Genomic DNA, 115,343 nt, shown 5'->3' with positions numbered 1-115,343 from the left:
GAATTCCAAATCGACTCCTTATTTGCAGTGACAGATTATGGATTTAAAATTGTATTGAATGGAGAGAATAAGAAACCATGCTTCTCTGTTAAAAAGGAAAGTAATGGCCAAATGGTGATGGAGATAATCGACCCTGAACAAATTAAAGCTAAAATCAAAGAAAATAAAACTGAAAAAATTTTATTACAAATGCTTTTATTATATGCAAAATTTGGTAATCTAAAGTCCGTTCAAAAAGAGTGTCTATTACATGATGATATTGATTTTGTTGTTGATCAATTAATTGATACATATTCGACACAGGATAATAATACGGGGAATGTTTTGCTTAACTCAAACTCAATATAATATGATTAATACGTTTTTTAGATCAGGAGGTTATATAATGAATCCCGAGTTGCAGGTAAAAATTGCATTACAGAAAAATAAAATAGAGCAATTTATTAATCAAATGCGCCAAATACTCTCCAACACCCCTGATAAAGTTGAAAAAGAAAACCGACTGGAAATATTTGATACTTTGCTACTTTTGGCCACTTATGCTGATTCTGCCGAACTTGAAAATGAGCTTAAAAGATCGCTTCCTCAATATGAAAATAATAGTACAATCAACTACATATGTCGAAAACTTCGTGAAATTAATGGTTTTTGCAAATGCTCATTGAGTGATGAACATGAGGTATATCAAGATTTATTCAGTGCTCTGACACTCACTTCATCTAGAACTAAATACTCTGTTCGCGAATTGCTTAGCGAAACAATTTCTAACCTGATCATTGAAACAACAAATGCAGCGAGTATATACCAAATATCACCCCCAAAATAATAATCTCGAAACAAATTTTCCAAAGCAATAAATTTCTATAAGCCTATATTTAGCGCGTATTTTTTTATTCTGATAATTTTTCGGCATCTGGGTTTTCTTCATATGAATGATTTTACTGCAATCATTGCAATGACCCATTTTTTAAAAAATTCATGATTAATTCACGAGTTTGTGTATTGTTCATAATAAAAGTATGATTGGAATTTACAATCACAGGATCATTTTGTCCTTCTAGACGTGCATATTCAGGGGGTACTTTCGCATCATACCGCCCCGCTATAATCCCTATTTTAATGTTAGGAACAGGTACATGATGTACGTATGAGGTTTGATCTGAGCTAAGCTCAGCTAATGGTTTAATTGGAAAAGTAAGCATAGGAAACATTTTGGTTGAGATCTTTGCCAATTTTGAACCTTGATTTGGAGGCGCCAGCATAATAAGAGAACCAATATTCTTTAATTGTTCTTTTGAAAGTTGAGAGAGAGCTTCTCGAGTAATAATTCCTCCAAGACTATGAGTGATAAAGTTAATTTTTGCCCCGGGATTTTTTGCTAATAAATTTTTAATATACTGATTTAGATAAGTTCCATGTTCTTGGATGCTGTATTTATGCGAAGGATAACTGTAGATGTAAACCGCATACCCTTTTCTTTTTAAGAAATTTTTTAAGGGCCACATACTTAAAGAAGTACGCATGAGACCATGAACCAAGACGATTATTTCCTGAGAGTGTTGTGGCTTAACCCGCATTTTATGAGTATGAAGATCCGGTTTGGCTTCAGAGGTAAATGCATGAGCTGAAGCCACACTCATCATGCCACTAATTACCAAAATAAGTGAAATATATCGGCTTAGTTTGTGAATGGTTTTGACCATTAATATCCCTTCATTATAAATGACTTCTTAATTTTATCTAATATAGCAGCTTCAAAAAACATTCCAAGCCGAGGATATAGATCTTTTTTTTGATATAGTTGATGGATTTATTTCCTATTACAAGATACTCTATTTCTGCTTTTATCCTGAATCCCATAACAAAAAATTGAACCACTAATCTAGGAGTTTTTTATGTTAAAAAAGGTGATATGTACTACTTTTTCCATAATGAGTTTTTCTGTCTTTCTTCCTGCATATGCAAACACGGATATGAGCTGCAAGATTCAAGTGGCTGTTTCAACACCGCCCGTAACTTTTGACCAAAATGTTGCATTTAATGTAACGAATCAATTAGGATTGAATAAATCAATTACACTAAGCGGCGGAAGTGCCCCACAATATATTGAAAAACTACCTTGTATTTCAGAGCCTTTAATCATAAGCGCTACGGTATACACAACTCCAGCAAATGGCTGGTTACAAGCCCCTGTCATTGGTCAATGCGTTTTAAAAGCAGGACCTGTCGTTTTAAATGGCCCGGAAAATAGTGTTTCTGTAGTATTTCCTTTTGATTTTAATTGCAATTATTAAGAAGCATATCATGCCTACATCGTTTCTGATGTAGGCATAAGCGTTTATTTATCATTATTTCTATTGCACCTATTTCTATTGCAATGCATTCCCCAATGAGCACCAAGACAGCTAAACAATGCCCCAAGAAAAAATAACAAGAAGGCTAAAAAAGCACCTGAAGCAAGATCCGCAGGAGTCACATTAACCTCCACCACAGTGACTTTTTCACCATTTTCTGTTGAAGAAGAAATCTTAGTTGAGCCAACTGGAGTCGTAATTTGTGTGATTGGCACTGGAATAGCAACCACAGTACGAGCAATATTTGAATAAGCTACTACGTTTTGACTCAAAATCCCTAGTAATATAGCACCTAAAATCAAAGAAGAAACCCATGTAATAAAACCATACACAATACCTAAGTGATGATGTTTAGAACAATGCAAACGTCCCAGATAACCGGTTATGTAACCACTTATCGCTGTAGCAACAATCACACAGACAATTACTCCTAGCATTCCACCAAGAGAGAATACAATTGAACCACTATTTACAGTCTTCAAAGAATTTAACCCTATAACCGCACCTAAAAGACCAAACAATAGGCCAAGCCCAAGAGCTATTAATGCACCAATAAAAATAGCGGTCCAAGAGATACACTTATTAGGATGTATATGGCAATGTTCATGCTCTAACGCGTTGTTACTTATCATTTAACCCTCCTTATCTCAATGATAGATGTGCTGCTACTTCCCAGATAATAAATGAAGCCTGCTCCTGCTAATAAACATAATAGCTTCAGGGAAAATCTTCAGGTATTAAGTTGGGTATTCATTTAGGGACAATCATTTCCATAAAAAGTACCCCATGTATCTTTGCTTTTCAAGGAAAAATTCAATAACTTACCCTAACTTATACTTGATACAGCTCTCAAGTGCTCAGTGCGCATCGATCTCCGCAATTTGCTCTACATTCCGCACAATATTTTTAGCAATGGCATTAAGTGGTAAATCATTATCATCTTTACCAAAGGGGTCTTCTAACTCTTCAGATAAAATTTCTAGACCCAGTAAAATGTAAACAATCATAACCATCATGGGTATAATAAAAAAGCCAAAAGTGTCAATCCAACCAAAAGGAAACATAAGTGCATAAAAAAGCAACGCTTGTTTTACAAAAAAAGCAAACGCGGGAGGCACAGGAGTATTAGCAATACGCTCACACCCCCCTAGCATATCCATGAGATTCGCAAGATGAACATCTAAAGCCAGGTACTGTTCCAATTGCAGCTTTTCCTCTTGACGCAACTCATTAAGAATACGATACATACGTTTTGTGATCAAAAGAACAGGATGTTTGCCTTCAAATTCATGAATACATAATGAAAGTAATTCTGTTTGAATTGCACTGCCTTCTTTACGTAAATGTGATTTAATAACCACTGGAAGCCTCTGAAGTAATAAATAAAAATCAGGATATTTATTCAACCCCACAAACGCATCAAACTTTAAACCCAAATTACGGCAATTATTGACAATAGAGCCCCATAAAATTCGCCCTTCCCACCAACGAGCATAACTGGTATTGACTCTAAAACTAATAATAATGGTTAGAATAAAGCTAAAAATAAGATGAAATTGGCCTAAATTATAACGAGTTGCACTTTCAAAAAAATAAGCAATGAATACAGCATAGAGAATAATAACGATTGAGACAGGCATTAATTTTCGAAATACTTTTTCTTTATAAAACAAAAAAAGATGAGGTACCCAAGTTAAAAGGTTATGCGATCTTCGCTTCATTCTAAAAAAACCTTAATTTAAAAATTCTATAGTGTAACTTGACTGCCTATTCTAAGCAAAGCTTCAAGATATGGATTTTGATGTCAAAAAGAGTTATGAATGTAACGTGTATAAAATTCAAAAACGGCTTTCCTTAATTGACAACCTCCTGATTAAGTATTTTCTTTTTTGTTGAAAATAAGTGAAATTTTCTCTGTTGCCCCTCATTTCTAATCCAGCTAAGATAGAGCGTCACTAAAAATCATAAGGAAGTTATCCATGAGTGATTTTTTTCAAACTCCGCCTTGTCTTGGCAATCAATACGATGATGATAGAATACTAAAGGCTTATCTTGAATGGAAACTTCCACCGCCAATGCTAACTGAGATTCAACCAGAATTGCATCATTTAGGTCAACGCGTCATTGAAGATATCTATCAACTAGGTCAAGAAGCAGAAGCATACCCTCCAAAACACATACCCTATGATCCATGGGGTAGGCGTATCGACCATATTGAGGTCTCCCGAGCATGGAAAGACCTCGATAAAATTTCGGCTGAAGAAAAATTAATTGCTATTGGCTATGAGCGTCGGCATGGTGCCTACTCTCGCATCCATCAATTTGCAAAATTATATCTATTTCACCCCTCTTCAGCCATTTATACATGTCCTCTTGCAATGACCGATGGCGCTGCTCGTGCATTAGAGCTTTATGCTGATAAATCATTAAAGCAGCGCGTACTTCCACATCTGATTAGTTCAAACCCAACTCAATTTTGGACTTCTGGACAATGGATGACTGAACGCACAGGAGGTTCGGATGTAAGTGGTACCACGACAAGTGCTACACCTGAGGGTGCTTGCTTTCTGCTTAACGGCGACAAATGGTTTACTTCTGCAACAACATCACAAATCGCTATAACCCTTGCGCGTATCGAAGGTGCTCCTGAGGGAAGTAAAGGACTAAGTCTTTTTTATCTGGAACTTCGCGATCAAATGGGCAAACTCAATGGCATCCGTATTAATCGATTAAAAGACAAACTAGGCACGCGCGCCCTGCCTACAGCGGAACTCACATTAAAGAATACGCGCGCATTATTGATTGGAGGCGCAGGTGATGGAGTAAAAAAAATCTCCTCTTTATTTAATATCACTCGAATCTACAATGCATGTTGCGCTGTAGGTTACATGCGCCGGGCTATAGCGCTTGCCCGAGATTATGCAACTAAACGCGTTTCATTTGGTCATACATTATCAAAACATGGGCTACACCTAGAAACTTTAGCAAATATGCAAATAGAGTTTACCGCTGCCTTTCACCTAGTTTTTCATGCCATTGAACTTTTAGGAAAAGATGAATCAGGTGAAGCAACACCAACAGAACGAGCTGTATTAAGATTATTAACCCCTCTAGTAAAGCTCTACTCAGCAAAACAAGCGATTGCAGTGGCTAGCGAAGCATTAGAGTCATTTGGTGGTGCTGGATATATTGAAGATACTGGCTTGCCACAATTACTACGAAATGCCCAAGTATTATCTATATGGGAGGGTACAACAAATATTTTAAGCTTAGATGTCTTGCGAGCAATTCATAAGGAAAATGCAGCTGTAGCATTTCTCGAGGACATACAAAAACGATTGCAACAGATCAGGCTGCAAGATCTCATTCAATCTAAAGTAAAAGCCCAACATGTGGCACAAAAACTTCAAAATTATATCCACTCGCCTCATATAAACGATGAGGAGCAACACACAGGTGCACGTCAGCTTGCTTATTCTTTAACACAAACTTTTGCCGCAAGCTTATTGCTGGAGCATGCTCAATGGGCTTATTATAAAAGTAAAGACTCTATAACACTTACTACTGCCATTCGGTGGTGCGAAAAAAGCCTATCTGAACCGATCCTATTCTCAGAAGATCACAGAAAAAAATCATTAATTCTTGCTATGGACTATAATGATTTTTAAAGTGGGAAAATAAAAATAGGGATCAATATGGAGTTCTCAACATGAAAATCTTACTTTCACGCTGTTTCTCTTTATGTGTTGTGCTTTTTCTATTCCTTCAATCCTCTATATCTGCAGCAGAAAGTCCCATTAGTTTGGTAGGTAATCAAGGTTATGATCTCGTATCCTATCAACAAAAAAGTGGACCCGTACGAGGAAATGGAAATTATGTCGCGTTCTATCAAGGTGTCGCTTACATCTTTGCAACTGCAAAAAACAAAAATACTTTTGCAGCAAATCCTGAAAAATATCTACCTGCCTATGGAGGATATTGTGCTTATGGAGTATCTGTCGGCCATAAAGTGATTAGTGATCCGCTGACATGGAAGATAGTGAATGACAAGCTCTATCTTAATTTGAATCAACAAATCCAAGACATTTGGGCAAATGATATTCCTGGTAACATCAAAAAAGCAGATGCACAGTGGATAAAAATAAAAGATAAGAGCCCTTCTACATAAAATAAGTTTTTCTCGTCCGTTGAAACCTATTACCTACCACATTTGGGCCATACCAAAACTAACATCGTGTTTCTTGGCGAATGCCTATCTAAAAATCAATTTAATGTAAAATTAGGTACTATCTATTTCACAAGTCCTATTGATGATTTTTTTCTTTTTTCCGGTGATAACTGTCCTGATACCTTAATTAAAGATGTTACCTAAAGAAAATAGTACATCCTTAATGTTCATTTAATATTCAATGTGTATTCTCATAAATAAATTATACTATATAGTATACCTATTGGAGTATTACTATGCCTAATGGCGATGATTTAGCTGAAGTTCCATTATCACAACAAATTAATAAAGCAAGGAAATTGTTACTACAAACACTTAAAGATCAATTAGATGATCTTGTAGTCACAAAGCTTGTTGAACAAGAAAAAGGAGTCCCTTTCATTAATTTTGGTGATGATCCGCCACAAATAGTCACTATTAAGAAAGTAATCAACTGCCTCTACCATGCTGAAGAAGGGTTTAAATATTACGAAAGCATTGATAAAAACTCTGTACTGGGAAAAGCCTTAGGTGCAAAAAGTACATCCAGGCATTGATTCAAATTTATAAATCAATCGGGATGCTTGATGATGCATCTCCCGAAATAAGAAGAGTAATTGCAGATAACTATTATCTACTTGAACCCATTTATACTCAATCTTTTAAAATTATTAAAGAATCAGGTTGGGTGTCAGAGTTTATTGAAATGGATGTCACTGACAAGGCATCCAAAGTGATTATGCAAGGGATGGATTTATTAGGTCCTGATGTCAATCAATGGAATAATGAACATCCTCTCATATCTGCTTTTACAAAAATAGCGAAATTAGTGGAATTGATTTCCTCTCTTCAAGACAAGGAGATGGCAGAACAAGATAGAGAAAAAGCCATAGAACTTATTCGTTCGATGTTAAATGATTTAGACAAAAACCCCTTTATTAATAAATTAAATTTTACTGATTTAGAAAATTCAAAAGCAATACAAGATTTATTTAGTTGGTTCAAAAACATTGAAGAGGATGGTTTTAACTTTACTAAGAACTCTTTGAAGAACTATATTTCTTGGGCCAATCATTATTTGCCCTCATTAATTTTATTTACCGATCAACTTGAACAACAAAATTACCTAAAATCTGGGCTCCTATCTACAGAGTTATGTTCTCAGATAGAACACCTAAGCAAACAAGCGAATCAACTATTATCTGTACCGAATACCTTTGGCGTTAGCGAACGAGTTATTTCCATTGAATCATTGCAAGCTCTTAGAGAACAACAATTTAATAGCATTCAAGTTAAAAGTGTGCAATCTCTTGTAGCCATTGAAAATCAACAAACAGCCGCAACAGAGTTTTTTCGAATTCTCAAAACCTATAAGGGGGAGTCTTTAGAAATCATACCAGAATCTGATCGTGTGTTGTTACGGAAACTGTATCCTAAAATCCAAATGGCGTTAGCACATACCGACTTGAATCTTGAAAATCAGTTAGCAGCAGCATTAAATAAAGTTGGCCCGGAAAAATACGAGCCCAAATCAAAAGCCTGGTGGCAAAAAGCTGTAGGATACGTAGCGAATTATATTGTAAGTGCTGAGATTGATAAGATATTAGGCGCAGAAAACGCGATTGCTCAATTCATGTCAAAACAGATTGCTGCAGAAGAATTTAAGATCCTGATTGCAGAAAAATCTCGTGACCATCTAACTCCTAATAAGGTTAAGGAAGAACAGCTTTCTCTTGAAAAGAAGGCGTCTCAACGCATCCTTCTCATCAAGACTGAGTTAATGAAGCAACCTACCCCAACAGAGGTTGTACCGCGAGAACTTGTTCCCGTAAAGCCCAAAAATTTAGTTAATTTACGTGGAACACTTACTACAATTCAAGAGATGAAACTATCGGGAACAGTTAGGGAAACAAGGACTAGTTTAGACACCCTCATCCACCGCCATCTATCCGAATACCAATCCTTTTTTACAGAATTACCTTATCGAATTAATGAACATGATCCTGATTTAGTGAAACAAATTAAGAAAGTTGAAATGAGCTTAACTGCCCTGGAAAATGCACTTAAAGATTTTGAGGGAGTGGATCTTAGTTATGGTGTCATGATTCGATTGACCTATTTTATTGCAATAGCCTCTGCAGCTTCTCAATTAAAAAGTAGTATTGAAGAGCTCTCACCAAATACCCAAAAAACACTTGCGCCAATATTACAACAGCTATTAGCCTACAGCAGATCCTTTTCAGCTATGAGTTCCATGGATTCCGATCTCACTGCATTAGAACAATTAAAAAATGGAGGAGAAATATCAACTCTACCAGAGCAGCCTAAAGCAACCACAACACAGAAAGGCGGAGAACCTAAAAAACCACCTAAAGATTCTGAAAAAGTGGTTACTGAAACAGAAGGGCGCCCTAAAAAAGAAAAGTCTCAGGATATCTTAAATTATGCTAATAAAATCGCACAAGCACGAATGGTTTTATTACAACGACTTAAAACGACTTTATCGGCACCCCTAGCATCACAATTGCATCCTCAACCAAGTGGCGAACCTTTTATCAATATAGAAAACGATCCACCTCAAATTGCTGCAATAAAAAAATTAATTAATAGTATGTATCATGCTGAAAATGCTCTAAAAACGTGGGATGGCATCGATACAAGTACGCAACTGGGTAAAATTGCTGCCGCTCACCAAGGGGTAGCCGCTTTATCACAAGTATACAAATCAATTGCGTTAATCGCTGAGGCTTCATCAGAAGTTCAGAATTTAGTTCGTGAGAATGATGATTTAATAAAGCCTGTTTTTTTAGAAGCCAACAAATTAGTTAGGCAATATGGCTGGGCCAGTCAATTTAATGCATTTGATGTAACTAAAAAAATTGGTAGTATTATTGGCCAATGGACGAACTCCGTTCAAACTGAAAAAGAACATACATCCGCAATTATTCAATTAATGACCGAATTACCAACATTAATGAATAACCTTTCCAGTTTAATGGATCCTGATGTAGAAAAATCCGTTGATCGATTGAGAATTAGTGAGAGAAGTATCAATAACATTAATGCATTATACTCACTGGTAATCGAAGAAAATGTTTCTTTCGGCAATGTATTTAAAGGAATCAACTCAATTGTCGGAATAATCGATTTAATAAGAAAAATTCAAAAAGAAGGAATTAACTTACAGGAAACCACAATACAGTTTTATCAAGAATGGATGCAAGATAGATATCCCGAGTTAATGATCCTGCTTGATAAAATTGAAACTCGCCATTATTTGACTCCAGGTCTTTTATCAAAACCCATTGCTCTTGAATTGAATAAAATCAATGACAAAATAAATGAAATCATTGAAGCAAAACAAAATAATCGATTAAAACCAATTCCTCTTTCTTTTGATATGGGAAAAATCAGAAAGGAAGAGCTCGTGATAATGAAAAAAGAGCATCTTTTAGAATTGTTCCAAATTGAATCGCAACAACGAGCCGCTATTGATTTTTTGGGGGTCTCAAAAGAAACAGGGGTCAACCAATCTCAGGGATTTCTGCTGAAGAGCTGGCACAATTACGCCTTGCATTCGTCACTATCCAATCGGCTATGGCAAGTACTAACTTAGATTTAACTAATGAATTTATCGCTCTTTTAAATCTACTTGAAACTTCTAAACTTGGGAAAAAGGAATCTAAAATTACGATAGATTCTTTAATGAAGCTAGAACCATTGGTAGATGCTTATTTAAAAAACTCCAGAAAATCATACGAATTAAAAATTGATGTTATTAATAGTGCAATTGAGGACGTGAAATCTCAATCATTTGATCTTCAATTTGACACCTCAGAAGATATAAATATTCTTCAATTACGAAAGCAATTTATAGAAGAGGAAAGCAAAAAGCCTATTGTAGGACCTGGTGAACTAAAAGAAGTTTCCGCGTCATCTCTTGATTCAGTGCGTGGTAATATCGCGTATATTCAAGAATTAAATGTATCCTCCAAAGTTGCTGATTTAAGGGAGGACTTCTCTGCTATTACCAAAGAATATTTCTCTGTTCAACTTCAAGAGTATCTGAAAAAAGCACCTGATGAACAAGTACATGTCATCCATAAAAATGATCCTCTTATGGTACGGCAAATTAAAGCAGTCGAAAATGGATTATATTCTCTGGAAATGGCATTTCATCACTTTGAACAAATGAACAAAAGCGATTCACTTGTATCGCAAACCAAGGCGCTTCTAGAGATTGTTGATAATGCGCGGCAACTAAAAGTGGCAATGGAAAGCATGACTCCAGAACTCATCGAGCGTTATGGTCCATTAGTTTCTGCCGTCGTAGATTTTGGCAAAACAATTCAATCATTTGATTACAATAAAGAGGATTGGGCTGATCTTAAACTTGTTTTATGGAACGCACATGATACTTTATTAAAACGAAATACACCAAGAAAAGAATACATTCAAAAAGCATTCCATGACGCTGGAGTTCGTGAAGAGATAGTACATGTCGATCCTAATGAACCTGCAGGTAAAAAAGCTGCAAAACTTGGTATTAAATATGCTCATTTGGCATCTCCTGAATTAGAACGTGCAAGATCTTATTTAAACTCTAAATATAAAAAGGTATTTGGAGAACAACCAGAGGTTGTTCGAGCTTATACAAGAGAAGAACTTGCCGATAAAGAGTTAATGCAAAATGAAGTGGCTCGGATGAAGGAAATATTAGATAATTATTATGGCCTGAACATCACTACGGGACGAGCTTTACTCGGTTTGTTAAAACAAGTTCAACGAGTTGGCGCACAAACTGCTGAAATCGCGAATATGATAAATGTCTTAGTTAAAGATGATTTTCCTCAAATAAAAGAAGATAGTTACAAAGAGTTAATTGTCAAATTATCACAAGAAGAAGATTACTTATGTTTAAAACCTGGAACTCTTATTAATCCTGCCATGGCTGCTTTGAATCAATTTTTCTTATCCGTCGCTTTAGAGTTGGATATGCCCTTCAGTAAAAAATTAGCTCTTATTGATGAAGAACGATATATAAATATTATTCTTAATGAAACTCAAAATGAGATAGAAGAATTAGAACAAAAACTAAATAAAGACCCATCAAATCCCGAAATATCATTAAATATTAGTGTTAGAAAAGATAAAGTCGCTTTTCTAAAGCAACAAGTGGAATTACTTAAAGAGCAAGATTTAGAGAAAACAAAAAGTGCTTTATTGGATGTACAATTTGAAGTTATCCTTCGCGATCATCTGTTTAAAACAACCATTAAAGAACCTATCATTCAAGAGTACGAAAAATTAGTTCGCGCACATTACACTAAAAATAAGGCTCAATTTTTGTCTGTAGATGAATGTTCTGCTGCAGTAGTTAAATCACTCGAGCAGTTTCAAAAAAATAATATTGCTAATTATTTACTGGTTTCTGAAGCATATGACCGACTTCATAAATTTAGTTTAAAGCTTCCTGAAAAAAATAAAGATTTAAAAAATCATATCGAAAGAATCAACAATATATTAATTAATAAAGACATTCCAATAGAGAAGCGTGCGTTAAAGGCTAAATCTCTTCCTCATGATGCTCACTTCATTCAAAAATTAAGAGCAGCTGATACAGGAACTTCATTTTTGAAAAAATTCAAACAATTTTTGGTAATAATTACTTCTAGTGTTGTAGAGTCGATAAAAACGGGGGGAAATTTAGTCTCTATTTATCGCCAAAAAATCATGGAGCAATCAATAAAAAATATAGAGAAAACAATACGGTTTAAGGAAGCATTGGTTACTCGTACTACTCTAACTGAACATATACTTTTAGAGGAAATAAAAGAATTTGCGCGTGATCATTTCCAATTACTAATTACTAAAGAAAATCAAACACAAATAAAAGCTGCTTTTGAAGATTATTATCATACTAAGAACAAAGAACTTAGTGCAAAAACTAAAGATCTTTTATTATCGTTGAATATCCCTAAGGAAAAGATACAAGAATTTGATGCGTATCTTTCTAATAAATATGGTCCCCAATATTCTCAAAATGCTCCATTTCACGAACTGGTTCACGATAAATTAAGTACAGGCACTGATGAGAGTGATTTTACAAATCGTTCCCATGCCACGAAGCTGGATGAATTTACCGGACTCTATCAATTAATTAATCAAGATATTACAGAGCAATCCCGAACCCGGTTAGGTTTCTTTAAGCAGCAACTAAACCCGGTGAACGAAGCATCATTACAGCAAGAAATCTTAACACAAAATAGCAATAGCTTACGGAATAAATAGGAATAATAAAGACCTTACTATTTTTATATATCTAAATATTTCAAATTGACAACAATTAAAAAGAACCGTACGCTGGTTATTGATTCATTAAATCTATGATTCCCATAAACGCAATTAGTAAATAAATGATCAAATGGAGTTTTGTATGAAATTAAAAGGATTAGGCAAGAGTTTAAGTTATTCAATGTCCCTGCTGGGGATGGTCTTTGGATTCACTGCTCAAGGGCACGCAGGTGCAATGGGCCCAGTAACTGCTTTAAGCACGCCAGGAAAAATCTATGTGGGTGTTTTCGGTGGTGGAGGAGCATCTACAAATGTCAGTATCGCGCAGTATGGAACTGCTTTTTTTCCAGAAGATACAATAGGACCTTTGGCTGTCAATGGATTTGGTCATACAGATACCCGTGGAGTAGGCATTGTTGGGGGACAAGTTGGTTATCAATGGTCATCAATATCATTGAACTTATTCAACTCACTATCAGGCATAACACCCGCAGTTGAATTAGAAGGATATTATGTTGGAAAAAGCACATTTACGGGCCACGATATAAATAATGAGACAGCAAGTCTGCCAGAGCATGATTTTTTAGTATCCTATCCTCTGAATACAGCAGTTTTTCTTGCTAATGCGGTAGCAAACTTTGACCTCTCCAATGTAAATAGAGTCCACCCTTATGTCGGTGCCGGTATTGGTGCTGCAGTTTTATCCATCTCAGGTGCTGATTCAACCCAAGTTGCTCCACCAGAAGGAGGCGTCAATCATTACAATGGAAATCCTAGCGATAAGGACGCTACTTTTGCGGCTCAAGTAAAAGCTGGTTTAAATTTTGATGTAACCTCAAATGTAAATGTTTTTGCTGAATATCGATGGCTGTATGTCTCCAATAGCGATTATAGATTTGGCTCAACTGTTTATCCAGCTCATGTCCCAACAAGTCCTTGGTTAGTAGAACTAGGCTCACAAAGCTACAATATGGGAGCTGCGGGGATTCGTTTTAGTATCTAACAATGTAAGCGCGTTTTATAGTTAATTAAGCGCGCAAACATCCTAGCCTCATATCACCTTAATTTTAATTATTTTACCATTTAGTTTTTAACAAGTTTTTGGGTATTGCAACTCAAAATCCAATAACCTAAGAAATAAAAATTCTTTATTTCTATATGAAATGCTTGATACCAAAATACCTGTAGAAATTAAACTAAATTCCATTTCATGGATAAGTCTCAAAATAATAATTAATCTTTTGAAAAATAAATAATATTTAAAATATTAATATGTCATATGAATATAATCACTTGTCAATATATACATCAAAAAAGATAAAATATATTCATTTTTTAAGTTTTACGGTTATTTATGATACATCACTTATCTTTTGTCTCCCCTTTAAACTCAATCGGCAACCCAGATAGATCGTTAGTAGATTTTATTAATCATGCTAATGAAGACATACAAAACATTAATCAACTCATTCAGGCTTATAATGAAGCGCAGTGTGAGGAAGCGTCGATTGATGCCTTGAAATATGTCCTTCGATATAAACAATTTATTGAAAATAAATACAGTGATAAGTTTGTGAGTATGTGTCCGGAATTTTCAATTGAAATACAAACAAAATTGTTTTCCAAACTAAAAGCCGAATTTGCAAAATATAGTATTTTTAGTTTGTATGGAATGTTTGATTCCTCCACGCCAACAAAAAATGAGTTTGCAGAAATTTTAGCTGATATGGAACCAGAAAAAGTTAATCGTTTAATTGATATGTTATCAAGAGGAGAGTTTTTTGATATTAACAAATTGATAACATTATATGCTCCATTGGAAAACCCTAAGTTTGATCATTTTATAAAAAATACTGACATTTCCTTTTTAGGGGGAGCGAATTCAAAAAACTTCAAATTATATCCCAAAAACGGCAATCCTCCCTATGTTCTAAAAATTGAGAATCGAATGGGCACCCCCAAACAACCCATTATCAATCTTATGAGGGAGTCATCCGTGAAAGATACGTTCATCCCGGAAGAAGTAACACGAACAGGCACCTTAAGCATATCGAGATACCGAGAGACAAGATCTCTTTCGGTGACTCCCTTTTATCCACATGGGAATCTCATTATTCATAGCAAAAAACATGGTTCTGACGATAAGATGCGTATTAAATCAGCTCTTCATATGTATCAACAAATGCTAAGCATTTTAATTAGGCTAGGTCAAGAAGGCTATGTATTTCCAGATATGAAGAATACTAATTGGCTGGTTGGTGAGAATAGTGAGTTAGCAATTTCCGATAATAAATCCTTAGTTCCATGTATCGATGGTAAAATTACTAAAATCATGGCCAACTCCCTCTTGCGAACTTCTTATTTAAGTCCTCCAGAAATAGTAACCATTCTCATAAACCCCAAAAAAAATACATTTCAGTAGATAAAATGCATGCGCACATGCTGGGAAAAAATCTGTATCAATATGTCACTGAATGCGGGGAAGAAAAATTGTATCAAATCACTGACGCGTCACAATATGATTTTATTTATCCTATTTTTCAGACAAATGAAGGTACAGAATTACAAAAATTAATTGAAAAACTGGTTCAAGATGAGCCTGAAGCGCGACCCTCACTCAAAGAAATTGAAGTTCAATTGCATCGAATCGAGTCTCTAATTCAACAGAAAGAAGAACTATTGAGAATCATCAATAAGCTTAAAACAGAAAATACTCTCCTTTTAAATCAAATCGAGAGATGTAGCTTCGGAGATAACGATGAGCATATGGAAGATTTTATCAATGAAAAAATAGAATTGATAAATACGAGTATTAATCCAGAAGAGCTTGAGAAATTAAAAATAAATTTAGAAACCATTTTAAAGGATCAACTAGCAATCGATTTTGTAAAGTCTATTCTTCATAACGTTCGGATAAAAACAAATTGTATGAACAATATGAGGTCCAAGGCTCATAAAATTGAACTTAAAATATGTAATATTCCCGTTGAAGATAGAGTAAATATTATAAATAAAGATTCTCAATTAGGTCATGAAGTGCACCTGCTCATTGCCTCTAGCAGTCATTTTACCTTTTTTAGACCATTAAAAAAATTTGTTGATTCTGAAATTAAGGAAAAAAAGGTCATTCATTCTTATAAAACCCACTTTGAAGGATAAATTCATGATCCATCGTTACAAGAAGCCCATTAAAAAATTGAAAAAAATCATCGACAAAACAAAATATTTCCTCTAAATTTACCCTCAGATCGATACATCATTATGACTCACCGTTCCAAAGTTTAAAAAGTACCCTATGGAAAATTCTGAATTTATTTTAATAATCATGGCATTTTTACTTGGTGTTCGTCATGGTTTTGACTTAGATCATTTAGCAACAATTGACTCGGTAGCGAGGGTAGTCAGCGAGAATCGAGCGCTAGCAAAAATTGTAGGTCTTTTATTTTCTCTCGGGCACGGCTTCGTCGTTATTTTAATCAGTTTGATTATTGGTTATGGATTTGAACCTGCATCTGTTCCACTATGGTTAGATGGATTAGGCAATAGTATTTCCATCTTTTTTTTATTAGTATTCGGAATAATAAATCTGTATAGTATTTTCCAATCACCCCAAAACTCCGCTTTGCCAATCAGCTTAAAGAACTATATATCAAAAAAGCTCATTCACAGGGATTTTAATCCTTTTTATATCATATTCATTGGAGCTCTCTTTGCCTTATCCTTTGATACAGTGAGTCAGGTCATCTTATTTTCTCTTTCTGCTCAAGCCATGGCGGGATGGCTATTTTCAGGACTACTGGGTGTCGTTTTTATGTGTGGTATGATGGTATCCGATGGGTTAAATGGATTCATTGTTTCAATAGTAATCCAACGTGCTAATGCGGGATCTCTTTTACTTTCCAGACTAGCGGGGCTCATGATTGCGTCATTTAGTTTAATCATTGGCTTAATTAATTGCATCAAAATGTATCATTGAACATCGAGTTATATATGCATGAATTGTGGCTGTGCAAAAATATCCTAGAAATTATTAGAGAGAAAGCAAACGGCACTCAATGTACTCGCGTAAAAAAAATAATTTTGGAAATCGGTGCGCTTGCTGCAATCGAAAAAGATGCTTTAATTTTCAGTTTTAATGTGATTACGGAAGGAACCGTTGCAGAGAACGCTGAGCTTGATATTATTGATATCTCTGGCAAAGCGTTTTGTGAGTCTTGTCAACAATTAGGACCTTTACAACAATATTATGATGCGTGCCACGCTTGTGGCAGTCATGCATTAAAAATTGTCCAAGGTGAAGAACTACGTGTGAAATCGATGGTGGTGGAATAATGTGTGGAATATGCGGCTGTTCTGAAGAGAATCACAAGGGAAATAATTTGCATGAGCATGAGCATGAGCATGAGCATGAGCATGAGCATGAGCATGAGCATGAGCATGAGCATGAGCATGAGCATCATATGCCTGAAGAGCATTTAATTCATATAGAACAAAATATTTTAGCCAAAAATCAACGATTCGCGCTCTATAATAAAAACTATCTCACACAAAAAAATATTCTGGCGTTAAACATCATGTCCAGCCCTGGCTCCGGAAAAACTACTCTTTTAGCAAAAACAATCCAGGATTTAAAAAACGAATTGGATATGGCTGTTGTTGTTGGGGATCAGCAAACTCAATATGATGCAGAGTTAATTAAAGCCAATGGAGGGCATGCAATCCAAATAAACACCGGAAAAACGTGTCATTTAGATGCACATATGGTAGGCCACGCTTTGAGTGATCTTTCTTTAAAAGAACGATCGCTTCTGTTCATAGAGAATATAGGAAATCTCGTCTGCCCCGCCATGTTTGATCTGGGAGAAGCCTTCAAAGTAGTCATCCTTTCCGTGACTGAGGGGGATAATAAACCACTTAAATACCCAGATATGTTTCGTTGTGCTGATTTAATGCTTATCACTAAAATGGACTTGCTTCCTTACGTTACTTTTGATCTGAATAAATGCATTGACTATGCTCGTCAAATTAAACCTGATATTGAAACTCTAACCCTATCAACAACTAAGGGAGATGGCTTAAACGGTTGGTATGAATGGTTAAAACAAAAGCATCAGTAAAAAATGGAACGATTACAAATAAGGGTTCAAGGACAAGTACAGGGAGTTGGTTTTAGACCCCACGTATATCGTATAGCCCAACAGTTAAAGCTCACCGGTTGGATACAAAATGATGCTTGTGGGGTATTGATTGAAATCCAAGGAATTTTAGCCCAGCATTTTGTGACCTATTTACAAAAAAGCTTACCTCCAATTGCCAAGATAAATCATCTGCAATTAAAAACAATACCCTTACAAAAGAATGAAGTGGTTTTTGAAATTCTTAAAAGTAAGGCAGGCAAAGTAAAGACTATTATTTCGCCTGATATGTGTATTTGCTCTGAATGTTTACAAGAACTCTTTGATCCTCAAAGCCGCTATTTTCGATACCCTTTTTTGAATTGTACTAATTGTGGTCCAAGATTAACGATTACGCGTAGTCTTCCTTATGATCGTTGTCAAACGGCAATGGAACCTTTTCTTTTATGTCATGAATGCCAGGAAGAATACACTGATCCTGAAAATCGACGTTACCACGCCCAACCTACTTCCTGTGTCCATTGCGGCCCCCAACTTTCATTATCAGTTGAAAAAATAGCTCAAGCTATTACCCAAGGTGAAATAATTGCATTAAAAGCATTAGGAGGTTATCAACTCATCTGTGATGCTCGTAATCAAACTGCCGTAACAAAATTACGCACAAGAAAAAATCGTGAAGCAAAACCATTTGCACTAATGGTTGCCAATGTTTTAAGCGCAAGAAGGTTTGTTCAAATAGACACACCAGAACAAAATTTATTAGAAAGCTCCTCTCGTCCTATTGTATTACTCAAGAAAAAAGAAACCGTTAGTGAGCTCAGTGCTAAAATCGCTCCAGGTTTAAATACTTTAGGAATCATGCTGCCATATACTCCTTTGCATTATTTGCTTTTTAATGCCTTTGCCGGCAATACCAATGGATGTGAATGGCTGAACGAGTTTCAAACGATGGCTTTAGTCGTCACTAGCGCTAATTCTAGTGGGGAACCACTTATCATTGAAAACCATTGCGCAGAACAAGAGTTAAGCCATATCGCCGATAAAATAGTTTCCTATAATCGGCAAATTATCACTCGCGCGGATGACTCAGTAATACGATTAGTTAATAATAAGCCTATCTTTATCCGTCGTTCGCGTGGATTTGTTCCTACAGCCATCCAACTTCCACAGGAAATCCCTCCAACTTTAGCATTAGGTGGGCATCTGAAAAATACCTTTTGTGTTACTCGTGGTAATGAAGCCTTTGTATCGCAACATATTGGTAGTTTAACTAATAAAGCAACTATTGAATTCTTCCATGAATCATTATCTTATTTGCTCCATTTTTTAGACATAAGGCCTGAACGAGTTGCTCACGATTTACATCCTGATTTTTACACTACACGTATAGCACTACAATATGATGTGCCTGTTATTGCAGTACAACATCACCATGCTCATCTAGCTTCAGTAATTGCAGAGCATGGTATTCAAAAACCTGTTCTAGGCTTAGCGTTGGATGGGTATGGGTATGGTTTAAATGGCGAGGCTTGGGGTGGTGAGCTGTTTTTATTAGAACATGCAAATAGTACTCATCTGGGTTCGTTTTCTCCTCTTTTACAACCCGGTGGCGAGCGAGTCGTGCATGAACCGTGGAGAATGGCCGCTAGTGTTTTAAATGAGTTAGGCCGAGGAGTTGAAATAGCAAAGCGATTTGCAGATTTCCCACAAGCAAACACAATGCACTTATTATTAGATAAAAAAATTAATAGTCCCGCTACGAGTAGTTGTGGTCGTTTATTTGATGCTGTGAGTGCATTATTAGGCATCCAATTCGTTTCTCACTATGAAGGACAAGCAGCCATGCGTTTAGAAAGCTTGGTTACTCAGGTGCAAACGTTACCTGATGGATGGCGCATCAAGGACAAGTGTTTTGATCTGCTTCCGACTCTTGAAGTATTAACAAACGAAACTGAGCCCAAAACCGGAGCCAATCTTTTTCATGGGACACTTATAGCTGGCCTTACAGCATGGATCAAAGGAATTTGTCGTGAAAGAAAAATTGATATGGTAGTATTAAGTGGGGGCTGCTTTTTGAATCAAATATTGGTAGAAGGGTTAACCAGGGCATTAATTGCCTCTGATATTACTCCATTTTTACCCATTAGTCTTCCTCCAAACGATGGCGGAATTTCCCTGGGACAAGCTTGGATTGCCGGAATAACAAAATAAAACAATTGAGTAGATTAGGTAAAGTGACTTGATGCCCTAAAACTTTTGCGCTTAAGCCTACTTCTACAAAGAGGACTGCTATGTGTTTGGCTTTACCCGCACAAATTACACAAATTCTTGATGATTCCCGAGCCTTTGTAAGCATCGGAGGCATCAGCAAAGAAATTTCTACAGCACTATTAGAAGAAGTTATTCTTGGGGATTATGTTATTATTCATGCAGGTTATGCTTTAACGCGACTTGATGAAGAAGAAGCACAAAAAACATTAAGTTTATTTGCCCAAATGATGCAGGATACAGTAGCATGAAATATATTGAGGATTTTCGAAATGGTGACGTAGCAAAAGTATTTGCTCAAAAAATTCACTCACAAGTTAATCCGAATCGTCTTTATCAATTTATGGAATTTTGTGGTGGCCATACTCACGCCATTCATCGTTACGGTCTTCCTAGTTTGTTGCCGAATAATGTGGAAATGATCCATGGACCTGGATGTCCTGTTTGTGTGCTTCCTATGGCTATTACTGATAAAGCCATTGCATTAGCAACTATGCCTAATATTATCCTTTGTAGTTATGCGGACATGTTGCGCGTTCCAGGAACCGGACAAAAGAATTTGTTACATGCCAAAGCATCTGGAGCAGATGTCCGCATGATTTATGCAGCCAGTGATGCCTTGAAAATTGCCCAGGAAAATCCACAAAAAGAAGTCGTATTTTTTGCTATTGGTTTTGAAACCACTACACCACCTACTGCTTTAATTATCAAACAAGCAAAAAATTTAAAAATCCCCAATTTTAGCGTTTTTTGCAATCATGTTTTAACACCTATACCCATGGAGCATTTATTGCGCGCTAATGAAGTAAAGCTTGACGGATTTGTTGGGCCCGCTCATGTCAGCATCGTAATCGGCAGCAAACCTTATGAAACAGTATGTAAAAAATATAATAAACCTATTGTGATCTCAGGCTTCGAACCTTTAGATTTATTGCATTCAATTTTGATGCTTATTCAACAAATCAATGAAGAGCGATGTGAAGTAGAAATACAATATACACGGGCTGTGAATCGTTTAGGGAATTTACTTTCCCAACAAATCATGGAAGAAGTTTTGGAGTTACGTGATCAGTTTGAATGGCGAGGGCTGGGAATTATTCCACAAAGCGCTTTAAAAATAAGAGCAGAATATGCTGGATTTGATGCAGAGCAACGCTTTGATCTGCCAGATAGTAGATCTAAAGAACACAAGCAATGCCTTTGTGGTGAAGTACTACGAGGAGTGAAAAAACCAATCGATTGCAAATTATTTGCCCGAATATGTACTCCAGAAAATCCTCTTGGCTCCTGCATGGTTTCTTCCGAGGGAGCCTGTGCTGCAGTATATGCTTATGGAAGGATAAATGTATGACAGTAGAAGCAATAAAAACTCCAAAAATAAAAGCACCAAAACTCAACTTCAAAGAGGGTCTAATAAATTTAACTCATGGAAGCGGCGGACGAGCTACGTCCCAATTAATTGATCAATTGTTTTTAGCTGCTTTTGACAATCACTGGTTAGCACAAAAAAATGATCAGGCCTGTTTTTCAGTATCTTCCGGCAAAATGGTTATGACAACCGATGCACATGTCATTTCACCTTTATTTTTTCCGGGCGGAAATATTGGTTCTCTGGCAGTGCATGGGACAATCAATGATATCGCGATGGCAGGAGCGACCCCCCTGTATTTATCCGCCAGTTTTATTCTGGAAGAAGGATTCCCCCTCGCTGATTTGAAAAAAATTGTCGAGTCAATGGCCTATGCTGCAAGAGATGCCAATATCGCTATAATTACCGGTGATACTAAAGTCGTTGAACGTGGGAAAGGAGATGGTGTATTTATTACAACCACCGGAATTGGTGTAATTCCAGAAGGGATTCATATTTCCAGTGAATGTGCTAAACCAGGTGATTGCGTGCTTATTAGTGGCTATATTGGTGATCATGGAGTTGCGATTATGGCCCATCGTAATCATTTGAGCTTTCAAACTCAGATAGAATCAGACTCTGCTTCCTTACACGCATTAGTCTCGTGTATGCTCGATGCTGTGCCTAATATTCATTGCTTACGAGATCCTACACGTGGAGGTTTAGGAACCACATTAAATGAATTTGCGTCACAATCAAATATTGGTTTTATTATTGATGAACATAAAATTCCTATTCGCACTGAAGTGGCCAGCGCTTGTGAATTATTGGGACTCGATGCTCTATATGCAGCTAATGAAGGAAAATTAGTTGCTATTTGCCCTCCTCAAGATGCAGATACCTTATTAACTGCAATGCGCTCTCATCCCTTAGGAATCCATGCAGAAATCATTGGTGAGGTCATTGAAGACCCACGCAATCTTGTGCAACTTAAAACAAAATTAGGAGGAACGAGAGTTGTCGATTGGTTGGTGGGGGAACAATTGCCACGAATTTGTTAAACGCATTCAGCTTGAATTGAATACAATAGCCAATCATGATTGATCCACAATCACACTTTTAAGGTTAAACCTATCCATGGATGTAGATTGAATCTAGACGCAGGGGTTTTTATGACAACGAATAAGAGCAGCTTTTTTTTACCTTACACAAAACTACAAAATCTACTACAAACACTACAAGATGCTGGTTTTTCCTGCATTGGCCCTCAGGTACGTGATGGAGCCATAGTTTATGATGTGTTAAACCATATGCAACAACTACCTTGGGGAGTCCGTGATCATCAAACCCCAGGCGGGTATCAATTAGAAAAAATTAGCGAGCACCAAGCCTTCGCTTTCGCTAATGGTCCACAAGCGATCAAACCCCTTTTATTTAAATCCCAAGAAACTGTCTGGAAGGTAATACGCGATAACGAAGGAAAGCTAGTCTTTCAACCCCATCCCAAAGAAGAGCAACCTCTTGCTATTATTGGAGCCCGCTCCTGTGATTTAGCAGCAATGAGGATCCAAGACAAAGTATTTATTGAAAGCAAACACCCTGATCCTCGTTATCAAAAACGTCGTGAACAATTATTTGTAATTGCAATCAATTGTTCTTATTCTTCGGAAAATTGTTTTTGTGTTTCAGCTGGAGCAGGCCCTGACGTAAGCAATTCCTTTGATATTTTAATGACTGAAATTGACAATGGATTTGTAACCCGAATAGGAAGTAAACGAGGAGAGGCGATTCTTAACCAGTTGAATTTATCGAAAGCTAAAGAAACCCAATGCAAAAAAGCAAACCAAAATGTAGAAAACGCTGCAGCAATGCAAACGAAAAGAATACCCCTGGATAATAAGCGAGGATTACGTGATTTATTGTTTGCTAATTTAAATCATCCAAGATGGAACGAAGTAGCAGAGCGATGTTTATCTTGTGGTAATTGTACTTCGGTATGTCCAACTTGTTTTTGTCATAGTGAAGTAGAAAAACCCAGTTTAGATGGTACACATAGTGAGCACCAACGGGAGTGGGATTCGTGCTTTACTGCGGGTCATAGCTATTTAAGTGGAAAAACTATTCGTGATGATACACGTAAGCGGTATAGACAATGGCTGACTCATAAAGTTGGCAGCTGGTTCGATCAATTTGACACAAGTGGTTGTGTAGGATGCGGGCGTTGCGTTACCTGGTGCCCAGTCGGGATTGATCTCACTGAAGAATTAGCTGCAATTTCTGGAGAATCGAATGTGAGGTCTGTAGAAAGTGATTAGCCCTCCTTATGATCCCTATTTACCATTGGAAGCAATTATTGTAGAACGAACTCAAGAATCGGCCACCATTTTTAGCCTACATTTGCGTTTTCTTGATCCAAAGCTTCATAATCAATTTCTCTTTTACCCAGGGCAATTTAACATGCTTTATCTTTACGGAGTAGGTGAAGTCGCTATTTCCATTGTCTCTGATCCTGAAAGAAAAGAAACATTAACCCATACTATACGCGCCATCGGGAGAGTAACTAAAGCATTACAAAAACTACAGCCTGGAGATCGGATTGGGATACGGGGCCCTTTCGGTCGCGGCTGGCCTCTTGAACAAGCACAAGGAAAAAACATTATAGTCCTCACAGGGGGCTTGGGATGCGCCCCTTCAGTGTCTATTATTCACTATATCTTGGCCCGGAGGGAAAATTATGGCCATTTAAGTATTTTACAAGGGGTAAAGCACAGTGATGATTTTATTTTCAGAAAACAATATGAAATTTGGCAACAATCACCTAATACTATAATTCATATTGCTGCAGATCAGGCAGGCCCCAAATGGCCATGGGCTATAGGGTATATCACAGATATGATTGATAAGATTAACCTAACTCCTGAAAATACTGTAGTAATGATGTGTGGCCCTGAAATGATGATGAATACAGCGGTCAAGATACTCACTAAAAAAGGAATTTCTGAGCACGATATTTATTTGAGTATGGAGAGAAACATGGAATGCGGTATAGGACAATGTGGTCATTGCCAATATGGAGGTTTTTTTATCTGTAAAGATGGTCCCATATTTGCTTATTCCGAAATTAAAGAATTATTCAATGAAACAGGATTTTAATAAGTATGAAGCCATGTCTGGCAGTACATAAATTTACCTCTTGTGATGGATGTCAATTGGCATTTTTAAATGCTGGTGAAGCGTTACTGAGTTTATCTGCTTTGGTTGATATAGTTCATTTTTCAGAAGCTGGAGCAGTTAATCTTGATAGGCCAGTAGATATTGCTTTTGTTGAAGGCAGTATTTCTACTCCAGAGGAAGAGATACGGATTAAAAAAATTCGCGAAACCAGTAAATATGTGATTACTATTGGTGCCTGCGCCACTGCAGGTGGCATCCAAGCATTACGCAATTGTGTTGACGCTAAAGAATGGATAAGTAGTATTTATGCATCCCCCAAACATATAAAAAGCTTAAATACCTCAACACCAATTTCTCATCATGTTAGAGTAGATTGGGAATTATGGGGTTGTCCCGTAAATAGCAATCAAGTATTGGAAGCAATCCGCTTTTTATTATCCAATGCTACACCGCTTATCAAAAAAGACTCTGAATGCATGGAGTGTAAACGAAAAGGAAATGTTTGTGTTTTAGTAACCAAAAAACAAGCATGCATGGGACCGGTAACACAGATGGGATGCGGCTCACTTTGTCCATCAGTGGGGCGAGGTTGTTATGCTTGTTATGGTCCAAAAGAAAATTTGAACACCCAATCTTTGGGAGATCGATTTGTACAGCTTGGTTATAGTAAAGAAACTGTAGCACAAAAATTTTTACATATTAACAATCAAGCAACGGCATTTAACGCAGCGGGAAATTATTTTAAGGGGATTAAAATCAATCATGAGTAATACGATTTCAATCAATGTCCCTATTTTAGCACGGGTAGAAGGTGAAGGTGCCCTTGAGCTTGAAATTCGCAATCGACAAATCACCTCCTTACAATTAAGAATTTATGAGCCCCCAAGATTGTTTGAAAAATTTTTAGAAGGCAGAAGTTACACAGATGTTTTAGATTTAGTCGCCCGCATTTGTGGTATATGCCCTGTTGCTTATCAAATGACATCAACTCAAGCGATTGAACATTGTTTCGCAATAACCCCCTCCCCTTGGGTACGGGAGATGCGTCGGCTCTTTTACTGCGGTGAATGGTTAGAAAGCCATAGTATGCACATACACTTTTTAGCATTACCCGACTTTTTAGGGTTTAAGTCAGTGCCTGAAATGGCAAAACGCTACTCTGAAGAAGTAAGACGTGGTATGCGCTTACAAGCTTTTGGCAATGATTTAATTAAATTATTGGGTGGCCGCTCCGTACATCCAGTTGGCGCCTGTGTAGGTGGATTTTATAAAGCGCCTAATCAGGCTGAAATCAAGCTTTTATTAGACCAAGCAAAAGCAAGAGTTGAAGATAGCGAGGCATTAATTCACTGGCTGGCAACATTTTCTTTTCCTGATAACACCCATGAATTTACTTGTGTCTCTCTGTATCATCCCACAGAATACCCTTTCAATGAGGGAAGGCTTGTATCTGATCATGGTTTAAATATTAGCATTGATGAGTTTGATCATTATTTTAAAGAAAAACAAGTCCCCTATTCCACTGCATTGCATTGTTTGCTACAAAATAAACCTTATCTCGTAGGCCCTCTCGCGCGCGTCAATAACTCTTTTGGCCACTTACCTGTTTCAATCCATCTTCTTTTACAGGATTTAAAAATTAGTTTCCCTTCATATAATATGTATTACAGTATTATTGCCCGAGCTGTGGAAATTCATTTTTGTATTTTAGAAGCCATTCGAATTTTAGAGCACTATGAGACTCCCAAAGAAGCGCATCCTAAAATCATCCCATGTACAGGAGAAGGCTTTGGGTGCACAGAGGCACCAAGAGGAACTTTATGGCAGCATTTCCAATTGGATACACAAGGACACGTTAAAAACGCACGCATCGTTCCCCCAACAAGTCAAAATCAAGCACGTATAGAAGACGATTTACGTATTTCTTTGAATCAATTTGGCTTGGATAAAGATGAGGATTTATTACGCTCTTACAGTGAAATGATCATTCGCAATTATGATCCATGCATTTCATGCTCCACTCATTTTCTAACACTTAAAGTGAATCGAGAATGAATGTTATAAAGGTTTTGGGTATAGGCTCGCCTTTTGGTGATGATCAAGCAGGATGGAAAGTTGCAGAAGCATTGAAACAACAGCTTTCGGTATGTACCAGCATCTCAGCATACGTACGTATTGAAAGTGTTGATCGTCCAGGAATACGTCTTATTGAATTAATAAAAAAATCGGACACCGTTTTTTTAATTGACGCAGTAAGATCAGGTGGTACATTAGGAACCATTCATCAGTTTACAAAAGAGGACATTATTGGTTCTGCTCCCAAATTCTCAACTCATAACCTAGATATTTTACAAGCACTACAAATAGCGACTGCACTTAATGAGTTACCTAGTCATTTATTATTTTATGGGATTGAAATTCATACAATTACCTTAGACACGATACTTTCAGAACAAGTAGAAAGTGCGATTGTGACGTTAGCGATTCAATTAAAAACTGAAATCATCGAAAAATTGCCCCATGGTTCTTTCTTGAAAGAGAACTAAAAAAACCATATTTTGCTTACTCATAAAATGGTCGCGCCCAATCATCATCATAACAAGTTGTAGCCTCTTTAGTTCTATGTATAAAAGATGCATCAATTGATTTCGTATAATAATGTTCTTTAAAAAGATTGTCAGAAGAGGCTATCACTTTATCTTTTATTGGGTCGGATGTTGGATGATGAGGATTTAATGGAACAAAATACTCCATAAACTCAGGGTAAAGCGTCACAAGTTCCTGGTGAGTTTTGTTAAAGGGATTATCACTTCCGCTGTGTTTCTCATAAAACTGAAGATACGCTGTCACATGTTCTTGGAGTGCTAATTTCTCTTCATGAACATCCAACTCCTTGGTATATTTATTTCTTAAAAGGGAAACGAGGCGACAGTAAATACCATTGAATGCTTTTATTGCCTCTTGATTATTATTAGAAACTGCTAAATAAAAGGGATTAGTTATTTCTTTATTGTTAATCGTTACTTTTTTTATACTGCAATACGGAACTACTAAGGCTACATGCTCTTTTTCACGTTCCATGCGACCAGGAAGGTTGAGATCATTTTTGCGATATGTTTCATGAACATCTACAGTAAAACTTCGAAAAAGCATAGGATCAATTGTAATAAAGCACCCATTTCCCCAATCAAAGGCAACTTCGATGTCTTCAGACATACTAACCATGTGAAAATCATTAGATAAATTAGTTAATTTATGCAGTTTAATCTGTTCCATGGTAATCATTTCAGGATAAGTTTTACCAAAAATACCTATAAGTAACGTTGGGAAACTAAAAATAACAGAGGCAAGGTTATCAAAACCTCGATACAATTCATGGGTAGCTGTTGACGTTTTTGTCACATTAAAAAAACGAATCTCTGAGGCTAATTTCTCTTTTTGATTTTGGAAAAATTGGTTGTGTTTATCGTACATTATAACTTCTCCTGCTTAATGCCTGAAAATAGGTTTACGATGAGGCATATGAGTAACTTAAACAAATGAGCCAATTTTATATCAAAAAATTATTTTTAAAACTGTTTGTTCGTGTACTTCAGCCCATTTTTTCCGTAAGCAATTTTTTTACTGTCAACAAATCAGTATATGTTTTTTTCTTATCGGCAGGATTACGCAAAAGATATGCAGGATGGTAACTCACTATAAAAGGGATATCATTATAATAATGTATTGTATTACGCAGTTGCTTCAAAGAAAGAGGCTTGTTTAGTAAAAATTGACCCGCAAAACGCCCTAAAGCCAAAATCAGATAGGGTTTGATAAGTTCAATTTGGCGAACCAGAAAAGAACTGCATTGAGCGATTTCATCCAGATGGGGATCACGATTATTGGGAGGTCTACATTTTAAAACATTAGCAATATAGACATCCTTCTCAGCCATCTCAACACTTTGCAGCATTTGATTTAATAACCCCCCAGCCTTCCCTACAAAAGGCAAACCCTGCTGATCTTCATAAAAACCTGGGGCTTCGCCAATAATCATTAATTTGGCTTTCTCATCGCCGCGATAAAATACTGTTTGTGTACGCGTCTTATGTAGCGGACATCGTATACATGATGCAACTTCTTTTGCTAATGAGGACAGGTCTTTTTGACACGAGTTAGATTGACGCAGTTTCCAAAGATCGATCCCCATAGCTTGCAGATAATAATGTTTTAATTCATCGGACATAAATGACCCATTTTCAATAAAAATTACATTCAGATTTGTTGGTAATTGATTCCTAAGCATAAAACGTAAATGAGCGAAACGAATTGCCAACAAATCCTAGAGCACTTTGTTTTAGTGCATTTTCATGTTTAATCTTCGATAAATCAATGATTACTCTTCGTCGTACCTTAAGTTATAAAATTTATTAATGACTCTCTGTTAATGATTTTAAATTATTTTGTTAATATATTGTCATAAGTTAATGAAGAAAATAATTTATGACATTAGCACAGCAAATAAATCCATATACTGCAGATACCGCATTTAGTGATGGCCGATTAAGGCAAGCACAATTAAAAATGCTCGCGATGCTTGAGGTCATTGACTCTATTTGCCTTAAGCATAATTTGGACTATTGGCTTGATGCAGGAACCCTCCTAGGAGCTGTACGACATCAAGGTTTTATCCCATGGGATGATGATGTAGATATTGCCATGCCTCGCGCAAGCTACGAAAAATTTTTACGTATTGCTCCTACAGAAATTCCCGACTTTATGTGGCTCCAAACAATACACAGCGATCCTGGTTATTTTAATATGGCCACGCCGTTAAAAATTAGAGATCGGTTCAGTCGTTTTATTGAAAAACATGAAAAAGGTAATGAACCTTACGTGCAAGGAATCTTTATTGATGTTTTTGTTTATGATAATATGCCTGTAGATCCCAAACAACGCAAGCGTTATAAATTTTATGCAAAAAAAATCTCGCGTTTGTTAAGCACGAAATACAGTAAGGTAAAAATAGGTCATTATCCAACTCTTTATAAGTCTATAGCCTCTTTTTTACCTAAATCTTTGCTTGAATTTTTCCTAAATAGAATTATCTGTCAAGCCAACACCAGTAAAAGCCCTTATATAGGGCGTGGTTATAATTGTGTTGGGAGTAATTTGATAAAACATGAAGAAATTTATCCCCTACAACGCATTACATTTGAAACTAAAGAATTTAATATTCCCAAAAATGCCGAAACATTTCTCATTCAACAATATGGAGATTATTGGACCTTGCCTCCAGAAGACCAAAGAATGATGAGACACTGTAAAGAGCTGATCCCTCATATAGATAATGTGACTCCATAAATGTCGCTGAAGAGACGTATTGAATCAATATAATAGAATAAATGCTTCATATGACTTCATACAAATGACAATTTTTTGTTTTCTCATCGAATTTTTCTTTTCTTAGCGTGTTTAAAGAAGGCTTTGCTATGCATTAAGTCATTTTTTGATTTCTCAATGCATCATTATTAATGATCAATCATATAAAGTGTGTTTGTTAATATTGTCTTAATTTTATATCAAAGAACATTTGCTATACTTCCTGTATATATTTTTACATCTATCCTAAATAGGAGAGTATAATGCGTGCTCGCGAAGAAATTGAACGATTCAAATCGACTGGTTGGCAAAGTGTTCTTGAGAATAGTAGACAAAGTTATACATTAACAGACAAAGAAACCTTCAATAATGCAATGGATAAACTCGATGAAGCAGCCGAGGCAATAAGCCAAGGACTCATATATGATTCTGAAACGATGCATCAATTAATTAAAGAAATTGCATCAAATATTGATATTGATTTGTCAATGGAATCAGATGCCATATCTGATTTTTCGGCACAGCTACTGATATATATTTACGATATCAATAATACAGTGGATAGAGAAGAAAAGATAAAAAAGGCTCTTGAATTGGCGAAATACATTGATCATGAAGTCATCCATGGACATGATCTTGTGGTAAATGACAAACAAACTGAATTATCTGTATTACTGACTAACTTTGCCTTGCTGGCAACAAAACTTAGCGCTGATGAAACGTTACCGTTGATAGAGAAAACTCGAGAGCTTGGATCATATAAACGCATAGGTCTTGATAATATGCGGGCTTTAAGTCGTACTGTAATTACAGGAACCATAGATGTATCTGCGGCAGAAAGTCGTATTCCCGAAAGTCTCCAGATTAAATTAAGTAGGAACGGTTTAGACCCAAGTGTAGTGCCTCCTCTGTGTAAGGAAGTTTATGAAGATTTGCAATTAACGAGCAGTGAAATCGAGACTTTAAAAGAAAACGAAAAAATGGCTTGTCTGGATGTTCGTAACCTGGTTACTAAAACGCGAGCAGAAATTGTTCAGATAATTGAAACCAATTATAACCAAGCAATGAATCTAGCATTTAAAGTGGCTGATGAAAACCTACTCAAGTCAGTTGATGATGTAAAGCAATTCTTAGGTGAAATTGCCACTATTATGGGTAATGGAATTGTGGAAGGTGATTGGAAACGAACCCATGACAGCGAAAAATTTAAGGTTTATACACGTGTTAAAGATTTAGAGTTACAACTGGAAGATTTTTCGAGACAATTTCTAAACAGATTAGAGAGCGTAAAAAAAATTAAGGATCCTAAGAAAAAAGAAAATGCCGCAATTGAACTGGCAGCCTGGTGTGAATACCGGGTTAATTTAACGGATCACTTTCTTGCTGATGGCTGTGGAAAAACCTCTGCTTTAATGGCTAATTTTGTATTTATGGCAGCTAAAATTCCACCTAAATCAATGCCTGCTATGGATCGAAGAAATTATTTTAATTTTGATGTTGTTCCCACAACGAATATTGTTATAAATAAAAAAGAACATTCAAATCTTGCAATAAGAGAACTGACAACAAGAAGAAATAAAGAATGGGAGCGTTGGTTGCGTCATTATAAATCCTCATTCTTTCCGCAAGATTATCGTACAATCACCTGTGATAATGCCTGGAGTGTTCCTTCGGTAACATTAGGCCAACATTTAGAAACACTGGGGACAAAAACTAAAGACGAAGATAGATATGTCATTCCAGAAGATGCTAATTTTACTAACTTACACCATTGTTTACGAGGCGGGTATGAAGTAGCTGAATTGGCAAGTGCTATTGGAGCTCCTGATATTCAAAAGCTAATCACCTATCCTATGACTCGTCTGAATTTATTTCACACCATCGTTTATGCTGAAACAGAACTAAAAACAGACACTGATGAAGATATTGTGGAGAAAGTACGCGATGTGTACCGAACCCTAAAAAATTCGGAAGTCTATGGTGTAAAATTTAACAAATGGCTCAGCGAGAAACAGGAAGAGTTCACTAATGAATCTAAAATTTTTGCTGAAAGTGCATCCAGAGGGATGGGGGAATATAAGGAACAATACGCAGAAGTTCTTAGCACAATCAAACAAAGATATAAAAGTGGTGAATATATTCTTGGTAATCATACACGTTATATAACAAAAAAAATTCCAGAGAGTGAATTAGAAGATGATCTCGTTACTCGTTATGGAAAAGAAAACCTAATTCCTAATGCTAAGCATCCTGAAGAAATAATACTAAGAGATCCGGAGCAAGCAATAGAAGAAATTGCAAAGAGAATAATTGCAGATCGCGCTTATCAAAACATGTGTAATGAATTTTTTGCACAAGAAGTTGAGCCACTTATTTCTGATGCCGTTGATGAGTGTGGCTTCGAACGTTTAGAAATACCTGATCCTGAAGATCGCGTCACATTCATGATGGCTGGTGCGCCTGCTTGTGGTAAAGGTTCAGCAGTAGCAACAGTTTCCTCAATGGCTGAAGAACACTTAGACATAGAGTGGGATAATACTGTAAAAGTGAATACCGATACCCATAGACTTATGATAAGCCATTCATCTATCACTGGTGAGCGTAGTGAGTTTTCTGGCACCTTAAATAATCATGAGGCAGGATTACTCACCGATTTAGCTTACAGCCGTTTGCAGAAAAAAGTGGACAAAGGTGTTGGGCCACATATCCTTATTGACGGAGTTAACATGTCTAAGGAACGCATGGAGCTTGGCATGGCCAACTTGGGTAAACTATTACTCACAGTTGTAACAGTTCCCCCTGAAATCTCAGTCGAGCGTGCATTTAGTCGCGGTCAAGGCGACGGACGATTTGTGCCTACGTCTTATAATTTATCAAAACATAGACAGGTCAGTAAAAATTTCTTTAAGGATTTAGAAGCAGCTATGGGTAAAAATGCAGAGATTATTCTTTTTGATACTAATGTTCCTAAAGGTGTCACCCCTAAACGCATAATGACTGCCGATTTAGGAAGAAGATCAATTACCATTTATGATAAAAAGCTATTTAGTGAGTTTTTAGCCAAAGCAAATATAGATGTCACTGCTACTCGCTCAAAGGATCTATATATGCTACCTCAAGATAAAATAGATGAGTCGTACCATGAGAAATTAGAAGAAATGGGATTTCTCAAAATTCGATATGAAGAAGACGTTCCCTCCATTAAAAAAGGAACTCAATTTACAATATTTAAAGATAGTGGTAAACAAAAAGACAAGCATCCTGAACCTCATCTAGGAGATGATGAAGAACACAGACGTCGCCGTCATAAATAACATGTCAATAAATTAGCAGGAGATAACAATGAAACGTTTATTCACGAAGATAGAACCAAAGTCAAAAGATAAATTAAGTAATCCTAAAAAGGAGCAATTTGAAAGAATTGAAAAGGAATATGATCGACATGATAATGGATATATTGCTGAAGAAAATAAAATAAACCATAAAGCACTGTCAAAACATTTGCAAAAGGAGGAACAACAGCAAGAACAAAATTCTACTCCTATTATTAGACCGAGGAATTAGTCTGTGAATAGACTATTTTGTACACCTCTGGTTCACTATATAATGAGTAATAGTGCATAGTAGATGAAGCGAGAATTTTAATATTTATTTAATATGCAAATAAATCAATATACATTCATTGTGTGTACAAAAAGATCATGTATAATGTTTTATTTGCAAATAAATGCTCGATTTCTAAGGTAATTATGCTAAGTCCACAACTTATAAGTAAATTTTCAATTTTTTCTGACCAACCTATTTCGGAAGCAGGTAATCCCTGGATTGATGAAATTATTTTCGAGTGGGCATTAAAGGCATTGCGACCCGAAATTACGCAATCTGAAGCAACGTTATGTTTTACTCAAATGAAATCATGTTATGATGATGAGGCTCGTTTTTTCCATCGGGGCTTAGGGCATCCACGCCAGTTAATTCCTAAATCAGCTGAGCAGGCTTATTGCAAACTTATTAGTCGTGTTGAGCCTTTTTTAAAAAATCAAGAAGAATTTGAACGATTAACCAATCAATTTGATTCTCTCATTCCTGATAATGAGAAGATTGCTGTGGCACAAGGGATTATTGGGGCATTTTATCATGATGTTATTCATCGTAAAGGCCGTTATCATGAAGCGTTACTACCCTACGCTACACAAGAAGCTGGTTCTTATCGGATTGACCCTATCGCTACCCCATTAAGTGCAACACTCATTAAAAACACAGCCACCAAAGTGGTTGAGGAAGTAAGTTGTTTAGTTGCTGAGCTTGAGTTATTGAAACTGGGAATCGATAAAAAGTTAATTCTACCCATACTTATGGCAACTTATTGTACAATACCATTTAGTAGTTACAGTGACAAAAAAGAATTTAATAAAATAATGGCGCGAATTATTAATGCGCATTCTTTAGAGATTACAGATCAAGAGAGAGAGACAATTTATAACGTAGCTGTTGGGGTAGCTAATCGTGATAAATGGGCATATGGGTCAGATACACTCAATGACTTTAATATTAAAACATGGGGGATGATGTTCGAGCGAAACTCCTCAATTTTGACAAAACAATACACTCTAAAAGACTTAGCGAATACATTTCATGAGTTTTACAGTTTTCATAAAAGCCTTCTTCAGCAAATTATTGACGGTAAGAAACAAATTTATTACGGTTCTGACATTGAAACTGAGAGCATCAGCATTTTAAATCGAAATGCAGTAAGAACTTTAGAATTGGATATTGAATTAAATGGATTATTACTTGCGACCACCATTGTGGCAATTCAACTATTAAAAGAAAATAATATAGCTCAAATCAATATGCTTGATGATGCAAGTTCGGTATCTTGCTTGAAAAATTTTATTACGAAACATACTGACCATAATTCCAAACTTGATACTATTCCCGATGAAATTGTTACAGTTCTGCAACAACAAAACAAAGAAGTTTCTGTAAATGGTCATCGTTTTATTCGAGGATCTGGTTTGACGGCTCTTACGTTAGACTTGGTAAAGTGTTTTGGTGTAAAAACATTATTACAATTAGCAGATAATTATCCTAATATAGATCAAAAATTAAGTGATCTAACAAAAGACTTCTCTAACACTTCTATGCGCTTAAAAGGTTGAACCTCTCCAACTTTTTCAAGAGATATCTCTTAATGGTTGGCGAGTTATATAGAGGCCGTTTTATTCTGACGCAGAGCGATGTTCTTTGAATAGATTCGATATATATAAGTTGGGGCATGCCAAATCTTCTCAAATCTCATAAATGTGCCCAAAAAACGCAGTTTTTCGCTGCATGGGGCATGGACACTTATGCTTATGTTGGCTAAAATGTGATTGAGAGGCGGAAAATACATCAAATACCGCCTTCACTTTATAGGTAGTAACTGTGTTACTTACCTACAGGTTAACTGTCTTTCTTCGGTTAATTCACACTCGTAGTTCTTTTCTTGTTCTATGCGCTTTTCCATGGATGCAGTTAGTTTTTTATGATCTGCTTTATTTCTCTCATAATCCACACCACTTTCACGCTTATCAAACTCCTCAGCACGCCTTACGCTCTCTGGGGATAACTTTTTTGGTAATTCCTTATTAAAAAAGCTTGTTCTTTTCATAATAAACTTACTCCTTACTTTAAAAAAAAAGTACATCTGCCCTATAGTAAAACAAATTTATTACAAATTAAATAGTAAATTTACTTGCTGCCCGAGTTATTCTCAATAATGAAACTCCATATGTTTGTATTAAATAACCATAATCAATTATGTGCATTAAATCATTTACATAAGGTGGTAACGCTGCATCAGATATAAGATAAAAGCAAACCAAAGGATTTGTCATATGAGCTTTGACTTGCTTTAATATTTTCAATACCCTGTTTTTTACGATACTTGAGCTGTTACAGCTTTTCTACTTTCTTGATAACGTAAGTTTAACTCTTCTAATGCTCCCTCACTGAGGTCTTTTACTGGATCAATTGCTTGTTCTTTCCAGACAGGAATACGAACTGATTTGAAAAAACGCTCTTGCTCTGCTTGTTCATAGAGTTTACGAACCTCTGCAGTATGCAGCTTTGGAATTCCTGTTATTTTTTCATCATCAGTATCTAACTCAATAATCGCCTTTTGAGCTGTGGCTCTAGAATCCGATTTTGAACCACGAATGCCAGCATCCATGCTTTTTCGAGCCTCTTCTATATTATCAAAAAATACCACTTCATGGCCTAATGAATAACCACAAACTTGCTCATACACCATTTGATGAAAAGGATTAATTACCAAGGAAGATAAATCTTTAAGACTATCGCCAACTGTAGTATATGCAGGGCTTATGATTGCGTATAACTTTTTCATTTTATTCCTTAAAATTTTAAATTAAACGACTAGTTCTAATACGGATTTTTAATGGAGTGGACCATTCATTCTAAGCTTCTGTATCCCGCATTTTATGTATGAGATACAAACGGTGTGAGTAAAAGCTATGCCCTTCGCATAAAGCATCACCCGTGGACAGTGAAAGCCAAGTACCAATGGTATCCTAAATTTTTCAGGTGCAAACACTAGCAAATTTACTTATATTTGTATAGGAATTTCATTCCCTTAATCAGGCAGAATATTAAACTTAAATAGAAAAGTCCAAGAGGAAATTGAAATCAAATAAGAACAGTTATAGCGAACACTTTAAATCTTTAAGGACGTAAGCGTATGCATCTTTCACTCCTTACGCCCTTAAAAATACTCTTTTTAACCGAGCTCTGGCTCATAAGCAGATACGTTCCTGGGTCTTAATTCATCTTGCGCGTCTGCGATTGCTTTATCATTTACAATCTTAGTAACACAGGCATCCGACCAGACATTTAATGAAGTCTCTAGCATATCAATTAAACCGTAGAAAGGTAAAATAACCCCCATAAGTACAATTGGAACGTTCATACTCGATAATAAGCTCACGCTTAGAAAAAAGCATCCCATGGGGACACCGGCATTACCAATCGCAGCAACAGTCGCGATGATAACCCATAATCCCATTGTACTGTAAGAAATTGGCATGCCATGGTTTTGCATTAAATAAATCACTGTCGCAAAAATAAAAGCCGCGCAACCATTCATATTGATGCTAGTACATAGCGGCAATACGAAACGACTGATTGATGGCTTAACCTGTAGATTCTTCTCTATGGTACTCATAGTCACCGGTAATGTCCCCACAGAAGACTTAGAGAAAAAAGCTACCGATAATGCAGGTAACATAGAACGCATTGCTGTAAAAGGTTGGATTTTGTTCTTCTTCAACCATAAAGGCAATACAATAAAACCTTGAATTAAATTCGCTAAAACAACAATCAATAAGTATTCACCTATACCTTTAATGTCCATACCAGAACGTAATTGAACCACTGTGGATGTAATAAAGCCAAACAATCCCAAAGGAATGACGGAAATAATCCAACGGGTCATCACCAAAAACATTCCATGGGCGCCTCGAAAAAAACGAGCCATGATGTCACGTGAGTCTTCATCGGGTATTTGACGTACCGCAATGCCGATAATGATACTTAAAAACAATACCCCCATGACTTGCTGTTCTAAGAATGGCGCTAATAAGTTAGTTGGGATAATATTTGCCAAGTAACCAACATACCCTAGGCTGCTAGCCGATTTCACCTCATGAGAATCCAAATTGACCTGGACGGAGCTAGGATGAATAACGATATAGAGCAAACAACTGATCATTGCAGCCACTATTGTTGTCGAAAAAGTGTATGTAATTGTTCGCTTCCAAATTTTTTTCATAAACCCATCAGTTTTATAATTGGCCAAAGTAACAATTATCGATAGCGAAATAATGGGTAAACTGATGCATTTAAAAAGTTTAATAAACAAATCGGAAACCAATAATCCGGTCTCTTTTAAAACACTGATATCCGACATACCACTGACAATACCCAACCCAATCATCAAAGCATAAATTAAAGGGGTACTAAAAATGAATTTTTTCGGTTGCTGATGTGCTGCACACATATTTAAAATCCTTAAAAAACTGAAAGAAAAAAGGCAAAGAAAAAGAAAATGAGATCAGCAGCAACAACAACAGATAAGCTTAAAATAAGAGAGGGTCGAATGATGAGTCATATGGTAAGAGGGAATTAACATAGAAACCCTTATAAAGGTTTAAAATATAAACAATAAGATTTATATTCTAACATGTCCTGATTATTCGTCAAGCCTAGCCAACGAGTTCGATACAATTAATTTGTTGTTTTAAACGGATAATCCGTCGATAAGCATCTTCAATACGTTGATATTCTATTTTTGCTCAAGGACTAAGCGTTCTATTACTTCAATTATTTCGGGCGCTGTTACCTTGGCTAATTGATTTGCAAAAATAATCATATCAGCCCCTGCATTAATTGTCAGACATAAAGCGTCCTCAAGCGAATAATGATCAGTGATTGCTTGCATTTGTAAATCATCAGCAACAACTACTCCATCATAGCCGATAGACTGACGTAAGAGGCCTGTTAGAATCTCATAAGATAACGTAGCGGGTAATCCCTGACTGTCCAAATGATGGTTGACTACATGTGCAGTCATAATCATTGTCGGCTGATGCATCTCGCGTACCAGTGAATCATAGGGCTCTAGCTCTTCTTTTTGAAATGTATTCGTAACATCAACAAATCCCTTATGCGTATCACCAAGCGCACTTCCATGGCCTGGAAAATGCTTATAACAACATGCGATACCGTGATGAGAAAAAACATCAACAAATTGTTTAGCGAAGCCAATGACCTGTTCAGGAAGAACTGAAAAACTACGATGCAGGGCCCCAATAATGCCTTGCTCTTCTTGTAGATTTAAATCAACAACTGGAGCAAAATTAAGATTAAAGCCCAAAGATTTTAAAGTTAATGCCATTTGTAGCAATTCCGCCTCTAGTGCTTCAGGTGACATATGCGCCATGTCATAAGCACTTATAGTTGGTAGGCATTCCTCAATTCTAGACAAACGATCGACAGCCCCCCCCTCATAATCTATAGCGATTAATAGGGGTAATCCATTATTTTTGTAACTGATTTCAGAAGAATAGTAATTCAGTGAATGGGTCAGCTGTTTTATTTGTGTTACATTTTTTAAATTTTTTCCATACAATTTTGTGGATTCGTCTTGATCAAATAATAAAACACCGCCCAATCCATCTGAAGAGAGCCACTCAGCCATGGGACTCTGAGCATGAAGAGTGCATCCATCAAATCCCATAATTAGCATTTGACCAATTTTATTTCTTAAAGTAATCATGAATTTATCCCCCTGCTTTATAAAGGAAAAAGAATCCTAAAAAGTCAGCGCATATTTAACTTAATGTTATTTATATCTTTTTAGGCGGTATGATAGGAATGCTATCAAAATCACACTTACATGTTCCAGTAGCTTCAGGAGGAAGTGGAATTTGTGAGAAATCTGAGGGATAACATACAGAAACATTCCATGCCGAATCACCAGAATTAATGTCATTGGGTAAAGACCAATAATTTTTCGCATAATAAATTTGGCCTTTCTCCCTTTCCCAAATTACAGGTGAGAACTGAGCACGATATATTAATTTTTCTTTTGGGGTACAAGGAAAAATCTGGCGTACCCAAGACTTTCCAGGAGGTATTACTGCAGTGGTTAAAACTTTGGCTGTTGCTGCATCCATCACATCCACTGTTACAGTATAATTATTCCAGCAATTATCTTTAGCTAGAGTAAAGTAACATGTAATAGCCCATATTGAATTGGCTGAAATAAGACTTAAAACGACAAGTAAAATTCGTACTGGCATGTTAAAATCCTTTATATAGAGCGCGATTGATCATTTTTTCTTAAAATTTAAGTTTCATACTAAGAAATTGTAATCGTCTTTGGAACCCTTTATCTAAAAGTATATACAATATCATCTAAAAGTTATGTGTTTAAATAAAACAAGGGTTGATTTTATCATCTGACCTGTATAAGCTTGCCCGATTGGGAGAGATGGCCGAGCGGTCGAAGGCGCACGCCTGGAAAGTGTGTATACGGCAACGTATCGAGGGTTCGAATCCCTCTCTCTCCGCCAAATTAAAAAAGTAATAAGTCAGACTCTTGCTTGATGTTAGCACTAATGGCCCGAGACAAGCATAAACAGTCTAAAAGCCTCTCTCATTAGGGTTGTCTTATGTGAGTAGTTTTTGGCGATGTTTTCTCGTAAGATGTACTAAATATGGTCGTTCCTGAGAAAGCTGGATTATTACTGAATAAAGTAGTTGATATTATGGCGAGAATCTATTGCCTTTATGTCTTACATTCCCAGGTACTTTGCAGTGATGGAACAACACATCTTAATTTGTAAGCTGCCAAGTATGATTATGAACAATTCATTTAGGGATATGGCAAATGAAATTAATTATAATAGGAATTTTATTATCATTTAATGTAATCGCTGGCAATTATTTCCCTATGCAAACATCTCAAGATCAGCCATGGTCTGTTTCTGCAAGCGCTGGCGCCGGCAATTACCAAGTAAATTCTAGCGATAAAAGTACTGCAATAGGAAGGCTAGCACTCGCTAACGAATTGATGCTCGCAGGCAATATTGCCTTAGGCTTGGAATTAGGACTACAAACCGGTACTCGAATAAAAGTGGACATACAAAGAGAAACCTTTCAGGCATTACGAAAATGGATTCCGATGCAAACAACCCTGTCCCCTACCTTAGATTTATTAATCACAACCAAAAGCGATCCTTTGGGTAACAGTGACTTTTTTGCCCAATTAAAAGGAGGACTTGCATACCGACACTGGCGGGATGCTCGTGTTCCATTGAATGACATTTCCCAATTAGCAGGGGAAATACAAGCCGGCTTCGGTTATCCCATTACGGCTCTGGCTAGTTTAAGCTTATTATATCAGGGAATATTTAGCGGCAATGGCCCTAATCTTCACTTAGATACCAGCAATCAAAAAGAACAATTATCAAATATACCTACATTACATGCCCTATTAGTGGGATTGTCCGTAAATTTATAAAAAAAGATCCAGCACCTCAACTGAAAAATAATAAATCACCCTTAGAGTACGGCTTCTACTTGTTATGGGCTATAATTCAATCAAAATGGATGAAATTTTATCTATCGAATTAGGGAGTACTATCATGAAAGAAAAACATTATGCCTATAAAATAAATCACGACACATCAGGCTTAACGTGTCCTCATTTGGTCTTAGAAAAAGATAGAATGGTGGATTTATTAAAAGAAATAGAAAACCAACATCATGATGGTCTATTTTGGGTATTTAAGCAATTTGGTGATCAACCTCAAGAAGCCTTATGTCTTATAGACTGTACAAAAAAACGAATTTACTTTCATTATTCAGGTGAAGTTGAGGATCTACACGATGCGATTACCAACTTAACCCCTTAATTAAAATAATATCATCAAACAAAATGGACTTATTAAAATCCATTTGATCTTATTTTTATCTATTCGACCCTAGACAATTGACTTTATTTTAGTCATCATTCCAATCCAAGTGGATTTTTTCTAGTGAATATTATGTCTTTAAAAATTAAAATTATTATTTTGAGTTCTATTTTTTTTAGTTTCTTGTCTTGTGTTTATGCGAAACCAATACCAAAAAACAGTGGCAATGAAAGTGATATTGCCATCCAAAATTCTGTTTTATTCTACATCAATCAATACAGACAACAACATGGATTATCTAAACTAACTATGGATAATCGTATTGTAACTCAAGCCAAACAACACTCCTTGGATATGGCCAACCATCGCATGCCCTTTGGCCATAAAGACTTTGGGAAACGTATTGCCACGCTTCGCAAACAAATTAAAAACACAGGAGGAGGAGCTGAGAATGTTGCTTATAACTACAAAAGCGCTCAAGAAGTGGTAAAACAGTGGTTACGAAGTCCAGGCCATAAAAGAAATATTGTTGGTCATTATAATTTGACGGGCATCGGTGTTGCTCGTGATAAACAGGGGAAGCTTTATTATACCCAAATATTTATGCAAACCAGCAAAAATAGTAGAAACTATGCAGCATTTCAAAGACCAACGCTTAGTGTGCCTTTTTTCGGCATCATGAGAAAAGGTTAGAGGTTTTCTGTTTTAGGATTGGTTACACAGCGTACTCTTAGTTTACGTATTCAGCCTAGAAAAATTAAACTGTTGTATCAAGCACTCTATTTTATCTAGGGTGCTTGATGAATTATAAAAATTTAGCTGCTTTCAAATAACTCCTCTTCATTGAGAAATTATTTCCTTCAGGAGCTTAAGAAGGGAATTTTTATATTTGAAGATTACGATAATTCAGTCTTTCTGCCAAAATACGTACGATGACTCTGTTAAATTGCTCTGCAATTTCAGGTTCTTCCGTACACATTTTTGCAAAATTTTCCGCCGATAATTCTTCTACGATACTGTTTTCATTTGCTATGATTGTTGCAAAACGATTACTCATTAAATAAAATCCCATTTCACCAATGATATTTCCTGTTTGAATGGTTGAAATATATAATTCCTTTTTATTCTGCGTTGCCATATACACAGAAAGCTCACCTGATTCCAAATAATATAAACTTGATGCAGGCTCTCCTTGTCTAAAAAGAAATTCGTGTTCACTAATTGCTATTTTTTTAAAATATTTTTTAATGCCGTGTGCGATAGTTTCGTTCTGAAAAAGGTTGGTTAGTTGGGTTTCCAAGGGTAACTTCTCATTTTTTACATAATTATTTTTATATAGTATCTGTTTTTCACACCACTCAATTGCCTGTTCATGCTGAGGAACCACGATAATGGATGGATCATTAGGATCTATAAAGCCAATATCCATCAGTTTTTTTAGCACAGTGTCTTCTACTTCAGTAATAACAACCGTTATATTATGCTCTTTAATAAAAGCTTTTATTCTGGAGAAACAATAAAGAGCAGAAGAATCCATACCAATAACCAGTTCATAATCATAAATAATATATTGCAATCGATTGGGTTGGTTATTAATGGTGAGCTTTATATCATCAATTAGTTTATTTGTGATGCCAAAAAATAAATAATTTTGTAATTTTAAAAAAAGTATAGATCCCTCTTCCTTTTTTAAAATATTTTTCGCTATATTATCTCGTCGAGTTCCGCTTCGTACATTTGTCCCTTCAAGACGATATTTTATTGGACTAATTTGGCTGTAATTAATTACAATTAAAACAAAAGAAACTAATATTCCTACAGTAACCCCTGCGAGTAATCCAAAACTTAAGACCATTATGAGAATTATAGATACCGTTAAATAATCCGAACTGTAAAACTCATGTTTAATATCATAACCCCATGTTTTTAAAATACTAATACCAATAAATAATAACATACCAAACACAATTATTTTAGGTATGTATGCAATCAAATTCATACCAAATAACAAAATAGCTAAAGTGAAAATAGCAGATAAAATGCCTGGCGCACGGGTTGTAGACTTCAAATGGTCATTAATGATAGTCATCATAAAACCGGTATACCCAACGATACCTCCGGCAAATCCAATAAGCGTATTATTGATACCTGTCAGACATAATTCCCTGTTTAAATCGATTTCTTTTTTTAAATTGAAATCCAGAGCACCTAATATTAATAAAAAAGATATAGTACTAATTGGTATAATGGTTATTAAATTACCTATTTGTGGATATATAGTGTCCCATTCCACTTTACTAAAAGAAAATTGGGAAAGAGCACTCATTAAAGTATTTGGTGGTGGGAATGGTTGAAATAATAACCCATGCTCTCTTAAGATGGGGATTGAAATATGAAATATAAAAACAATTATATAAAACATCACAATACTGAATAATAAAAATCCAGGGAATATGAGCCTATGGGTAAAACGATGCATGACATAAAAAATAATAATGTATATGCAATGGTACTACTCCATATCATGAAAAAATCAGATTTAAAAAAATTGGTATCATAAATAAGAGGATTTGGTAATATAGACATTATATTCTTTGTAGTACCTATTATCAGCAAACAACCAACGCTAACTAGAAAACCCACAACGACAGAAAAAGGAATAAAGCGTATGAAATTACCCAGTTTAAATTTTCCAATCATATAAAAACAAATGCCCGTTGTGCTGGTAGAAAAAGCAATTACCACCATTGTAGTAGAAAACAAATTGTCAGGATTTTGCACACCCGCAACAATTGATGATATGGTCAATGCAATAATAGGTAACGGTTCATCTTGAGGATGCCCGATAGAAATAGGTAGTGAACTAAACAATGCCGTGATAAAAGTGATAACCACCGTAGTGATTAAAATCAGATAAGTTGCTACTGGAAAATAGCTGGATAATTTACCGTGAAAAATAAATTGAGTAAAACTTACCGTAACCATAACCATTAAAAAGCTGAGGATTATTCCCGATAACATGGAAGATACAAAATCGATTTTTTTATGCATAAAGCTTTTCCTTACCGCGCGCATCACTGATCCTCGGTTTCCCTATATATCCATTATATACTCTATTTTTTAACACAATCTTTGCAAAAAACAATTTCAATCAAGTAGCATTAATGTGAAGATTAGCCTATTATATGATCATAGACAGTACAAATTGTTCAGCCAACATTCATTACTTGGGAGCCAGATTGAGAGTGCGGTGTGCACGCCTGGTATGAACTAGGAAGCCTGAAACGCTCCGGAGGAGTCCATAATAGTAACTAGGACTGTATACAATCTTACTGTCTATCGCAAATTAAATAAAAAGGCGTGTTTTTAGAAATACGCCTTTTTTATTTTTAGCCTCATCTCTCATGAGAGCATTTATAGTAAAAAGCTCCATAATTTTTATTCCTTTACTAAATTATGATTTCTACTAGGGTCTGTTGACAATTCACCTGCCGCCTACGTGCCGCGGCTTGTCCGCGGCATCCAGTAGATGGTCAAATTAAAAGCTGAACAACCTAATTGATTGATTAATGGAAGCACACTCATAATATAATGGCTCAGATACCAAGTATAAAAGGAGTTTGCAATGCTTAGACTTATGCTCAATGACGAGCGTTGGTCAAAGCTGAGGGAGAGCATGCTACAGCACAGAATTTATGACAAGCCCAATCTTCGTAGGATAGTTGAGGCAATGTTATATCGCATGCGGGTTGGGTGCCCTTGGCGTGACCTACCGATAGATTTTGGATGCTGGAATTGAATTTATCAACAATTTAATCGATGGTCATCTCAAAAAAAGTTAATTCAAATTTTTAAAACGCTTGTGCAAGAGCCCGATTTAGAATGGGAGTTTATTGATGGCAGTATTGTCAAAGCTCATCAACATAGTGCTGGCGTGCCTAATAAGGAAGAACAAGGGATTGGTAAGTCGGCTGCTGGAAATACAACGAAGATTCATATGGACGTTGATGCTCACGGATTACCTATTGATTTTGAAATAACAGGTGGCGAAGTGCATGATTGCAAAGTGGCACCAGAATTTATCGAAAAGGTACCTGCTGCAGAACATACTATTGCAGATAAGGGTTATGATAGCGAAGAGGTTCGAGATACCATTCGAAAAAAATCATCCATTCCCGTGATTCCAGGAAAGAGCAATTCTAAAACTGGCAATGCAGATATGGATTGGGGTATTTATAAATACAGACATCGAGTTGAAAACTTTTTTTGTCAGAATAAAACACGTTCGTGCAATCGCCACAAGAGTTGATAAATTAAAGCGAAACGATGCTTCTCTTGTTGCTATGGCATGCGCATTTTTATGGCTACCTATGTAGCGCAGCTTCCGGTATTATCTCAGTGTTTGTACAACATTCAAGGAAGTACGATGAGTCTGGCTTATGTTTCTATTCTTGCGAGTCAGCATCATGGTACTCTTTACCTAGGCTCTACGTCAGACATCATTAAACGGACTTGGGAACACAAAAATAAAGTCAGTCCTGGTTTCACTGCTCAGTATAACGTACATATGATGGTCTATCATGAAGCATATGAATTATACGTTGAAGCAGCACGACGTGAAAAACGTTTCAAAAATTGGCCAAGACAATGGAAAATAAATTTAATAGAGAAACTAAACCCTCAATCGCGTGACCTGTATCAAGAAATTTGCCAATGATTTAGATCGAATGGATGCCGCGGATAAGCCGCGGCACGTAGGCGGCAGGTGAATTGTCAACAGACCCTAAATAAATCTAGCTCGTATTCAAAAAATTAATCGTCAACAAACCCCAAAATATGGACTAAGATTATAATTAAAAGAGATATATCAATGAGAAAGAAACTCTTATATGGATATTTTATTAATTTTTCTGATTACCTTATTTTTTTGCATGTGCTTTTTGCTCATTAATTTTTTTGATTATTTGTCAAGGAGTGAATCATGAGCATCTATCTCGGCTGTGGACTCATCGCTTTCTGCTTGTTAATTTATTTATTATTCGTATTATTTAAACCTGAATTATTTTAATAATAAAAACAGGAATGGATCTCCATGACAAAATTTGGTTTTCTTCAAATTTCATTCTATTTGCTCTTCTTACTCGTGATGGTCAAACCTCTTGGTTGGTATATGGCCCGAGTTTATCAAGGCCAACCTTGTTTACTAAATTCCTTAGTCAAACCCTTTGAATCACTTATTTATAAGCTATGCGGCATTGATCCTGAAGAAGAAATGGGATGGAAAACCTACCTATCGACGATGCTTTTCGTTAATTTTTTAGGATTATTGGCTGTTTTTCTTTTGCAAAGAATTCAATACTATCTTCCTCTAAACCCACAAAATTTTGCAGCTCCTTCCTCTGATCTGGCTTTTAATACGGCAATTAGCTTTGCAACAAACACCAATTGGCAAGCCTATAGTGGTGAAACAACTTTCAGCTATTTGACACAAATGCTTGCACTTACAGTACAAAATTTTATTTCAGCAGCAACAGGAATGTCTTTATTAATCGCATTGATTCGAGGTTTAACAAAACGTGAAAGCACGGGTTTAGGAAATTTTTGGGTTGATACTATACGAGGCATACTCTACATTTTACTTCCTTTATCTTTCATTTTTTCACTTATTTTATGCTCACAAGGAGTAATACAAAATTTTAAGCCCTATCAAAAAATTAGCCTTCTACATCCGTTTACTTATCAGCAGCCCATTACAGATACAAAAACACAACCCCTATTAGATAACTTAGGTAATCCCGAAGTAAGCTCTAAAACGATAACAGAACAAACCATTCCTATGGGGCCTGCTGCTTCACAAATTGCCATAAAACAATTAGGCACTAATGGTGGTGGTTTTTTTAATGTCAATTCTGCCCATCCCTTCGAGAATCCTACTCCATTAACAAATTTTCTTGAAATGGTAGCCCTTTTACTTATTCCAGCAGCTTTTTGTTTTACTTTTGGGATGATGGCTCAGGATAAACGACAAGGATGGGCGGTATTAATTGCCATGTTCATTTTATTTATTCCCCCTTTAATTCTTGAAACCGTAGTGGAACAAAAAGGCAATCCTGCGTTCCAATCCATAGGAATTGATATGCAGCCTGTATCTGGCCTTTACCCTGCGGGTAATATGGAGGGTAAAGAAACACGTTTCGGCATAGTCAACTCAACAATTTGGGCTACGGCAACTACTGCTGCGTCGAATGGTTCTGTTAATTCAATGCTTGATTCGTTTACTCCCCTGGGAGGACTTGTTCCCCTTTGGATGATGCATTTAGGTGAAGTCTGTTTTGGTGGAGTAGGCTCAGGATTATATGGAATGCTCATGATGATTATTATCACCGTATTTGTTGCCGGTCTTATGGTAGGCAGATCTCCTGAATACCTTGGTAAAAAAATTGAGCCTTATGAAATGAAAATGGCCTCAATTGCTGTTTTAATTATGCCTTTAATCGTCCTTATCTCAACTGCTTATGCATCGGTAACCTCTTCAGGTATTAACTCAATAGCCAATCCAGGATCACATGGTTTCACAGAAATTCTTTATGCATTTACGTCTATGGGAAATAATAACGGCAGTTCCTTCGCAGGCTTAAATGTGAATACCCCTTTTTACAACATTTGGGGGGCTTAGTCATGTTGATTAGCAGATATTGGATTGCCATCCCTGTTCTTGCAATCGCAGGTTCTCTTGTTAAGAAAAAACATATTCCAAGTAGCCCAGGAACCCTAGCCACTCATACACCACTTTTTATTGTTTTGTTGGTTTGCATCACCATTATCATCGGCGCCCTGTCTTTTGTACCTGCTCTTGCATTAGGCCCTGTTGTAGAAGAGTTGATTCTTTGGGGAAAATATGGCTACTAAATTACATTCAATATGGGATTTTAACATCATTAAAGTTGCCTTAGTTGATGCTTTTCTAAAACTCAGGCCACGCACTCAAATTAAAAATCCGGTGATGTTTACTGTCTATGTAGGCTCAATTATAACCACCATTCTTTTTTTACAATCACTCTTAGGGAAAGGAGAAGCACCTACCTTTTTTATTTTAGCAGTGACATTATGCCTTTGGTTTACCCTCTTATTTGCTAACTTTGCTGAGGCGTTGGCAGAGGGGCGAGGTAAAGCGCAAGCACAAGAACTGCGTCGAGCACGACATGATATTCAAGCAAAAAAATTAACAAAAGCGTCTAAAGATGCAAAATTTACTTTAGTTACTTCAGGACAATTACGTACAGATGATCTGGTACTAGTAGAAGCTGGAGATTTCATTCCTAGCGATGGTGAAGTTATAGAAGGCATTGCCTCTGTTAATGAAAGTGCTATCACAGGTGAAAGTGCCCCAGTTATTCGTGAAAGTGGAGGGGATCGTAGTGCGGTAACTGGAGGTACTCAAGTCATTTCTGATTGGTTGATTATTCGCATTACTTCTAATCCAGGAGAAACATTTTTAGATCGAATGATTGCATTAGTCGAAGGTTCGAAACGTCAAAAAACACCTAATGAACTAGCATTGACTATCTTACTCGCTGCATTAACCATTGTATTCTTAGTAGTGTGTAGCACCCTGCTGTCTTTCTCAATTTTTAGTGTATTTGTAACCAAATCAGGCCAGGTCATTTCCATAACAGTGGTTATTGCTCTTTTTGTATGTTTAGCTCCAACTACTATCGGGGGGTTGCTTTCCGCAATTGGTATTTCAGGCATGGATAGAATGATTCAAGCGAATGTTATCGCCTTATCTGGACGTGCAGTTGAAGCTGCAGGAGATATAGATGTTTTATTACTTGATAAAACAGGAACCATTACTTTAGGAAACCGTCAAGCTACAGAATTTATCCCTGCCGAAGAGGTAAGCATCAATGAATTAGCCAATGCAGCACAATTAGCCTCACTCGCAGATGAAACCCCTGAAGGACGTAGTATTGTTATTTTAGCCAAAAAAAAATATAAGTTACGTGGTAGGGAATTGGGGAAACTCAATGCAACCTTTATCCCTTTTACAGCTCAAACACGCATGAGTGGCGCAAATGTTGGGAATAGACAAATTCGTAAAGGTTCGTTTGAAGCAATCAAAGAATATATCAATCAGTTAGGTAGCATTATTCCTGAAAATGTAAAAAAGAATGTCGAAATTATTTCACGACAAGGGAATACAGCATTGGTAGTTGTAGAAAATCAAAAAGTACTCGGTATTATTCGACTTAAAGATATTATTAAAGGGGGTATTCGAGAACGATTTGCTCAATTGAGACAAATGGGCATTAAAACAATTATGGTTACTGGAGATAATCCTCTTACCGCTGCTTCCATTGCAGGTGAAGCTGGAGTGGATGATTTCCTTGCTAATGCAAAACCCGAAGACAAACTTAAATTGATTCGTGAGTTACAAGCTCAAGGACATCTGGTAGCAATGACAGGGGACGGAACTAATGATGCCCCTGCTCTTGCTCAAGCAGATGTTGCGGTCGCAATGAACTCAGGAACACAGGCAGCAAAAGAAGCGGGTAACCTAGTAGACTTAGATTCAAATCCCACTAAATTAATTGAGGTGGTGGAAATTGGTAAACAATTACTAATGACTCGTGGTTCACTTACTACTTTTAGCATAGCCAATGATATCGCCAAATATTTTGCCATTTTACCGGCGGCGTTTTCTAGCACTTATCCAGAACTTAATATTTTAAATATCATGCATCTGACAACACCTCAAAGTGCTATTCTTTCTGCAGTCATTTTTAATGCAGCTATTATTATTTTTCTCATTCCTTTAGCGTTACATGGAGTGAAATACAAGCGTCTTCCTGCTGCACAACTCTTACGAAACAATGTGATCATTTATGGCTTTGGTGGATTAATTGTTCCCTTCATTGGTATCAAAATAATAGATCTGTTTTTAACTTTAGTAGGTTTAACTGGATAAAAATGATGATAGTAATCTTCAAACAAATAAAAATATCTTTATTTTTTTTACTCATTTTTTCGCTACTTACAGGCTTAATTTACCCTGTTGTAACCACCCTTATTGCCCAAGTATTATTCCCATACCAAGCAAACGGCAGCATACTCCGTTATCAGGATAAACCCATTGGTTCTGCATTAATTGGACAATATATTGATGCACCGAATTACTTTTGGGGACGTCCTTCTGCAACCACTCCATTTCCTTATAACTCAGCAAGTTCTTTAGGCTCTAACATGGGGCCTTTAAACCCTGAGTTTTTAGCGATAGTCAAAAAGAGAGTGGCAACTCTTCATCAATATGAAAGTAAACTTATTTTAATCCCAGTTGACTTAGTCACTGCTTCTGCAAGCGGCCTTGATCCAGAAATAAGCCCCCAAGCGGCTTTTTATCAAATTCCCCGAATCGCTAAAGCACGTAATATTTCCGAGCAAGAAATAATAGCACTGGTAAATCAACTCATAAAAAAAAGAACTCTATATCTTTTGGGAGAACCACGTATTAACGTACTAGAGCTTAACCTAGCCCTAGATCATATAAGGACTACTCATGAATGATTCACGTCCCAATCCCAATGCGTTATTGCAACAAGTTCTCGAAGAAGAAAAACAGCAACAACGTGGTAAACTCAAAATCTATCTTGGTGCTGCTCCGGGAGTTGGAAAAACTCATTCCATGCTCCATGAGGCATTAGAAGAGCAAGCAAAAGGATTAGATATTATTGTAGGTATTGTTGAATCCCATGGTCGCTCAGAAATTATGGAAATACTGAAAAACTTCGTGATTCTACCGAAAGTAACTATTGATTATCATGGTAAAAAACTACAAGAATTTGATTTGGATGCTGCCCTAAAAAGAAATCCTGGATTAATAATTATGGATGAAATGGCGCATACAAATGTCACCGGTGTACGACATAAGAAACGATGGCAAGACATTAAAGAGCTGCTGGATCGTGGAATTGATGTATATACCACCTTAAATGTGCAACACATAGAAAGCTTAAATAATGATGTTTCCCAAATTATTCACGCACCTGTCCAGGAGACTGTCCCTGATTTCATGATTGAAAGTGCAAATACTATCGAACTCGTCGATTTGGCACCAGAAGATTTATTAAAACGATTGGCAGAGGGAAAAGTTTATGTCCCCAAACAAGCCCAGTTGGCTGCAGAATTTTATTTTCGTAAAGGCAATTTAATGGCATTACGTGAACTCGCATTGCGCACCTTAGCAAAGCAGGTTAATACTCAAGTACTTCTTTACAGGCAAGGACAAGGGATAAAGAGTATTTGGCACATTATGGAAAAAATCCTCATTTGTGTAGGGCCAGGCCCAGAATCCCATAAATTAATTCGCTCTGCTAAAAGAATAGCAGCAAGTTTTCAAGCAGATTGGATGGCTGTTTATGTAGACTCTCCTCGAACGCAATTATCGAGAACACAACGTAATCAAGCGATAAAAAACCTATTTTTTGCCGAACAATTAGGTGCTGAAACCCATATATTAATGGGATACGATCTTGTTAAAGAAATTCTTAACTTTGCTCGGGAGCAAAATGTTACATTAATTATGATAAATAAAAGAATTCAAACCCGCTGGAGAAACTTTTTCTTTCGTAGCTTGGCTGATGAGGTTTTACGTTATAGTGGTGACATTGATGTCTATACCATAACGGAAATGGTCAAGAAACCACAAAAGAAAACACTTAATAAACCACTTACCTCTTGGTTTCCCTATTTCTTATCGATTAGTATTGTTTCTGTCACAACACTGTTTAATTTTTTACTTTACTCCCTAGTACCAGATGCGAATTTAATCATGGTTTATTTAATAGGGATGATTGCTATTGCATCACTAGGACGTACCGGCCCCACAATTTCCGGGATTTTTCTCAGTCTTTTAGCTTATGATTTTTTCTTTGTCCCTCCTTACTATAGCTTTTTACCAAATGATGCAGATTATATTTTCAATCTCGTGATGATGCTCGTTATCGCCTTTATTATTTGCCAACTTACATTGGTTACTCGTCGTCAATCAGAGATTGCACGCCTTGCCGAATATCAAACATCTACTTTGTATACTTTAAGTCGAAGATTATCGAGAACACGGGGAATAGTCCGGCTACTTAGAACTGGAATTAATTATATTTCCGAAATTTTTCATTGTGAAATTATCGCGCTACTGCCTAAAGATACACGTTTAGTCATTCGCGCACGTTCCAAATCACATCAAGAATTGGATGACAAAGAATACAGTATTGCTCAATGGGTATATGAGTTAGGACAAAAAGCAGGATTAGGCACTGACACGCTTTCATTTTCTAATGCAATATTTATCCCTTTGCTCGGTGCACGAGGCACGATAGGTGTTTTAAGAATTCAACCATTTGATAGTGACGATTGGGCAACGCCGGAAAAAATACAACTTTTAGAATCGTGTGCCAATCAAATGGCCTTAGCTATTGAAGTAGACGGCTTGCAAGAAGAATTCCATAAAAGCAACGCATAAAAATCCAGGCATTCATGTAATAGCATGCATATATAAATTTGATTGTAAGAGGCAAATTAAATTGTGCTTTTTGCAAACTCAGAATACCCCTTTGCGATATTCTGATGCACTTGCTTCCGGTATTTTTTAGTGAGAAAGACCTACACTACTACCAAGTATCTCCACAAAGTTTGGAACTGTTGCTGTTCGACTCCAATCACGTTGTAATTCACATAATAATTGTGGCAAAGTTATAAGTACACCACCTGCTTGTTGAATGCGACGCAATCCTAACTCATGAGCTGTAACTGAGGTTCCCCCTACTGCATCAGCAACTACATACACTTCATAACCTTGATTTAACGCATCAAGTGCAGGAAAAGTCAAACATACTTCAGTCCACAGAGCAGTCATAATTAATTTTTTACGCGCAGTCCCTTTTACTGCATTTACAAATTCAGTATCTTCCCATGAATTAATTGAGGTTCTGTCATATGTTTTTACCCCTTCCAGCACTTGAGTAAGTTCAGGGATTGTCGGTTTATTCAAACCCGAACTCACATTAACTGTAGTAAGAATAATTGGCAAGTTGTATGCCACACCTGTTTTAGCAACGCCAACGATATTATTTACTAATTTCTTCTGATCCATTGAAGCAATGGAATTAACTTGGACAGGTTGATAATCAATGATAAGTAAAGCGGAATTTTTAGGTGTAAGTAAGATATCATTTACTGGATCTCTAATGGGTTGGCTTGTCATAACGTGCGCTCCTGCTCTTATTATGTTAAATGAAAATTATAAACATAGCACATTGATTTCATAGATACCAATCTTAACTTTACAGCATTACTGTATACCTTAGTCTGGAAAATATTTCTAAATTGCAATACGATAAGGGTTATCTAGGTAAAAAGGATTTACTCATGATCATTGCAACCTTACATGCACCAGGAAATGAAACTCGAGTAGCGATTACTCCTAACTCAGCGAAACAGTTCATAAAATCTGGATTTGAAGTCAATATCGAGAAAAATGCTGGTTTAGCAGCGGGTTTTAGAGATCAAGATTATGAACAAGTTGGAGTAACTATCAGCGACAGTAAGAAAAATATTCTTACAAATGCGAACATTCTTCTCTGCATTAATGAACCCAATTCCGAAGAGCTGGTAGGTTTATCACAGGGCGCTATTGTCATTGGTCATATTGATAATGATCCACACAGTCAATTAATCTCTTGGTGTAAAGAAAAGCAAATTACATTGTTGTCAATGAATCTTATTCCTCGTATCAGCCGTGCTCAAAGCATGGATAGCCTCTCTTCTCAAGCTAATTTAGCAGGATATCGTGCTGTACTGGAAGCAAGTACTCAATTTCATCGAGCTATCCCTATGATGATGACAGCAGCAGGAATGATTCAACCAGCTAAAGTACTTGTTCTTGGTGCCGGTGTAGCTGGCTTACAAGCCATAGCAACCGCCAAACGTTTAGGGGCAGTAGTTTATGCATTTGACGTACGACGTGCCGCAAAGGAACAAGTTGAAAGTTTAGGAGCTGAATTTATAGAAGTCAGCCAAGAGCAAGATAGTGAAACAAAAGGTGGATATGCTTCTGAAGTAAGTGAAGAATATAAGAAGTTGCAAGCAGAGCTTATTGACCAATATGCTAAACTATCTGACATAGTTATTTCAACAGCTTTAATTCCTGGGCGTAAAGCACCCATTTTATTGTATAAACACACCATAGAGCAAATGAAACCCGGAGCCATTGTCGTTGATCTTGCAACCTCTCGGGGTGGAAATTGCGAAGTAAGCGTTATTGATAAAACGATTAAACATGGGGAAATAACCATCATCGGTTTCAGTAACCTGGCAGGACTGGTTCCAGCAACGGCAAGCGAACTTTATGCAAATAATTTACTTCACCTTATTCATCTCTTGGCCTCTACACCTGCTGAAATCACATTAAACCCCAACGATGAAATTATCCAACAAGCAGTGCTTTGTCACCAAAATCAATACCTACCGTTTCAGGTCATAAAGGAGAGCCAAAATGCATGAGATGAATACTTTAGGAAACCCCTATATTGCGATACTCACGATTTTTGTATTAGCCTGTTTTGTCGGATATTACGTGGTTTGGAAAGTTACCCCGGCACTTCATACCCCTTTAATGTCTGTCACCAATGCAATATCCAGTATTATTGTTTTAGGTGCCCTTATTGCTGCGGGAAGTCAATTCATGGGAAACATAACCTGGATAGGCGGCGTAGCAATCTTTATTACCTCGATCAATATTTTTGGTGGTTTTGTGGTAACACAGCGTATGCTACGCATGTATAAAAAATAGAATAATGACAGCAGTTTAATCGAAACAGTGCAGTAAATTAAGGATGATTTCTCATGACGACCTTGGTTCCTTTATTTTATCTATTAGCAGCAGTATGTTTTATATTAGCCCTTAAAGGGCTGGCAAGCCCTGCCTCCGCAAGAAGAGGAAATCTATTGGGAATTACGGGTATGGTTCTCGCAGTAGGATCCACATTAATGATGCCCTCAACATATCATCAACTCCTACTGATTAGTTTAATCATCGCAGGTGGAATAATAGGCACTTATATCGCTCTTAAAATTAATATGACTGCGATTCCACAATTAGTCGCCGCTTTCCACTCATTAGTTGGGATGGCCGCTGTGCTGGTTGCATTTTGCGCCTTCTTATCCCCTGATTCGTTTCATATAGGCGTCCCTGGTGCAATTGCCAAAGCAAGTTTAGTGGAAATGAGTCTGGGTTTAATTATTGGGGCCATCACCTTCTCTGGATCTGTAATTGCGTTCCTCAAACTACAAGGAATCATGTCTGGAGTCCCTATCAAAATACCAAATCATAACTTCATCAACCTCTTGGTCGCGTTGGGTATCCTTATTCTGTTTGTTTTATTTCTTATAAACCAAACGCTCACGCTTTTTTGCATTATGGCTGCTTTAGCTTTTTTACTCGGTGTATTACTTATTATTCCTATTGGTGGTGCTGATATGCCAGTAGTAATTTCCATGCTTAACTCATACTCTGGATGGGCGGCCGCTGGAATTGGGTTTACCTTAAGCAATCATTTGCTGGTGATTACTGGAGCGCTAGTTGGTGCGAGTGGAGCAATTCTAAGCTACATCATGTGCGTAGGAATGAATCGTTCTATTTTCAATGTAATTTTCGGGGGTATCCAAACATCTGAAGCCCAATTACCAGCCAACGCCACAACTGAATCCCGCTCAGTACGGCAAGGAAATGGTGAAGATGCGGCATTTCTTTTAAGTAATGCAAAAGATGTCATCATTATCCCTGGGTATGGTATGGCAGTGGCACATGCACAACATGCAGTCAAAGAATTAGTAGATGCATTAGAGCAACGAAATATTAAAGTTCGCTTTGCAATTCATCCTGTGGCTGGTCGTATGCCCGGACATATGAATGTATTGCTTGCGGAAGCCAATATTCCTTATGATAGAGTATTTGAACAAAGTGAAATTAATCGGGATTTTGCAAGCTGTGATGTGGCCTATATTATTGGAGCAAATGACATAACCAATCCTGCAGCAAAAACAGATCCAAGCTCACCAATTTATGGCATGCCTGTTTTAGAAGTTGAAAAAGCAAAAACTGTTTTGTTCGTGAAACGAAGTATGGCGCCTGGCTATGCCGGTGTAGAAAATGCCTTGTTCTATCATGACAATACCTACATGCTTTTTGGCGATGCTAAAGCAATGACTGAATCTATTGCTAAGGCGTTAGAAACATTATAAATAAACATAATTACGGAACAAACGCGTTGAATGGCAAAGATCCTGATCTCTCCTAAAACGCTAAATGACTTAAATTCACACAGCCAATATTTGTTTAAAAATTGATTAACTGCATTAATCTGTACACTATTCCCAGGTCATAAGGCTTGTTCGCGAAATCCAGAAAACGCTCCGAATTACTGGATTCTGCGGACAAGCCGCAGAACGTCGTGATAGAGATTAGCCTGCTCATACAAGGCTCTAGCCCACATCAAATAAGCCACCCATCATGGATTTTATAATCCTATTTTGTGAATCATTTTCAAATGCTAAAGTGCCAAATATTAACCAATTTTTTCCTTCTATCTTTTAATGAATATTAATTTGCCATGCAAGCAAAATAAAGGTATCTTAGCCAATTAATTTTCATTATGGAGTGAGCTAATGTTACAAAAACTTGGACTTGGGGTATTATGCATTATGACCTCTTTAACTACTAATACATACGCTATGGAAAGGCATCCACTTCAACAAGGAGCCACTATTGAATATGAATTACCTAGCAAGGATCCCCAAGAATTCGTTAATTATATGTTCTGGACAATAGAAGCCAAGTGTAAAATCATTACAGAAGATGAAAATGATGATCTTTTAGTAGAAGCATTAGCTAAACAAGGAAAAGTCAATGACGCTCCTTTGTCTAAAGGGCATTTTTTACAAATTACTGTACACCCAGACCAGATCCTGAAACTCAGTGCCGATTCAGGAGCAAAAGTGAAAATCACTAATTTAGGCGAGCATACAGTAAAAGCTATTTGTAGTACCTAATTGACAGATTCAAAGAGCTGTTCTCGAAACGACTTCGTACTGTTTCCAGCTCATTATTTTTTGCGCCTCGCTGTTACAAAGGTGACGTTTTGCAAATATTTGGCATCTCGTTGCCTTTCGTAAAAGCAGGAGGTTCAAAAAGCAATAAGCGTTGCTCAAAGATTCATCTTGCGACATTGCTTTCAATAGACCCCTGCTTGCATAGAGCGCGACACCTTTTTAACTATCGGCTGTCGCGAAAGCAATAGTCCATTTTTCCTTAAGTTGACATCTAAGCGCTATTGCAGGACGACGTCCGAAAATTCAGCCCTAAAACCCCGCATAAAAGATATCTCACGCTTTGCTATCGCAATAACGTTATCTTGTAGAGTGGCTCTCTATAAGATGAAACACGAAGTATTAATCTGATAGTCATTTAAGCGATTATTTATTTTTGTTAGTCGATCAATATAATCTTGCTCTATATTTAGAGCATTTTTACTTGCAATTTTTGCATTAAGAGCAGTCACTACATAATTTATTGGTATTTTGTTAGCAGCGTCCTTAGCCAAGGGATCAGCCCCATATTCTAAAAGCCAATCAAGGACCAACGGTAAACCACGGCGAGCTGCTGTATGAAGAGGGTAATATTGTTTACTGTCATTTGAAGGTTTATTAAGGTCTATTCCTGCATGATAAAGTAGTCCTATTATTTCAAGCATGTCCTGCTGCGTGTCTACACGACACTTAAGAACTGCCCAATGTAACGGAGTAACAAATCTATTTGTATGTATATTTAAGTCTATTTTTTTTATAGCCCCTTCTTGAAGAATCACTTGCACTTTTGTTTTATCAATTTTGCTAATTGCCTCAAGAAGATGAGATATAATCTCATCATTATTTTTAAAAAACATAAAAAATCCACTGTAATTTTAGATTAATATCATCAAAGAGAAACGTTATCAGGAGGTAGTTAATGCTCTCGGGTTGCATGAAACTTAATTTTCGGGTATCGCTCTTCAGCCATCGTTAAATTAACTCGGGTTGGAGCAAGATACATTAAGGCATCGCTTCCATCTAATGCTAAATAATCATGTGCTTTAGTGCGAAACTCACTCATCGCCTTATCATCTTCTGAGTAAACCCAACGTGCACAAGCCACATTGACTGATTCATAGATGCAATCTACTTTATATTCATGTTTCAAACGATGGGCAACCACATCGAATTGCAATACTCCCACAGCACCTAAAATTAATTGGTTACTGTTTAATGGTCGAAATACCTGAGTTGCTCCTTCCTCAGACAACTCAATTAAGCCTTTTAATAAAGCCTTACTCTTTAAAGGATCCCTTAAGCGAACCAAACGGTAAAGCTCAGGTGCGAAATTAGGAATTCCAGTAAATTTTAATTGCTCCCCTTGGGTAAAGGTATCACCAATTCGAATCGTACCGTGATTGTGTAATCCGATAATATCTCCCGGCAAGGCCACTTCCGTATGTGATCGATCCCCAGCCATAAAAGTCAACGCATTGGAGATTTGTATTTCTTTACCAATACGCAAATGACTTAATTTCATTCCCTTTTTATAAGCTCCAGAACATATACGTAAAAAAGCAATTCGATCCCTGTGCTTTGGATCCATGTTTGCTTGTATTTTAAATACAAACCCAGAAAAAGCCTCCTCATTAGGAGATACAGTACGCTCCTGGGCGTTTCTTGGTTGTGGACTTGGAGCATAGCGCACATAATCATCGAGGAGCTCTTTAATTCCAAAATTATTAATTGCTGAACCGAAATAAACAGGAGTCATTTTTCCTGCCAAATAATCCTGTAAATTAAATTCATGCGAGGCGCCCTTCACAAGCTCAATTTCTTCACGTAATTCTTGCGCACTCTCCCCTAATATCTCATCTAATTGAGGATTGTCTATTCCTTTAATCTGCACTGCATCTTGTTTTTGTGCATTTTTTCCCGATTGATAAAGGTAAACGACATCTTCATAACGATGATAAATACCTTTAAAACGCTTTCCCATACCTACAGGCCAAGTCACAGGGGCACATTGAATCCCCAAAACAGATTCTACCTCATCGAGCAAATCAATAGGATCACGACCTTCACGGTCCAGCTTATTAATAAAAGTCATAATTGGAGTATCACGTAAACGACAGACTTCCATTAACTTTACTGTTCTATCCTCTACTCCCTTGGCCACATCAATCACCATGAGCGCCGAATCTACCGCGGTTAAAGTTCGATAAGTATCTTCAGAAAAATCCTCGTGCCCTGGGGTATCGAGTAAATTCATGACGTGATGATTATGTATAAACTGCATTACAGACGTAGTAATAGAAATACCTCGTTCCTTTTCCATTTCCATCCAGTCTGAGGTGGCATGTCTATCCGCCTTGCGCCCTTTAACAGTACCCGCTAATTGAATTGCACCCCCAAATAGAAGCAACTTCTCAGTTACAGTAGTTTTACCTGCATCAGGGTGGGAAATAATTGCAAAGGTTCGTCTTGTATTAAAATCCTGATAAAAATCGGACATGAAATTCTCTAAAATAAATGTATTGTTTCGTATGTGAATTCTAAGCCATTCTTGAACAAATTCAAGACGAAACAATTGATTATCACCCAAATAATCGATATAAAGAGAATATAAAAATAGTTATTGCCTCTAAAAAACAGTACTATAGTACCTATTTCGTATAAAAATTAGTGTCCACTATGAAACGCTGTCCTTGGGTTGGAATCAACAAACCTTATTATGAGCATTATCATGATACAGAATGGGGTATCCCGGTTCATGAGGATCAAAAACATTTCGAAATGCTTATTCTCGAAGGCGCACAAGCCGGCTTGAGTTGGGAAACAATACTCAAGCGCCGCGAAACATACCGTAGTGCATTTAAACAATTTGATCCTCTCGCTGTGGCTCATATGACGGATGAGGAATTAGAAAATTTACTCACTGATCCTGGCATAATCCGCAATCGACTTAAAGTTTTTTCAGCTCGCAAAAATGCCAGGGTATATCTCGAAATCGCACAAATTTTCACCTCTTTTGATAATTATGTGTGGCAATTTGTGAATGGACGTCCGAAAATAAATTACCCCCATAGTATGCAAGAGGTTCCCGCAACCACACCCGAATCAGATGCGTTATCCAACGATTTGCAAAAAAGAGGGATGAGCTTTGTGGGCTCCACAATTATGTATGCTTATATGCAAGCGATTGGCATGGTAAACGATCATTTAGTTGATTGCTTTTGTAAAAATCATAATGTCTGAATTGCAATAAAGAATACCGCATAGGAACTACCAGCCTTATTTTTGGCGCTGCAATAAACATCATAGTATGACTCATATGGCACAATACATGCAATGTCACTGGCTCACATTGCAACGAGATACCCTGGAATATTATTTTCCAATGAAAAAATCCATAAAAGACGCAATATTGCAACTAAGAAAAATAACCTCAGCAACAACTCAATGGACTCTTTGACTCATTTAAGTCCCTTCTTGATTATTGATACCTGCACTAAACATCGGGAAGAGCAAGTTAATTGCCTTTTAGTAGTGAAGCATGAAAAGTTAAGTGGTCCTCAATAAAACTCGCAATAAAATAGTAACTGTGATCGTAACCTTCTTGCATTCGTAAATTAAGATCAACAGAAGCATTCACGCAGGCCTTCTGAAATAATTCGGGTTTTAATTGTTCTTGCAAATAAGGGTCTTGAGTTCCCTGATCTATTAATATCTTTGTATGTGGCCACCCCCTTTCTACAATGAGATGACACGCATCATAATCCCTCCATTGTTCCTCATCTTTACCCAAATAACCAGCAAAAGCCTTTTGTCCCCATACGCATTGAGTAGGGGCACAAATAGGAGAAAATGCCGAAACAGAATGGTATTTTTGGGGATTTTTAAAAGCCAAAGTTAAGGCTCCATGCCCTCCCATTGAATGTCCAAAAATACCACACGCTTGTTCGTTAAGAGGAAAATATTGCTGAAGTAGATGAGGCAATTCCTCAGACACATAAGTGGACATTTGATAGTATTTTGACCATGGGTTTTGCGTTGCATCTACATAAAAACCAGCACCTATGCCAAAATCATAACTGTCTTGATCCCCGGGCAAATGAATCCCTCGAGGACTGGTATCAGGCACAACCAATGCAAGACCTAATTGAGCGGCCATGCGTTGCGCACCCGATTTAGTAATAAAATTTTGTTCTGTACACGTTAATCCAGACAACCAATACAAGACAGGAACACATTGTGTGTGTACTTGTGGTGGCAAAAAAATTCCGAAACGCATCACACAATCAGTTACTGAAGATTGATGTGCATAAACACGTTGAATACCTCCAAAACAATAATGCTCTTCAATAAGATCTATAATCATTTATTCAACTCAACAAAGGTTAGAAAGTAAGAACGGTACGAATAGATTCACCTTGATGCATTAACTCAAAGGCATTATTAATTTGTTCTATTGGTAAAACATAAGTAATTAAATCATCGATATTAATTTTTCCATCCATATACCAATCCACAATTCTAGGAACATCAGTGCGACCTCGTGCCCCTCCAAATGCTGAGCCCTTCCATACCCTTCCGGTAACTAACTGAAATGGTCGAGTTGAAATCTCTTGTCCTGCTCCAGCAACTCCGATAATCGTGCAGATCCCCCAACCTTTATGACAACATTCAAGAGCCTGGCGCATCAATTTCACATCCCCAACACATTCAAAACTATAATCAGCTCCTCCCTTAGTAAGTTCGACAAGATGCGCTACTAGATCATCACCAAATTCTTGGGCATTAACAAAATCGGTCATCCCCATCTTTTGGGCTAAAGCCTGACGTTTTGAGTTAATATCAACGCCAACAATTTGTTCTGCTCCAACCATACGAGCAGCCTGGATCACATTCAGTCCAATCCCACCCAAACCAAAAACAATAACTCGCGCTCCTGGAGTAACCTTAGCAGTATAAAGTACAGCTCCAATGCCGGTAGTCACGCCACAGCCGATGTAACATACCTTGTCAAAAGGCGCATCTTTACGGATTTTTGCCACTGCAATTTCAGGCAAAACGGTATAATTTGCAAAAGTTGAGGTTCCCATATAGTGAAATAACTTTTTACCATTAAGACTGAAGCGACTTGTTCCATCAGGCATAAGTCCCTGACCTTGTGTTGACCGAATAGCCTGACAAAGATTAGTTTTCTGCGAAAGACAATAGTCACATTGACGACATTCAGGGGTATACAGAGGAATGACGTGATCCCCTGGTTTTAGAGAAGTAACACCAGGACCAACCTCAACAATAACACCCGCACCTTCATGTCCTAAAATTGTCGGAAAGACTCCCTCTGGATCATTACCGGATAAAGTGAAGGCATCTGTGTGACAAACACCTGTTGCCTTAATTTCAATGAGAACCTCCCCTTGTTTGGGGCCTTCTAATTGAACCAATTCGATTGCTAATGGCTTCCCAACCTCAAATGCCACTGCTGCTTTTACTTGCATCCAAACTCCCCTCTATATTCGCTTTGAATAGGATTATCCACAAAATAATTTAATAATCGTAACACAATAATTATGTTGAAAAAAATTAAAAACTTGAAAATAAGACATTGAAATTAAGAAAGAAATTTTAATATTGGCACTCCAATTGAAACTTTTACTTATTATGATCATTATTTATTTATTTTGAGTCCTCTTTTATACTTAACTATTAGATACACAATATCAATTTTTCGGAAAACACAGAGTATGATCATTAATAGTGAATTTAAGCCTGCTAAATGGCTTAAAAATCAGCATGGGCAAACTCTGTATCGAACGTTTACAAATAGATTACAAGTCCCTATCAATTTTTGTGAGCGTATTGAGTTACCAGATGGTGATTTTATTGATTTAGTCTGGAGTACGAGCAGTTTAAATAACCATTCTCCATTAATTATTCTATTGCATGGATTAGGCGGGAGTATTAATTCAGCCTACGTTGCCAGTTTATTTAATGCATTCAATAAGTCTGGCTACCGAGCAGTATTAATGAATCTTCGGGGAGCAAATGGCCCTAATCGTTTACCGCGTTTTTACCATGGAGGTGATACAAGCGATTTTGCTTATGTTCTAAGTCAATTAAAATTGCGAGAACCTTCAACAAAAAAAGCTGTGGTTGGAATTTCATTAGGTGGTAACATACTACTCAAATGGTTAGGAGAAACAGGCCAACAATCTTTAATTGATGCAGCTGTTGCAGTTTCAGTGCCCTTTCAACTAAACACTGTCGTTCAAAAGATAAATAAAGGATTTTCTCGGGTCTATCAAACCCACTTATTGGAAAGATTGCAAAATCTTTTTTTACAAAAATTAAACATCATCAATCATCAGCTGACACTTACGAAACAAACATTATTGTCCATAAAAACACTGTATGAGTTCGATGAACAAATCACGGCCCCATTAAATGGTTTTTCGAGTGCTCATGAGTATTATCAGAAATCAAGTTCAAGACAATACCTATGGAATATAACAACCCCTACATTGATTATTCATGCTTTAGATGATCCTTTTATGACCCCTGATGTAATCCCAAAGCTTAATGAATTATCACCAGATATTCTTTTAGAGTTAAGCCAGTATGGAGGGCATGTAGGATTTATTGCGCAAAACATTCGATACTGGTTAGAAGAGCGTATCCCATTTTTTTTGAAAGATCACTTGGATTCATTTTCTTGATTATTACTTAAAAGAAGGAATAACATTTTTTTGAAATAGTTAAGAAAAGCCAATGTCCCAACCTCTTCTACGGCTTGCACCACTTTGTTGCCCCATTGTTTTCGTTCGGTTTTCCACCCTATAAAAAATGCAGAAGCAATAAGAACTACTATTACCAAATGATAATGAGTTAATTTACTTTGAACAAAATACTCTTTATGCTCCGTCAGCTCTTTCTTCTGACCTTGCAACACTTTATCCATCTGAGCAATTTGTGCAATGATCTGTTTTCTTGAGTTTTTCATGCTCAGTACTCTGTTGTGAAAAATATTCTCTGGTTTTTGGAAAACTCATGTTATTTAAATTATAAGACAGGTATTTAGTCAGACCTAGCAATAGCCCTATATTCAGCAGTAAAATGAGAAAAAGGGCTAAAATAAGGCTTTTAGAAGACAATGCAACAAAATATCCTAGTAAAAACATGGCAGTTAACCACACGGTGATACATATTACTAGCAGCATGCATATATTCAACAATAAAGGAAAAACACTAAGCCCAGCCAATCTGGCTTCAAGACGAAATATACATAATGCTGTTCTTATAACAGATATTTTTGCTGCAATAAGAGCTTCTAATTGTTTGAAAACTTCCATTATTTTTTCATAAGCTTGGATAATAAAAAGCCTATCCCGCCAGCAATTAAAACAGAAGTTAATGGATTTTCTTGTATCTTCTTTAATAAATTATCGGAATACTCTTTAATACTTTCTTCCACATCATTTGCCTTATGAATTCCTTCTTCATAAAGATTATTAACCTTCTTTTTTCCTTCTTTTAATAATTGACTAGCAGCTGCTTCTATGTGTTCTTTTGGTGTATATACTTGATTTTCATTAGAGCTTTTCATGTTAATACCCTCCTTAGCATACGTCCATTGATTCAAAATAGTAAGTATTATATTAACTATAGTTATTGGAAAAGATAAATCAATAAATTTTATTGCAAACGACTTCTAAATATTCCTCTATATAAGAGTAATTTTTTATGTTTTTTTAAATCAATTTTACATTAATCCAATGTATTTGCCACAAATGAATGTGCTTAAAACCATTAAAAAACATGCATTTGTCATAATACTTATATCATATATAAACAGAACAAATTGGATTAATTTCAAACCAAATGATTAAATTAAAAATACTTAACCCTGTAACTATCCAAATAACCCGTTCCAATCTCAATAAATGCACTATGCGTCAGATTTTTGGATATCTCAACATTAAGCTGTCAGATTAACGAACAACCTAATGTGAAGAGAATTTTATTTTGTACTCGTTACTTGATTGAAAATACGCTTTGCCAATCGCCCTAATGGTACATGATTAGTATTTGTGAGAATGATGATGCTCACATGATCATCAAGATGTCGCTCTATCCAACTGCTGTAACCTCTTATAGCTCCATTTTTGAAAACGAGACGCTTATCATTGATAGAGGACACTTGCCATCCTAAAGACCAAGCCCAGTTTCGGTTCCCTGCTGGTTTTCCGTTTTTTAAAAGGACTGGTGTCCACATTTGCCGATAAGCAGTGGGAGTTAATATTCTCCCCACAGACATAGCACTATCCCATTTTGCCATGTCACTGATAGTTGATACGATCCCTCCCGAACCGCCCATCTGTTGCCATGGTTTTTGATTGGGATTGGGAATAATATGTCCCTCTTTAACTTGATATCCAATTGCTAAATTTGGTGGAAAGAGTAAGTTAGGTAAACCTGTATCATTCATCCCTAAAGGAATAAAAATAGTTTGTGAGAAATAATCAATTAATGATTGATGACTTACATTTTCAATAGCACGACCCAACACTGCAAAACCGAAATTATTGTAAGCAATTGCAGTCCCAGGTTGAAATTGCATATTTTTGTTAGCCAGTTCTTTCCATACGTTAATCCAAGGCAAATGTGGTCCATAATGTTGAGGAATACCACTGGAATGCGACAATAATTGGATGATAGTTACATTTCGCCATTGCTCAGGTGCCTTTGGTACATAGTCCAAGATAGAGTTCTTCAAATTAATTTTTCCTTCTTGTACTAAGGTCATAAGTGCAAAAGCAGTAATTACTTTAGAAACAGAACCAATACCAAAACGTGTTTTCGTATCTACAAGAGTATTTGTTGCAAGATTAGCGTAACCATATCCTTTAATGAGGAAAGGCTTGCCATCTTTGAGCACGGCTAATGCCAATCCAGGAACATTATTATTCTGCATAAAAACGGTTACTGTATGATCAATTTTTTGCTTTGTTACTGCTGGAGCTGCTCTGGTAGACTTAAAAGTAAAAAGAATAGTCAAGCCAAATAGAAACACTAATTTTTTTTTAGCATATTTAATCTACACTTTTGTGAGTCACAGGCCAAATATTTTTAAGCCACCATAAATTATTTTGTTGTCTTCTACTTATCCAAGGCGCAAACCTCAAATAACAAAAATGATTTAGATCAACTATATTCTATTTATCCTAGGATATCTCGTCATAAGAGTAAACAGCTGCACCTCCTCTTTATAGCTGTTACTCTGAGGAGCTACTTAATGATTCCAAACATATTGAATAGGGAGATAAATATGTTGAACCTTGATACAGAAACCATTCGTGATCTTCTGGATAAAGCGCGGCAATTTCAAGCTAAAGAGGAAGTATGTTTTCCTGAGGAAACTGCAGAAATGGACTCACTTTATATTTTGGCTGATCATCAAGATGACCCAGTCTATCAAGAAACAGTTGAATACATTGATGATTTACGTCCCGATCAGCAAGCAACCTTGGTCGCATTAATGTATTTAGGTCGTGGCGATTATAACATAGATGAATGGGAAGAAGCCTTTAATTTTGCGCAGGATGAATTAACAAAACACACCGGCGAATATCTATTATCAAGACCATCAGTAGCAGATGATATTGAAAGGGGATTAAATATGCTGGATATCTCCTACCGGGAATAATTCAGCCTCAAGAAAAATCTGGATGTCATTCTAATTTTTCTCTTTAGTGTCAAATGGAATTTATTCTTGCTCCTCTGCTTTTTTTATTCATATTGAGTACTTCACTTATTTTTCTAAAACAATTAGAGCTCTTGTCAAATTATACTGCTTTATGCAATGATTATTATTGAAACACTTCGATAATGATTATGACACCATGACAATTTTTAGGAGGGGCCTAAGATGAAGCGATTTCTTACAATGAATAAGGGACTTATAACCCAAAAAAGCACTCAACCATTTTTATCCTCTCGAACTTTTTCCCAATCAATCCTTTCAGCAAGCGAAAATATTTTGTTACCCACTCATCGAGCCAATAAAAAAATCTCTTTGAGCCCTACTACAAAAATACCCGGTTCACGTTTTTTTGAACAATTAAAAAAAGAAGAACACAAACAATTTCCACATAAAAAACGTAATAGATTCAGTTATAACAACAACCAAAGCGCTGCGCTTTCATTACCTTATTCAAACGACCAATTAGTTACCAAACAAAACAATCCAGATGAGCTTCTTGCACTCTCAAAAGCATCAATCATTGAGCATGCGAATCGACGAGTTGATTTATTTTTCTACACGTTAATTGCTTATTATAAGACTTCTTTTTTCCCAACATATACACAAACTACATTACAATATGGCAAAGGTCGAACAATCGATGATGGATGCATCACAGAAGCATGTCATAGCAGCTTCACTCCTTCATTACTTGACAATATTATCTATCGAAACAAAGAAACTGGAGAAAAACTCAAAAGTTTGTTATCCAATACCCACCTTCTGGATAATTTAAACTCTACTGTGGAATTACCTTCATTTGTCAATGATCTCGATGATGTGTTAGAAAATACCTGCAGACCTCAATGCCTAGAAATTATACGCCGCACCTCTATTGGTGAAATTAATCCTATTCAAGGATTAACTATTTTTCTTACAATGATGCAAAATGTTTTAAGAGATCTTAAAGAAAAAGCTGAGCCTAAAAGTACGTCATGTTTTTCACAGCACTCTTTTCTAAAACAAAAATCAATAAATCCTGTCTTAATTGATCTTGTAACAACGGGAACATTGTCGGACACATTTTCTGATGAAACGCAGACAGTTACAGATGAATACATTCAGCTCTTATTAAGAATGAAACCCGATGAGAAAAAATTATGTGAAAAAAAAGGAAATAAAGAAAAAGTATACTTAAAAAAATCACAGAAATACAAGAAGAAATTTTGTACTCAAAAAGCAGTCAGAATTTAATGAAACTAGACTAAAACAGTTCTCTTGCATCGCGACAATAAAATAAAGTTTATAGTGATGCAAGGAGCCTCCTATGATTTTCCATGCTAATGACTCAGGTAGAGGATATTACCTATGGCCAAACATTTCTTATTTGCATAAAATAATGTTTTTACCCCCAACAATAATTACTTTAACCCTGGCGGCTATTTATGGATATTCATACAGTTGTTGAAGCACAGAGAAAATTCGCTATGGCAGGGCAAGCTAAAAAGATTCTTTTCCGACAGCAGCAACTACAAAAGTTAAAAGATATTCTAAAGCAAAAGGAAGAGGAACTTTATCAAGCTCTTTATGCAGACATGAAAAAATCTCAATTTGAAATCTATTTGACTGAGCTTGCATTAATTTATCATGAAATCGATAAAGCCATTAAATATGTTGCCAAATGGTCAAAACCAAAAAAAATAAGAACAGGATTAGTCAATCAACCTGGAAAAAGTTTTATCCTTCCCGAACCTTATGGAACTACATTAATCATTGGAGCGTGGAATTATCCATACCAACTTACTTTAAGCCCTTTAGTCGCAGCAATAGCTGCAGGAAATACCAGCATTATTAAACCTAGCGAACTAACAAAAAATACTTCTTCTGTAATAGCACAAGTGATCAATCAAAATTTTGACTCTGACTATCTTCATGTAGTAGAGGGCGGGGTTGAAATCGCCCAAGAACTCCTCAATCACCGTTTTGATAAATTATTTTTTACTGGGAGCACTGCGGTAGGAAAAATCGTTGCTAAAGCAGCCGCAGAGCACCTAACGCCTGTAACGCTCGAATTAGGTGGAAAAAGTCCATGTATTGTTTTTAGTGATGCAGATCTCAAAATCTCAGCGCAGCGCATTGTCTGGGGCAAATTTTTAAATGCTGGACAAACATGTATTGCTCCTGATTATCTTCTGGTCGAGGACTCAATCTATCATCCTTTGCTAGCAGAGCTTAAAAAGCAACTCAATAAAATTATTGGCCCAAATCCTATCGAGAGTGAAAGCTATGTACGAATTATTGATCAAAGACACCTACAACGCTTGAAAAATCTTATAGACCCACAAAAGCTATATGTAGGGGGGCAAGTCATCGAAGCAGAAAATTACATTGAACCAACTATTCTTAAGGATGTGGACTTCACAGACGAAATTATGAAAGAAGAGATTTTTGGTCCTATTTTACCAGTAATTCCCTTTTCAGACTTAAAACCTATTCTTCACGAACTAAAAACACGCCCGCGTCCCTTAGCGCTCTATGTCTTTGGAAAAAATCAGCAACTACCTACACAAGTCATCCATGAGGTTTCTTTTGGTGGTGGTTGTATTAATGATGTACTTATACATATTTGTGATTCTAATCTTCCTTTTGGCGGCGTTGGAGAAAGCGGTATGGGAAACTACCATGGTGAGGCAGGCTTTAAAACCTTTAGCCACTTCAAGAGTATTGTGAAAAAATCATTTTGGTTTGAACCACCCATTAAATATAAGCCTTATACTCAACTTAAATTAAGATTGATTCGCGCCCTGTTAGGTTAATTCACTAAAAAAATAAATATGCTATGAGATTGCGCGTACAATGGACTTTAAGATTATTATTGGTGTATTTTTTTTATCAAACAGCATATGCAGAAACGCAAAGTTATGGGAGCTTTTGGTTGACCGGGACCTTTATAGGTCCTGTAGCTCAAAATCATGAGAAATGGAAATATTATTTTGAGCCGCGATTAATCGTGCTCAATAACCGTTATGCTCTTAGTGAACTTCATTTTTATTACGGTACAGGATACCAACTTACCCCTAATTTCGCTCCTTATATTGGTGCGGCTTATTTTTTATCTGAAAATACGGAAGGCATTGCTTCCCATGAAAATGTGATTTGGCAGCAATTTTTCTGGGATATAACTAAAACCGATTTTTTTAAAATTTCGAATCGCTCCCGTTTGGAAGAACGAAAAAATACGCTTCACTATGAATGGGCAACACGCTTAAGAGAGCAAATAACTCTTAAAATCCCGGTGCAAAATACAAAATACTCTCTGGTAACCTTCGATGAAGGGTTCTTTAATTTGAATCATCCCTTGTGGGTAAGTGATAAATTTTTTGCTCAAAATCGTTTCTTTTTTGGTATAAGCAGAGAAATGTCTAAAGCCGCAACCTTAGATATTGGATATATAAACCAGATTAAATTCGAACGGCAAAATTTAAAAATATCAGACAATGGTTTGTATATTAAAATGAATGTGAGTCAATAAATAAAACATGGCATAACTTTTATTTGACCTATCAATTTCCTTTCTCTCTAAAAGACCTGGATAAATCCACATTAAAACAATATTTTTCTTATCAAAATGAATCATATCAGTTCACTTTGATAAATTAAAACTCCACCTTGTAGATGACCAATAATAGGTCTATAACTTTAAAATAACCATGAGAATTACATATGGCAGAAAAAACTAAAGACAAAACTGTTTATCATCAAATGCCTACAGGACTCCTATCTGTTGATGCAAACGCTTTAATTCTCTCAAATATTATCAAAGAACTTCCCGGGAGCGTTTATTGGAAGGATAAAGAAGGAAGGTATTTAGGATGCAATGATACTATGCTTGAAATGGTCGGAATGAAATCAGTAATAGGTAAAACCGATTTCGATATGCCATGGGTAGAATCGGCTGAAACAATACGCAATAATGACTTAAGGGTAATGGCGCTTAATTCTGCTTTAGAAATGGAAGAAACGGCAACATTAGCTGATGGGCAACAAGTTACTGTATTAACTAAAAAAACTCCACTCAGAGATGCTCAGGGAAATGTCATAGGCATTATTGGTGTCTCTTTAAATATTACCCACCGAAAACAACGAGAAGAACGTCTTCTTTCAAATCAAGAAAATACTCAGTCTACATTAGAAAACATTATTGCACATATGCCAGGCCATGTTTATTGGAAAGATAAAAGTGGGGTTTATCAAGGATGTAATAATCGCCAAGCACAAAGCGCGGGATTGCAATTCGGCTATGAAGTTATTGGAAAAACTGATTTCGATTTACCCTGGGAAAAAGAACAAGCAGAATTAATTCGCAAAAATGATCGCCAAATTATGGAAACTGGAGAAACAGAAGTGATTGAAGAAATCATTCAAGTAAAGGGTAAAGATGCCATTTTTTTAAGTCATAAATTACCAATACGTAATAAAAATGGTGAAATCATAGGTGTATTAGGGATGTCTGTTGACATTACTGAGCGAAAAAAAATCGAAGCAGAGCTAAATATTGCCAAAGAAAAAGCTGAAACAGCAAACCGTGCCAAAACAGAATTTCTTGAAAATATGCGTCATGATATTCGTACCCCATTAACCGGTATTGTTGGATTCTCCGATATCATTAAGGAGGAAGCTCAAAATCCTCGCCTCAAAGAATATGCCGATAATTTAGTAGCCTCTAGCCATGCTTTACTAGATTTTATGGATGAAGTCCTTGAAGCAATCCATGTGAGCTCGGGTGAAATACCTAAAGTGAAGAAAAAATTTAAATTACAAAACATATTACAACATTTGATTGATTTAAATAAAGCTAAAGCATTTTCGAAACGTCTTAGTTTATCACTTGATTTTGATAAAAATATTCCCAAATATCTGATTGGTGATAATATTCGCATTCATCGAATTATACTTGAGCTACTTACTAATTCATTAAATTTTACTGATTCCGGTTTTGTAAAATTGACAGCCCTACTTGCGAAACAAGAAGGTCGTGAAGTGATTCTGAAGTTTATAGTAGAAGACACCGGCATAGGTATTCCACAAGACAAACAACAAGAAATTTTTCTTCAATTCAAAAAACTAACTCCTTCTTATAAAGGTATTTATACAGGTGCTGGTCTTGGCCTTGCAGTAATCAAACAGTTTGTTGATGAGTTAGATGGAGAAATTTATGTGAAAAGCACCGTCTCAAAAGGAACAACATTTACTTGCATCATCCCATTAAAAGTAGCTCTATTAGAAGAGGATACTGGCGTTGACCAATATTTTTCTGAACTAAAGGAAACAACTCTAAAACAAAAAACGGGAAGCATTACCAATAAAGCAGATAGCACCACAACATTATTTCGACATCGAATTTTAGTGGTTGAGGACAATCCAATTGCACAAATTGTAGCGAAAACCTTCCTAAATCAGTGCAACTGTCATGTAGATATAGCTATTGATGGACAATCTGCTTTAACCTATTGGCGACAAAATAAATATGATTTGATATTCATGGACATAGGCTTACCCGATATGGATGGCTACCAAGTAACTCACCATATTCGGGTACAAGAAATTGCGAAAAATCTCCATACACCAATCATTGCCCTAACAGCTCATGTGGGCGATGAAAACAAACAACGATGTATTGAGTCAGGTATGAACGCTGTCATCAATAAACCATTAACCCCTAAAAATTGTCGTGATATTTTGAATACGTTTATTCCTGAAGTACAAACTCCCAAGATAGAGTCCACTGATTCATCTAATTTACACGCGGAGCTTTTTGAACTTTCCGCATTTCCAATATTCGACATTAAAGAAGGAATTAAAACTACTGGTACAGAAAAAATACTTTATGACATGCTCAAACTAATGCTTGAATATTCATTAACCGAAGATCGTTCTATGCTGGAAAAGGCCCATGCACAAGGTGATTGGGAAGAAGTTCAAAAATTTGCTCATAAAATTAAAGGAGGTGCCATATATGTTGGTGCCACCCGCATGAAAATAGCGTGTCAACATCTGGAGCGTTTTTGGAAAAATGGCCAACATGAATTATTAGAGAGATTATATCAACAAGTTCTTCAAGTTATTGATGAAAGCCAGACTGAAATTAGCATCTGGATAAAAGACAGAGAATATTAAAAAATCACTTTGCCATTAAAATAACCACACTATACCCTCAAACATAATAGTTACTTAATATTTTTACCTTATAATTGGGTCCATATAACTACAGAGTGAGTATAAATATGTCTTTTAGAATAGATAATCCAGGTGGGGGTGATTGTGGATTTTATGCTTTCGCAATAGGTTTAATCCATGCCATTCAACATGAATATTATTCGAGTGGAAAAAGCAATACTTTTAATCGTTGGAAAAACGAAGGACTTGGCATGAGTCTCCAAGATATCCTAGCGATTGACCTGGATTGGTTAGCTTGCTTACCTTATAGTTACAAAAAAGATCAATTAATTGCACTACAAATGTCTTTAAGAAATATTACGGTTAATGTGAATAAAGAAGATCTGTTAAACCGAATATATACAGAATTAACATCAAATGAAGCACAAACTAAGGTTGAAGGTTCAATTGTCTATGGCAAATTCATGGAGTTAGTACAATTTTACTTAAGAAGAAGCAGCAGCCTAGAGCAAATAAGTCAGTATAATGAATTAGCATTATCTCCTGAAGTGTTGCAATTAGCACAAAATACCGCTCGGTCACTTCGACCAATACTTAGAGGGCAACCTTTTGACAAAGCACAGCAAATTGAAAACGCTTATGTTAAAGAAGTGCTGTTAATTGACGTACTGTCTCTGAATGATAGAAGCTCCCACTCTGTTATCTTAAATGGAATTGAACAAATTAAGCAAAGAGGAAGATGGGCTACACATAGTGATTTAAATGGAATTGCAGAAAGACTAAAAGTCACTTTCCATGTCACTGGCCATGTTAATGGTCCTACTACCCCGGGTTATCCAACCATTACCTTAAATAATGAAGGCAATATGCATTGGACAACCACTGTAGCGCAATTATTCGAACATAAACCCAGAGGAATTTCCACCAAACGAGTTACAGAGCAAACAGAATTAGTCACACCAAGTAAACACCAAAAAATTGATCATGAAACACGAACTTATTCCTTAAAAACAAAACGAGTTGTTGATACTCCTGAAGAAAACTATAAAAAGCATATCGATAATCTTTTCGATGCAACGAAAAATCAACGTTTCTTCACCACTCCACCTAGGAGTAAAATCAGTGTTAATTCAATTGATAAAGCCAGGGCTATAGCAAAAGAATCTGATGAGTCATTTGCTACCCGTTTACAAGAAGCAGAATTGCGACGAATTTTAAGCTACTAATTTTTTCTTCCCTCAAGGCCTGCTAGGTCTTGGGGAATAAACTCAATTTTTACTTGACCTAAAAAATTTATTTTACTTGCTCTATCACCTCGCCTTTACTATTAATAATGATATAGAAATACCTTCAGAACCTTAAGGATAATTCTGATGCCCCCTATTCGACGTTTCATTGAAGCACAACGAGGTAAAGATTTTTATCCTTCCTACCAAAGTGCTTATGCTGAAATCAAAGCAGGCAAAAAAAGGAGCCATTGGATCTGGTATATTTTTCCTCAACTAGCCACCCTTGGATATAGTTCTACAGCTAAATATTTTGGCATAGTAGATTTAAATGAAGCTTGTGAATTTATACAAAATAAAGAACTATTTCACAATTATTACGAAATAGCTCAGTTAATATTACAACAACTTGAAAAAACCCCTCTCACCATCTTAATGGGAGGAACAGTGGATGCTCAAAAGCTCATCTCCAGCTTAACTTTATTTCGAGAAACTGCTGCAGTTCTTATAAGTCAAGGAATTAAAACGCAAGACTTCATAAGACTAATAGAGTGTTGTGATCAAATTTTTATAAAAATTTTAAATCAAGGTTATTTCCCATGCGAGGAAACCCGACTTCTTGTCCAAGCACACTTACCAAAAAAATAATCATTTAGAAATTAGCTCCCTAAGCACGTAAATTCAATAAAATTTAATTTATCAATTTGAGATCAATCTATTCAGAGTTTAAAAACTCTTGTTATAGTAAAATGAATTAATCGAACTACAATGACTTCAAAAGGATTTTGGCATGACACTTAAATCAAAAATAGAAAGTACCCTTCTAATAATTTATCTTTTAACATCAAATGGTTACTGTTGTTCCACTGTATTTTCCAATAATAATGGAATCAGCCCTACAGTGGCACGTACTATGGATTTATATATTTCTGATATGCCTTCTTTAGTGATTTATTCTAGGAATATAGAGCGTTATGGTAATACTGGAGCTAACTCAGTAAAATGGAAGTCTAAATATGGAAGCATTGTTGTTACAGCCTTCAATTCTAATGCTGCTTCGGATGGCATGAATGAGGAAGGTCTTGCTGCCCATCTTCTGTATTTATCAGAAACAAAATATCCAAAAATTGATAATAGTAAGCCGTCTCTTTCTAATTTGCTCTGGGCTCAATATGTCCTCGACAATTTTAAAACCGTTAATGATGCCCTCCAAGCAATCGATAAATTTCAAATTGTTGCAACAAAATTGCATGGAAAAACCTGGCCAATTCATTTAGCAATTGAAGATTCAAATGGAGATTCTGCAGTTATTGAGTACATTGAAGGAAAAATGAAGGTTTATCACGGCCATAATTATCGAGTGATGACCAACGAACCGGCTTACACTATTCAACTCAATAATCTTAAAAAATATCGTTCATTTGGTGGAAATTTACCTATCCCCGGCGATCCTGATCCTTTGAGTCGTTTTGTTAGAGCATCATACTACTTACACTCTTTGCCTAATGCAACAAATAATCAGGACGCAATTGCTGGCGTATTTTCAATCATCCGTACCGTTATGGTACCCTTTGGAGCAGTGGATACTTCTGGAAATAAAACTGAGGATGCATGGCCTACTCGTTGGGTAACAATCGCCGACTTAAAAAATAAAATGTTTTTTTTCAACTCCACCATAACACCCAATTTGATATGGGTGGATTTAACCAAATTTGATTTCTCATCAAAAATACGTAGTGAGTCAATTAATCCGTTAGATGTTAGTTTGGTGGGAGACATCTCCGAAAAATTAGGAGCAGAAAAAAATTAACTTTGTATAAGAATATACAAAATCTAAAACAACTAATCCAAGAGCTATAATATAAAAAGAATATCTCTTAATTAATGAAGAATTGGGATAAGAAAACAGCCATGCTGCAAGATGAAATATCCAGCAAAACTTCTTGCCTTGAGACCTTCCGCTGCGAGAAAAGGTGACGGTTGAGAGGAATAGAGGACACATGGAAGAACGTCATCCTCTGCGTAAGCAGAGGGGCTAGGGAATCTATGCTGAAGATAGATTTCTAACTTTAATTTATTCACTATCTTTCGATCTCAAGGATGATGATATTACACATTTATAGATTAAATTGAAGGATTTTGATGAAACATTTAAAATAGAACATTTGTGAGGTTTGCCTTGGATTCTAAAATTTACAGTAGTTCTTATTTAAAATTACCCACTGATTTTTATGAGGAAATAAATCCTACCCCCATTGCAAATCCCTATTTAGTCAAATTTAATCTTGAATTAGCCTCTTTTCTTAGAGTACCCCAAATATCCCCTGCCAATGAGAAAAAATACCTACAGTTTTATGCGGGCAATTCGATCCCAGCACATCTTAAGAGTATTGCATTGGCTTATGCAGGACATCAATTCGGTTACTATGTCCCTCTTTTAGGTGATGGTCGCGCAGTTTTGCTTGGGGAAGCATGTAGCGAAGACGGAAAACGATGGGATATTCAATTAAAAGGCTCTGGCAGAACAAAGTTTTCTCGCATGGGTGATGGTAGAGCACCATTAGCTTCGGTTTTAAGAGAATATCTCATTAGTGAAGCAATGCATGGTTTACAAATTCCCACCACCCGTTGTTTGGTTGCAATTGCAAGTGAAGAGCAAATTTATCGTCAAAACGGCCCTGTACCTCTAGGTGTACTAACACGAATAGCATCGAGCAGCTTACGAGTAGGCTCATTTGAATATGCGGCATCACTTAAAGAACATCATTTATTAAAATCATTAGCACACTATGCACTCGACCGACATTATCCAGCGCTTTTACAAAGTGAAAATCCTTATCTTGAATTATTTAAAGCCGTTGTTGATCGCCAAGCGAGCCTGATTGCTGAATGGATGGGTGTCGGTTTTATTCATGGGGTTATGAATACAGACAACATGACTATATCTGGTGAAACCATTGATTATGGTCCTTGTGCGTTTATGGATGAATTTGATTTTGATACTGTATTTAGCTCCATTGATGTTACTGGTCGATATGCTTTTGGCAATCAAGCGTCTATTGCCAAATGGAATTTAGCTCAATTTCAGTATGCATTATTACCTTTATTCGATTCTAAAGAGAAACACGCATTAACCCAATTACACGAAATATTGGATTCCTTTAAAGAGCGTTTTTATTATTACTGGGGCGTAAAGATAAGAGAAAAATTAGGCTTAATTGGTGAAAGTAATTCGATTGCAGAATTAGTTAATAATTTTTTTAGTTTAATGCAACAATATAAGCCTGATTTTACCAATACTTTTCGTCTTATGAGCAATGCAATTGACTCTCATAATGAACAAATAAATCTAATAAAAGCACTAGGAGACCAACCTAAGAGTAAACAATGGGTTTCTGATTGGTTAAATCAAATCAAACATCAAGAAGTTGACCTTCAAAAAATAAAAAACAGAATGAATCAGGTAAACCCCGCTTATATTCCTAGAAATCATTTGGTAGAAAATGCAATAAAAGATTTTATTGAAAATAAAGACAGTACTTTAATGGACACTCTTTTAAACGTATTGAAAAACCCTTTTCAACAACAAAAAAACACGGAACATTTACAATGTTTGCCCTTGGCGCATGAGCGTGTATGCCAAACTTTTTGTGGAACTTAATACAAATTTGTTAACACAGCACCATACTTTTTTAGTGATAAGTTTCACCCGCTCTCCCAAAGATTGAAACGCCCTCTTTATTGGTTACTCTCCAAATTGCTTGATGCTTTCTATGAGTTTTGGAAGTAGCTTATGCTCAAAACCAAGTGCCAACTGCTGCAATTTTTCTTTATTCCTAGCAACAAAAAAGGAAGTGGTATGGAACAAGGGTGGGGTGATACCTTAAAACAAAAACGCGCATAAACATTCGCATCCGCTCCGCTTAAAGTGGGATTTAATTTCCGATTTTTCTCATCAGTATCAATCAAGATAATTTGCCCAGCACAAGGATAACGACTTTGAAGGGCTTTATGTTGTTCGGCTAAAAATCAGGTTGATTTTTAGCCAATTGAGATAAAACATACTGAAAAAATGAGTCAAGAACTGTAAACGGATATTATCTCTTCGCTGACATAAAGTACGAACCTGAATGCCTGTTCTTAATTTTTGGAATCAGTGAACAAGAATCATTTAAGCATGCTTTATTTCAGCAACAAACCCGTTTATTCTTGAATACTAGGATCTACCAGTCCTCCGAGCTATCCTTATGGAGAAGATAAGTTGCGGTGATTTAAAGGGAGTTTAATGAGTCCCTTAAATCATGGTGGCAGTATTGTATTATACAGACGATTTAAATTCAATTGCAGATCAAGCTGATCAATTAAAAATCAATCCATTCTGTCTGACTTGATAATTTAAATTACTTTTTGATAAAGAACTTCTTTTAATAGAGCCCCACCCTCATAAAACTCTTCTAGTTTGGTGGAACTTGTTACTTCAAATCCTAGAGCATCGTAAAATTTTCGCGCTTGATGATTGTCTTCAAATACCCATAAAAGTACTTTTTTATATCCTAATTTTGTAAGTTCAGAGATAGCAGCAGTACATAATTGAGTTCCTAATCCTTTGCGCCAATAATCAGGATGTAAATAAATTGCTTTGATTTCTCCCATTGAGCCATCGGTACCAAAATTATGAAAAGTGCCTATGCTTGCAAAACCAACAATTTGCTGATTAATTTCAATTATTAATACTTTTACATGTTGCATTATTAAATCATGCCACTGCTGGGTGCGATCTTGCAGAGATAAGTTTTGTAATATCGTTTCTGGAATAAAGTCTTTGTACATCTTTTGCCAAGAAGAGATATGAATTTGAGCTATAGCCGCGGCATCTTCTAAAGCAGCTGTTCTAATTTTTGACGTTGTTACGTATTGAGTCATAATAAAAACCTTAGAGAAGTCTTTTGCTTCTTTAATTTATTTTGAAATTTAATGTTTAAATGACCTATACCCGATATGCTATGTTAGAATGGAAAGATTGTCACTAAAAAGGATTTAAATATGGCCAAAACAAATCACTCAAAACAAATTATACTCAGTATGCTCGCTATATTGATTGCCACCACCGCAAATGCAGGTACTGTAACTAGTGATGTTTATACAACAAATGGAACTTCAGCAGGGAAAATTGTCTTTGAAGACAGTCAATACGGTTTGCTGATTAAACCCCAACTAACAGGGCTTCCTGCTGGCATTCATGGTTTTCATATTCACCAACATCCAGATTGTGGGGATCATGCTATGAATGCAGGGGGGCACTTAGACCCTGCAAATACAAACAGTCACCAAGGTCCATATGGCCAAGGCCATCTGGGTGATTTACCAGTATTAATGGTCGATAGTAAGGGAACCGCAGTAACCACTCTACTAGCACCTCGTTTAAAAACTAAAGATATCCAGGGACATTCTATTATGGTTCATGAAGGAGGGGATAATTATAGTGATAATCCGCCTTTGGGTGGTGGAGGTACACGTATTGCTTGCGGAAAAATTTCTTTATAATCTCAGAGTAACCTAAGTATCATTCTGTAAATAAATAATAAAAAGAGATGTATTATGCCTTATCACGATAGTTTTTTTGCCAATATTAGATGCAGTTGGAATCAATATAACTCATTAAGAAATAAATACTCGCACTTGATTCCTATTCCTCAACAGTCCTATTTCAAACCGGTTAAAGCTTTAGATGAATTTACAAGTGTGCTAGCATGTCCCATTCATAGCCCTCTTTGGCTCGGTATCAATGCAACCCTATTATTTTTAAAAAGTTTGATTCATTTAATCGCAACTATATTACTGGTTGTTCCTGCTTTGTTATTAGCCGTTTTTAGTCCTAGTTCAGAAAGCAGTTCCAGTATAAGTGCTGCATTTAAACAATCCCTGGCGAATACAGTAGTTGATGCAACTATGAGTATTATTGCCGCCTGTTCAGCACTTGTTTCTCTTGCTTTTAATCCTCTTTACTTGATGAGTCGCTGCCTTACTACAGTGGTATCGCATTTAAATGAAGTAACTGAATCATGTTGTGATTTAAAAATTGCTCAGTTTTAATTTGCTAAAATGCAAAAAAACATGGACATTAGTCATACAACAAGCGCTTTAATTGTAAAATACGAGAGTGGTCTTCTCCACTCTCGTATTGTGAGTCCTAATTTATTATTTAGTGTGTGATGTTCCATCAGTACAAGTACAAGTACCACTTCTTTTAGTGATATCAATGATGCACGATTTAACCCCTTGGTGGGCTTGACAAAAACGCTCACAATTTCCTTGCTGAAATGCATTACACACTTTCATATCATCTGCAACTGCTAAGATAGGACTAAAATACAAGCCTATACTAAGGACTGCAACTAAAGGTTTAATAAACATTTTTTCTCCTGGTTTTAAAGTGAATCTCTCGGGCTAATGGCATTTGTATCTCAGACATTAGTCATCCTTCCGCATTATTGAAATAACTTTTTTAGTTTTTCCCTATTTTTTTCTTTAATTTTATATAATTAAACCAACAGCATTATGATTGAAATTATAGATATAAAAAAGAGAGCTTATACATTTTTATGAGGTAATTTCTTGCTGATTAAAAAGATTTTTTGTCGAAACTCGTATCTATGTTTTATACTATAATGAATAGCTTTATCGATTAAAATTTCTAAGAAGCAGCATGAGTGACATAAAGATAGACCAATTACAAAGCTTAGTGGATGAAGCGAGAAAAAACATAGAATCTTCTAAAAAAATTCTAGATGAATTAGGTGAAGACTCAAAACCAGCCGAGGTATCTTTTATGGAAGATACCGTGTATTCCATTCAACTAGTGCTTCAATATAGATTCGGTTGCCAAGATGCACTAGCAATACTTTTTCAGCTTGATCAAAACCTGCTTTATCTCTTAGGAGTGCAACCACAACACTCAGCCAAAATGAATTTTGATCGATTAGCCTATGCTTTAGGCAATGATGATTTAAAACAAATGCTTCATGCGCTCTCTCTACTCGTGAGTGCGTTATTAAAAATTACGAACCATTATCAAAAAGAGCACGTCCAATTTGGATTAAAGCCAAATAAACCTGTAAAACAAAACTCAATTATAAAAGGAATGCAGAAACTTATCTCACTAAACAATCACTTTATAAGCTTAATTCAACAACTGCAAAATAACGTGAGACTGCTTTTAGAACACCAATCTGTTGGACCAATATTTGATCATATAGCAGCCCTTAGAGGACCTATTTCTCAATTTTATCAAGCAATATTAAATGGCATAGGTGAAGCAAAGGAACTTTATGAAAAAATAAATTTGAATCAACCAATAAATAACAAAGTTGATCTGCTTTTAAGACAAGCAGAAGAAGTACTTCAAATCATGCCTTCAATCTATAAACCACATCCTCAATATACTTTATACCCAGCCCCCAAAAGGTCTTCAGAGCAATTAGAACAACGTGCGACGGCAAAACGCTTACGCCCATTTTTTTAAAGAATTCGAATACATTACTGAGACAACGTTCCTGAGTTATTTTATATTTGCTCATTCTTCCATGATGCAGCTATCACTTCGATTGCCTCGAATCGATCCCAGATAAAAACCTTACCCCTCCTCTATTCCCTTACTCACAAGTTATAAAACTTGGGAACATAAGCTCTTCAGGAGAGGTAAATTATAATTATAGGTAACACCCTACCCCATCATAACCAATAACCTGACATTCTTTATAAGCACTTTGATCAAGGTGATAACTTATCGAGCCATAATGAGCAATAATAGCACCATTTTTAGTTTGCTCTATATGAGGTTTTTGAAAACTATCCAGAGTTTCACAAGCCGCGTTATTTAGTACCCAAGTCACACCATCGATAACAACCCGCGACTTACCTGGTGTTAATGAATTTTTCCCACAATTTTTCATCGCTAAACTTTTGGTTTTAGGGGATGAAAAGAGTAAATCATACCCTGCTGCTGCAGCTTTAACGGCATTTTCAGCATCCAAAATTCCATGTCCGCAAGGTTTCTTTCCTACACAAGATTTATTCGAGTCAGAACTTACTCCAAAATCATGTGTTGTAATATAAAGTAACTGCTCAATTTGCTCAGAGCTAAGTGCTTTATTACTTGCGGCAAGAATTAATCCTGCAACACCTGCAACATGGGGCGTTGCCATACTCGTTCCTTGATAAAAATCAAATCCAGATCCTCCATAACCACCTCCTGGATTCACCGTGGATAAGATACCACCCCAAAGTCCATAACGTTTGTCTCCTCCTGGAGCGGCTAATGTCACACTAGGTCCATAGTTAGAAAAATAGGATCGAAGCCCCTCTGGCCCAGTAGATGCGACTTTAATAGTTCCATTACAAATTGCCGGGGCATTAAAATGCTCCCATACATTATCATTTCCTGCTGCCACAGCTAGAACCGCGCCATGTTCACGTGCGAAAAAGACCGCCTCTTGTAACGCCTGATCGCAATAATCAATCTCTTGATTCGGTCCTTTATCCACACCGAAACTCATATTCAATATTTTTGCCGGATGAATATTTTTTGGAACTCCGGGAACATCGCCACCTACAGCCCAATAAATGGCATTGATTACAGAACTTTCATAGAACATTCCATTAGCGCCAGGAATTTTTAGCGGAAGAATTTTTAAGTCTTCACCCATACCACTCATCACATGACCATAACCTGCTATTGTTCCAGCAACATGAGTACCATGATAGGATCTGGTCTCATCCATTAAATTATTATTATTTCCCGCAAAGTTCCAACCCCATATATTACCAGCATCATCTTTAACAAGATTATTTATTAAATTTTCATTTAAGGCTATTCCAGTATCTAATACTGCAACTACTACAGGTTCTTTAGACAAGCCGGTAGTATAAAACCAAGCACCATCTCGAGAGCCCGGCTTAGATTCCAACATGATTCCTGCAGGACGTGAAAATTCATCCCATTGAATTTCATGGGATAATAAACTACCAGCATCCAAAATTTCTGGATCAGGAACTGGTTTAAAGTAACTTACTCGGTCTTTCACTGCATATAAAACTTGTGGATTTTTACGCAGACGGTCCAAAACTAAGGAAGTAGTATCCTCATTATCTATTTCTTTAGAAAGAGAGCCATTTGTAGTATCTAAAATTAATAAATAAGCTCCATTCGCCATAGGATTTATTTGCTTCACAGGTAATTGGGTAATTTGTTTTATTTGCGATTTTAAAGAAGAAACACTCGTTATTTGTTCTTTATACTTGATTATCACTCGGACAGCATCATTTGCGGGTGCCGCAAATGCATTATGGGCGATAGACAAAAGACTAAGACTTAAAATCCCTAACTTCAACATGCAAAATCTCCTTATAAAAATGCATAGCCAATCAGTATGCAATAAGATAAATCGCAAAACAAGAGCAAAATTATCTCAAAATGCTATTACTATATACGGCAAAGAAAGAAAAAAATAAATCTAGCTTATTGATAAATAATAAATTATTAAAAATTAGGGTTTATTGGCAATTCGTATTCTAAGACCCAGCGTCCGGAGGAAAAGCCTCAAGATGCCAGGAACTGAATTGTCAACAGCCCCTTATATGAACTATCAACACAATTGATTGGACTAAAACCGAGGAGCACTGCCATTGACTTAAGAAATTTATAGTCATCCTCACACATAGGAGAACACATAATGGATTTTCGCTTTCGCGAAAATGATGTTCTCTTCAGTCAACGGCAGTAGAACAGAGCACTTACCTTTAATTAGTAACGATAATGATCCGGTTTAAAGGGACCGTTGATCTCAACACCTAAATATTGAGCTTGCTCATCAGTTAATCGAGTTAGCTTCACACCAATGCGATCTAAATGCAGCCGAGCAACTTTTTCATCCAACAGTTTCGGAAGAACATAAACTTGTTTTTCATATTGAGCAGCATTTTTGAATAATTCAATTTGTGCTAAAACTTGATTGGAAAAAGAGGCCGACATCACAAAACTAGGGTGACCTGTTGCACAACCTAAATTAACCAAACGTCCTTCAGCTAAAAGTATAATGCGTTTCCCATCAGGAAAAATAACATGATCCACTTGGGGCTTAATATTTTCCCATTGATATTTTTTCAAGCTTTGTACATCGATTTCGGAATCAAAATGACCAATATTACATAAAATAGCTTGATTTCGCATTCTTTTCATATGTTCATGCGTGACTACATGATAATTACCTGTAGCAGTAACCACAATGTCGACTTGCTCTGCAACATCATCTAAAGTAACAACGCGATAACCTTCCATCGCCGCTTGAAGAGCGCAAATAGGATCAATTTCAGCAATTAAAACAATAGCACCTTGGCCCCGTAGAGCTTGAGCGCAGCCTTTGCCTACATCTCCATAACCTAAAATAAGAGCAACTTTTCCTGCGACCATCACGTCAGTAGCTCGTTTTAAACCATCCAATAAAGATTCGCGACAACCGTATAAATTATCGAACTTAGACTTAGTTACCGAATCATTCACATTAATTGCAGGAATACTTAATTCACCATGTTTGGCCATTTCATACAACCGAGCAACACCTGTAGTCGTCTCTTCTGAAACACCTTTGATATCAGGTAATAGTTGCGGATATTTTTGATGAATGATTTGTGTTAAATCACCGCCGTCATCGAGCAATAAATTAGGTGCCCAATTATTGGGGCCAGCCAGTGTTTGTTCCACACACCACCAATATTCTTCCTCTGTTTCACCCTTCCAGGCAAATACAGGAATACCTTTAGCTGCAATAGCAGCAGCTGCATGGTCTTGAGTGGAAAATATATTACAAGAAGACCAACGAACTTCAGCCCCCAAAGCAACCAAAGTTTCAATAAGCACCGCTGTTTGAATGGTCATATGCAAACAACCTGCAATACGAGCGCCTTTCAAGGGTTTTGTTGCACCAAACTCTTCACGTAAAGCCATTAAACCTGGCATTTCCGTCTCTGCTATAGCAATTTCTTTGCGTCCCCAAGACGCCAGCGCCATATCTGCAACTTTATAATCATGGATCATATTGCCTTTTGCTCCTACTTTATCGACTAATTCCATCACAGCCTCCTCATAATGCCTTACGTAATTCAGCTACTTTATCTAAACGTTCCCAAGGAAAAGTTTCACGCCCATAATGGCCATAAGTTGCTGTTTGTCTATAGATTGGCCGAAGTAAATCATGATATTCAATAATACCTTGTGGTGTTAAATCAAAATGAGTATTGACTAATTCAATGATTTCACTATCTTTTAATCGTCCTGTACCAAATGTTTCAACAAAAATGGATGTAGGTTCGGCAACGCCAATAGCATAAGAAATTTGTAATTCACACTTATCAGCTAAACCTGCAGCGACTATATTTTTAGCAACATGCCGTGCTGCATAAGCTGCTGAACGATCAACTTTTGAAGGATCTTTACCGGAGAAACATCCTCCTCCATGTCTAGCCATACCACCATAAGTGTCCACTATAATTTTACGTCCCGTTAATCCACAATCGCCTAGAGGACCGCCAATAACAAAACGGCCTGTCGGATTGATGAAATAACGGGTTTTTCGCGTTAGCCACTCCGTAGGTAGCGTCGTGCTAATCACTTCTTCACGCACTGCTTCAATTAAATCATTATGGCTAATTTCAGCTGCATGTTGGGTTGAAAAGACAACCGTATCTACTTCAACAGGTATCCCATGCTCGTATTTTAAGGTTAATTGACACTTGGCATCTGGTCGTAACCAAGGTAAAGCCCCTGATTTACGTAAATAAGCTTGTTTCTCCATCAGTCGATGGGCATAGGCAATAGGTGCTGGCATATAAACGTCTGTCTCACGGCTTGCATAACCAAACATTAAACCTTGATCTCCAGCACCAAGAATTTTGGTTTCCTTATTATCTACGCCTTGAGCAATGTCTGGGGATTGTTTTCCAATTGCGGAAAGTACTGCACATGACTCCCAGTCAAATCCCATTTGCGAGCTGTTATAACCTATATCTTTAATTACTTGTCGTGTAACTGCCTCTACATCTACCCATGCTTTAGTAGTAATTTCACCACCAACCAATACCATACCTGTTTTAACAAATACCTCGCATGCTACCCTTGCAGTTGGATCTTGCATTAAAATAGCATCTAAAATTGCATCGGAAATTTGATCAGCTATCTTGTCCGGATGTCCCTCGGAAACAGATTCTGAAGTAAAGACATGACTTTCATTCATTGTTAATCCTCTTTAAATATGTATTTGTATCTCATTGGCTTCTCAGATCCCTGCCCACATTTCACCGATTATGCATCGAAGCTTGACGAAAAAAATGGACAGTTTCTTTCATTTCATTAACTGTATAAACTCATTAAATACTATTTCTATATCATGTGGGCCTGGGCTAGCCTCTGGATGTCCTTGGAAGCCTAAAGCAGGCTTCTCTTTATGTCTAATACCTTGTAACGTATTATCGAATAAAGAGCGATGAGTAATAGCAAGACAATCCGGCAAACTTTCTTCATCCACCGCAAAACCATGATTTTGGCTGGTTATAAAAACACGTTTTTTACCTTCCGTTTCAATAACGGGATGATTTGCACCATGATGACCGAACTTCATTTTTTTAGTCACACCACCACATGCTAAAGCTAAGATTTGAAAACCCAAACAGATACCAAATAAGGGGATATTGTGTACTAAAAATTCTTGAGTTGCGCGAATAGCATAATCACACGCTTGTGGATCTCCAGGACCATTCGATAAAAATATACCATTAGGATTCATTGCCAAAACTTCCGCTGCTGAGGTCTTAGCAGGCACTAAAGTCAAATGACAGCCTTTGTCATATAAGATACGTAAAATATTGTGCTTCACGCCAAAATCATAAGCCACTACATGAAATTGTTGTGGTTGAGAGTTTTTTCCCCATTCACCCAAACCAACATGCCAGCGCTCTATTGTTTTTCTGGAAACTTCCAGTGCTAAATCCACACCTTGCAACCCAGAAAAAGATTTTGCTTTTGCCAAAACCAATTCAGGATTTTCGACATCAGTACTGATACAAGCGCCTAATGCCCCCTTTTCACGCAAACGTAAGGTCAAATCACGAGTGTCAATATCAGCAATTCCAACCACCCCATTTTTTTTGAGCCATTCTTGTAGTGATTGTTCGGCACGATAATTACTGTGAATTATTGAAGCATTACGGATGACTAAACCTGAAGCCCAAACTTTGTTAGATTCCATATCCTCATGATTGCATCCTGTATTTCCGACATGTGCAGTGGTTAAAGTGATGATTTGTCGTGCATATGAAGGATCAGTAAGCATTTCTTGGTAACCAGTTAGCGACGTATTAAAAACCAACTCGCCAACACAATCACCTGACGCTCCTATTGAAATGCCTTTATAAATAGTGCCGTCGGCTAATGCTAAAATTGCTGGTTGGTTCATCATGGATCTACTCTAAGTTGTTTATAATGATTTTTAATTTCAGCCTGAATGACACATTGCATCATCAAAATGATGCGAATCACTCAAGCTCAAAAAATGCACATAAAGATAAATGCCAGCAATTGTAACTTACTTATTTTAAAATTTCATGTCTTCAAAGAATTTTTTCACACCAGCAAACCAGGAATTAGATCGCGGAGAATGATTTGCTTTAGCATTTTCAAGTGATTCATGGAATTTTGTTAATAATTCTTTTTGCTCACGGGATAAATTAACGGGAGTTTCTACAACTACTTTACATAGCAAATCACCTTGACCGTGCCCTCGCACAGATTTCATTCCTTTGCCCCTTAAACGAAATACTTTGCTTGTTTGAGTTTCTTCAGGAATCTTGAGCGTGACTCGTCCTTCAAGAGTAGGAACTTCTATAGAGCCCCCCAAAGCTGCAGTGATAAAACTTATGGGCACTTCACAATGCAAATCATTTTCATGTCGTTCAAATATGGTATGTTTTTTAATACTAACCTGGACATAAAGATCACCAGGCCCCCCCCCATGCACTCCTGCTTCACCTTCGCCGCTTAATCGTACTCTATCACCATTATCAACCCCTGGTGGAATTTTGACGGTGAGTTTTTTACTTTCACGTATTCGTCCTTGGCCATGACAACTTGAGCATGGATCAGAAATAATTTTCCCTTCTCCATGACAATGAGGACACGTTTGTTGAATCGAGAAAAATCCTTGTTGAATCCTTACCTGCCCTATTCCGTTACATGTTTCGCATGTTTTTGGTTGAGTTCCTGCTTTTGCACCAGAACCACTGCACACGGTACACGTGCCATGTCTTGGTACCGTAATTTGTACTTCTTTACCTAAAGCAGCCTCTTCAAGAGTTAATTGCACATTAAATTGCAAATCAGCACCACGTTGGCCACGTGATTGTCGACCAGCACCACGTCCACCTGAAAAAATATTTTCAAAAATATCTTCGAAAACATCACCAAAACCACCAAATCCTCCAAAGCCGCCAGGACCACCTCGCATAGAAGGATCAACACCCGCATGACCGAATTGGTCATAAGCAGCCCGTTTTTGCGGATCGGATAAAATGCTGTAAGCGCTTTGAATTTCTTTAAATTTTTCTTCTGCTTCAGAATCGCCAGGATTACGATCTGGGTGATACTTCATTGCCAACTTGCGATATGCTTTTTTAATTTCAGCATCACTGGCAGTTCGACTTACATCTAAAAGTTCATAATAATCCCGCTTTTCCATAACTACTCACAAAATTTAAAATTAATAGGCTTCATAGTCCGGATTTTTCTAACAGTATGAAACATAAAGTCTCTATCATTATGTCAAATTCATTCCCACGCAAAAAACGAAACCCATTTATACCTGTTAGCACAATGTACTATAGAAAATGGGGCCTCCTCTCACTACCGTTGACTTAAGGAATCTATACTTTATTCCGGCATCCTGCGGCTTGTCCGCGAGATCCATCACCATCATTGTATCCTGCAGATACGTCGCTGGATGTCGACTGAAAGCGTGTCTCTTAAGTCATTAGCAGTGCTCTGCCTGCACAGAAAAATTATTGCTCTTAAACATAATGACCACAACAACAACGTAACCCAAGAAATGAGTCCTCATTTCTCAAGTTACGTTTTGCTTCACCGAGGCTAGAATACCCAGGCTATCATATATTACGATAGAACCAATTATTTCTTATCGTCTTTTACTTCCTCGAACTCAGCATCAACAACACTTTCATCCGTCTTAGCTGATTCATGTGTTTGTGCCTGTTCCTGGTGTGCTTGTCCCTGCCCTGCTTGTCCTTCAGATGCCTTTTTAGCATAAACTCGCTCAGCCATTTTTGCAGATGCATCACTTAACACTTTCAATTTGTCTTCAATTTGTGCTTTATCACTACCTTGAATTGCTTCTTTTAATTCAGCAATAGCCGTTTCTATACCTTTTTTCTCATCATCGGTAAGATCTGTTGCTAGATCTTTCATAGATTTTTCACAGCTGTGAATTAAGCTATCTGCCTGATTACGAAGATCAGCCATTTCCTTAAATTTCTTATCTTCTTCTGCATGTGATTTAGCATCTTTTACCATAGCTTCAACTTCTTCATCACTCAAACCACTGGAAGCCTTAATCACAATTGATTGCGCTTTACCTGTAGCTTTGTCTTTAGCAGAAACATTAAGAATACCATTGGCATCAATATCAAAAGTAACTTCGATTTGAGGAACTCCGCGTGGTGCAGAGGGAATATCACTTAAATCAAATCGTCCCAAAGATTTATTCGCTGATGCTTGCTCTCTTTCCCCTTGCAGCACGTGCACAGTAACCGCTGTCTGATTATCATCTGCTGTAGAGAAGACCTGTGCTGTTTTGGTTGGAATGGTTGTATTTTTTCAATGAGCTTCGTCATTATTCCACCCATTGTTTCAATACCTAAAGATAAAGGCGTAACATCAAGCAAGAGAATATCTTTTACTTCTCCAGATAATACCGCAGCTTGAATAGCAGCACCAACAGCAACTGCTTCATCAGGATTCACATCTTTACGTGGTTCTTTGCCAAAAAATTCTTCTACTGTTTTTTGAACTAAAGGCATACGTGTTTGACCACCAACCAAAATAACTTCATTGATTTGTGATACAGTTAAGCCCGCATCTTTTAGCGCCGTCTTACAAGGTTCTATTGTACGCTCAACCAATTTCTCTACTAAAGATTCCAATTTAGCTCGAGTCAATTTGATATTTAAATGTTTAGGTCCGGAGGCATCTGCCGTAATATAAGGCAAATTAACATCAGTTTGCTGTGCCGAAGAAAGTTCAATTTTAGCTTTTTCAGCAGCATCTTTAAGTCGTTGCAATGCTAATGGATCATTGTGTAAATCAATACCGGAATCCTTTTTGAATTCAGAAGCGAGGTAATCAATCAATGCCAAGTCAAAATCCTCACCCCCTAAGAAAGTATCACCATTGGTAGCTAATACTTCAAATTGGTGTTCTCCATCCACTTCAGCAATTTCAATAATAGAAATATCAAAAGTACCACCACCCAGGTCATATACCGCAATAACTGAATCACCGCGTTTTTTGTCCATGCCATAAGCAAGGGCTGCAGCAGTAGGCTCGTTAATGATACGTTTTACTTCAAGACCCGCGATGCGACCCGCATCTTTTGTCGCTTGTCGTTGAGAATCGTTGAAGTATGCAGGTACGGTAATTACGGCTTCTTTTACTTCTTCACCTAGATAATCTTCTGCAGTTTTTTTCATCTTACGCAATACTTCAGCAGAGATTTGAGGCGGTGCTTTATCCTGATTTTTCACACGAACCCAAGCATCACCGTTATCCGCTTTGATAATCTTGTAGGGCACCATTTTAATATCTTTTTGGACAATCGCATCATCAAATCGACGACCAATTAATCGTTTAATTGCAAACAAGGTACTGTCTGGATTAGTCACTGCTTGACGCTTTGCAGATTGTCCAACCAATACTTCACCATCGTCTGTAAAAGCGACAATGGAAGGAGTAGTACGGTGACCTTCACTGTTTTCAATTACCTTAGGTTTATCACCTTCCATTACAGCAACACATGAGTTGGTGGTACCCAAGTCTATTCCTATAATCTTTGCCATTCTATTTCTTGCTCCAAAGTAGTAATTTTTATGCAATAATTCTTATATGGGTATTACGTGCAAAATTTCAACCCACTAACCTCATAATTTATTTTTTTGATACAACAACGCGCGCTGGTCTAATCACACGATCGCTTAATTTGTAACCCTTTTGGAATACAGCTATGACCGTGTTTGGTTCAGCATCTGGGGCAACCTGCATCGACATCGCTTCATGTAATTGAGGATCAAATGGAGTACCAATAGGATCAATTTGTTGTACTTCAAATTTTTGTAATGCATCAACAAAAAGTTTCAGCGTCAATTCCAAGCCTTCGCGCATCGATGCATCTTCTGCTTTTATAGCCAGTTGCAAAGCTTGTTCTAAGCTGTCAATTACAGGCAATAAAGAGGAAATCAATTTCTCAACGCCATAACGATGGGCATTAGCGATTTCTCGTTCCGCCCTACGGCGAAAATTATCCAATTCTGCTTGCGCACGGACGGCCTTTTCCCAACTTTCATGAGCTTGTTGTTCTGTAAGAGTGAGTTTTTCGCTCAATTCAACATAACTTGGATGCTCTAAAGATGCTTCTTGAGGCTCAAGTGAGTCCATCACCTCAACACTCTCTTTTTCTGAATCTTGAGACTGCTGTTCTTCATTTAAATGTGTTTCTTTAAATTGGTGCCAATCTTTTTTTTCTTTCTTACTCATGCAAATACTCCTGATTTACCAGAATTAATGTCAATAGAGTGTATCATCCCATACATCATATCCTTGGTATTCGAAAATTAATGTTAGGTTTTAACGGACCTAACTAACGTAATTCGACATCAAAAGCCTAGACGAGGCCTTGATGCATTCACGTTATCCCGTAACGCTTTTCCCTAGCCAATCTGGGCGTCGCATTGATACGGATGCCAATTCTAAAGAGAAGCAGTTCGACATACAGTACATCGTTATTTGTATAACGAACCTACTTTAACTGAGGCGAACAACGCAAATGGGGTCAGCATCACAAAATTTCAAGTCCTTAGTTCTTAAAAAATGTTTGCTTGCAGTATATGTTCATTTATTCCATACTTAGACTTAAAAAAATCATCTAGGTTTATTTATGCAAAAGTGGTCGCCTATATCCTGGCTTCAATATTCATATCTACAGGCTGCAACATATGCTGACGAAAAAAAATTAAATAAAGTTGTAGAACAATTAAGCGCATTACCCCCATTAGTAACAAGTAGCGAAATTAAAAATTTAAAAAAAGAAATTGCGCGTGCAGGACGAGGTGATGCATTTATTCTTCAAGGTGGTGATTGTGCTGAATCATTTAACGATTGTCGCGCAGAAATTATCAGTAATAAACTAAAAATCATATTACAGATGAGCTTAATTTTGTTACATGGCTTGCGCAAACCAATTATCCGTGTTGGACGAATTGCTGGGCAGTATGCAAAACCTCGTTCCTCTGATTGCGAGACAATTAATGGTATTACTTTGCCTAGCTATCGTGGCGATCTTGTCAATTCTCCTGAATTTACTGCTGAAGCAAGAGAACCCAATCCCAAACTCTTATTGCAAGCTTACAACTGCTCAGCAGTTACTTTAAATTATATTCGTAGTTTGCTTGATAGTGGATTTGCGAGTCTTAACCATCCTCAACAATGGGATTTAGGTTTTGTAGAACACTCAAAACAGAAAGAAGAATATCAAACCTTAGTAAAATCAATAGCTGATGCTTTGGAATTTTTAGATACCATAGATGGAATACAATCGAGTAATTTATCTAAAGTAGATTTTTATACTTCTCATGAAGCGTTGCATTTGCATTATGAACAAGCTCTGACACGAAAAATGGACGATGGATTATGGTATAACCTTTCAACTCATTTACCATGGATAGGCATGCGCACGGCACAAATTGATAGTGCTCATTTAGAGTTTTTGCGCGGTGTTGAAAATCCTATTGGCATCAAAATTGGTCCAGGAGCTACTCCAGAATGGTTAGAGGAAGTGTTAAATAGAGCTAATCCACAACGAGAAGAAGGTCGGCTTTTGTTATTTACCCGCTTGGGAGTAAAACATATAGAAAAACTCCTTCCTCCGCTTATAGATGCAGTGAAAAAAACACAGATTCCAGTAACATGGTCTTGTGATCCTATGCATGGAAATACAGAAACTACTTCAGATGGAATTAAAACCCGCCATTTTGACAATATTCTTTTGGAATTAAAACAAGCGTGGGAAATTCATCGTAGTATGGGTAGTTACCTAGGCGGTGTTCATTTTGAGCTTACTGGTGATAATGTTACCGAATGTATTGGCGGAGCTCGTGGATTAGCCGCAGACGATCTCAAAACAGCATACCATAGCCTAGTTGATCCTCGTTTAAACTACGAACAATCAATAGAAATGGCAATTCAATTGAGTCGACAATTTAGAAAGAGTTAAATGTATGGGCTTAAATGAGCCCTCAATTACCCGCTTAAGCTAACCATAAAGTTCTTGCAGCCTAGTTGAAATAAAGTAAAACGTTTAAGATTTTTCAGATCTTAACTGGCGGGTTTCTACGCTGCAGTCTCTGTAATTACTTACAAGTCTCATCAGTCCTATCACCAAACGTATCAACAAGTATTTCACTCGTGTAATGATTCGCAGCCGGCCATCATAACGAACGTTGATTTGATTTATCACATAAAAAAGCCCATAGGTCATTTAACTTCAGGGCACTAGGTAACAGTAAACCAGGTTATCTTCCTAATTTTATTTCAGAAGATAACAGTTTTTTCTAATTGACCTCGAGACGAGTGCTGGCGGTTATAACAATGAGCGAATTGATACGCCGTGCCATAATCTGAAAACTGACACCGATATCCTTGCTCGCCAGGTTGAGATTTTTCGTATTTGACTCCTTTAACACTATGGGGTTCAACACAGTTCACTTCAATATATCGTCACACATTCACACTCCAAAAAATGTCGAATATTACTACCTCAACCGTTTCAGAGCATTACTCTCTTCAGCATTCCTTAAGAAAGATGTCACATTTTCTTAAGAATAACTTATTAAAATATATATATAAGACTGCATAAGAGATTGAACATGAGAGATAAAATAATAGGCGACGAATTGGAAGCTGACGCGTTTGATGGGTTTGTTCTAGACGATCCAGTACCTCATAGAGAAGTTGATAAGACGAACTTTGTCTATGGCCCTGAAACAAATTGGGAAGTAAATAACGGGATGAACTCCTCTCGTTTACATAAATTATATAGTTTATTTTTTGATGAAAAATCAGCTTTTAATCTGGGTGAAGATGTTATTGTATCTGGAAAAAGTCCTTTAGAAGATGCTTACAGTTTACAGGCTAAAAACAGCGACCAACAAATTTTTTTATTTAGGCCGGATGGTGGCAATATTGCATACTACGATGCTGACTCCAAATCGGAGGCTGGTTGGCTCGATGCCCAGCTTACAAAAAGTCTGGCAGAAATTACCGCGTTTTGTGCGACAACATCAAAACCCACTACGTTTGTAATTCCTTGTGTAGAAATGCCTACCAATTTAAGTAAAGGAGTTCAGCATCAAATATTGCTTACTTTTAACTATGATCCAATTAAGAAACAACTAACGCCTACAGTATATGATTCCATAGGCCGCGATACTTATGCCGAATCATTTTCATCTTATTTTAAATCAAAATCCAGATCGACTTGTGATGATATTTTAAATCAAAGTATTAAGAAAGCAGCTAAGGAGGTTGATTCCTCTCTTACAGTTAGTGAGCTTAATCGAATTGCCTATAATCATCAAAATCGTCTTACTGAAGGTAATTGTGGCTCTTATACATTCAGAACAATTAAAGAGGTTGTTTCCTCGGCGGCTCAAGGTATTGCTGTCAAAATTCCTGGTTCGGGCTATATTACTTCAGACAGTTATTTAACCGCGCCCCACGTGCAACAAATTCAAGAGTGTATCAAGTATCGAACTTTAGGTTTTACTGAGATTGAGCGTACAATGAGCGAAGGGAGTGCTTCTCCTACTGATCTCTCAGAGTTTATCTCTGCTCTGGAAGTTTATGGTCAATTACGAGCGCAACAGCCTGAAAAAGGAATGTTAAATCTTGTGGGATACAGCAAACTAACCAAACTAGCTGCTGTTGAGCTGTTAACCAGTATTTTAAAAGATATTAACGACGGTAAAGAAATTAGTGAGTCACAATATATAAAATTAAAAGAGCAAACCGCTTGTTTAATGGATTCATCTTTAGGCAGTTTGGTGCAGTTTCATCTTAAAAACTTAGGCGCTGAATCCCTAGAGAAACTGGTTATGCCTCATATGAAACTGGATTTCGTACTCATCGAGGAAGAGCTATTCGATGTTCCAGAGATTACCGGGACAGATCTTGCTGCGAATCGACAAGCGCCGGTGAGTGAAGATGCCTTGGAACGACAAAGACAAATGAGAGAGGGTGTTGCCGATATTCGTCGTGAAAATGAAGCTGACACAGATTTAACAGAGCGTGTAGTAGTAACCACGAGGGTATGATCGCTGCGTGAATACAGGCTACTTAAATAAAGGTAACGGTGTCAGTTTTCAGATTGCAGCACGGCGTATCAATTCGCTCATTGCTATAAAGCCGCACTCGTCTCGAGGTCAATTAGAAAAAATTGTTATCTTCTGAAATAAAATTAGGAAAATAACCTGTTTTACTGTTACCTAGTGCCCTGAAGTTAAATGAGCTATGGGCTTTTTTATGTGATAAATCAAATCAACGTTCCTTATGATGGCCGGCTGCGAATCATTACACGAGTGAAATACTTGCTAATACGTTTGGTGATAGAACCGATGAGACTTATAAGTAATTACACAGAGACAGCTTGCGCGATTTAAGATAACCCACTATTTCACTGACAGGCCGGGAGCTTGTCAACGTTCTTTGCCTTATGAACAACATGAAGAAGGCAAGCGTCATGCACAAAAGATAGAACGTAAATTTTCGACCTTTCGCACACGAATTAAATGATCAGCCAGGAAAACAATTTGTTTTTCTAAATCTGAATTGATGCATGATCCTGTGATTGGTTTGAGCTCGGCAGAATAGTCTGATCAACACATAGGATGCACTATTTCCAGTCAACTAATCAACGATGATAATAGGGGCTGTACTCATGAACCGCCTCAATCATCGCTGCAACGTGTTCTGGTGGCACATCTGGAGTAATGCCGTGCCCAAGATTAAACACATGCCCGCTCCCATGTCCGAAAGAAGCCAACACTTTTTTGACTTGCTCATGAATACATTGCTTTGAAGTGAGCAATACCGAGGGATCTAAATTTCCTTGTAGCGCTACTTTACCACCAACTCTTCGCCGTGCTTCACTCAAGTCGCAAGTCCAATCGACACCTAAAGCATCACACCCAGTAACCAACATTTTTTCCAACCACTGTCCCCCACCCTTAGTAAATAGAATCACCGGGACATCAGGAGTATGATTTTTTATTTGCTGCACAATTTGCTGCATGTAATGCAAAGAGAAATTTTGATAATTTTCTGGGGTTAAGATCCCTCCCCAAGTATCAAAAAGCATCACTGCATTAACACCTGCGTTAATTTGCTCACAAAGATAGTCTGCTACTGATAGCGCTAATTTGTTTAATAACAGATGTGCTGCTTCGCTGTTGGTATAGATTAAATGCAAAATACGTTTAAAATCCCTACTGCTTTTGCCTTCAACCATATAACACGCTAAAGTCCAAGGACTACCAGCAAAACCGATCAAAGGCAACTCTTTTGGCATTTCTTTACGAATTAAACGTACCGCATTCATCACATAAGCTAAAGAATCTAATTCAGGAACTTGAAGATTAGTAATTGCTTGTATCTCCTGAATAGGTCGTTCAAAACAAGGCCCCTCTCCTTCCGCAAAATACAAACCCAATCCCATGGCATCAGGAATAGTCAATATATCAGAAAACAAAATAGCAGCATCTAAAGAATAACGACGTAAAGGTTGGAGGGTTACTTCACAGGCAAGCTCCGGATTTTTACACAAACTTAAAAAATCACCCGCTTGAGCCCTTGTCTGCCGATACTCAGGTAAATAACGACCCGCTTGACGCATCATCCATACAGGTGTTCGTTCAACCGGAAGGCGTCTTAAAGCACGTAGAAACAAAGATTGATTTAGATCGTACATTATTTGCCTCAATATCCTAAAAATGACGTAATAGTAACATACTTCTTCTGATCTACTCCAAATTATGAAATGGATCATAATTGACTATCGACAAAAATAGTAACACAATGCTCAATCTCGTATCTATCATGGAGATTCATTATGGGATTAGTTCAAAATTCATCGCTGTCTATTGGTGAAGGTTACCCTAGGAATACAGGAAGATTAAAAAAAGTAATTGGAAATTCTCAAGAGGCATCGCAAAAAGTCGCTTTAATGGGAGACTCAACTGTAGATAATGGTTACTGGGTAGATAAAAAGATACCCTATGCCGAAAAATCACATACTGTAACGCATCAAACTGCTTTAGCACTTGCAAACAATGCCCAATCAGGTTCTTATTATATTGGTAATTTTGCTGTGGATGGAGCCACTACCACTGATCTAATGCGATACTGCCGATTAGATAAGGTTCTCCCAACTGATAAAGATCACACTGATTCCAGGGTTCATCAACTTGAAGCAGTAACTGAATGGAAACCAGATATTGCCGTATTGAGTGTTGCTGGCAATAATTACCGTGAAGCCCTGGCTAATACGTTAATAAACCAAATAAATTATCCCAAGCTTCTTTTACGAATAACTCCGGAATCAGCGAAACCAATCATTAATTCAGCTTTTCAGAAAGTAAAAGAAAAAATACTACTTGATTATAAAATGATTATCGACCAATTAGTGGAACAAAATCCTCAACTCAGTCGTATTGTATTATTATCTCAATATTATCCTTCAATTACCGAATTTACTCCTTATTTTATTTATACTGGTTTTTCTCATCTCGCACGGTCAGAAGGAAAGAGTCAAGGACCATTCCCAGTAATTGAAGAAACCATGAATGAGCTTTATCGAGAAATTCTAGCCTACGCGATAACTAAAGGAAAAGAAATTGTCTTTGTTGATGTAACATCTTCCTTAAATCCTTTAGGTGGAAAACATTCACATCAAATTGAACCCAATGAGCAAGGTTCTGCAATTATGGGGCGCTTAATTGCCAACGCAGTTCATTACAATTTTCCGAAACAAGAGGCTGAAGAAGATAAGAAAAGCATTGCTAGACTTTATCTGAATGCAGACGAAAAACATATTCAATCACAAATGATACAAGAACAGGAGATTAATAAATTTACTGTTAAAAAGATAACTCAATTTATCAGCGAAAATCGATACCGTCATCTAGGTTTGTTATTTTCACCATCTTCAAGCTTAGGAGCGCGTTATGAGGGTGCTTATCATGCCATTATGGGGAAACAATTTGATGCTGAATACAAAGGATTATTCGCTTTCGGCTTACTTGATTTGAGTTTAATAACAGTTATGGCTTCATATCTATGGCGTGTTGCAGTAAATGAAAACGTTCATAGCTCATTTCGAGTGATGGCTGGCACTGTTGCCGCCCCTGTTTTATTAAGCAAAATGGTTCTTGGCGTATCATTAATGCTGACGCTTGCTGTACCTATTCTTGGATATGATAAAGCAGTGAATCTTTTTACCGATCCCACTACCCCAAAAAATAAAAACGACCCCCTTCCTGAAACCGATGAATTAGTCCCAGCACTGTATTAAGCAAGGGGCTCGTAACCACAAAAGGTATGGAAATGCCTTTTGTGGTTATTCTCTTTGTTAATCAATCCCTAGTTATATCAAAGCAATACTATACAGAGAGCTATTAATTTAGATAAAATACAAAAAAATTATCTTAAGAAAAAAATGGATACCTTAAACATAAAAGCCCTCAAGGTCAGTACAAAAATAGGCGTGTATGAATGGGAACAACGTATCAATCAGCACTTACTAATTGATATCAACATTGATACTGATTTCAGTGCTTGCGGAGAAGATTTAACTAAAACAATAGATTATGAAGCCCTTTGTGAACGGGTTACCCTGCACGTAGAATCAAAATCATTTCAATTAATTGAAACAGTTGCCAATGAAGTGGCCACCCTAATTCAAGAGCAATTTAAAATAACGCACCTTACAATAGGCGTAAGCAAACCACATGCCATAAAAAATGCGGAAAATATTCAGGTGATTGTGCGTCGTTAATAAAACTAACGAAAGTATAATAGAACTCTTGCATAACCCGATCCAAACGGTAGCATTTAAATAACTGTGTCATCTCTTTCAACCCACTACAACTTAACACTTAGAAGAGGTGCACATGAGTAAGAAGACAATCGATTTATCGAATTTTGATTTCAATGAGTTCAAATCAGAAACCTTTGCGCAGTTAAAATCAGGGCAATCGCTCACCGACAAAGACGGAATCCTTACGTCGTTAATTAAAGAGTTATTAGAGTCGGCATTAGAAGGAGAAATGGATTCTCATATGACAGACTGTTATGAGACAGGTATAACCAACCGTCGTAATGGTAAAACGACTAAAACAATCAAATCGACTACTGGCGCTTTTTGATTTAGAAACCCTTCGAGATAGGGATGGCAGTTTTGAACCTGAGATAATAAAAAAACGCCAAATGCTACTTAACGAGTCACTGGATAATAAAGTTTTAGCACTCTACGCAATAGGTATGAGCTACGAGGCGATAAGCGAGCATTTATCAGAGATGTATGGATTAGAAATCTCCAGCGCTAAAATCAGCCTGATTACCGAATGGCGTAATCGCTCCTTAGAATCGGTATATCCAATCGTATTTCTTGATGCCATGCACTTTAAAGTACGTGTTGACGGTAAGGTCATAAGTAGAGCCTTTTACACAGTTCTCGCCGTTAATTCAGAAGGTAAAAAAGATATTTTAGGACTCTATTTATCTGAGGCAGAAGGAGCTCGTTTCTGGCTTGGTGTATTAAATGACCTTAAGGCTCGCGGTGTAGATGATCTTCTTAATGCAAACATCGATGGGCTTAAGGGATTTCCCGATGCCATTACGGAAGTATTTCCTAATACTGAAGTGCAACTTTGTTTTGTTCATCAAATTCGTAACTTATTGAAATATGTGGTCAGCAAAGACCAGAAAGCGTTTATAGCTGATTTAAAACTTGTTTATAAGGCCTCAAGTAAAGACTTGGCGGAGCTTCATTTGCTTGAAATGGGGTAAAAAATACCCCGCCGTAATGAAATCGTGGAATAATAACTGGGAGGCTCTATCACCGTACTTTAAATATGCAGAAGAGCTCAGACGCATCATTTACAATTTACACAATCAATATTGTTGAAGGTTTTCATCGGCAAATTCGCAAATACACTAAACTAAAAATAAATAAAGGCGCATTCACCAGCGAAAACGCCCTTATTAAGCTTAGTTATTGTGCTTCCCAGAAAGTACTGGAAAAATGGAATCAGCCCATGCACAATTGAGTTCTTATCGTCTCCCACTTACAAGTCTATTTTGAAGACAAGCTAACATTGGAGCTTAGATAAGCAGATAAGCAATGAGGTGACACAGTTAAATGAACTGAACACTCTCTACTTTTGTTTAAATTCTCACTATATTTGTGTTTTCCATTTTCATTTCAGTTGACTCTACCTCTTTCAACTGCACCAGCAACATTTGTTTATAATTTACGCTTTCTTGAGAAAGCTTAGTTTGACCTATAAGAGAAGGTTTATTTTCATTGAGTGCGTTATGCAAATACCGGCTAAATGAATTCGCATTAACGCCCGAGTTATTAACTACATCATGAGTTTCTTTTAATATTTCGAGTATAGGCTTGTCTTCTTTAATCATCTTTATTAATTTTCCTGCTTGTTCCCTTCCATATTGACCATATTGATAATTTGTTCGAAACCAGCCCGTAGCGTTTTGGCTAGACCAGTTTAAATAGTTATCAGCGGCGATTTTTATTTTATTGACTATTTCACCAATTTTTTCTTTATCTGAAAATTTTGCATTAATTTGCTTCTTTTTCTCATCAATCATATTTTGAAAATTGACATGCTCTTCTTTAGGTAAAGATTCTTTATGAAGTTCAAGCTTTCTTAATTCATCTAGTAATTCTTGTTTGCACTGGGTTGCTTCCTTCATAGTTAAGGCTTGGCTTATTCGTTCGGGTTTAATATTTTCATATATTTTAACGAGTACCGAATAAGGGTTATACCCGCGACCTACAATTTCTCTGGCAACCTTTCTACGCTCTCTTCCTACTATTTCCATTTTGTTGATCGCGCTCTGATAATGTTTCTTTTCTGTTTCAATCAGATTATTTGTAACGTCATTTATGTCGTTTATATTGTTCTTTCTTTTTTGTTCATTCACAACTTTCTTTAACACATTTTGTTCTTCTTGTGTCAGGATTGGCTCAGGAATTTTTTCCAATGCTTCATTCACGAGTTCAACCGTATTTATAGCAGCTAAAACTTGCAGTGTGTTTTTTATTGCGTCAGGAAAGGGATCTTTACCCTCACCACCAGCCGCTATAGCAATAAGTTGCCCCCATGTATACCCATCTTTTTTTATTCGATAAATATTGTCTTTTTCGAATGCAGATCCTTCACATCCAGGCTTAAATGATTCTCCCACTTTACCAACCCCCTTCACGACAGCAATTCCACCTCGATCAACGAAAGTATCGTAGGAGTTTCCGTTTGTGTGATCCTCAATCCACATATGCTCAGGAGAAGTCTGCCCTGATTTAAATCCGCCACATAAATACATGTTCTCCACAGGCAATACAATTTCTTGTAACTGACTCAGTTTTTGAATTTCATTCATGGCTTTCTTGCGCTTTTGGATGATCTCTTCATTTGTTTGCTCAGGATATTTTTTCATTATGTAATTTTCGTTACTTTCCTTTTTCTCCTGCTCAGCCAGATCATGTTGAAGCTTAGGAATCAAATATTCGTTCGAAATTTCATCGTTAATCTCAATGAATTTATTATTCAATTCGCCTGATTTTTCATCTGAGGTTGGACTAGCAATTGCAAATATGTGACAAGAAATTCCTTCGTCATATGCATCAACGTTCTGTCTGCGACGAATCTTTCTATGATTCTTGTTATGATCCTGAAATATTGCATTATACGCTTTACTTGTAGCTGGGTTTTTAGACATAGAAGCATCCATTAATTGAATAGTTGGTGATCTCGATTGACTGAATATTGTACAATAAATAGCTTAACAAAATATTAATTTTATGGTTAAAACAGATTGATTGATACTGAAAATAAAAATCGGCAATTAATCCGACTTTAAGTAGAAATAATGCGAACGTGTACACGCGCCTTTGATTTAAAGTATCTGCCTCATACTTGTTTCATAACGCTTCCTTTTTGTTGCGAGAAATAAAGAAAAGCTGCAGCAATTGGCACCAGATTTTGAGCAAATGCTCCATCTTAAACTCTTGGAAGGAATCAATCGATTTAAAAGGTAAACCTAAAACAAGTAAGGAATTTGAAATTCATCATGATCGCAGCAATTGTTCCACTACCATTGGCTTAAGGGCTACGACATTTTCGCAAAAGCAGAAATCCATTTCTATAAGAGGATTAAGTCGCGATCAACATGAGTGAGTCGCGGCTATCGTGAGAACAACTAAAAGTTCCTTAATCACAGTGTGGCACTACTACTGACTGTATGCCTAAAGCCGCAATAATGTGTCCAATTGAGCTTTGCCTTAATCATCCACCAGTAGTAATCATCCCATTCAGACGTTCATTTCGGGCTAAATTGATCTGGGCTTGTTGCGCAAGTCCCCGATTAGAATATGGGCCAACTACTACTCGAAACCAATTACCTTTAGTAGGGTGACTCACTGGGATGATATAGACACTAAACCCTTTGAGAATCAATGTGCCTTTCATGTGCTCTGCATCTTGACGCGCTTTGAATGAAGCAACTTGCACTAAATAATTTCCCCCTGCAGAAACAGGAGCAGTTTTGGTTGCAATAGCTCTTGCAGGAGCTGGGGGTTGTTGAGTTATGTTCGATTTTACTTGCGACGATGTAGCTGTAGTGGATGCTGCTGTAACCGCATTTGTAACAGGAACCGTAGTTGGCGACGATGCAGTAACCACATTAGTTGCTGGATTTGCATTAGCAACGGAAGCAGGTTGAACGGTTGTCACATTGCTACTTGCAGCGGCAGTCGATTGAGCTGCTGTTGTTGCATTGTTAGCTTGTGATGCCGGTGTTTTTTCATTAGCAAGTAATGTATAAAACTCAAACTTGGGTTTAGGCGGAATCACTGCCTGTTGTGGTGCCTCAGGTTTAGCTGATTCTTTTTTTGCGTCATGATGCGCCAATACTTGAGTATTTACCCAATGCATTATTGTTTCAAAATCAAAAAAAGAAGCAGCCATATAGCCTAATAAAAAAATAACCGTAATCAATAAAAAATGGTGCGATGCACCACTGCGCGATCTTGAAGAACGTTTATTATTATATTCTCTTGCCATCACATACTCTCAGGAGCGGATACGCCCAATAAATCTAACCCATTGTATATTACCTGACGCACTGCTTCGAGCAAACAAAGACGAGCACATCGTAATTGTTCTTGCTCACACAGAAGTGGAACGGCATTATAATAGCTATGCAATCCATTGGCTACTTCCCGCAAATAGTAAGCTACCTGGTGAGGTTCGCAATGCTCAGCGGCTAATTCCACAACTTCAGGATAACGACTTATTAACGAAATCAAATGAGTTTCATGCTCTTGCTCTAATAAGTCAAGATGCTTTAGTCCCACTGCTTTATCCCAAAATAACCCTCTTTCCTTCAATTGCCTTAATACAGAACATATTCTTGCATGTGCATATTGAATATAATAAACAGGATTATCATTAGATTCTGATTTAGCCAAATCTAAATCAAAATCCATATGTTGTTCCGATTTACGTGCCACATAAAAAAAGCGAGCGGCATCATTACCTACTTCTTGACGTAATTCCCTTAAAGTTACAAAAGATCCACTTCGCGTAGACATTTGTACTCGCTCAACACCACGATACAAAATAGCAAATTGAACTAAGAGCACATCAAGCGTGCTTTCATCATGTCCTAAAGCTGTAACAACCGCACGTAAACGGGTGATATAGCCATGATGATCCGCACCAAAAATATCAATGACGCGATCATACCCTCTATCATATTTATTCCAATGATACGCTACATCTGAAGCAAAATAGGTAGTATGTCCATTAGCACGAATCAAAACACGGTCTTTTTCATCACCAAAATCAGTAGCCTTAAACCAAAGTGCTCCTTCCTTTTCAAAAGTATGGCCACCGTCTTTTAGTGCTTGAATGCCTTTTTGAATGGAACCGTCTTCAAATAATGACTGCTCCGAAAACCAGTTATCATATTTCACCCCAAATTCAGCAAGATCATCTTGGATATCTTCTAAAACCGTATTTAGAGCATGTTGATGAAATAATGAAAAAATAGGCATGCCCAAAAGCATTTTCATCCGCTCTACTAAAGCATCAATATAAATTTCTTTATCGCCACCATGTGGTTCATCAAGAGGTAAGCCCTCGATAACTGTAGCCCAGGGGTGGACATATTCTCTATTATGCTTTAGCCAAAGTTCTTGTGCTATTTCTGAAACATAATCCCCTTTATAAGCATTGGCTGGAATCACTACAGGTTCACCGGAAAGCTCGAGATAGCGTAACCACACACTGGCAGCAAGGATATTCATTTGCCGTCCAGCATCATTGACATAATATTCTACAGTAACATCATAGCCTGCTGCTTTGAGCACATTTCCTAATGTAGCCCCAAAAGCTGCTCCTCTGCCATGCCCCACATGTAACGGTCCTGTAGGATTGGCAGAAACAAACTCGACCAATACTTTTTGATTTTTGCCGATAGTACTGCAACCGAAACGACTCCCCTTTTCTAATGCTTCAGCGATAATTTGTGAGCGAGAATTACTGTGTATAAAAAAATTAATAAATCCTGCTCCAGCGATTTCTATCTTTTCTATAACAGGATCAACATGAATTGTTTTTACTAAAAGTTCCGCTAATTTACGTGGAGATTGGCGGCAAGGCTTAGCCAAAATTAAAGCCAAATTACTGGCATAATCTCCATGAGCTGAGTCTTTTGCACGATCAACCTTAATTTCAACATCCAAATTGTCGGGGATTTCTCCTGATTTTTGTAATGAAATTAACGCGTGTTTTAAAAGCTGCTCTAACGTATGTTTCATGGTACCTAATTTTCCATCAAAAAAATGATGCTATTATGCGCTTTTTTGTACTCTATGAAAAGGTTTTAATATAGTTCACGTAAATACACGTTAAATCTAAAAAACTTCAAATTGTTAGCTTATAAACTATGCGGTACACTTAAATATAACTTTTAACATTCATAATCATGTGTTATCAAATTCTTGTGAATCATTAACGGGTATAGGCCCTACACTTGCAGAAAAATTGGCTAAATGCGGAATCCATACCGTACGTGATCTGCTTTTTCACTTGCCTTATCGCTATCAAGATAGAACTCGCATCACTCCCATTCAAGATGTACAACCTAATACCTGGTGTGTTATTGCTGGAGAAGTAAGCAAAACTGAGATTAAACCAGGTAAGCGTGCTCTGTTGCATTGCTATGTCCAAGACAAAACAGGTGTAATAAGGCTCCAATTTTTTCATTTTAACAAAAATCAAATTAAAAATTTAAATAACAGCGTAATGATCCATGCTTTTGGCGAGGTACGTGAATTCAACAACACATGGATTATGACTCATCCTGAATATCAATTACTAGAAGATGAAACTCAATGTCGAGTTCATGAAACATTAACCCCCATTTATCCAAGTACCCAAGGCTTAAGCCAAACTCGGTTAAGGCAATTGGTTCTGGTCGCGTTAAAAAGCTGTGAACCTGAGTTACAACAATTAGAGTGGATGAGTGATGCGGAATTACAAGCAAATAATTTTTATCATCTTGGCGAAGCGATTAAATTACTGCACAACCCACCTCCTGATATCTCCCTGCACGCTCTTGAAACAGGAGAGCATCCAGCTTTGAAACGATTAGCTTTTGATGAATTATTAGCGCAACGATTAAGCATGCAATTTGCCAGAGCATCACGTAGTACTTTACATGCAACTCCATTAGCTCGAGATAATCACTTAAACAATAGATTTCTAAATGCCCTTCCTTTTACTCTGACTCAAGCACAACAAAGGGTAGCCGAAGAAATCAACCTGGATTTAATGCAGACCAAGCCCATGCTGCGTTTGGTACAAGGTGATGTGGGAGCAGGAAAAACGATTATTGCGGCGCTTGCAGCATTACAGGCTATAGCCAATGGTCAACAAGTTGCTTTTATGGCGCCTACAGATTTATTAAGTGAACAACATGCCAGCAATTTTATCCGTTGGCTTGAGCCTTTGGGCATTAAAATATTAAGATTAACTGGGAAAATGAAAGCAAGCGAAAGACGTCATGCATTGAGCGCTCTTGCGGACAACAGCTGCCAGCTTATTATTGGTACCCATGCATTATTTCAAGAGGCAGTTCATTTTTCACACCTGGGTTTAGTCATTATTGATGAACAACATCGATTTGGTGTGGAACAACGATTACTTTTACAGCAAAAAGGACAGCACGAACAACGAGTTCCTCATCAGCTACTGATGACTGCCACGCCTATTCCAAGAACACTTTCCATGAGTTATTTGGCGCATCTAGATGTTTCCGTTATCGATGAATTACCTCCTGGGCGTATCCCAATTACAACTGCTGTATTAAACCAAAATAAACGAGAAACAGTGATTGAACGATTACTCGTTGCCCTCTCTAGTGGCCGACAAATCTACTGGGTATGCACCCTTATTGAAGAATCCGAAAAATTGCAATGCATGGCAGCAACAGAAACAGCACATACCTTACAAGAGCAACTGCCTACCGCTCGAATTGGCCTAATCCATGGGCGTATGAAACCATTAGAAAAAGAAGCAACTATGGCTGCATTTAAAAATGGTGAAATCAATTTGCTGGTAGCCACCACCGTTATTGAAGTCGGGGTTGATGTCCCCAATGCAAGTTTAATGATTATAGAAAATGCAGAGCGTTTAGGTTTGTCACAACTCCATCAATTACGTGGCCGTGTAGGCAGAGGAAGTACTCAATCTCATTGTCTCTTACTTTATCAATCTCCTTTATCACAGCAAAGCACTGAGCGTTTAAAAATCATGCGCGCAACTAATGATGGCTTTATTATTGCAGAGAAAGATTTGGAATTAAGAGGGGCTGGAGAAGTTTTAGGAACAAAACAAACGGGTTATCGACAATTTAAAATCGCAGACATCCAACGAGATCATTCTTTGTTGCCTCTGTTGCCTTCTCAAGCTCAAAAACTAATACGCCATACTCCAGAAATCGCTCGTGATATCACGCAACGTTGGTTAGGGAATTTTGAACAATTTCTGCAAGGATAAAATATTTTTAAAAATACATCAGTCAAGACTGTTTTTTATTTTTTTCTTTGTTAATATACTCAGGCATATTTCTCCTATTTATTCACATGTCCTGTGGATAACTTTTTTTACATGAAACAGCTTGCGCAAAAATCAAATTAACTTTTAATTCAAAAGTTCTTATTTTATAAGGACATAAATCATTTGCTTTATGTTTTCAAAAATTAGTTACCCACAAAATCTGTGGATAACTCTGTGTGCAGAACGTTTAATATCTTGTGAAATCTGCTTCCCCGATATCTGCTTTAGAACTTATCAACGTGTCTTTAAAAATTGACCTCTTTCGAAACTTGTAGTCAAGAGATACAAAAAAATTTCTAACCGTGTTTAAATATCGATAAAAATGACCATTAATATGCAATTAAAATACAGTTCGATTAATTTTTTTTCGATTTGAATCATGAAAAAACAAGTCGATATGAGCTCAGTTCCAAATAAAAACAGTTTGACACAAGAAATTAACTTATTTTTACATCATACTCAAATTAGTTAAAATTAAAATGATTCAACTTGACAGATACCAGCAAGCAAAAAGAGTAACTCTTTTAGGGGCAATTGCAAATGCCCTTCTTGGCATTCTTAAACTCGTTGGTGGATATTTCTTCCACTCCCATGCATTAGTAGCTGATGGAGTTCATTCTTTTTCTGATCTCATTACTGATGCGATGGTTTTATTCGCTTCTAAATATGGGAGTCTTGATGCAGATGCGAGCCATCCTTATGGACATCAACGTATCGAAACAGCCGCAACTTTATTATTAGCTCTTTTACTTATTTTGGCAGGTGTTGGTATCGCTTGGGATTCATTATATGACCTGCTCAAATCGGATCACATCAAACCTGATTGGTTATCACTGCCCGTGATTTGTTTTTCGATTATGAGTAATGAGTTTTTATTTCATTACACTTTATACATTGGAAAACGTATCAACTCCAAGTTAATTACTGCTAATGCCTGGCATCATCGTTCTGATGCCGCATCTTCTCTTGTTGTTTTGGTAGGATTAATTGGCAGTTTATGGGGCTTTAGTTCTCTAGATGCCATAGCAGCGATAATTGTAGGTTTTATGATTATAAAAATGGGGGGTGATTATGCTTGGAATAGTGTTAAAGAATTGGTGGACACAGCCGTCAGCGCAGAGTTATTAGCACAGATTGAGCAAGTAATCCAAAAGGTAGATGGGGTTGAAAAAATACATCAATTACGTAGCCGATCTATGGGTGAAAACGTATTAATTGACGTACATATTTTAGTATCGCCTAAAATATCAGTCTCAGAAGGACATTATATTGCCCAACATGTACATCATGCATTAACAGAGCAGATTGAAAGTGTTAAAGATGTAATAGTGCACGTTGATCCAGAAGATGATGAACGCTTTTGTCCTTCGTTACATCTACCCAGCAGAAGAGTATTATATGAACAGTTACTTCATGAAATTCACCGGGACTTTCCCCAAATACTATTCTGGAATTTGCACTATTTAGACGGAAAGCTTGAGATAGATATGGTGTGTGAAAAACACTTTACGCAATGGCAGGAGTTACATAAAAGAGCACTACAAACATTAAAATTACAAACTGATGTTGTAGAAGTTCGTTTATTTAGCTTGCAAGAAATCATGCATCACAACTAAACTATTGTGTTTGGCTTGAGGTAGCCTGAATGCTGTAAAGATTAATGAATACTGATTTTACTTTGTGTTCAGGTTGTATTTCTTTTCTTAGATATAGAAATAGGATAAGTAATGGTATCAGCTACCAGTTTAAAAATATTTTTTGCCTTTTCCATTTTTATAGTTATTTTAATGGCAGGCTGGTATCCCTTTAGAAAACGAATTAAAGATGATAAGCATATTGATTTTCCTATAGGGGAAACATTAGCTACAGGAGTATTTTTAGGAGCTGGATTATTACATATGCTCCCCGACGCAAATGCTTTATTCATGAAAATGGGATACAACTATCCTTTTGCGTTTATCATCACCGGTACTGTATTTCTTATTTTTTTATGGTTTGAACACCTGGGCAAAGAGCTATATCATCATAATAGCGCGACACATCCGGCATTCGCAATTTTAGCTTGGGCAATGCTCTCCATACACTCGGTTATGCTTGGAGCTGCCCTAGGGATATCCCACCATAATTCAATGATCATTATGATTTTTCTTGCGATTATTACCCATAAGTGGGCAGAAAGCTTTGCAATCGCAGTGCAATTGAATAAAAGTTCAATGAGTATGAATACGAGTCTCGTCTTTTTTCTTCTATTTAGCTTTATGACTCCGCTAGGCATTTATCTAGGTTGGTATTTTGGCCAAGGAGTAGAGACTAACTCCATATTTGACCCAATTTTAATTGCCTCATCTGCGGGTACATTTCTTTATTTAGGGACATTACATGGCCTAGAGCGCTGTGTTATGGTGGAACGTTGTTGCAATCTTAAAGATTTTAGTTTTGTGATTATCGGTTTTTCACTCATGGCTTTGGTAGCTATTTATGTCTAAGTTCTTACAACAAGAATCAATTACTCTCGCTTCAGCCTCATCCATTCGCCTACAACTGCTGCAATCACTCGGTATTGAATTCTCTGTAATCCCCGCCCATTGTGATGAAGAAGCGATCAAAGCGACCTTTGATTCGGAAAATACACTTAATTTAGGGTACACTTTGGCAGCCTGCAAGGCGTTGGAAGTGAGTCAATCTCATCCAGAAGATTTTATTATTGCAGCAGATCAACTGTGCGTATTTGGAAAATTAATTCTCAATAAACCCTTAAACCACCAAACTGCAATAGAACATTTAAGTTTATTAAGTGGAAAAACGCATCAACAAATCGCGTGTCTTTGTATTGCCAAAAATAATGAAATACTTTGGCAACATCATGAAATAGCCTATTTAACCTTGCACCATTTAAGCGCGCAAACAATTGAAGCCTATCTGCAAAGTGAAAAGCCTTATCATAGTTGCGGTGCTTATCACTATGAAACTCAAGGTAAATGGTTATTTAAAGAGGTGCAAGGCAGTGAGGATACCATCTTAGGATTACCTTTGCGCCCTCTTGTCAGAATTTTAATACAACTCGGAGCAGTACGCTTTACCTAAAACAATACTAAAAACTTTAATCACAAATAGGATACAACATGCAAATAACCAAAATTCAAGCACGTGAAATTTTAGATTCTCGTGGTAATCCTACTGTTGAGGCAGATGTTATTTTAAAAAATGGTACTCAAGGAAGAGCGAGCGTTCCATCTGGGGCCTCAACCGGAAGCCGTGAAGCGTGTGAACTTCGAGATAAAGATTTGAAACGTTATAATGGTAAAGGCGTACAGCAAGCTGTTGCACATGTAAATCATGAGATCAATCAAGCCTTACATCTTTGTTCTATTGAAGATCAAGAAGCCTTAGATAATCGATTATGTCAATTAGACGGCACAGAAAATAAATCTCGTTTAGGTGCGAATGCCATTCTTGCAGTATCACTTGCTGCCGCAAGAGCTCGAGCCAACACACACAACTTACCCTTGTATGCGGCCCTAAATCAAGGGGAAAAAATGTGCATGCCAGTTCCAATGATGAATATTTTAAACGGAGGAGCTCATGCCGATAACAACGTCGATATTCAAGAATTTATGATTATGCCTGTGGGAGCTCCTGATTTCCCTATCGCATTACAGATGGGAGCTGAAATTTTTCATGGGTTAAAAGATGTACTAAAGAAACAAGGCTTAAATACTGCTGTAGGTGATGAAGGCGGTTTTGCACCTAATATTCGCTCCAATCGCCAAGCCCTCGATCTGCTGTGTGAGGCAGTTAACAAGGCTGGCTTTAAATTAGGAGATGAGATAGTACTTGCTCTAGATGTCGCGGCTTCTGAACTTTATAAGCAAGAAATGTATCATATGGCTTCAGAAAATCAAAAATTTACCTCAGTGCAACTCATTGATTATTATGCAAATCTTGTTGCAAATTATCCCATAGTGAGTATTGAGGACGGCTTGGATGAAAAAGATTGGATGGGATGGAAGCATTTAACCCAGCAATTAGGCGATAGAATTCAATTAGTAGGTGATGATGTGTTTGTAACTAACCCTAAAATTCTCCAAGTAGGCATCACACAAAAAGTAGCCAACGCAATTCTTATTAAAGTAAATCAGATAGGAACTCTAAGTGAAACCCGACAAACGATCCAATTAGCACATCAAAATGGATATCGTTGTGTCATGTCACACCGCTCTGGAGAAACAGAAGACACCTTTATTGCCGATTTGGCAGTAGCCACAGGTTGTGGTCAAATTAAAACAGGATCACTTTGTCGTACCGACCGTATTGCCAAATACAATCAACTCTTACGTATTAATGAAGTTGCAGCATTACCCTATGCAGGAAAAGCCCTATTTAAAAAATAGGAGTCGTTCGCATAATAGCGCAAACTTATCGAATTAAGTTTGCCTAGAGGAGGCGTTTACTTTCGAGCAATAGAGGGCCAACCAATCGTTTTATACAATATACAAATCAAACTCATATTATATTAATTGGGAACGGTGATTTAGGGTTGCTCCTCTTATTGCTCTATAACTGGCATATAATTATGCCTTTTCTGTAACGGTCACAACATTCACTTTTGGTCAATCCCGCTTACAGAGGTTTGCAACCTATTCCTGTAAATTGACTGCGAAGGAACTGTCGTGAACACTCACATCCCAGCAAGCATGCGCTCCTCCATACCCCAGGAAATCTTAATGCAGCACTTTTGTATACTTACTTCTATTGTTATGCGTTACAGGCTACTATTGCATTCATGCCAGCAACATCATCATACTCATCTTTTCTTGAATAGAAAAATCGATTTGGATTACATCGTCCTGATTGCCACAACTGTAGTTTTATTAAATTTTTGTTGGATGAATGACTCAGATCTGGATTCCCAAAAACTATTTCGTGGGTTTCTGTATCAAAAAATCGCTGATTTATATCATCAGCACTCGTTATTGAATTTTGTCTTCTTAAAGTTGGTGACGACGTTGGTAAGTCTTCTAAATCGCTATCTAATTCATTGTCATTCATAATAAACTCATTTAAAGAAAATGTGTGCAAATTGTAAACTACAATTGTTAAGAAAATATTATGCCAATTTGACAAAATACACAGACAAACTATCTGTGGAAAAGCGACATGGGGGAGTCGAGGATGGTTCATATATGTCGCAAAAAGTTGTCTAGCTCCCGGCCAGCTTATATAATTGTACTCCTGATAAAAACAAAAGTAGTTTCATCAGAAGAAGTGACAAAAGTAAAACCGATATTTTTCCTCATCCAGATTTTAATTTAGCAACTATCTCCCTATTAAAAATTTGCCATTACATTTGTCCTAGAAACATCCTCTTCCACAATTTCATTGACGTAGGATTGCTCTTTTGATTTTTGCAATTCTAATTTAAAATTTACAGAGGGAGGCGTTTTTTCCTGAGAAGATTTTTTGTCCTCAAATTGTTCAATTTTATTCAATGATCCTATCACATCCTTCATATTTTCTTGTAACGTGGGGAATTTATTTTCAATTTCTGGGGTGATAAAGCCCAGTATATTATTTGCTGCCGCCCTAATATCGGCTGGAGATGATGCTGGGTTAATCAGCTTATCCAAATCTTTTTTTATGGGGGCAATAATCGATTGATCTTCCGGAGTAATTGATGCCATCCATCGACGCTTCCCATCTATATTTGCTTCAAGTCTCTCTTTCTCTTGAGCGATAATTTCTATTGGATTACGGTTTTCATGGACGACCTTTAAATCCGCAACTACAGCGGCATAATCATGTAACATGATATTGATCGCATCAATTCTTTCTTTTTGATAAGGTTTTGGATGTGCTCTATTTAACTGCGTTTTATAAAGTTCTTGAAGGGTAAGAAACGCTTTTTCTAGAAACTCATTTTGTTTCTCACTATCAAACATAGCAGTTTTTTCAGAGTCATTAATAATTGTTATCAATTTTTCCATTGAGTCCAATTGATTTCGATTAAAATTATGTTTGTCTCTGAGTTTTTTAATTGCATTCAAATGACGAGATGGAGGAGTTTCATCGTTCTTTTCAATTTCATTTTTAATATAATTTATTAAAGAGTTACGTATATCATTCAAGCGCGTTGAGTTATGGAGAAGTACATTTTCGGAGTGGATACATACTACTTCAATATGGTTCATACCCTTAGCGTCCTTGGTGATAGAAATTGGAACCATAGCAATATCATCAGGAATCCTTGAGATAAATTCTTCCTCCTTCTCAAACCTTGATATATTTGCCACGTTATAATAATCTGCTAGCCTTTCTGGATTTTTAATATGCAAAATTACTCCATTACTTTTGGCAAATTTGGCTGTGACATCTATATTGGTAGTAGTGCTAAGAATTTTTTTAGCTGCAATATCCACAATATTAATTTCTACGAGTTCCTCTGGTGAAAGAGTAGCCAGTTTATCTTGAGCTTGTAGCTCCTTTACCTTTTCAAATTTTTTCAGAGCATTATCTAATCCAAAACTTTGTCCTCGAAGTAGTTCATCTGGTGTTTGTTGTACTTCAAGTTTACGTTTATCCAAACCCGCCTTATGTATTGCGACGTTTAATAAAAAGGCCATTTTTCTTTCGTCATCT

96 protein-coding genes, 1 tRNA gene and 5 pseudogenes (2 of these 102 cut by a window edge) are annotated in these 115,343 nt (G+C 36.9%); 67 read left to right on the top strand and 35 right to left on the bottom strand.

Translation table 11 applies throughout. From position 1 onward, the window contains the following. Both EL220_RS18710 and EL220_RS06335 read left to right on the top strand, forming a co-directional pair. On the top strand, positions 1–348 hold the end of the coding sequence (locus EL220_RS18710) for a hypothetical protein (RefSeq protein ID WP_232002660.1). The gene continues 576 nt to the left of window position 1, outside the view; 348 of the gene's 924 nt are visible here — the last part of the coding sequence; its start codon lies beyond the left edge, outside the window; it ends in the stop codon at positions 346–348. Between the two features lie 37 nt (positions 349–385). Next, a complete protein-coding gene (locus tag EL220_RS06335; protein WP_027271152.1) occupies positions 386–826 on the top strand; it encodes a hypothetical protein in 441 nt (146 codons plus the stop codon). A 121-nt stretch (positions 827–947) separates the two neighbouring features. Here EL220_RS06335 and EL220_RS06330 read toward each other — a convergent pair whose 3' ends face one another. Next, positions 948–1,703, bottom strand: a complete 756-nt coding sequence (locus EL220_RS06330) for a lipase family alpha/beta hydrolase (protein ID WP_027271153.1) — start codon at positions 1,701–1,703, stop codon at positions 948–950. A 192-nt stretch (positions 1,704–1,895) separates the two neighbouring features. Here EL220_RS06330 and EL220_RS06325 point away from each other — a divergent pair, with 192 nt between their 5' ends. After that, positions 1,896–2,294 carry a hypothetical protein gene (locus EL220_RS06325; RefSeq protein WP_027271154.1) on the top strand — a complete coding sequence of 133 codons (399 nt, stop codon included), beginning with the start codon at positions 1,896–1,898 and terminating at the stop codon, positions 2,292–2,294. Positions 2,295–2,338: 44 nt separating this feature from the next. On the opposite strand, the gene EL220_RS06320 is transcribed toward EL220_RS06325, so the two are convergent. Both EL220_RS06320 and EL220_RS06315 read right to left on the bottom strand, forming a co-directional pair. After that, positions 2,339–2,986 carry a hypothetical protein gene (locus EL220_RS06320; RefSeq protein WP_027271155.1) on the bottom strand — a complete coding sequence of 216 codons (648 nt, stop codon included), beginning with the start codon at positions 2,984–2,986 and terminating at the stop codon, positions 2,339–2,341. Between the two features lie 225 nt (positions 2,987–3,211). Then, a complete protein-coding gene (locus tag EL220_RS06315) occupies positions 3,212–4,075 on the bottom strand; it encodes a bestrophin family protein (protein WP_027271156.1) in 864 nt (287 codons plus the stop codon). 258 nt (positions 4,076–4,333) lie between these two features. Here EL220_RS06315 and EL220_RS06310 point away from each other — a divergent pair, with 258 nt between their 5' ends. The 20 genes from EL220_RS06310 to EL220_RS06230 all read left to right on the top strand — a co-directional run bounded on the left by EL220_RS06310 (position 4,334) and on the right by EL220_RS06230 (position 27,326). Then, positions 4,334–6,022 (top strand): acyl-CoA dehydrogenase family protein, encoded by a 1,689-nt coding sequence (locus EL220_RS06310; protein WP_027271157.1) that lies wholly within the window; start codon positions 4,334–4,336, stop codon positions 6,020–6,022. 41 nt (positions 6,023–6,063) lie between these two features. After that, positions 6,064–6,522 carry a YHS domain-containing (seleno)protein gene (locus EL220_RS06305; protein WP_027271158.1) on the top strand — a complete coding sequence of 153 codons (459 nt, stop codon included), beginning with the start codon at positions 6,064–6,066 and terminating at the stop codon, positions 6,520–6,522. A 296-nt stretch (positions 6,523–6,818) separates the two neighbouring features. Further along, positions 6,819–7,118: a hypothetical protein gene (locus EL220_RS18705; RefSeq protein ID WP_232002659.1), complete on the top strand. Its 300-nt coding sequence runs from the start codon at positions 6,819–6,821 to the stop codon at positions 7,116–7,118. A gap of 23 nt (positions 7,119–7,141) precedes the next feature. Beyond that, positions 7,142–10,177: a hypothetical protein gene (locus EL220_RS18700; RefSeq protein WP_232002658.1), complete on the top strand. Its 3,036-nt coding sequence runs from the start codon at positions 7,142–7,144 to the stop codon at positions 10,175–10,177. Then, positions 10,159–12,852 carry a hypothetical protein gene (locus tag EL220_RS18695; protein WP_232002657.1) on the top strand — a complete coding sequence of 898 codons (2,694 nt, stop codon included), beginning with the start codon at positions 10,159–10,161 and terminating at the stop codon, positions 12,850–12,852. The genes EL220_RS18700 and EL220_RS18695 overlap by 19 nt, the downstream gene beginning before the upstream one ends. A gap of 145 nt (positions 12,853–12,997) precedes the next feature. Then, entirely contained in the window at positions 12,998–13,858 is an 861-nt protein-coding gene (locus EL220_RS06295; protein WP_232002656.1) for an outer membrane protein, read from the top strand. Positions 13,859–14,209: 351 nt separating this feature from the next. After that, a complete protein-coding gene (locus tag EL220_RS18690; RefSeq protein WP_232002655.1) occupies positions 14,210–15,277 on the top strand; it encodes a hypothetical protein in 1,068 nt (355 codons plus the stop codon). A gap of 17 nt (positions 15,278–15,294) precedes the next feature. Next, positions 15,295–16,014 carry a hypothetical protein gene (locus tag EL220_RS18685; RefSeq protein WP_232002654.1) on the top strand — a complete coding sequence of 240 codons (720 nt, stop codon included), beginning with the start codon at positions 15,295–15,297 and terminating at the stop codon, positions 16,012–16,014. Between the two features lie 136 nt (positions 16,015–16,150). Continuing rightward, positions 16,151–16,831: a HoxN/HupN/NixA family nickel/cobalt transporter gene (locus EL220_RS06285; RefSeq protein ID WP_027271162.1), complete on the top strand. Its 681-nt coding sequence runs from the start codon at positions 16,151–16,153 to the stop codon at positions 16,829–16,831. 14 nt (positions 16,832–16,845) lie between these two features. After that, on the top strand, positions 16,846–17,187 hold the full coding sequence (gene hypA, locus EL220_RS06280) for a hydrogenase maturation nickel metallochaperone HypA (RefSeq protein WP_027271163.1): 342 nt from the start codon (positions 16,846–16,848) through the stop codon (positions 17,185–17,187). Then, a complete protein-coding gene (gene hypB / locus EL220_RS06275) occupies positions 17,187–17,972 on the top strand; it encodes a hydrogenase nickel incorporation protein HypB (RefSeq protein WP_027271164.1) in 786 nt (261 codons plus the stop codon). Before hypA ends, hypB begins: the two co-directional genes overlap by 1 nt. Before the next feature lie 3 nt (positions 17,973–17,975). Then, positions 17,976–20,201 carry a carbamoyltransferase HypF gene (hypF, locus tag EL220_RS06270; RefSeq protein ID WP_027271165.1) on the top strand — a complete coding sequence of 742 codons (2,226 nt, stop codon included), beginning with the start codon at positions 17,976–17,978 and terminating at the stop codon, positions 20,199–20,201. Between the two features lie 80 nt (positions 20,202–20,281). Next, positions 20,282–20,509, top strand: coding sequence for a HypC/HybG/HupF family hydrogenase formation chaperone (locus tag EL220_RS06265; RefSeq protein WP_027271166.1), 228 nt, complete (start codon positions 20,282–20,284; stop codon positions 20,507–20,509). Then, positions 20,506–21,609 (top strand): hydrogenase formation protein HypD, encoded by a 1,104-nt coding sequence (hypD, locus tag EL220_RS06260; protein WP_027271167.1) that lies wholly within the window; start codon positions 20,506–20,508, stop codon positions 21,607–21,609. Before EL220_RS06265 ends, hypD begins: the two co-directional genes overlap by 4 nt. Further along, the gene (hypE, locus tag EL220_RS06255; RefSeq protein WP_027271168.1) at positions 21,606–22,667 is read left to right on the top strand and encodes a hydrogenase expression/formation protein HypE; all 1,062 of its coding nucleotides are present in this window, start codon (positions 21,606–21,608) and stop codon (positions 22,665–22,667) included. Before hypD ends, hypE begins: the two co-directional genes overlap by 4 nt. A 111-nt stretch (positions 22,668–22,778) precedes the next feature. Next, positions 22,779–23,921 carry a 4Fe-4S dicluster domain-containing protein gene (locus EL220_RS06250; RefSeq protein WP_027271169.1) on the top strand — a complete coding sequence of 381 codons (1,143 nt, stop codon included), beginning with the start codon at positions 22,779–22,781 and terminating at the stop codon, positions 23,919–23,921. Further along, the gene (locus EL220_RS06245; RefSeq protein WP_027271170.1) at positions 23,914–24,759 is read left to right on the top strand and encodes an FAD/NAD(P)-binding protein; all 846 of its coding nucleotides are present in this window, start codon (positions 23,914–23,916) and stop codon (positions 24,757–24,759) included. The genes EL220_RS06250 and EL220_RS06245 overlap by 8 nt, the downstream gene beginning before the upstream one ends. 5 nt (positions 24,760–24,764) lie before the next feature. Continuing rightward, a complete protein-coding gene (locus EL220_RS06240; protein WP_027271171.1) occupies positions 24,765–25,550 on the top strand; it encodes an NADH-quinone oxidoreductase subunit B family protein in 786 nt (261 codons plus the stop codon). Then, entirely contained in the window at positions 25,543–26,835 is a 1,293-nt protein-coding gene (locus tag EL220_RS06235; protein WP_027271172.1) for a Ni/Fe hydrogenase subunit alpha, read from the top strand. The genes EL220_RS06240 and EL220_RS06235 overlap by 8 nt, the downstream gene beginning before the upstream one ends. Continuing rightward, entirely contained in the window at positions 26,832–27,326 is a 495-nt protein-coding gene (locus EL220_RS06230; RefSeq protein WP_027271173.1) for a hydrogenase maturation protease, read from the top strand. Before EL220_RS06235 ends, EL220_RS06230 begins: the two co-directional genes overlap by 4 nt. Positions 27,327–27,342: 16 nt before the next feature. On the opposite strand, the gene lart1 is transcribed toward EL220_RS06230, so the two are convergent. Together lart1 and EL220_RS06220 are read right to left on the bottom strand one after the other, a co-directional pair. After that, positions 27,343–28,254 (bottom strand): NAD(+)--arginine ADP-ribosyltransferase Lart1, encoded by a 912-nt coding sequence (gene lart1, locus EL220_RS06225; RefSeq protein ID WP_027271174.1) that lies wholly within the window; start codon positions 28,252–28,254, stop codon positions 27,343–27,345. Positions 28,255–28,372: 118 nt separating this feature from the next. Further along, entirely contained in the window at positions 28,373–29,008 is a 636-nt protein-coding gene (locus EL220_RS06220) for a uracil-DNA glycosylase (RefSeq protein ID WP_027271175.1), read from the bottom strand. 257 nt (positions 29,009–29,265) lie between these two features. Between EL220_RS06220 and EL220_RS06215 the strand changes: the two genes are divergently transcribed. From EL220_RS06215 to EL220_RS06200, 4 genes are all read left to right on the top strand, one after another. Further along, positions 29,266–30,126, top strand: coding sequence for a LicD family protein (locus tag EL220_RS06215; RefSeq protein WP_027271176.1), 861 nt, complete (start codon positions 29,266–29,268; stop codon positions 30,124–30,126). 281 nt (positions 30,127–30,407) lie between these two features. Further along, on the top strand, positions 30,408–33,458 hold the full coding sequence (locus tag EL220_RS06210; RefSeq protein ID WP_027271177.1) for a zeta toxin family protein: 3,051 nt from the start codon (positions 30,408–30,410) through the stop codon (positions 33,456–33,458). Positions 33,459–33,486: 28 nt separating this feature from the next. Continuing rightward, complete coding sequence (locus EL220_RS06205) at positions 33,487–33,708, top strand: hypothetical protein (protein ID WP_027271178.1); 222 nt, start codon at positions 33,487–33,489, stop codon at positions 33,706–33,708. Positions 33,709–33,893: 185 nt separating this feature from the next. Further along, on the top strand, positions 33,894–35,306 hold the full coding sequence (locus EL220_RS06200) for a hypothetical protein (protein WP_027271179.1): 1,413 nt from the start codon (positions 33,894–33,896) through the stop codon (positions 35,304–35,306). 272 nt (positions 35,307–35,578) lie between these two features. On the opposite strand, the gene EL220_RS06195 is transcribed toward EL220_RS06200, so the two are convergent. The 5 genes and pseudogenes from EL220_RS06195 to EL220_RS06175 all read right to left on the bottom strand — a co-directional run bounded on the left by EL220_RS06195 (position 35,579) and on the right by EL220_RS06175 (position 40,007). After that, positions 35,579–35,797, bottom strand: a complete 219-nt coding sequence (locus EL220_RS06195) for a hypothetical protein (protein WP_027271180.1) — start codon at positions 35,795–35,797, stop codon at positions 35,579–35,581. 267 nt (positions 35,798–36,064) lie between these two features. After that, the gene (locus EL220_RS06190; RefSeq protein ID WP_027271181.1) at positions 36,065–36,535 is read right to left on the bottom strand and encodes a hypothetical protein; all 471 of its coding nucleotides are present in this window, start codon (positions 36,533–36,535) and stop codon (positions 36,065–36,067) included. 390 nt (positions 36,536–36,925) lie between these two features. Next, the gene (locus EL220_RS06185; protein ID WP_027271182.1) at positions 36,926–38,203 is read right to left on the bottom strand and encodes a dicarboxylate/amino acid:cation symporter; all 1,278 of its coding nucleotides are present in this window, start codon (positions 38,201–38,203) and stop codon (positions 36,926–36,928) included. A gap of 205 nt (positions 38,204–38,408) precedes the next feature. Further along, positions 38,409–39,481 (bottom strand): annotated as a pseudogene (locus tag EL220_RS06180) (glycoside hydrolase family 3 N-terminal domain-containing protein). Positions 39,482–39,551: 70 nt separating this feature from the next. Next, positions 39,552–40,007 (bottom strand): hypothetical protein, encoded by a 456-nt coding sequence (locus EL220_RS06175; protein ID WP_027271184.1) that lies wholly within the window; start codon positions 40,005–40,007, stop codon positions 39,552–39,554. Between the two features lie 185 nt (positions 40,008–40,192). Between EL220_RS06175 and EL220_RS06170 the strand changes: the two genes are divergently transcribed. The 4 genes from EL220_RS06170 (at position 40,193) to EL220_RS06155 (ending at position 42,317) form a co-directional block, all read left to right on the top strand. Continuing rightward, positions 40,193–40,280: transfer RNA gene (locus EL220_RS06170), tRNA-Ser, on the top strand. Between the two features lie 317 nt (positions 40,281–40,597). Further along, positions 40,598–41,230: a hypothetical protein gene (locus tag EL220_RS06165; RefSeq protein WP_027271185.1), complete on the top strand. Its 633-nt coding sequence runs from the start codon at positions 40,598–40,600 to the stop codon at positions 41,228–41,230. 124 nt (positions 41,231–41,354) lie between these two features. Next, entirely contained in the window at positions 41,355–41,624 is a 270-nt protein-coding gene (locus EL220_RS06160) for a hypothetical protein (protein WP_027271186.1), read from the top strand. 132 nt (positions 41,625–41,756) lie between these two features. Beyond that, entirely contained in the window at positions 41,757–42,317 is a 561-nt protein-coding gene (locus tag EL220_RS06155) for a CAP domain-containing protein (protein ID WP_035906052.1), read from the top strand. Between the two features lie 190 nt (positions 42,318–42,507). Here the strand turns inward: EL220_RS06155 and EL220_RS19510 are convergent, their stop codons facing one another. Together EL220_RS19510 and EL220_RS19505 are read right to left on the bottom strand one after the other, a co-directional pair. Further along, positions 42,508–44,103: a SulP family inorganic anion transporter gene (locus EL220_RS19510; protein WP_269471007.1), complete on the bottom strand. Its 1,596-nt coding sequence runs from the start codon at positions 44,101–44,103 to the stop codon at positions 42,508–42,510. Continuing rightward, positions 44,046–44,675 (bottom strand): SulP family inorganic anion transporter, encoded by a 630-nt coding sequence (locus EL220_RS19505; RefSeq protein ID WP_269471006.1) that lies wholly within the window; start codon positions 44,673–44,675, stop codon positions 44,046–44,048. The genes EL220_RS19510 and EL220_RS19505 overlap by 58 nt, the downstream gene beginning before the upstream one ends. Before the next feature lie 574 nt (positions 44,676–45,249). Here EL220_RS19505 and EL220_RS06145 point away from each other — a divergent pair. The 7 genes and pseudogenes from EL220_RS06145 to EL220_RS06115 all read left to right on the top strand — a co-directional run bounded on the left by EL220_RS06145 (position 45,250) and on the right by EL220_RS06115 (position 53,142). Then, positions 45,250–46,000, top strand: a pseudogene (locus tag EL220_RS06145) (IS5 family transposase). Positions 46,001–46,050: 50 nt separating this feature from the next. Beyond that, on the top strand, positions 46,051–46,341 hold the full coding sequence (locus tag EL220_RS06140) for a GIY-YIG nuclease family protein (RefSeq protein WP_128130977.1): 291 nt from the start codon (positions 46,051–46,053) through the stop codon (positions 46,339–46,341). Positions 46,342–46,605: 264 nt separating this feature from the next. Beyond that, positions 46,606–46,692, top strand: coding sequence for a potassium-transporting ATPase subunit F (locus EL220_RS19765; RefSeq protein ID WP_081779070.1), 87 nt, complete (start codon positions 46,606–46,608; stop codon positions 46,690–46,692). Positions 46,693–46,716: 24 nt separating this feature from the next. Then, positions 46,717–48,533 (top strand): annotated as a pseudogene (gene kdpA / locus EL220_RS06130) (potassium-transporting ATPase subunit KdpA). Further along, the gene (gene kdpB / locus EL220_RS06125) at positions 48,523–50,592 is read left to right on the top strand and encodes a potassium-transporting ATPase subunit KdpB (protein ID WP_027271578.1); all 2,070 of its coding nucleotides are present in this window, start codon (positions 48,523–48,525) and stop codon (positions 50,590–50,592) included. The pseudogene kdpA and the gene kdpB overlap by 11 nt, the downstream one beginning before the upstream one ends. 2 nt (positions 50,593–50,594) lie before the next feature. After that, positions 50,595–51,188 carry a potassium-transporting ATPase subunit KdpC gene (gene kdpC, locus EL220_RS06120; protein WP_232002651.1) on the top strand — a complete coding sequence of 198 codons (594 nt, stop codon included), beginning with the start codon at positions 50,595–50,597 and terminating at the stop codon, positions 51,186–51,188. Beyond that, positions 51,181–53,142, top strand: a complete 1,962-nt coding sequence (locus tag EL220_RS06115) for a DUF4118 domain-containing protein (RefSeq protein ID WP_027271580.1) — start codon at positions 51,181–51,183, stop codon at positions 53,140–53,142. The genes kdpC and EL220_RS06115 overlap by 8 nt, the downstream gene beginning before the upstream one ends. A gap of 126 nt (positions 53,143–53,268) precedes the next feature. Here EL220_RS06115 and EL220_RS06110 read toward each other — a convergent pair whose 3' ends face one another. Next, positions 53,269–53,883, bottom strand: a complete 615-nt coding sequence (locus EL220_RS06110; protein ID WP_027271581.1) for a hydrolase — start codon at positions 53,881–53,883, stop codon at positions 53,269–53,271. A gap of 164 nt (positions 53,884–54,047) precedes the next feature. On the opposite strand from EL220_RS06110, the gene EL220_RS06105 reads away from it, so the two are divergent. From EL220_RS06105 to EL220_RS06090, 4 genes are all read left to right on the top strand, one after another. After that, positions 54,048–55,181 carry a Re/Si-specific NAD(P)(+) transhydrogenase subunit alpha gene (locus tag EL220_RS06105; protein ID WP_027271582.1) on the top strand — a complete coding sequence of 378 codons (1,134 nt, stop codon included), beginning with the start codon at positions 54,048–54,050 and terminating at the stop codon, positions 55,179–55,181. Next, entirely contained in the window at positions 55,174–55,470 is a 297-nt protein-coding gene (locus tag EL220_RS06100) for a proton-translocating transhydrogenase family protein (protein ID WP_027271583.1), read from the top strand. The genes EL220_RS06105 and EL220_RS06100 overlap by 8 nt, the downstream gene beginning before the upstream one ends. Positions 55,471–55,523: 53 nt before the next feature. Next, the gene (locus EL220_RS06095) at positions 55,524–56,921 is read left to right on the top strand and encodes an NAD(P)(+) transhydrogenase (Re/Si-specific) subunit beta (RefSeq protein WP_027271584.1); all 1,398 of its coding nucleotides are present in this window, start codon (positions 55,524–55,526) and stop codon (positions 56,919–56,921) included. Between the two features lie 423 nt (positions 56,922–57,344). Further along, positions 57,345–57,728 carry a hypothetical protein gene (locus EL220_RS06090; protein ID WP_027271585.1) on the top strand — a complete coding sequence of 128 codons (384 nt, stop codon included), beginning with the start codon at positions 57,345–57,347 and terminating at the stop codon, positions 57,726–57,728. 377 nt (positions 57,729–58,105) lie between these two features. Here the strand turns inward: EL220_RS06090 and EL220_RS06085 are convergent, their stop codons facing one another. After that, positions 58,106–58,621 carry an ankyrin repeat domain-containing protein gene (locus tag EL220_RS06085; RefSeq protein ID WP_128130844.1) on the bottom strand — a complete coding sequence of 172 codons (516 nt, stop codon included), beginning with the start codon at positions 58,619–58,621 and terminating at the stop codon, positions 58,106–58,108. A 59-nt stretch (positions 58,622–58,680) separates the two neighbouring features. Further along, positions 58,681–60,261, bottom strand: a complete 1,581-nt coding sequence (locus EL220_RS06080) for a peptide chain release factor 3 (RefSeq protein WP_027271587.1) — start codon at positions 60,259–60,261, stop codon at positions 58,681–58,683. A 179-nt stretch (positions 60,262–60,440) separates the two neighbouring features. Between EL220_RS06080 and EL220_RS06075 the strand changes: the two genes are divergently transcribed. Next, positions 60,441–61,004: a DNA-3-methyladenine glycosylase I gene (locus EL220_RS06075; RefSeq protein WP_035906224.1), complete on the top strand. Its 564-nt coding sequence runs from the start codon at positions 60,441–60,443 to the stop codon at positions 61,002–61,004. Between the two features lie 274 nt (positions 61,005–61,278). On the opposite strand, the gene fghA is transcribed toward EL220_RS06075, so the two are convergent. Both fghA and EL220_RS06065 read right to left on the bottom strand, forming a co-directional pair. Beyond that, a complete protein-coding gene (fghA, locus tag EL220_RS06070; protein ID WP_027271589.1) occupies positions 61,279–62,127 on the bottom strand; it encodes an S-formylglutathione hydrolase in 849 nt (282 codons plus the stop codon). 19 nt (positions 62,128–62,146) lie between these two features. Next, positions 62,147–63,256 carry an S-(hydroxymethyl)glutathione dehydrogenase/class III alcohol dehydrogenase gene (locus EL220_RS06065; RefSeq protein WP_027271590.1) on the bottom strand — a complete coding sequence of 370 codons (1,110 nt, stop codon included), beginning with the start codon at positions 63,254–63,256 and terminating at the stop codon, positions 62,147–62,149. 246 nt (positions 63,257–63,502) lie between these two features. Between EL220_RS06065 and EL220_RS06060 the strand changes: the two genes are divergently transcribed. Beyond that, the gene (locus EL220_RS06060) at positions 63,503–64,474 is read left to right on the top strand and encodes a hydrolase (RefSeq protein WP_027271591.1); all 972 of its coding nucleotides are present in this window, start codon (positions 63,503–63,505) and stop codon (positions 64,472–64,474) included. Here EL220_RS06060 and EL220_RS06055 read toward each other — a convergent pair. The 3 genes from EL220_RS06055 to EL220_RS06040 all read right to left on the bottom strand — a co-directional run bounded on the left by EL220_RS06055 (position 64,453) and on the right by EL220_RS06040 (position 66,828). Beyond that, on the bottom strand, positions 64,453–64,758 hold the full coding sequence (locus EL220_RS06055) for a hypothetical protein (protein WP_027271592.1): 306 nt from the start codon (positions 64,756–64,758) through the stop codon (positions 64,453–64,455). The genes EL220_RS06060 and EL220_RS06055 overlap by 22 nt on opposite strands. Before the next feature lie 348 nt (positions 64,759–65,106). Next, positions 65,107–65,361, bottom strand: coding sequence for an ElaB/YgaM/YqjD family protein (locus EL220_RS06045; RefSeq protein ID WP_027271594.1), 255 nt, complete (start codon positions 65,359–65,361; stop codon positions 65,107–65,109). A gap of 414 nt (positions 65,362–65,775) precedes the next feature. Beyond that, entirely contained in the window at positions 65,776–66,828 is a 1,053-nt protein-coding gene (locus EL220_RS06040; protein WP_232002650.1) for a serine hydrolase domain-containing protein, read from the bottom strand. Between the two features lie 255 nt (positions 66,829–67,083). Here EL220_RS06040 and EL220_RS06035 point away from each other — a divergent pair, with 255 nt between their 5' ends. The 9 genes from EL220_RS06035 (at position 67,084) to EL220_RS05995 (ending at position 78,561) form a co-directional block, all read left to right on the top strand. Further along, entirely contained in the window at positions 67,084–67,461 is a 378-nt protein-coding gene (locus EL220_RS06035; RefSeq protein WP_027271596.1) for a DUF3775 domain-containing protein, read from the top strand. A gap of 222 nt (positions 67,462–67,683) precedes the next feature. After that, positions 67,684–68,751, top strand: a complete 1,068-nt coding sequence (locus tag EL220_RS06030) for a hypothetical protein (protein ID WP_232002649.1) — start codon at positions 67,684–67,686, stop codon at positions 68,749–68,751. 191 nt (positions 68,752–68,942) lie between these two features. Further along, on the top strand, positions 68,943–70,313 hold the full coding sequence (locus EL220_RS06025; protein WP_027271598.1) for an aldehyde dehydrogenase: 1,371 nt from the start codon (positions 68,943–68,945) through the stop codon (positions 70,311–70,313). Positions 70,314–70,336: 23 nt separating this feature from the next. Beyond that, entirely contained in the window at positions 70,337–71,029 is a 693-nt protein-coding gene (locus EL220_RS06020; protein WP_027271599.1) for a DUF2490 domain-containing protein, read from the top strand. Between the two features lie 191 nt (positions 71,030–71,220). Further along, positions 71,221–73,674 (top strand): PAS domain-containing sensor histidine kinase, encoded by a 2,454-nt coding sequence (locus EL220_RS06015; RefSeq protein WP_027271600.1) that lies wholly within the window; start codon positions 71,221–71,223, stop codon positions 73,672–73,674. A 107-nt stretch (positions 73,675–73,781) separates the two neighbouring features. Continuing rightward, positions 73,782–74,900 (top strand): hypothetical protein, encoded by a 1,119-nt coding sequence (locus tag EL220_RS06010; protein WP_027271601.1) that lies wholly within the window; start codon positions 73,782–73,784, stop codon positions 74,898–74,900. Positions 74,901–75,047: 147 nt separating this feature from the next. Beyond that, the gene (locus tag EL220_RS06005; protein WP_027271602.1) at positions 75,048–75,548 is read left to right on the top strand and encodes a DUF1810 family protein; all 501 of its coding nucleotides are present in this window, start codon (positions 75,048–75,050) and stop codon (positions 75,546–75,548) included. Positions 75,549–75,690: 142 nt separating this feature from the next. Further along, positions 75,691–76,710: a linear amide C-N hydrolase gene (locus EL220_RS06000; RefSeq protein ID WP_051544745.1), complete on the top strand. Its 1,020-nt coding sequence runs from the start codon at positions 75,691–75,693 to the stop codon at positions 76,708–76,710. Positions 76,711–77,079: 369 nt separating this feature from the next. Beyond that, positions 77,080–78,561, top strand: a complete 1,482-nt coding sequence (locus EL220_RS05995; protein ID WP_027271603.1) for a protein adenylyltransferase SelO — start codon at positions 77,080–77,082, stop codon at positions 78,559–78,561. A gap of 734 nt (positions 78,562–79,295) precedes the next feature. Here the strand turns inward: EL220_RS05995 and EL220_RS05990 are convergent. Next, positions 79,296–79,823, bottom strand: coding sequence for a GNAT family N-acetyltransferase (locus EL220_RS05990; RefSeq protein ID WP_027271604.1), 528 nt, complete (start codon positions 79,821–79,823; stop codon positions 79,296–79,298). A 120-nt stretch (positions 79,824–79,943) separates the two neighbouring features. Between EL220_RS05990 and EL220_RS05985 the strand changes: the two genes are divergently transcribed. Together EL220_RS05985 and EL220_RS05980 are read left to right on the top strand one after the other, a co-directional pair. Next, the gene (locus EL220_RS05985; RefSeq protein WP_027271605.1) at positions 79,944–80,444 is read left to right on the top strand and encodes a superoxide dismutase family protein; all 501 of its coding nucleotides are present in this window, start codon (positions 79,944–79,946) and stop codon (positions 80,442–80,444) included. Positions 80,445–80,498: 54 nt separating this feature from the next. Next, positions 80,499–80,993, top strand: coding sequence for a hypothetical protein (locus EL220_RS05980; RefSeq protein ID WP_027271606.1), 495 nt, complete (start codon positions 80,499–80,501; stop codon positions 80,991–80,993). A 105-nt stretch (positions 80,994–81,098) separates the two neighbouring features. Here the strand turns inward: EL220_RS05980 and EL220_RS05975 are convergent, their stop codons facing one another. After that, a complete protein-coding gene (locus EL220_RS05975; RefSeq protein WP_027271607.1) occupies positions 81,099–81,314 on the bottom strand; it encodes a hypothetical protein in 216 nt (71 codons plus the stop codon). A gap of 292 nt (positions 81,315–81,606) precedes the next feature. Here EL220_RS05975 and EL220_RS05970 point away from each other — a divergent pair, with 292 nt between their 5' ends. Continuing rightward, the gene (locus EL220_RS05970; protein ID WP_027271608.1) at positions 81,607–82,422 is read left to right on the top strand and encodes a hypothetical protein; all 816 of its coding nucleotides are present in this window, start codon (positions 81,607–81,609) and stop codon (positions 82,420–82,422) included. Between the two features lie 187 nt (positions 82,423–82,609). Here the strand turns inward: EL220_RS05970 and EL220_RS05965 are convergent, their stop codons facing one another. From EL220_RS05965 to grpE, 7 genes and pseudogenes are all read right to left on the bottom strand, one after another. Then, positions 82,610–84,292, bottom strand: coding sequence for a S8 family serine peptidase (locus EL220_RS05965; protein ID WP_027271609.1), 1,683 nt, complete (start codon positions 84,290–84,292; stop codon positions 82,610–82,612). A 410-nt stretch (positions 84,293–84,702) separates the two neighbouring features. Next, positions 84,703–86,028 (bottom strand): adenosylhomocysteinase, encoded by a 1,326-nt coding sequence (gene ahcY, locus EL220_RS05960; RefSeq protein ID WP_027271610.1) that lies wholly within the window; start codon positions 86,026–86,028, stop codon positions 84,703–84,705. 10 nt (positions 86,029–86,038) lie between these two features. Continuing rightward, positions 86,039–87,187 carry a methionine adenosyltransferase gene (gene metK, locus EL220_RS05955; protein ID WP_027271611.1) on the bottom strand — a complete coding sequence of 383 codons (1,149 nt, stop codon included), beginning with the start codon at positions 87,185–87,187 and terminating at the stop codon, positions 86,039–86,041. 108 nt (positions 87,188–87,295) lie between these two features. Continuing rightward, positions 87,296–88,408 (bottom strand): glutamine-hydrolyzing carbamoyl-phosphate synthase small subunit, encoded by a 1,113-nt coding sequence (carA, locus tag EL220_RS05950; RefSeq protein WP_027271612.1) that lies wholly within the window; start codon positions 88,406–88,408, stop codon positions 87,296–87,298. A gap of 135 nt (positions 88,409–88,543) precedes the next feature. Further along, a complete protein-coding gene (dnaJ, locus tag EL220_RS05945; RefSeq protein ID WP_027271613.1) occupies positions 88,544–89,683 on the bottom strand; it encodes a molecular chaperone DnaJ in 1,140 nt (379 codons plus the stop codon). A gap of 446 nt (positions 89,684–90,129) precedes the next feature. Next, positions 90,130–92,072 (bottom strand): annotated as a pseudogene (dnaK, locus tag EL220_RS05940) (molecular chaperone DnaK). A gap of 88 nt (positions 92,073–92,160) precedes the next feature. Next, positions 92,161–92,766, bottom strand: coding sequence for a nucleotide exchange factor GrpE (grpE, locus tag EL220_RS05935; RefSeq protein WP_027271615.1), 606 nt, complete (start codon positions 92,764–92,766; stop codon positions 92,161–92,163). A gap of 400 nt (positions 92,767–93,166) precedes the next feature. Between grpE and EL220_RS05930 the strand changes: the two genes are divergently transcribed. From EL220_RS05930 to EL220_RS19760, 3 genes are all read left to right on the top strand, one after another. After that, the gene (locus EL220_RS05930) at positions 93,167–94,501 is read left to right on the top strand and encodes a 3-deoxy-7-phosphoheptulonate synthase class II (RefSeq protein WP_027271616.1); all 1,335 of its coding nucleotides are present in this window, start codon (positions 93,167–93,169) and stop codon (positions 94,499–94,501) included. 652 nt (positions 94,502–95,153) lie between these two features. Continuing rightward, positions 95,154–96,599 carry a hypothetical protein gene (locus EL220_RS05925; RefSeq protein WP_035906230.1) on the top strand — a complete coding sequence of 482 codons (1,446 nt, stop codon included), beginning with the start codon at positions 95,154–95,156 and terminating at the stop codon, positions 96,597–96,599. A 391-nt stretch (positions 96,600–96,990) separates the two neighbouring features. Then, on the top strand, positions 96,991–97,077 hold the full coding sequence (locus tag EL220_RS19760) for a hypothetical protein (RefSeq protein ID WP_414973828.1): 87 nt from the start codon (positions 96,991–96,993) through the stop codon (positions 97,075–97,077). A 118-nt stretch (positions 97,078–97,195) separates the two neighbouring features. Here EL220_RS19760 and hemE read toward each other — a convergent pair whose 3' ends face one another. After that, positions 97,196–98,251, bottom strand: coding sequence for a uroporphyrinogen decarboxylase (gene hemE / locus EL220_RS05915; protein ID WP_027271618.1), 1,056 nt, complete (start codon positions 98,249–98,251; stop codon positions 97,196–97,198). Between the two features lie 141 nt (positions 98,252–98,392). On the opposite strand from hemE, the gene EL220_RS05910 reads away from it, so the two are divergent. The 3 genes and pseudogenes from EL220_RS05910 to EL220_RS05900 all read left to right on the top strand — a co-directional run bounded on the left by EL220_RS05910 (position 98,393) and on the right by EL220_RS05900 (position 101,672). Beyond that, entirely contained in the window at positions 98,393–99,853 is a 1,461-nt protein-coding gene (locus tag EL220_RS05910; protein WP_027271619.1) for an SGNH/GDSL hydrolase family protein, read from the top strand. Between the two features lie 144 nt (positions 99,854–99,997). Further along, a complete protein-coding gene (gene folB / locus EL220_RS05905; protein WP_027271620.1) occupies positions 99,998–100,336 on the top strand; it encodes a dihydroneopterin aldolase in 339 nt (112 codons plus the stop codon). A gap of 115 nt (positions 100,337–100,451) precedes the next feature. Continuing rightward, positions 100,452–101,672: pseudogene (locus EL220_RS05900) on the top strand (IS256 family transposase). Between the two features lie 55 nt (positions 101,673–101,727). Here EL220_RS05900 and EL220_RS05895 read toward each other — a convergent pair. From EL220_RS05895 to argS, 3 genes are all read right to left on the bottom strand, one after another. Further along, complete coding sequence (locus tag EL220_RS05895) at positions 101,728–103,302, bottom strand: hypothetical protein (RefSeq protein ID WP_027271621.1); 1,575 nt, start codon at positions 103,300–103,302, stop codon at positions 101,728–101,730. Positions 103,303–103,868: 566 nt separating this feature from the next. Beyond that, a complete protein-coding gene (locus tag EL220_RS05890; RefSeq protein WP_027271622.1) occupies positions 103,869–104,645 on the bottom strand; it encodes an SPOR domain-containing protein in 777 nt (258 codons plus the stop codon). Further along, positions 104,645–106,405: an arginine--tRNA ligase gene (gene argS, locus EL220_RS05885; protein ID WP_027271623.1), complete on the bottom strand. Its 1,761-nt coding sequence runs from the start codon at positions 106,403–106,405 to the stop codon at positions 104,645–104,647. Before argS ends, EL220_RS05890 begins: the two co-directional genes overlap by 1 nt. Before the next feature lie 169 nt (positions 106,406–106,574). Between argS and recG the strand changes: the two genes are divergently transcribed. The 5 genes from recG to eno all read left to right on the top strand — a co-directional run bounded on the left by recG (position 106,575) and on the right by eno (position 113,098). Beyond that, on the top strand, positions 106,575–108,647 hold the full coding sequence (recG, locus tag EL220_RS05880) for an ATP-dependent DNA helicase RecG (RefSeq protein WP_027271624.1): 2,073 nt from the start codon (positions 106,575–106,577) through the stop codon (positions 108,645–108,647). Positions 108,648–109,186: 539 nt separating this feature from the next. Then, positions 109,187–110,323, top strand: a complete 1,137-nt coding sequence (locus tag EL220_RS05875; protein ID WP_027271625.1) for a cation diffusion facilitator family transporter — start codon at positions 109,187–109,189, stop codon at positions 110,321–110,323. Positions 110,324–110,434: 111 nt separating this feature from the next. Continuing rightward, on the top strand, positions 110,435–111,193 hold the full coding sequence (locus EL220_RS05870) for a ZIP family metal transporter (RefSeq protein WP_027271626.1): 759 nt from the start codon (positions 110,435–110,437) through the stop codon (positions 111,191–111,193). Then, positions 111,186–111,791 (top strand): Maf family protein, encoded by a 606-nt coding sequence (locus EL220_RS05865; RefSeq protein WP_027271627.1) that lies wholly within the window; start codon positions 111,186–111,188, stop codon positions 111,789–111,791. Before EL220_RS05870 ends, EL220_RS05865 begins: the two co-directional genes overlap by 8 nt. 38 nt (positions 111,792–111,829) lie before the next feature. Next, on the top strand, positions 111,830–113,098 hold the full coding sequence (gene eno, locus EL220_RS05860; protein ID WP_027271628.1) for a phosphopyruvate hydratase: 1,269 nt from the start codon (positions 111,830–111,832) through the stop codon (positions 113,096–113,098). Between the two features lie 364 nt (positions 113,099–113,462). Here the strand turns inward: eno and EL220_RS05855 are convergent, their stop codons facing one another. Further along, the gene (locus EL220_RS05855) at positions 113,463–113,756 is read right to left on the bottom strand and encodes a hypothetical protein (RefSeq protein WP_027271629.1); all 294 of its coding nucleotides are present in this window, start codon (positions 113,754–113,756) and stop codon (positions 113,463–113,465) included. Positions 113,757–114,034: 278 nt separating this feature from the next. After that, positions 114,035–115,343, bottom strand: partial view of a hypothetical protein gene (locus EL220_RS05850; RefSeq protein WP_128130843.1) — the 3' portion only. Its footprint extends 368 nt past the window's final position; only the last 1,309 of its 1,677 coding nucleotides appear in the window; its start codon lies beyond the right edge, outside the window — the gene reads right to left on this strand; the stop codon is at positions 114,035–114,037.

The organism is Legionella sainthelensi (assembly GCF_900637685.1).
Lineage (GTDB): Bacteria > Pseudomonadota > Gammaproteobacteria > Legionellales > Legionellaceae > Legionella > Legionella sainthelensi.
The sequence above is the reverse complement of the archived record's forward strand: the minus strand, read 5'-3'. Positions and strand labels throughout refer to the sequence as shown.

What these genes read in the sequence shown, in the direction of transcription:
- EL220_RS06335 (WP_027271152.1), top strand. Translation starts at nt 386, where the DNA reads ATGAATCCCGAGTTGCAGGTAAAAATTGCATTACAGAAAAATAAAATA.
- EL220_RS06330 (WP_027271153.1), bottom strand. Translation starts at nt 1,703, where the DNA reads ATGGTCAAAACCATTCACAAACTAAGCCGATATATTTCACTTATTTTG.
- EL220_RS06325 (WP_027271154.1), top strand. Translation starts at nt 1,896, where the DNA reads ATGTTAAAAAAGGTGATATGTACTACTTTTTCCATAATGAGTTTTTCT.
- EL220_RS06320 (WP_027271155.1), bottom strand. Translation starts at nt 2,986, where the DNA reads ATGATAAGTAACAACGCGTTAGAGCATGAACATTGCCATATACATCCT.
- EL220_RS06315 (WP_027271156.1), bottom strand. Translation starts at nt 4,075, where the DNA reads ATGAAGCGAAGATCGCATAACCTTTTAACTTGGGTACCTCATCTTTTT.
- EL220_RS06310 (WP_027271157.1), top strand. Translation starts at nt 4,334, where the DNA reads ATGAGTGATTTTTTTCAAACTCCGCCTTGTCTTGGCAATCAATACGAT.
- EL220_RS06305 (WP_027271158.1), top strand. Translation starts at nt 6,064, where the DNA reads ATGAAAATCTTACTTTCACGCTGTTTCTCTTTATGTGTTGTGCTTTTT.
- EL220_RS18705 (WP_232002659.1), top strand. Translation starts at nt 6,819, where the DNA reads ATGCCTAATGGCGATGATTTAGCTGAAGTTCCATTATCACAACAAATT.
- EL220_RS18700 (WP_232002658.1), top strand. Translation starts at nt 7,142, where the DNA reads ATGCTTGATGATGCATCTCCCGAAATAAGAAGAGTAATTGCAGATAAC.
- EL220_RS18695 (WP_232002657.1), top strand. Translation starts at nt 10,159, where the DNA reads ATGGCAAGTACTAACTTAGATTTAACTAATGAATTTATCGCTCTTTTA.
- EL220_RS06295 (WP_232002656.1), top strand. Translation starts at nt 12,998, where the DNA reads ATGAAATTAAAAGGATTAGGCAAGAGTTTAAGTTATTCAATGTCCCTG.
- EL220_RS18690 (WP_232002655.1), top strand. Translation starts at nt 14,210, where the DNA reads ATGATACATCACTTATCTTTTGTCTCCCCTTTAAACTCAATCGGCAAC.
- EL220_RS18685 (WP_232002654.1), top strand. Translation starts at nt 15,295, where the DNA reads ATGCTGGGAAAAAATCTGTATCAATATGTCACTGAATGCGGGGAAGAA.
- EL220_RS06285 (WP_027271162.1), top strand. Translation starts at nt 16,151, where the DNA reads ATGGAAAATTCTGAATTTATTTTAATAATCATGGCATTTTTACTTGGT.
- hypA (WP_027271163.1), top strand. Translation starts at nt 16,846, where the DNA reads ATGCATGAATTGTGGCTGTGCAAAAATATCCTAGAAATTATTAGAGAG.
- hypB (WP_027271164.1), top strand. Translation starts at nt 17,187, where the DNA reads ATGTGTGGAATATGCGGCTGTTCTGAAGAGAATCACAAGGGAAATAAT.
- hypF (WP_027271165.1), top strand. Translation starts at nt 17,976, where the DNA reads ATGGAACGATTACAAATAAGGGTTCAAGGACAAGTACAGGGAGTTGGT.
- EL220_RS06265 (WP_027271166.1), top strand. Translation starts at nt 20,282, where the DNA reads ATGTGTTTGGCTTTACCCGCACAAATTACACAAATTCTTGATGATTCC.
- hypD (WP_027271167.1), top strand. Translation starts at nt 20,506, where the DNA reads ATGAAATATATTGAGGATTTTCGAAATGGTGACGTAGCAAAAGTATTT.
- hypE (WP_027271168.1), top strand. Translation starts at nt 21,606, where the DNA reads ATGACAGTAGAAGCAATAAAAACTCCAAAAATAAAAGCACCAAAACTC.
- EL220_RS06250 (WP_027271169.1), top strand. Translation starts at nt 22,779, where the DNA reads ATGACAACGAATAAGAGCAGCTTTTTTTTACCTTACACAAAACTACAA.
- EL220_RS06240 (WP_027271171.1), top strand. Translation starts at nt 24,765, where the DNA reads ATGAAGCCATGTCTGGCAGTACATAAATTTACCTCTTGTGATGGATGT.
- EL220_RS06235 (WP_027271172.1), top strand. Translation starts at nt 25,543, where the DNA reads ATGAGTAATACGATTTCAATCAATGTCCCTATTTTAGCACGGGTAGAA.
- EL220_RS06230 (WP_027271173.1), top strand. Translation starts at nt 26,832, where the DNA reads ATGAATGTTATAAAGGTTTTGGGTATAGGCTCGCCTTTTGGTGATGAT.
- lart1 (WP_027271174.1), bottom strand. Translation starts at nt 28,254, where the DNA reads ATGTACGATAAACACAACCAATTTTTCCAAAATCAAAAAGAGAAATTA.
- EL220_RS06220 (WP_027271175.1), bottom strand. Translation starts at nt 29,008, where the DNA reads ATGTCCGATGAATTAAAACATTATTATCTGCAAGCTATGGGGATCGAT.
- EL220_RS06215 (WP_027271176.1), top strand. Translation starts at nt 29,266, where the DNA reads ATGACATTAGCACAGCAAATAAATCCATATACTGCAGATACCGCATTT.
- EL220_RS06210 (WP_027271177.1), top strand. Translation starts at nt 30,408, where the DNA reads ATGCGTGCTCGCGAAGAAATTGAACGATTCAAATCGACTGGTTGGCAA.
- EL220_RS06205 (WP_027271178.1), top strand. Translation starts at nt 33,487, where the DNA reads ATGAAACGTTTATTCACGAAGATAGAACCAAAGTCAAAAGATAAATTA.
- EL220_RS06200 (WP_027271179.1), top strand. Translation starts at nt 33,894, where the DNA reads ATGCTAAGTCCACAACTTATAAGTAAATTTTCAATTTTTTCTGACCAA.
- EL220_RS06195 (WP_027271180.1), bottom strand. Translation starts at nt 35,797, where the DNA reads ATGAAAAGAACAAGCTTTTTTAATAAGGAATTACCAAAAAAGTTATCC.
- EL220_RS06190 (WP_027271181.1), bottom strand. Translation starts at nt 36,535, where the DNA reads ATGAAAAAGTTATACGCAATCATAAGCCCTGCATATACTACAGTTGGC.
- EL220_RS06185 (WP_027271182.1), bottom strand. Translation starts at nt 38,203, where the DNA reads ATGTGTGCAGCACATCAGCAACCGAAAAAATTCATTTTTAGTACCCCT.
- EL220_RS06175 (WP_027271184.1), bottom strand. Translation starts at nt 40,007, where the DNA reads ATGCCAGTACGAATTTTACTTGTCGTTTTAAGTCTTATTTCAGCCAAT.
- EL220_RS06165 (WP_027271185.1), top strand. Translation starts at nt 40,598, where the DNA reads ATGAAATTAATTATAATAGGAATTTTATTATCATTTAATGTAATCGCT.
- EL220_RS06160 (WP_027271186.1), top strand. Translation starts at nt 41,355, where the DNA reads ATGAAAGAAAAACATTATGCCTATAAAATAAATCACGACACATCAGGC.
- EL220_RS06155 (WP_035906052.1), top strand. Translation starts at nt 41,757, where the DNA reads ATGTCTTTAAAAATTAAAATTATTATTTTGAGTTCTATTTTTTTTAGT.
- EL220_RS19510 (WP_269471007.1), bottom strand. Translation starts at nt 44,103, where the DNA reads ATGCATCGTTTTACCCATAGGCTCATATTCCCTGGATTTTTATTATTC.
- EL220_RS19505 (WP_269471006.1), bottom strand. Translation starts at nt 44,675, where the DNA reads ATGCATAAAAAAATCGATTTTGTATCTTCCATGTTATCGGGAATAATC.
- EL220_RS06140 (WP_128130977.1), top strand. Translation starts at nt 46,051, where the DNA reads ATGAGTCTGGCTTATGTTTCTATTCTTGCGAGTCAGCATCATGGTACT.
- EL220_RS19765 (WP_081779070.1), top strand. Translation starts at nt 46,606, where the DNA reads ATGAGCATCTATCTCGGCTGTGGACTCATCGCTTTCTGCTTGTTAATT.
- kdpB (WP_027271578.1), top strand. Translation starts at nt 48,523, where the DNA reads ATGGCTACTAAATTACATTCAATATGGGATTTTAACATCATTAAAGTT.
- kdpC (WP_232002651.1), top strand. Translation starts at nt 50,595, where the DNA reads ATGATGATAGTAATCTTCAAACAAATAAAAATATCTTTATTTTTTTTA.
- EL220_RS06115 (WP_027271580.1), top strand. Translation starts at nt 51,181, where the DNA reads ATGAATGATTCACGTCCCAATCCCAATGCGTTATTGCAACAAGTTCTC.
- EL220_RS06110 (WP_027271581.1), bottom strand. Translation starts at nt 53,883, where the DNA reads ATGACAAGCCAACCCATTAGAGATCCAGTAAATGATATCTTACTTACA.
- EL220_RS06105 (WP_027271582.1), top strand. Translation starts at nt 54,048, where the DNA reads ATGATCATTGCAACCTTACATGCACCAGGAAATGAAACTCGAGTAGCG.
- EL220_RS06100 (WP_027271583.1), top strand. Translation starts at nt 55,174, where the DNA reads ATGCATGAGATGAATACTTTAGGAAACCCCTATATTGCGATACTCACG.
- EL220_RS06095 (WP_027271584.1), top strand. Translation starts at nt 55,524, where the DNA reads ATGACGACCTTGGTTCCTTTATTTTATCTATTAGCAGCAGTATGTTTT.
- EL220_RS06090 (WP_027271585.1), top strand. Translation starts at nt 57,345, where the DNA reads ATGTTACAAAAACTTGGACTTGGGGTATTATGCATTATGACCTCTTTA.
- EL220_RS06085 (WP_128130844.1), bottom strand. Translation starts at nt 58,621, where the DNA reads ATGTTTTTTAAAAATAATGATGAGATTATATCTCATCTTCTTGAGGCA.
- EL220_RS06080 (WP_027271587.1), bottom strand. Translation starts at nt 60,261, where the DNA reads ATGTCCGATTTTTATCAGGATTTTAATACAAGACGAACCTTTGCAATT.
- EL220_RS06075 (WP_035906224.1), top strand. Translation starts at nt 60,441, where the DNA reads ATGAAACGCTGTCCTTGGGTTGGAATCAACAAACCTTATTATGAGCAT.
- fghA (WP_027271589.1), bottom strand. Translation starts at nt 62,127, where the DNA reads ATGATTATAGATCTTATTGAAGAGCATTATTGTTTTGGAGGTATTCAA.
- EL220_RS06065 (WP_027271590.1), bottom strand. Translation starts at nt 63,256, where the DNA reads ATGCAAGTAAAAGCAGCAGTGGCATTTGAGGTTGGGAAGCCATTAGCA.
- EL220_RS06060 (WP_027271591.1), top strand. Translation starts at nt 63,503, where the DNA reads ATGATCATTAATAGTGAATTTAAGCCTGCTAAATGGCTTAAAAATCAG.
- EL220_RS06055 (WP_027271592.1), bottom strand. Translation starts at nt 64,758, where the DNA reads ATGAAAAACTCAAGAAAACAGATCATTGCACAAATTGCTCAGATGGAT.
- EL220_RS06045 (WP_027271594.1), bottom strand. Translation starts at nt 65,361, where the DNA reads ATGAAAAGCTCTAATGAAAATCAAGTATATACACCAAAAGAACACATA.
- EL220_RS06035 (WP_027271596.1), top strand. Translation starts at nt 67,084, where the DNA reads ATGTTGAACCTTGATACAGAAACCATTCGTGATCTTCTGGATAAAGCG.
- EL220_RS06030 (WP_232002649.1), top strand. Translation starts at nt 67,684, where the DNA reads ATGAAGCGATTTCTTACAATGAATAAGGGACTTATAACCCAAAAAAGC.
- EL220_RS06025 (WP_027271598.1), top strand. Translation starts at nt 68,943, where the DNA reads ATGGATATTCATACAGTTGTTGAAGCACAGAGAAAATTCGCTATGGCA.
- EL220_RS06020 (WP_027271599.1), top strand. Translation starts at nt 70,337, where the DNA reads ATGAGATTGCGCGTACAATGGACTTTAAGATTATTATTGGTGTATTTT.
- EL220_RS06015 (WP_027271600.1), top strand. Translation starts at nt 71,221, where the DNA reads ATGGCAGAAAAAACTAAAGACAAAACTGTTTATCATCAAATGCCTACA.
- EL220_RS06010 (WP_027271601.1), top strand. Translation starts at nt 73,782, where the DNA reads ATGTCTTTTAGAATAGATAATCCAGGTGGGGGTGATTGTGGATTTTAT.
- EL220_RS06005 (WP_027271602.1), top strand. Translation starts at nt 75,048, where the DNA reads ATGCCCCCTATTCGACGTTTCATTGAAGCACAACGAGGTAAAGATTTT.
- EL220_RS06000 (WP_051544745.1), top strand. Translation starts at nt 75,691, where the DNA reads ATGACACTTAAATCAAAAATAGAAAGTACCCTTCTAATAATTTATCTT.
- EL220_RS05990 (WP_027271604.1), bottom strand. Translation starts at nt 79,823, where the DNA reads ATGACTCAATACGTAACAACGTCAAAAATTAGAACAGCTGCTTTAGAA.
- EL220_RS05985 (WP_027271605.1), top strand. Translation starts at nt 79,944, where the DNA reads ATGGCCAAAACAAATCACTCAAAACAAATTATACTCAGTATGCTCGCT.
- EL220_RS05980 (WP_027271606.1), top strand. Translation starts at nt 80,499, where the DNA reads ATGCCTTATCACGATAGTTTTTTTGCCAATATTAGATGCAGTTGGAAT.
- EL220_RS05975 (WP_027271607.1), bottom strand. Translation starts at nt 81,314, where the DNA reads ATGTTTATTAAACCTTTAGTTGCAGTCCTTAGTATAGGCTTGTATTTT.
- EL220_RS05970 (WP_027271608.1), top strand. Translation starts at nt 81,607, where the DNA reads ATGAGTGACATAAAGATAGACCAATTACAAAGCTTAGTGGATGAAGCG.
- EL220_RS05965 (WP_027271609.1), bottom strand. Translation starts at nt 84,292, where the DNA reads ATGTTGAAGTTAGGGATTTTAAGTCTTAGTCTTTTGTCTATCGCCCAT.
- ahcY (WP_027271610.1), bottom strand. Translation starts at nt 86,028, where the DNA reads ATGGAATTAGTCGATAAAGTAGGAGCAAAAGGCAATATGATCCATGAT.
- metK (WP_027271611.1), bottom strand. Translation starts at nt 87,187, where the DNA reads ATGAATGAAAGTCATGTCTTTACTTCAGAATCTGTTTCCGAGGGACAT.
- carA (WP_027271612.1), bottom strand. Translation starts at nt 88,408, where the DNA reads ATGATGAACCAACCAGCAATTTTAGCATTAGCCGACGGCACTATTTAT.
- dnaJ (WP_027271613.1), bottom strand. Translation starts at nt 89,683, where the DNA reads ATGGAAAAGCGGGATTATTATGAACTTTTAGATGTAAGTCGAACTGCC.
- grpE (WP_027271615.1), bottom strand. Translation starts at nt 92,766, where the DNA reads ATGAGTAAGAAAGAAAAAAAAGATTGGCACCAATTTAAAGAAACACAT.
- EL220_RS05930 (WP_027271616.1), top strand. Translation starts at nt 93,167, where the DNA reads ATGCAAAAGTGGTCGCCTATATCCTGGCTTCAATATTCATATCTACAG.
- EL220_RS05925 (WP_035906230.1), top strand. Translation starts at nt 95,154, where the DNA reads ATGAGAGATAAAATAATAGGCGACGAATTGGAAGCTGACGCGTTTGAT.
- hemE (WP_027271618.1), bottom strand. Translation starts at nt 98,251, where the DNA reads ATGTACGATCTAAATCAATCTTTGTTTCTACGTGCTTTAAGACGCCTT.
- EL220_RS05910 (WP_027271619.1), top strand. Translation starts at nt 98,393, where the DNA reads ATGGGATTAGTTCAAAATTCATCGCTGTCTATTGGTGAAGGTTACCCT.
- folB (WP_027271620.1), top strand. Translation starts at nt 99,998, where the DNA reads ATGGATACCTTAAACATAAAAGCCCTCAAGGTCAGTACAAAAATAGGC.
- EL220_RS05895 (WP_027271621.1), bottom strand. Translation starts at nt 103,302, where the DNA reads ATGTCTAAAAACCCAGCTACAAGTAAAGCGTATAATGCAATATTTCAG.
- EL220_RS05890 (WP_027271622.1), bottom strand. Translation starts at nt 104,645, where the DNA reads ATGGCAAGAGAATATAATAATAAACGTTCTTCAAGATCGCGCAGTGGT.
- argS (WP_027271623.1), bottom strand. Translation starts at nt 106,405, where the DNA reads ATGAAACATACGTTAGAGCAGCTTTTAAAACACGCGTTAATTTCATTA.
- EL220_RS05875 (WP_027271625.1), top strand. Translation starts at nt 109,187, where the DNA reads ATGATTCAACTTGACAGATACCAGCAAGCAAAAAGAGTAACTCTTTTA.
- EL220_RS05870 (WP_027271626.1), top strand. Translation starts at nt 110,435, where the DNA reads ATGGTATCAGCTACCAGTTTAAAAATATTTTTTGCCTTTTCCATTTTT.
- EL220_RS05865 (WP_027271627.1), top strand. Translation starts at nt 111,186, where the DNA reads ATGTCTAAGTTCTTACAACAAGAATCAATTACTCTCGCTTCAGCCTCA.
- eno (WP_027271628.1), top strand. Translation starts at nt 111,830, where the DNA reads ATGCAAATAACCAAAATTCAAGCACGTGAAATTTTAGATTCTCGTGGT.
- EL220_RS05855 (WP_027271629.1), bottom strand. Translation starts at nt 113,756, where the DNA reads ATGAATGACAATGAATTAGATAGCGATTTAGAAGACTTACCAACGTCG.